Here is a 115,343-nt window from a genome sequence, read left to right as displayed (position 1 = left end):
CCAAAATAACTTCGGTACGTTCTACGGCAAATGGGTCTATGGATATAACATTCTGTACATTTCCCCCACGGAAAATGGCCGTATTAAATCGGGTACCATCTACGGTAATCAATAACCTGTTGGTCGAAAAACCACGAATTAATGGGCTTCCGCCACCCAACTGGCTTTTCTGTACATATACTTGCCCACTACTTTCTAAAAGATCGGCTGCGGTTTGGGGGTTTCTGAAGAGTACATCTTCGGAAGTTACGGCTGTTATTTGCTGTGGAATATCACGCTTGCTCTGTCCAAACTTTGAAATGGAGATGACGATTTCGTCCAAGTTGCTTCTTGATACGGCCAATACCACCTTATTCCCTGCTGCGACAACCTCATTCTTTGTAAGCGCAAGGGTGGCATATCCGATATATTGAAAGAAAATGGTTTCGTCTTCCGAAAACCGGGTAATATCCGCACGGCCTTCGAAGTCCGTTAAAGCAGTCTTTGTGCGGTCCTCATTGTAGAGCGCAACAGAAGGAAGAGGCACCTCATTTTCCTCGCTCACCACCTGAATGTTCTGGGCAAAAGTAGATATAGAAAATCCTATGAAACATAGGATATAGAGTACAACACGCATCTTCAATTAAATAGTTGGTTCAGCACCAAAAGTGACTTCGGTTTTTTATAGCCCTGCAAATGTAATTGATAATACCGCAATAGCAAATTAAGGGTTTCAAAACGTTGTTTTTTGGTGGTTTTTGTTCCTCCTAAGTCATCAAAATTTATGCCGAAAAAGCGTTTTAAGGTATCTACAGTCTCCCCTGTTTCGGAATAGTCCCCAAGGGGTTCTTTTTCGAAATTTCCTTCTAGCATATTAAAGTAGGGATGGGCCTCCTCTGATGTGTCTGGATAAAAGCCCAAATAGGCGGTTAGATTCAATAAAAACAGGATGTGGAAATTGGCTATACTGTCATGCGCGTCCAACCATTGCAGGGAAGTGGAAATGTAATGAAACAACTCTGGGTTTGCTTCTTCTTCCTGAATACAATTCTTAAGCATTTCTGCTAAAAAAAGCACTACTGAAGATTTTACCACTTGGGTATGCAATGTTTTATAGGGAACGGACACCTTGGCTTCCCTGATGCGTTCCAGGGTTCCTTTGTCCTTGTGAACGGCTTCCAAATGTAATTGTGTGAGTGGTTGAAAAAGAGAGGCACGAAGCTTCCCTTTTTTAGACTTCATGATGCCTCGCAGCAAATAGGACTTCAACCCGAATTCTTCAGTAAAACAGGTAACGATAAGGTCTGCCTCGGCATATTTAACGGAAGAAAACACCAATGCCTGGGTAGAGACCTGCATACGGCTAACGAACTATCATTATCTTGGAAACCTTGGTCTCTAGAGCATCGTCTGTAGTGATCATTACCAGGTATACTCCCGAAGCCACCCTGTATTGACCAAATGCGGTGGTATCCCAAAGTACGCTTCCTCCTTCGCTCGTGGTTTCAAAAACCAAATTACCTTCTATGTCGGTAATTTTCACATTTGCTTGTGCCGTTAGCCCGTCGATGGTAACATTCCCTGTGAACCCAGGGCGAACCGGATTGGGGTAGGCATATACGTTCTCTAAATCATCCCTTGGAGCCGTGGACGTTCCCTCGAAAGCCACCAAGCCATTTACAGTGGCAAAGTAGACCCGTCCCGTAGAATCATCTATGGTGATATCCTGCACATTGTTGGAGGGCAATGGGGAATTCGACTTCGTAAAACGAAGCAGGGTCTCTTGACCATTAGAGGATACCAAGAACACCCCCGATGTGGCTGTAGATATCCATTTGTTATTAGATCCATCAACCTCTATGTCGGTAATTGCCTGTTCGAACAATAGCTCCTGGGGTACACCGTCTTCCACAATAATAATTTCTTGAGCATCTGTATTGGCCTCTTCATCGAAAAACCCACCTACATTAAACAAAACCCTTAGACCACGGGAGGTTCCTATCCATAGTCGATTTTGTCTATCGAAAGCAATAGCACGGGCATTGGATTTTGGCAGGTTTCCATTTCCGGGTCCTTCAAGTATTCTATTCAGACTCCCATTGGTTGGGTTATAGCCTATAAGTCCATTTTCTGCAGATCCCATAAATACAAATCCCTCACGGCTTACCTCCACATCGAGCAGGGCCTGCTCACATACATTGTCCATGATATTTGACAAGTCAATTTTTTCGAATTGATTTCCAGTACCACCGTTTAGTTTCAACAACCCTTCTTCTAATTTAGATTGTAATACCCATAAATTTCCTTGACGATCATAGGTAGATCCATATAGTCTTATTCCGGCATTCTCGGCACTTGTTATTCCCGGACATCTTCCAGCTTCAATAATGGCTTCGCTTAAATTACTATTGCCTTGATCCAAGAAAATTTCGGGTGTCTGATCATTAATTTTAAGCATCCCACCAATAAAGGAGCTCATATAAACATCGTTAGGGTTATTTGGATTAATAGTGACATTTACAAAGTCTGTGGGCTCCCTATTGCCAGCCAAACCTGCCAAGTTATCGTATGGGATATTGGTCCATGTATCTTCCCTTAAATTACTAATTCCGAATCTACTTAACGGAAAGGGGTTACTAGTTGCGGTAAGATCGCCAAAAGAAACCCATAATTGTCCTGGGGAGGCATCTATTGCAAATGGCTTGTTAAGGATTGGGCCATCTGGCAATGCTTGGACTACATCCTGGCTTCCGAAGGGCACAATGAGCAATCCATCATTAGTAGTTCCCAGGAAAAAGGTATTGTTGAAACCCATCCCGGATTGCAATTCGAAATTGAAATTGGGCAGGGTATTATTTACAACGGCCTCTAGGTTATAGCCCACACCATAGGCACGAATAGACTGCGCCGTAGTGATGGCAAGGATATCGCCTTCGGTTTCAAAATCGAGAATAGGTGTTCCTAAATTCTCTACCTGGGTAAATCCGGTGCCCTCGTCAAAACGCTGTATAATATTGTTATTCCTTGCAATAAAAACATCTTCCCCTAAGGTTTGCACTCCACGGATGTTCCCAGTTGTAAGGGTGGTCCATCTCGCAAAGTCGATAAGGTCCTCATCATCTACCATAGCACGGCGGACGCCTCCTTCACTGGAGGAAGCATAAATATAAGGGTCTGAAACCGTGGTTTGGGTTATTTCTATCTGTGCACCGAAATCACCAATAAAATAAGTGTCTCCAAACTCCAGTCGGGATAGGTCGTAAACCGAAATTCCAAATTGGGTTGAGATAAATACTTTTCCGTCGTATTCGAAAAAATCATTGATTTGTTTCCTATCTGGTGGGATGGTAGGCTTGTCGAAAATATCTACTACATTTAAAATATCCTCTTCTCCATCGATCACAACATCCATGAGACCATTTTCATATCCCACAATCAGTACCCCAAAGTTTTCACTGTAATAGATACTCGAGATCACTTCTCCCGACAATCCATTAATGGTAGAAATGGTGGTGATTTCACCCGATAGCAGGTCATAGCTAAATACCGAATTCTCGGCCGCTACATATACCCTTCCATTTCCTTGAGAAATATCCTTGACAGATACATAGGAGAAAAATCCCTTCCAACTATCCTCAAAATTCTGGGCGGAAGCAAATGCACTAAGAAAACACAGTGCCAAAACAATGATCTTCTTCATAAAGGAGGTCCCTTGGTTTTCTATTTTCATAAACACGCTAAAATAGGAATTATTGCGGTAGCAAAAAGAAAAGGTTGCCCAAAGGACAACCTTTTTATCATACTATAAAAGTGTTTTAAACCACTCCTTGAGCTAACATGGCATCTGCGACTTTCACAAATCCTGCTACATTGGCTCCTTTTACATAGTCTACATATCCGTCGCCATCTTTTCCAAATTGTACACAGGCGGCATGAATATCGTTCATGATTCCGTGAAGCTTTGCATCTACTTCTTCCCTCGTCCAGTTATAACGCAATGAGTTTTGCGACATTTCCAATCCTGAAGTAGCTACACCACCTGCGTTGGATGCTTTCCCGGGAGAGAACAATATTTTCGCATCATGGAATACAGCAATTGCTTCTGGCGTACATGGCATATTTGCCCCTTCACCGACGCAAATACATCCGTTAGCTACTAAGGTTTTGGCCTCTTCTTCGTTCAATTCGTTCTGGGTAGCACATGGCAAGGCTATATCGCAAGCAACGCTCCATGGTCGTTGTCCTTCGGTATAACTAGCTGATGGAAATTTGTCCACATATTCCTTTATACGTCCACGTTTCACATTCTTTAGTTCCATAACGAAGGCAAGCTTCTCCTCATTCATTCCTTCGGCATCATAAATGAATCCTGAAGAATCAGAAAAAGTTACCACTTTACCTCCAAGCTGCATTGCTTTTTCGGCTGCAAACTGGGCTACATTTCCAGACCCCGAGATCACTACTGTTTTCCCCTTAAAGGATTCTCCTTTGGTCTGTAACATGTTCTGCGCAAAATACACGTTTCCGTATCCTGTTGCTTCAGGTCGGATCAGGGATCCTCCATAGCTCATTCCCTTACCGGTCAATACTCCTGTAAATTCGTTGCGAAGGCGCTTGTATTGTCCAAACATATATCCTATTTCACGTCCTCCTACACCAATGTCCCCAGCAGGCACATCTGTGTTAGGGCCAATATGCCTAGAGAGCTCCGTCATAAAGCTTTGGCAGAATCGCATAACCTCTGCATCACTTTTCCCTTTTGGGTTGAAATTGGATCCTCCCTTTCCACCTCCCATAGGAAGTGTAGTTAAGCTATTTTTGAATACTTGTTCGAAGCCTAAAAACTTCAGGATACTCAAATTTACACTAGGGTGGAATCGAAGACCTCCTTTATAAGGTCCGATGGAAGAATTGAACTCTATACGGTATCCTTTGTTTACTTGTATGTTTCCATTATCATCGGTCCATGGTACCCTAAACATTATGGTTCTTTCAGGTTCTACCATTCGTTCCAAAAGCATCTTTCCTTGATACTTTTCGTTTTCCTCTATAAAGGGGATCACTGTTTCGGCAACTTCTGTTACTGCCTGGATAAATTCTGGTTCATTGGGATTTAAATTCTCCGCGTAGGAGATGAAATCTTTAATGCTTTGTTTCACAATAAAAATCTTTGAATTAATAAAAAAAGGTCAATAAATTGATAATCCTTTAAAAAGTTCGAGAAATAACATTTTCACATTGCAAATTCAATAAATTGAAAACGTTTTCGTTATTGTTGGCAAATATAAGTTATCTGCAAAAAAGAAAGTCTTTATTTGTATGAAATAACCTAATTACGTGCATATTATTTTCGTGTTAGATATGTTTTTATATATTTGTTACGTCTCAATCTAAACCACATATATAATGAATGCCAGAATATTGCTAATGGTATTTCTTCTCCTCGCTGTTGCTAAACAGGAGGTTTTTGCCCAACTAGGCTTCTCGCATGAGATCGGTATTATTACGGGTCCTGTTGCGTTCTATTCTGATTATGGACAGCGATATGATTTTGAGACCAACATAGGAAATGTAGGTTTCGGGGTGGGTATTATACACTACCTTAACTTTGCATATAGTGCAGACTGTAATTGCTATACTAGAGATACTTATTTTAATGATCACTTTAAGATTAGAAGTGAGATAGATTATCATGTGACCAACTTGGAACACTTAGGTGAATGGGTTGATCCCGATAGAACTTCGTTAGGTGCCGAACAATTAAGGGCTATGAAAGGTTCTACAAAGGTGTTCGATATTGGTGCGCAATTGGAATTTTTCCCACTAAGTATTCGTGATTTTGCAGCTGGAGCCTACAAGTTTGCTCCTTTTGGAAGTTTTGGGGTGCATTGGGTAAGTTTCGACCCTGAAGTTACCAGCGAACTGGGTCCTTTAAATACTACCATTACTACACCTATAAAATACTTTAATGCCTTTCAACAAGAGGGGGATTCTACTTGGTCTATTGTAATGAGTGCAGGAACACGTTACAAACTAAGCCCGCTTAGTGATCTTATGATCGATGCGCGTTGGCAATACTATTTCTCCAATTGGGTAGACGGACTGAACCCCGGTATAGACCAAAATGGGGTAGTTGAAGTACCTGAAAATAAAGCAAATGACTGGATTTTCTGGTTGAATATTGGGTATATCTATTACCTAGACTAGACTTAATCAAACATAAAAAAAAGGGCGGTGCAAAACACCGCCCTTTTTTAATTCTATGGTATCTAATCTTATCCTATAGCTTGTTCTAAGTCGGCAATGAGATCGTCGGCATCTTCGATCCCAACACTCAATCGTATCAAGGCATCGACCACCCCCGTTTTTTCGCGTTCTTCTTTTGGGATGCTGGCATGGGTCATACTTGCCGGATGTCCGCTTAAACTTTCTACTCCTCCCAAGCTTTCGGCAAGGGTAAATAGTTTCATATTCTCCACTATGCGAATGGCTTCGTCATAATCGTTCCCTTTGGTTACGAATGAAATCATCCCTCCAAAGTCCCTCATTTGTGCTTTCGCTATGTCATGATTTGGATGACTTTCAAATCCTGGCCAGTATACTTTTTCGATCTTAGGATGATTCTCCAAGTACTCTGCTACCTTTCTCCCGTTCTCACAATGACGCTGCATGCGCACATGTAAGGTCTTTATACCCCTTAGCACCAAAAAGCTGTCCTGTGGGCCACAAACGGCTCCACTCGCATTCTGAATGAAATATAAGCGCTCGGCCAAAGCTTCGTCTTTCACCACCAATGCACCCATAACTACATCGCTATGTCCACCCAAATACTTGGTGGCACTGTGCATGACGATATCTGCCCCCAAATCTAAGGGTTGTTGTAAATAGGGTGTTGCAAAAGTATTGTCCACACCTAAAAGGATATTGTGCTTTCTAGCCACAACTGCCAAGGCTTTTATATCAATGATATTCATCATGGGATTGGTGGGGGTTTCTGCCCATATCAATTTGGTGTTTTCATTGACATAGCTTTCGACCTTATCGGCATTTTCCATACCGATAAAATGGAATTTTACCCCAAAGCCTTCAAATATCTTGGTGAACAGGCGGTAGGTTCCACCATACAGATCATTGGTAGAAATCACCTCATCACCAGGTTTCAGCAATTTGATTACGGCATCGATAGCAGCCAATCCACTACCAAAGGCCAATCCGTAGGTGCCATTTTCGATACTGGCAAAGGCGTTTTCCAAAGCCTTTCTAGTAGGATTATGAGTTCTGGAATATTCGAAGCCCTTGTGCCCTCCTGGAGTGGATTGGGCATAAGTGGACGTTTGATAAATGGGTGGCATTACGGCACCGTAGGCGGGGTCATGTTCCTGACCTCCATGTATGGTCTTGGTGTTGAATTTCATCTGTTTTCAAATTTCGTACGGCAAAAGTACATCTTTCCCTACGCAATCTAAAATGACGAAATGGTCCCTTGCTCCTTACAACTGAACGAAGATTTTTTCTTCTTTGGTGAACTCTATCTTAATGGCATTCAGGAAATCTTCCATAGCAATACTTTTCTTTCCTTTTTCGGCGACTTGAAGACAGCAGTAGGCTAGGGCATTGTTAATTTGAGCTCCAGTAAGTTCATAGGTTTCCGAGATTCGAATCAGGACTTCTTTTTGTACACGGATTTTCTTCGGAATGGCCATCTCCCAAAGCAATAGTCGTTCTTCCGCATTGGGCTTGGAGAAATTAATGATGGCGTTAAACCTTCTAATAAAGGCTTGATCGATATTGTTTTTATAATTACTTGCCAAAATCACTACCCCATTGAAATATTCAATGCGCTGCAATAGGTAGCTCACGCTTTGGTTGGCAAAACGATCTTGGGCACTTCGTGTAGCCGACCGTTTACCGAAGAGGGCATCGGCCTCATCAAAAAACAGGATCCAATCCTTGTTCTCAGCACGGATAAACACTTTCTCGAGATTCTTTTCTGTTTCCCCTATATATTTTGAAATCACTTGGGAGAGATCGATCCTATAAACGGGGCGATTAAATTCTTTCCCCAACAAGGAAGCCGTAAGGGTTTTTCCGGTTCCCGAATGACCACAGAACAGGGCTTTATACCCAGGGGGCATTCGTTTCGACATTCCCCATTCTTCACGCAAAAGCTCCTTGTGCTTTATCCATAATCGAATTTGATTGATCTGCTCTAGGGTTTTTTCATTTAGCACTAGGTCTTCCCACTCCATTTCGGTGGCAATTTCCTTTGCTGGGAAATCGGGACCAAAACTGGGCTTCAATTCCTCGCCGTACATGAGCAAATGAAGACTTTCCGAAGGGACCACTACTTTTCCGCTCATAAATGGCATCCCTTCTTTAACGGAGTCCAGATACAATATCTGCTCCCTAAAGAACCAATGGTCTTCCCTGAAGTAATCGAGCAACCTCAACCTTTTCTGCATATCCTCGCCCGCCAACACATGCTGTATGGTTTCGCCCGTGGGCTGCATACTGCGATACGCTTCCTCCTTTACACCACCCCATTCTGGGAATTCCCCTCCGTCGGGATAGAGCTCCTTTAAAATGCCGTCGTAAAAGCCGGGCATGATATGGGGTGCCAAGGCCATGAGTATGATAAGGCCTTCTTCATGGCTGGTTTCCCGTCCTAATACTTCGGAAAATGTATTCTGAAAGGAAACGACCGCTTGATCTTTCTTTCCATCGAAGCGCTGTAGTATATATTTTTTAAGGTTTTTAAAAGGCATAATCAAAGTTAACTTAAAATCTTTTCTTCCAATAACGTCCCCTAAGGGTATCGTAAACTTTCCCCATGGTAGTCAGTTTTCCGTCAAACCAAACGTATGAGTGTCTCCATGAAATATATGCGGGATCGTCTGAATTGGGGTGCACATGCAAATCGTCCAAACTTCCTTGGTGAAAAGGAGCACTTTGCTCTTCCAGTTTAAAGAAATTTTGCTTCAAATGATGTAATTCTACAGGATCTCCATTAGACAAATATGGCGCCCGACCTGATTTGGCCAGTTCTCGATTTGTTTTATTATCTACATTATCAACCAGTTTATTTCCCGATGTTCGAATTTTTGGAGGTATGAAGTCGGGGTTTAGCGATCTTGTCGGAAATGCCGAGGTTACATTTAATGGCATTCCGCTTATATCCAAAATTTCCATGCCAGAACTATTCCTTACAAATAATGCATCGGCGTCTGGATTACCCGTAGGCCTATGAATATCATAAGTATGGCCATCTATCGTTTCTTGTCGGACGAATGCAGGCATTTCGGTAGGGGCGTCAGGAGAAAGTCGAGCGGATTCGGCATCCCTCACTTCCAAACCTAGGTAATCCATATCCTCATCATCCAAACAATATCTTGTAGAAAAACGGCACCATTTACCATCCTGTTTTTTCCTCCATGTATGTTTATTGGGCAATACTATTTCCTCCACATAATGTACGCCATCTATTTCTTTAGCTACTGCTTTTACCTGTGCTACATTTGCGCTTATATAATCGTACTCTTCCTTAAGATCTTGTCTACTTGGAATGTCGGCATCACCTCGCACCCTTGGTGAATCAACAGCTTCATCAGCTCCTTTGGTAGATTTTCTAGAAGATTTCCTAGCATTGTCCAGCATCTCCATCCCTTCATCAGTACTTTCAATAGCACGAGCCAATGCTTCGGCTGTACTAATATCTGTGGCTTCTCCCTTTATCTTACTAAAGGACTTGCTTATAGCCTTCCCGGCCAAGAATCCAGCCAATTCTAATATGATCTGCAATCCATCATTAACAATAACAAGTGCCAACTTTCCACTTTCTTTTTGAAGCGACTCTAATGAATTGGCATTCCCTGCAGCCTTAACCCTTCTAACCAATTCATCTAGGGCAATGATTAGGTCAATCCCACCCAATACAATAAGTATGGCATCTAATGCCACGCCAAGCGGAGGAAATACATGACCTGCAATAAGTGCTACAATCATGGCCATTACAGCTGCAAGAATGAGCCAGCCATGCTGAGTTATCTGCTGCCATATTTGTTCACCCGCTTTTCCATAATACCCATTATAATAGGCCCACTTAATAGCAGCAATTGCTTTATCCTCGGAAGCCAGTCCATTAAAAGTGGTGTTCGCGATGGCCCTCTTATCCTCGAATATTTTATCTGCCTCTCCCACAAAGAAAAGAACCCCCAATAAAGTACCAAAAGTAGCCGCGAAACCTGCAATTAAAAGTGATTCCTGAAGGGAAACAAGATCATCGCTGAATTGTTCGAAAGCTCCTTCACTAAACAGTTCCTTTGCTTTTTCAGGAAGTTCTTGTAAGAGTTCATCATGGTTGTTATCCATAAATTTTTGATAGTGATCAATTTCTACCGCATATTCACCCTTCCTTATGGCTTCAGTCATACTCTCTACACCCAAATTCCATGAATTGATGTACACATCTCGCCATTTAGAACGCCCATATTTTAACATGGCGATGGTAAATTCCTTGATCGGGTGTTCAATACCAATGCTAGCGTGTGCTGTGTTAAATTTGAATCTTTTCAGGGTATTTAAGTCATCGTAGTAGACTGGAAAGCCCCGTTCAATAATCGCATCGGGTATTGTCTCCGATTCCTTTTCTGCAACCTCATAAAATCCTTCGTATACTCCCCTTAAAGACGCTAAGTCCGGATCATTTATATAAAGCAAGTCATAAATTTTATCGGCCCATATTTCGGGGAAGGCCCTAGTATCTATATATATAGCATCCTCACCCATATGATCCAAGGTATCATATTCACTAGAGGCATTCATTTCAGCAATGGATTTGTAATGATAAAAATCATCAATATTGTTTATGTTGGCCTCATCAAATTCTAAGGATATCGCAACCCTAATGAAGAAATTGCGACCATCATAATCCTTGGCGGCATCTGCATCTTCAATTATTTCATAAAGCTCATCGAGCTCATCGAAATAGGCCTCCTCGGTTTCGGCATCCATTTTCTTAATCTCGGCACCTCCTTGCTGGATGGTATGGGTAAGTTCATGCGCCAATAAATGCTTCCCCGAAGTTGTATTGGGATTGTATTTCCCTTCATTGAAATAAATATCATTACCGACAGTAAAGGCCTGTGCGTTCAATGATTTACTTAGTTGAATCGCATTGTTGTCGGTATGAATGTTAACTTCGGAAAAATCCGTTCCGAAGCCATTCTCCATAAAATTCCGGGTTCCTTTATCCATTGAACTTCCTTGGCCACGACTTGATTCAATCTGGCTGGAAATACCTTCGGACGCCACCGCATTACCGCCATCGGATAAGGACCGTTTCTGAACCAAGGGGGTAATGGATTCCACCAGCGGTTTTTTCTGTAGTTCTTCCTCCTCACAACTACTGCATTTTTTTTGCACTAAGGGCCCTTTATTAGGAGTTGGCGGCGTTGCCATTTCTTTTTGTTGAACCACCTGGTCTGCCATGGCATCTGCCTCCGCTTCCATGGGATCGTCTGAAGGTCCTATTTTCAGCTTTTTCTGTATTACAGGAGCAGGAGGCACAAACGCTTTAGTTTGTGCCTTTAATTGGGTAGTATTTTCATTAACAATCGCTTGCTCCATTTATGCTTTATAGTCTTAATCCAGCACCGAGAGTAGGTCCTCCACCTACCTGCTGAGACGACGAACCAGAACTGTCAAGTGGTCTATCCGATATCATTACAAAACCACCTAAACGCCAAAAAAAGCGAGGTCCTTCCTGGCCATATTCTTGGCCTATCCCTGCTGACCCAAATCCCATTACAGCATCACTTAACCTGTCTGTTTCAGTAGGTAAAATTTCCCGTAAAATACCTGCTTCTATATCGAAGAATAAAGGATTGCTATCATCACGATATCTTCTATAACCCAATGTGCCTCCTGCAAATAAGCGATCTGGGGTAAGATAAACACCTCTCGCTCCAATCCTCAAAGAATCTAGTTGACTTAATGCAAGTGTAAGATCCATTCCCAATATTCCGGTTCCTACCCCATCTTCAACCCATCCTCCACCTGCACGAAAGGAAAATTCCCCACCTACAATAGAAGGCTCATTGGTTTCTGGTTCTTCCGAGGGTCTATGATTTGGACTCGGAATATCATCTAGGTTTGGAGTTGTTGGATTTTGTTGAGTTCTATTTTGGATACTTTCTAATTCGTCCAAAGCACCATGCATTGCTCTCATCCTTCTCATAAAAGCTGGGTCAATCTCACCTTGAAGAACATCTCCATGCCCAGTTGGGTATTGTCTCTGAGTGGTATCGTTAATAAAAAGAACATGTGTAGCTTCATGGTGTAAAGTAGAAGCCATTGCAGATTCTACATCGTTATGATAAAATCGAATCTCATGAATCTCTGGTCCAGAATAATCTGGTGGCAAACCTGGCCAAGTTCCAAAGAGCCTCCTAGAGCTAGAGTTGCTAGGAAAGACATTCTTAATGTATAATTGATATTGATTTGCCCCTGATGTACTTGGAGTAAAATATCCTGCTGCACTATCCACTCCGGATGGAATATTATCTTTAAAAATCACTTCTAAATGCGATGTACAGCGCGTACTATTACAAAATTTGGCGTACAACTCATCAACTAGGTTTTGCCCTGGTTGTGTTTCCAAAAATCTAGTTATGGTTCTATCACCAAGACTTCTTCGATCATCAGTATCTGGGACATGGCTAACACTAGTTACCAATTGGTTCCAACGGTTTCTGGACTCGGCAGGAGTCATTTGTATCATTTTTTGCTGGATCGAAGCAGATTGCTGCAATGTATGTGTTAGCTCATGCGCCAATAAATGTTTCCCCGAAGTTGTGCTAGGATTGTATTTCCCTTCGTTGAAATAAATATCATTGCCTACCGTAAAGGCCTGTGCATTCAATGATTTGCTTAGTTGAATGGCATTGCTATCAGTATGAATGTTAACTTCGGAAAAATCCGTTCCGAAGCTGTTCTCCATAAAATTCTGGGTTCCTTTATCCATTGAACTTCCTTGGCCACGACTTGCCGCAATCTGGTTGGAAATACCTTCGGACGCCACCGTGTTACCGCCATCGGATAAGGACCGTTTCTGAACCAAGGGGGTAATGGATTCTGCCAAGGGTTTTTTCTGCAATTCTTCCTCTTCACAACTACTACATTTCTTTTGAACCAAAGCTCCTTTATTGGGTGCAGGAGGTATCGCCACTTCTTTTTGTTGAATTACCTGATCGGCCATAGCGTCCGCCTCCGCTTCCATAGGATCGTCTACGGCTCCGATTTTCAACTTTTTCTGAATGACAGGAACAGGAGGCACAAAGGCCTTGGCCTTCAGCTGCGCATTTGATGGGTCGCTATGTTCTCTTGTCACATTCAGCATAACATAAATCTTTTCCTTTCTTTACTTATGGCACATCATTTTGGTCCTCTTTTGGCTTAATACACCTTAATTATTTTTTCGGTAGCACCATCGGTGAGAAATAAGTAAGCACTATAATATTTTTTGGTGCTGAGTTTCCCTCCACCACTGCTATCAATTGCATCAGCGCTCAAATTGTGAGTTGATATAGCATTGGTTTCATACAATAAGAAGGCACCCTTCGGCATTTCTATTAATACCACCCCTTTTCCTGAACTGGCCGTCCTTGCCACTTTATAGGAGTCCTTTACCGTATGTGCTACTCCCAAAAAGGCACCTGAATATACCTTATCCCCAAAACGCCAACTACTGTAATCAATCTCCGCTAGGTAGGTTCCGTTAGGAAGAAGTTCACCTTGTTTCGTTTGGGGTCCTTGTTGGGTGTTCAGCAATTTTGCTCCTAACCATACTCCAACTGGAGAAATTCTCGGCTGGTTAAACATTAACCAATAGGTGTTGGCTTTAACTGCTTTCTTTACTTGGGCTTCCAATCCAGATTTCGTAGTATCTGCAAATGCCTTTGCTGGGGAATAACCTTGATCGTGAAGGAACCAGTCGCCAGTTGCAGTACGTCCTATTAAAAATGCATGATACCCATAACTATAGGTGCCATCGGTATAGGTATTTGTCTTAACGAACCAACCTACCTGTGCTGTTTGGCCTGCACTGAGGCCGTTAATCACGGAATTATTAAAAATATCACTGCCATTTTGCAAACCAGCTGATGGACCACCGCCTATTCCAAACCGTCTCCTTACATTATCCATTTCTGCACCACTAAGCCCAATATCTAAACTTCCCGAACTGGAATAATACAAATGCAGAACCGTAGCCAGCTCTTGATAGTTATCTTGGCTCATAGCGGTTCCGGCCAATAACTTATCCCTAATGGCATAACAAGCAGTTAAGGCATCCTTTTGAATGTCCTTGGCGTTGGCAAATCCCTTACCCTTTAGATTCTTTACATACCTAGATTTGGATTGAATTAACCAAGTAATGACATTCTCTATGGCAGCAATAATGGAACTATTATTCCCACTATTCTTACCTTCAATTAACAATGCGGAAATTTGTGAAGCAGTAGCGCAAGTCTGTTTCAGTTGTGTGAAGGTAGGTAATGTACTTGTTGAGGCAGGGGTTCTCCTAATGGTGTTTTGAGGTGCATAGCCCTGTTGTACGACATGGGTTAATTCGTGAGCCAGTAAATGCTTTCCTTCATTAGAACCTGGATTGTATTTCCCTTCGTTGAAATATACATCGTTCCCCACCGTAAAAGCTTTTGCATTAAGATCTTGGCTCATTTGTTGGGCTTTTTGATCTGTATGGATTCGTACCTCCGAAAAATCGGACCCAAAACTACTTTCCATGAAATCCTGAGTCCCTTCATCCATAGATTGACCCCCGCCTTTACTGGAATTTATTTGTTGAGTTAGTGCTTCCGAAGCATTTCCACTTTCACCTACATTGCTTTTTCTTTGGATCATCGGCGTAATTTCTCCCGCTATGGATTTCTTTTGAATCTCTTCCTCTTGACTACATCCATCACATTTTCGCTGTACTAAAGACCCCGAGTGCTGTAAAGTGGTCGAATTTTTATCATTCGAACTCGTAACCTTATCGGCCACCTTATCGGCTTCCGCTTCCAGCGGGTCATCGGTATCCCCAATAGCCAGTTTTTTCTGAATAACGGGAGCAGGAGCTACAAATGAAGTAGTCTTTCCAAGGTGTTGTTTATTATGTTGATGCCCTAGATCTTGCACGCTTATGGATTTAGTTCATTTGAGACAGTTCCTGAATGGTATTTCTGAAGGCTTCAGAAATGTGGTATTGATTCCCTTCCAAATAGATAATAGGGTCATATTGAGATTTTCCCATGTTGTAAATGGTTTCTATTTCAATAGTCTTTCCATTTGAATACTGAAGGGTTAGATTCCCCATTGAAGTGGCAGCGAAAGGGGTTTCATTCTGTACAATGGATTCCATTTCTGCTGATATTATCTCTACATGCGATTTTGGAATATCGGACTTGGGCGTGTATTGTATTTCGTTGATGAAAACCTTTCGCACCAGATAATAGGTCCCACTCACAATGTCGTTCTTTGCTTTAGTTTCCTCTTTCGAAAACTGTATCGCCTCAGTTACCTTAATTTCAGGGTTTTCCGCTATTGGTTTCTTCTTTTTTCTCCATGTGAGAAGAAAAACCCCTGTGATAACTGCCAATGCAATAAAGGCTATGAGTGCAATTAATTTCATTACTTCACTTTAATGGTTCCTCCTTCTGGTGTTATGACTTTTACCTTGCTCGCCGATTTCAATTTAGACTGTCCAGTGGCTCCAGTAATATCCTTGCCCGATATTGTATATTCCTTACCATCTATGGTTAGGTGCCAATTAACATAAGGTGAACTCATAAAGTCCTTACTCTTACTTGTATCTTTGACCTTGAAATCGGAAGTTACTTCGTCTCCTTCTCCAACAACTTTCACACCTCCCAGTCCTGTACCATGGGTATAGTGCTGCGCTCCTCCTATAAGTATCCCTGGCAATATGTTAGACACCTTCTTCAAAAGATCCTTCCCTTTGCCCCTTCCTGTATGGCAACCCGTTAGTAATAGCATTCCAGAATTACAGAATTTTATTTTTTTCAATTTCTCAAGATGCGATTGCTTAGAATCGTGTACCAATGCCTTGTCATCATTTACATATTTTGTCCCATTACCTACACTCTGGTATCCATCTGTCCCATGACCCCTTACCTCAAGTCTTGAGACACATTTACAGCTGTTGTCCTTAGATTCTATATAATTGTTCACTTTGGTCACCATATTATCAACACTGGAAACACCTATTTGATAGGGAAAAGAACCCGATTTTTGTGGAATAACCGCCTTGTCCGTGCCGCTTGAGTTGTCATAAGCGTGCACAGCACATTTCTTATCTTTTGTCTTTCTCTGAATTTTTCTCTGAATGCCTTTTTGCTGTATCGTATGCGTAAGCTCGTGGGCCAATAAATGTTTGCCCGAGGTACTATTGGGGCTATACATTCCTTCATTGAAGAAAATGTCGTTCTCTACCGTAAAAGCTTGGGCATTTAACTCACTGCTCATAGCAGCGGCTTTGGGTCCTGTGTGTATTTTAACTCCAGAAAAGTCAGCTCCAAACCTACTCTCCATAAAACTTTGGGTGCCCTTATCCATAGATTGCCCACCTCCTTTACTCGAACCGATCTGTTGGGTCAATGCCGATGAAGCCTGTCCTTCGCCCCCTTGTTCTCCTTTTTTCTGTACCAATGGCGTAATGGATTCTGATAGCGATTTTTTCTGAACCAAAGACTCTTGGTGCTTGGCGCCATCTGTTGAAACCCCATTACCCTGTACCACCTTATCTGCAATACGATCGGCCTCTACTTCATACCCGTCATTGGACGAACCAATTGACAACTTTTTCTGAAAAAAAGAAGTGTCACCCACAAATGGCTTTTTCTGAATTTTCGATGTGATATTATATGTTATTTCGGCTTGCATATTCAATCTGTCAATAAAATTAATAGCTCACTTTTACTTTAGTCAATCCAATTACCGAATGATAATTAATCCATTGCATGGTATCCGCTCCCCAATCTACATGGACGCAACCATGGGATGCCATATCTAATGGTCCCTCATGCAGGGCCTCGCCTTTATTATAAAAGACAGCAAAAGACATATTGGATTTTAAGTTCTTTGAATAGCGATTCAATGGCCCTTCCCGATCATTTTTGTCAAAACTTCCTGAATATTTACCACTATTGTACCCTACACCTTCAATCCTATGCACGGTAAATGTTCCTGCATCTGTCCTCCCTAATCCGGCCGCTCCCGATCCTCCCGTCACTGTTACTTCAAGGGGAGCCACAGTATCATTATAGAATTTAATGACCGCCTTACCAGTAGAATATTCCCAAGAGCTGTTTCTAGAGTCTTTTTTCAAAGCATCAAATTTCACATCTACTAATTCTATCCAAGGCTTTGTTTCCTTATCTTTTTTCGGATCGAAAGTATCTTCTACAAGGGTAGGGGAATCCTTTGTGCCGAAATTAAAGGCATTCTTATCACGGTAAGCCTGAATGGAATGTGATTTACCTCCTTGCTGTATGGTATGGGTCAACTCATGAGCCAACAAATGTCGCCCGGATGGGGTGGAAGGATTGTACTTCCCTTCATTAAAATATATGTCATTTCCCACTGCAAAAGCTTGGGCATTTAACTCACTGTTCATAGCAGCGGCTTTGGGGCCTGTATGTATTTTAACTCCAGAAAAATCAGCCCCAAACCTGCTCTCCATAAAACCTTGAGTCCCTTTGTCCATAGATTGCCCACCTCCTTTACTCGAACCGATCTGTTGGGTCAATGCCGATGAAGCCTGTCCTTCGCCCCCTTGTTCTCCTTTTTTCTGTACCAATGGCGTAATGGATTCTGATAGCGATTTTTTCTGAACCAAAGACCCGTGGTGCCTGGTGCCATCTGTTGAAACCCCATTACCCTGTACCACCTTATCTGCAATACGATCGGCCTCTACTTCATACCTATCATTGGACGAACCAATCGACAACTTTTTTTGTATCGTTGGTTTGAAAAAAGGGGCCTCTCTTTGCGCGTTGATCGGTGCTTTGGTCGGCCTATGTATTGATCCTATTCTCGAATCCATAATCTTCTTATTTATGTCTGTAATAGCCAACACTATTCCTCATACGTCGATACTTATGCTTGGTGGCAGCCAACGTAGCACTGGTTTTTAATGCTTCGCGCCCATTTTTGGTGGAAACAATAGTAGTAGCATCATCTAAAACACCGCCGTTATGGGTCGGATCTTCAATAATACAGGAATGACCATAAGAAGGTGTCCAAACAGCTATGTCACCGGATCTCACATCGGCTTCGGCAACCGTATTGTATTCGTCGGTAACCGCTTGCTGCATTGGGGATCCTGAATACACCGAATAATACCAGTTTCTGTAGGTTTTTAGTGTGTGCCCGTGACACCAGAAACGTAAATCATCTGAAGAATAATTAATTGCTGTCCAGGCAACAACACCGGTTCCCGCATCGGTATATGCCCAATGCTTGTCCCCTGTAGGATCTGTGTATCCCTGTTTTTTCCAAGGCGCCACATTACCGCTAATATGATCTACACCCCCAGACTGGTTTCGCGGTTGCATTCTCTGGATTTGAGGTCCGATGGACTTCATACGTATCTCCTCTTCATTTAATATCGCTCCATTCCCTTCTGTTGGAGAGACCGTACTTCTCTTTATGCTCTTTCCATGCCCTTGTTGAATGGTATGCGTTAACTCGTGTGCCAGTAAATGTTTTCCCGATTGGGTCGACGGATTGTATTTGCCTTCATTAAAATAAATGTCATTCCCTACAGTAAACGCATGGGCATTCAATTCGCGATTCATTTGAATGGCTTGGCTACCCGTATGAATGGAAACATTTGAAAAATCAGTTCCAAAACGACTTTCCATAAAATGTTGGGTTGTATGGTCCATATTACTACCACTACCCCTGGAGTTATTTATTTGTTGTGTCAACGCCATAGAGGCAGTCCCCCCTTCGGAGCCAACCCCTTTTTTCTGTAAGGTTTCCTCTTCGCAGTCACTACATTTGCGTTGTACCAAAGCTCCCTTCTGCGGTGTTGTACCTTTTGGGATTGCCTTCATATTTACCACCTTGTCCGCCACATGATCCGCTTCCTTCTCGAAAGCATCATCGGATGACCCAATGGCCAGTTTTCTTTGCACAGTAGCACCACCAAAAAAAGGGCTTCCCTTTTTTGAAGTGATTTTTGAAACCTGCTTGGCTTCATTCTTCTGTGCCTGAACTTCCATATTTATATATTTTTAATTCCAATAACACGATAGGTAGTGTTCCATCCAAGGGGTTTTAATGGTCCCGATTCCCCAAGGCAAATGATCTAATAGTATATCCAGACCTTTTTGCTCTACTGTTAGCTCGTAGGTGTCTTCCTTATATTCTAAAAGCTTTCCATTTCGCACTAAAAATGTTTCCTGAAACGTTGCTACCGAAGTATCCTTTAAAATCGCCCAGTGCTCTATGACAGATTGCAATAGCCCATCGCACTGGTTTCTTTCTTCCTGGGTAATTTCCCATGCAACTGCGACGGTATCCGATGGCTTAACCCCACATAAAATCTTATTCAACAATAATTGACTTTCGAAGATCTTGGGATCATAATTGACCATATATTGAGATAACAGTACTGCGCGATGTTGAAGTTTCACACTTTTCCATTTAGAATCATCCAAATAATTCAATTTCTGGAATAGCGGTTTTAAGAATGGATGTAACAATACCAGCCCTGCATTTTCAATATAATTTGCTCTTTCTTTTAAATCTTTTGAAGGAGCACTTTCCCTGTTTCCTTGCAATGCTTCAAGAATGGCCTCAATCTCATCCTTTTGTTCCTTTTCTTCTTTCTCTTCCTGCTTACTGAATAGTATATCATCATTTTCAACGATATACTTTTTAAGAGGAATGATGACTTTCGATAACACGGGTAGCTCCAATGGTTCCCTAGACGCTGTCCATACATCAATTATTTGAATTAGGTGCTCAGGGGATAACTGAAAATAAGACGTCGCATGCCTCAGTATTTCATCGTAAGTTGATTCTTCTTTCAACCATAGTTCATCTCGCTGAAACAAGACTAACCAGTACAGGAATTCCAAAAAACCATAGTACTCTTTGTCCGTGCTTGCTGTTTTTTGTACCCCGGAAGTCCTTAGATTATTATCGATTATTGTCCTGACTTCATTCCAAGTCTTCACTGGACTAATTACCCCGTACAGTTGCTCTTTCAAACTCTCTGGCAAGTTTAGTGTCCATCGCAAAATTGCAGTGGTATCCTTATGGATTTGTGACTGCATTTGTTCCCAAAATGAACCATCCAATTCCACTTCTTGAAATAGTTCATCGAGCCGTTCCATAAGTGCATTGGTAGGGAGAAACCCTTTCTTCAGATAATGCAGCAATAGCTCTTGTAAGGAATCCTGCTTACTTATTCCTGGTTGACTTTCGATGCCAACGGACCCTTCCGTAGATGCTGGCGAGACCTGTTTTTTCAGGAATTCTTCTATTTGGAATAGCGTATTGGCAATCAATTCTTCTTTCCAGTTTTTTTGGGAAATTGTTGGGATATCGACGGAAAGATGTTCAATACTCCATACCCTATCGGCCACATCATATCGATCCAAGAGCTGCTCCAGCTTCGGATACAATTCATGCTCAAAAACCCCACTCAATTCATCTTTTAGAATATGAGCAAAGGGTTTTTCAGAACACTGAATTTCTATATGGTGCTTTTCGATAAGGTGCATACTTATTCCTTTCTAGAAAAACTCGGGCGCATGGAACTGGATCGAGGTAAACACCTCATGATCTACAACTACTCCCTCTGGACTTTCTATGATGGTTCCTAAGATATTTTGGCGAGAAAGGTCCAATCGCAAGGTCACGATCATAGGAAAATCGAACTGAGGATGCCTCATTGAAACGGCAAAAGTCAACTCCCTGCCTGTTTGAACGATTTGCCTTAGGAGATCATACAATTCTGGTTCTATCGCAAATGAAGGATCGTTTACATTGCTTTCCAAAATACGCAACCGAAGGGTAAGGTTTGCCATTTCCCCTCTTCTAGCTCCACTTCGTATTCCTTTACACGAGTACCACAAACGGGCGCCCCTTCTATCTTCGGAGAAATTTCCATTATTGAAAAAATGGAAAAAATCTACCGTAGGCGATGGAATTGTGATATCCTCATTCTCGGTATAATCCAACATCTTCGTGAGTACATCGCGTACTTCTACTGCCGTGTTGTTTCCGTTGTCCTCTATGGCAGCAATGGCTGCTTCTACTATAGGTCTTGTTGACATGACATTTTATGTTTTAAAGGTTATTGATCGTTTGTAAAAAAGTCGTTTTCATCGAAATCCACTCCCTCAAAATCGGCTATGATGGGCTCGGGTTCGTTCGATTCTAACACTAGATTGATATTATTGCCACTTGAGCAACAGATGTAAGGCAGATAGAAATCTGCAATAATCACACGCTCCGGAATGGTTCTTCTTGGGTTTCTGGTTGCTGTTACGATAATCTCCTCGCCAACCACCCTTGTCGGTATCCTACTTCCCGTGATTCTAGCATCGAATGCTCGGGACATACGGTCTTCCACTAATCTTCGGGTGGCCAATGGAAGTCCTTGCAAGTCCTTCTTCGCGGCTTCCATTACCCTAGATTTCATGGTGACCTCCTTTTGTTTACACTCATCGGTAGTTTCTTCCAAAGGCTGACGACCACTTTTTAAGGCACGTTTACGTACTACATTCTTACTCGTTATTTCACGTTCTTCTGCTTCGGAGAAACGGAACAAACGCTTATAGCTCTGAATTCGCTCTACCAATGCTACCGCCCTAAAAGGCGCTCTGTCGGTTTCGAATACACTACTATCTGCATATACCATAATAAAGGTTCCTCCTTTGGGTACTCCTGCTTCATGTTCTATACCGGGATGTTTATCCAGGAAGGAGGATAAAAAGGTTTCCTTAAATGAGTTTTCCCATCTTCTATTGGCCTCTTCGTGTATAATGGTAAACGGGTCCTCCAGAAATAAATAGTTGATCTCATCTAAGTGATCTACCAAATCTTCAATAATGGCATGCTCATCAATATCTCCGCTTATCTTGATACACCTTCTGTGGAACAGGAATAGATCGTTCAGGTTCTCGAACACCTCATAAAAAGCTTCGTAATTCGGTAAGAAATCAGCCAAATCTTCCGGTAGAAGGTCACGGGTTTCTACCAAAATACCTTCCAAATTGGTTATGGTCTGGTCTGTCATAGCGGGATAATGCTCTTGGATTTCATCCTTGTTGTCATTAATCCATCCAATCACATATTCCGTAACATTATAGGTCTTCTCCTTTGCTAGATCGTAATCCAACTCCATATCATCCCAAATTTCCCTCTGGTTAGATATATCTATGGTATTATTGGCATAATCCACAGCATTCAACCCTATTACCTTAAATGGCAATCGATATTCTTCCTGTTGGCCGACAATCTCTGTTAAAGCTTCAGAAAAATTCATCCCAATATGACCCTCGACCCTGAAGAAATTATACGGCTCAACATCATACGCTAATGGTTCGCTCACCGATGGGTTAGTGGTATTGTATTCGTTAGAATGATAGCTTAAGATAGAGCTATTGAGCCCTCTTTGTGTCAATTCTGGCGACCATTTGGTATTTAATTCCTGTATTTCCGAATAATAATAGGGTATGGCCCTTTCCGAAAGTGGGGTCCGTCCTATATGGGAAGGGATAATTTTAATTCCTTGTGTCTGGACAATTTCCAGATTCAAGTCGAAGGTTGAAACCAAACGAATCAACTTTTCCAAAAGCCCTTGCAGGTGTTCCTTCTTATCTTTTTCCTCGGCTGCTAATATGCCCGTTTTAATAAATGGGGTTCTAAACTTGAAAAGTTCATTTCCCGCAGCTATGGCTTCGGTAGCAAATTCTGCTGACCCTAACAGCACGTGAAATGGAAATTTACCTTTATCTGGACAGCACACACTGGGATTGCATCCATGGAACTGCGCAATTTCGTTGTACGTAGCCGCCAAATCTGCCATCCAATCCCACACATATTGCAAGTGAATCCCGTTTTGGGTTTGATTGTGTACCGTATTCACCCTTCCTTCTATATTGTTCAGGAAAATGTAGTTATCTAAAGAGCTAAAAGCGTCCGAATAATGATCGTGTATTTCCTGAACAGCATCATTTAATTGTCCCTTCGATGATATAATTAATGAGTTGTATGCGTCTAGTACATTCTCTGTGGTGGTTAATGTTGCTTTGGGAACGCTATACCTCTGTAATCTCAGCTGCTCGAAGTACATTCGATTACAGATTTCTAGGTCGAATTCGGATTCTTCCAAAAGATCTGCATCTATAAGCAATGGCCTAATTTTGAATTCCAAACGCTTGCCTTTATCGGCACAATCCAGAGCTACACAGTTCTTTTCATCAATTAGCAAAGCTTCTACCAAAAGCATGACCACTTTGTTATCGAGTACTTCTTCGGTCAGCACCTGCTTGTCCTCATCTTCGGCATCGGCTTCTAAAAGCTCTAAGCAATTTTCGAACGGCTGGTACATCTGGGTGTATTGATACAGGTTTTCCAAATACGGATGTTCCTCGATATCCGGGCTCAGGAAATTTTCTGAAATCGTTGTTATCTTAAAGTGGGTGAAGTTAGAATCTTCCAAGGGCACTAAATACCCCAGAGAGGTAATCCCCGTCCCACAACTTATGGCTACCGTAGTAGCGTTGGGTTTGCTTATTTCTAATCCGCAAACCACGCCCATACCCAATAATTGGGTGCGGGATACCCTGTCCTGCTCCTCGAGGTAGCTTATCAATCGATTCAGGTGTTTCTGACTTAGTACCTGATCTGCTTCAAAAACGGGATAACTATCATTTATTAGTATCATGGCTCAATATTTTGAAGGGTTCCTAAAGAACTGTTATTTAATATAATGGGGTTGTCCAACTCACTTTCCTGACAATCGTACAGTGTACCTTCATCGTAAATGGTATTAAGCTCTTTTAATTGAGCAATGAGATCGGACAACGCTTTGTTGTATTGTTTCTTAGCGGTTTCACTTAAATTGCCCCCGCAGTATTTCGATTTGAATTTCTGATAGGCCAGTATCCATTTTCTGTAGGATTCCTGAAAGGCAATCATATCTTCCCTGCCTACCCAGCACACCTTAATCATGGTATGGGCCGGTGCTTCCTGTCGTATAATTCGTTCGGCATAATCCCTGAAATATCTATTTCGGAACCGGGCCAACCATCCTGGCATGACCATAGTTGCCTTAAAGGAATAAGGGTCGTTATGGTCTTCGGAAAAGCAATCGTCGTTAAGGCATACGGTTAGTAAATCCTCATCGGTAAGGTCTTCCGTTACCATAGGGCGTAACAAAATATGCTCTAGGCAATAAAAGTTTTCCAAATGCGAATTGAGAGCCTGATATAACTTTGGAATAAATTCCTGAGCCTCTTTTTCGCTATCGAATTCCTGCTTGAACTTGGCAATCTTTTTGTGGTCTTTATTTACGAAATAGATATAGCTCTTGGAAAAGGTATCTATACGGTAGGCACTTATGGTATGCATAAGTTGATGTGCCAATTCCCAGCGCTCCTGTTGTGTAAGTGGAACTGTATTCAATAATTGAAATCCAAGTGTGCCTATATCTGTTTCATAGCTCCAATTGTTTTTAGGATCATCATCCACGATATCTTGCATGATAATGGAATTGATTCCCAAAAGGGATGCTACCCTTTTTTCGTATCCACCCCTTCTAGCAAACTCCCAAGGATGTTCTGGATCTGTTGAAAGCTCTTGGCAATAGTTTATCCCTAATCCCCTTGCATAACTTAGCTTAGGATATTGAGAGAGGAACCGTTGCTTATCTTCGATCAATTCCTGATCCTGGAAGGTCAATTCTGCAATCCCATTGGCATTTTCCTGCATGGCATAACTCATAAAGACGTAATCATTAAAGGATTCGCCAAAACGGGCCAATAGGTGATCCAGCATACGGTTTCTGCGGTCGTAAAACGTGGGTTCGGTCTCATATAGGGATCGATCAGAATCTTCTTCCCCATTCATTAAAGTAGTTTGAAAGAGTGCTCCATACGCCTCGTCTGCAAAAAGGGTTTCATCTATTCCACTAATGGAATCAATGTATTTAGGGAAATAGGTTTTATGGATGGTCTTTAGGTCTAAAAGCTCTTTGGCGTGGTACAATTGACTGAAAAAATCACCCAATAACTGATCGAAATGTTGCAAATAGGCTTTTAGTTGTTTAGCCTGTGCTTTCCGCATCTCGGGAGTGGTGTCCAATAATTGTCCTACCCCAATTCCATAAGTAACTGGAAAATCGTTCTGTACACTGTGGTATTCATCTAATTGATAAAAACGTCCTTTGGGTATGGCAAAATCATTTTCTGGATCCTGTAGTTTTAGGGTATTGTTCTGGGTTTTTAGATAATAAACCCCTTGACTTAGTTCTAGTGCCCCTTTTTCAGGGATAAGGAAAGGAATGCCATCCCTGAACAACAATATTTTAGATTTATCGAAAGCAAAAACGGGCTTTTTCTGTCCATCCAAATTGAGGCACCATGGCTGATTTTTGGCTGAATCGATCGGATTCCCATTTTTATCATAGGCAGTAAGCAATAGATTGTTAACAGCCTTTATTCCGGGAAGATCCATTATGGCTGCTATAATATCTGAAGCATGTATGCATTCCGGTAGTTGTGCTTTTTGAACCTCTTCATCTAATAAGAATCCGTGCTTCAAAGAAGGTCCACTAAAAATTTCCCGGGGGTTCTTACCCATATCCAGCATCTGGTTAAGGGTATAGAATGGTATGGGTGGTGTCAGGATTTCATCTATGGTTTGCTGTACCAGGGCCAAAATTTCCTCGGCATCCACTTCGTTATTCAATTCAATATCCGCACATACCCCAATTTCAATTTCACAGATAGTCTCTACACACAACCAATCCTCTGTTAGGTTTCGGTTTTCGTAAAGTACATCGTTCACCTTCTTGAAGATTTCATCGACTTTTTTCTTCTTCTCAGCTAAAAGATTAATGGCATAGCAAATGGTTTTTTCTACATCGAAATAGTCTTTTACCTGCTGTAGTTCTTTGGGATCCCTTGGTGTAAAATACAGTGTAAGGGTCTCTGATGGCTTAATCTGCCTTTGAACCGTGATTTTTATGGCGCCATCCAGTTCTTCTATATCCTTAAACTTGATTTTTGTAGGCTTGTTCATCAACTTCAACCAGTCGGCTTTCGGATGATTCCATGAATCGAATTCCAATGTAATATGTACTTCCACAAAACGGTCTCCATCAAACCATGAATGGTCCAATGCTACTTCATTGAGTTCCCCAAGGGTAAGATCTTCGCTCAATTCGATCATGATCTGATTGAGGCCCCGTAAGGCTAATCTATTCAAGTCATTACCAAACTTATCTAAGTTGCTAAAACTGAGTTTATCTTCCTTAGGGTTAATATAAAGTGGAATTTCGTTCTCCAATGGTTGTTCGTAGCCCAAGGCATCTTTTTCCCCATTGCTATATACCAGCCAAGCATTGTTTATGCCTTCAATATCCATTAGAACTTTTCGGTAATCCAAAACGGTTAATGGGGCGTTCGTAAGGATTTCACGGGCCGTGAAGAACGATTCATTGTCTATAATCCCTTCCTCATTGGTTAGTATATCCTCTATCGAGAAATTTGTTCGATAGCCTAATTCGGTTATGACATAGCAAAGGGCTTCCAGTATGGTAATTCCCGGATCGTGGGCATTAAAATCTGTCCAGAGTTTATGTGCCAGTGACTCTATATATTGCTGTCCTTCCTTTCTCAAGAATTCGTAATCCTGAGCGGGTTTTAAGCTGCGGGTCTTATCTATGTAATATTCCGTTTTCATGAGCAGCATTCTACTGTTAGGGTGTTTATCTTATGGGTATGCGGCACAAAAAGGCTGTAGGCCGTTTTGGGGATGATTTTATCCACATCATTCATTCGTTGCTTAATGGCATCGCTAGTTTCTTCCAGAATTAGGTGATTCACCTTAAAATCTGAGATATAATCCACGTAACTTTGGTGTTCTATTAATTGAATTAGCCTGGACTTTTCGATCTCTTCTTGAAAGTCGGCAACCACATCGTCGCTATAAGCCCAAGGACTTAAAAAGGAATTAATGACTTCCTGAAGTTGCTGCGCATATAAACGCGTATCTGCCCCAGGGATTTCTATATATTTTACTTTAAAATCTAACTCCAGTTTTTCGAGCGTAGGTGGTTTAACAGCTATTCTCGCATGCGGTGTGGTTCTTTCCTTTAAAAAGGTTTTTATGCGCTTCATCGTTCCTAGATCCACAATGGGTTTCCAATAGTCGGGCACTTCTAAGGTGCTGCCTTTAGCCACTGGAATGAGCGTTACATAACCGGCACTGGTATTGGATAGCTCTGCGGTATCGTATCTATGATGGTTCAAGCACTTTACCTGAAACACTTCTGGGAAATTATCGAGCACCAACTTTTCATAATCCCAGATGCTAATGGCCTTGCCTTTATGGCGTAGGCGTTCACTGGTTCTTTGATAGAAAACCGTATCGCTTTCCTTCAATTTTCCACCAAAAGAAGGATAAGGTTGCTCTATTTTCTTTATTTCATTTTTAGTTTTGAATAACTTTGAGATGGACTTAGCTGCAGTGCTTTCAATAAATTCGGTTCCAATTCCTTCAAAATCGGTCAACACTGCCTTTACGGCTTGCGCATGAATGCCCACCAAATCGCAAATAGCATCAATGCGCTCTGCCGCTTCAATCTTAATCCACCAATAACCAGATGGTAATTCGGTTTGCTCATCCCAGTTCATGTCCTCTGGGCTGTTCAATTTTACGATCCCGGATTGGGTAAGGCCGTTAGTGTCATCTCCTAGGTCTTCTGGTTCGAACTCTTTCCATTGCGTTCCATTAAGGTACTTCCACTTTAGTTCGATAGGTGTCTGACGAGGATTGGCACTACCTTCGGCTACCTGGAACAAAAGGCTAACACTGTTTCCTCCATCTATATCCCCGATCCCGACGAACAATTCCCCATCGTTATTGATACTGGGCAGTAAGGACAATTTCGACCCTTTCAATACCTGATATCCCTTGGGATACAAATGCATTAAAGTATAATCTGACGTGGTTCGGCTTCTGCTTAGATTAAAGGTTGCCGAAGCTTCATAGTCGAAGAGCACTTCGGTGACCGTGGGTATATAAGGCAGTATGGTATCCTCGGTATCTTTCGCCGCATCTATGAAGAACTGGAGATAGCTTTCACCTGCATAGAGTGGAAAATTAAGGATCATTCTTGCATATCCTTCTACATCGCTAGGTGTTCGCTCTTCATTTTCCGAAAAATCATACGGAATGGGGCTTTGGTTAGTAAAGACATATCCTGCGTCCCACTCCCAATTGTTGCCTTCTATCCATTTTCCGTTCTTAAGGAATGTAAAGCGCGAAATGAGTCCCATGATATAAGGACCCCAGCCTTCAATATCCGTATTAATGTGAAGGGTTCCCTTTGCATTTTTCTTCTGAAAGAACTCCTTGCATGCAAACGTGAGGCTATTCCCGTTTTTTGGTATCGGGCCATAAGGTTGAAATGTTTTGGTGTGGTCCGCTTCACCCGTATCACTGAATAGTTTAAACTGTGAATAATCTGTCACCACAACTTTAACCGTCACATTGGCGAAAGAAACGCGGGTGAGTGTTCCGTCCTTCGCCACAATCTTGAGTGCCGGAAAGGGCGTTTCCAGATCCACGCCTTCATGAATATCCGAACTAAAAGGAACGATGGCTTTCTCATCCGGATTAAGGGTAAGTGTTACCTCATTCCTAGTCTTACCCACCAAAGGTTGCACCCAGCCTTCTTCGCCACTTAAGTAGAATTCGAATTTATCTGTGGCCACATCGACCGTCGCATTGGCTGCATCCTTGAATGTTAGATGCACCACACGGTTCCCTCCACGAAGGAAAAGCATGGGACTGGCAACAACAAATCCTATTTCATCTAATAATGTCTCCTGCGGGAATGCTTTCCAGCTATCGCCTGCTGCATTTAGTTCTGTCCTATCTTGAAAGTAATATTTACTGTCCTTTTTGGAACTTCCATAGATCGTGGAAACTTTTGATTGATTGATGGCTACATCGGAAGTCGCGGAATAATATTTTTCGTTTCCTTCACTGTCCTTTCCAGCCTTAAATATGCTTCCCTCTTCCAATAGAAATGGCCCCTCGTTTTTATGGGGTTCTATATACATATGCACATGGTCGGGTTGCGCTCCTTCCGGGCTTAGCCTGAGAATTTGGCGATAGTAAAAGTCGAGGTGCCTTTGCGTAAACTCATTGAGGTTTTCTTGGGCAAAGCCAAACAACTTCAGAAAAGCCAGATACAGTGCATACTGAGGTGAATGCTCTGGATAGTTCTCGAGATTATCATATAATTTGGTCTCGCATTTACTTTTCCATTGGGTTAACAGTCCGAAAAAGTTCTGAATGTTCTTATTGAACAAATGGTGCTGCAGGGTATATAACAAGTCGGTCGAAGCAGCCAATTCACTCTCTATAGTTGCAAGGAATATTTCTAATCGGGTTTTGGTCCCAACCAGGTATTCCTTAATGTCAAAATCCTTTGGGAGATGTTCTACCTTCTTAAAAAGATCTTGAATTTTATCACCAATTCCTTCGAAAAAGGGTAGGATAATTTCCTGTTGATCTGCAAGTACTGGAACAAATAATAGTTCCCTTCTTTTTAGCTGGAAGTCCGACAGGTACTTGGAAATATCCAAGCTTGCTATTTGCGCCAAAATGGCCGTGGTTTCCCACTGAAAAAATGTATCCCAAGTGTCTAAAAGCACATTATCCTTATTGTAATAGTTAATGTGCTGGGATAACTTATTGGTACTCACTATGAGATCCGCTATCGTTCGCTCATCGACTGCTACAAAATCGGTTTGGAGTGCTTTGGGCATCCTACCAATTTGGCTACTGGCCGTTCTTTTATGGGTTGCTATGTCTATTTCGCAATTGGACATGATTGTTTTTTATGTTTTGATATAAGTCCCTTCTTTTATGTAGAAAGGATATACAAAGTTGAGCCTGGAATTCGTTGCCCGTACGCTATACTGCAACTGAATGTTTACGATTCCTTCTTCCGATTTCGGACTTGTAAAGAAAATCTCCTCTAGGTCTATCCTAGGCTCATAAAGCAGTATCGCTTTTTTTATGATGGCCTTCATTTTGGTCAAGAAGGTCACTGTTATATTCTCGAAAGGCATAGTGTTTATTCCGCATCCATATTCCGAAAGCAATACACGCTCTCCCAATCTAGTGGAAAGAAGAATTTCAAGACTCTGACGAATATCTTCTTCGTTGCTCACCATAACCACCTTCTTTTCACTAAGGTTGAATGTGGGTGGGAAACTCCATCCCGTTCCTAAAAAATCATCTTGTTCCATACGGTCTTAATTTATCCTCCGATTAATACGGTAGGGCATCCGATCACTATTTTTCCTCCATGTGCGGTCGAGTCTCCCATTCTGGCTGCGGGCTTTCCACCAATCATCACGCTCGATGATCCCTGTGCTATGGTATCTGGTGGTCCCGTGCACGTACAGGAATCTCCGACTACGGCAGCAAATTGTCCTCCAATCTGCACCGACGTATTACCCCCTGGCAATACAGGTCCGCCCACATGAGGCTTGGGCCCATCGGACATTGGGCATACGTGCATATCGTTCATTCTAGCGGCCATTGACATATTAGTTCAGTGTTATAAGTTGTCCGGACAATTCCATTTTAGACTGTGCTTTTAGCGAACTCTGCGCGCCTTCCACATTGATGTTCTTTGCAGCTTTGAGCACGATATCTTTTGCACTTTCTATGGTTATTCCGTCACTATTCATTTTTATTGAATTGCCATTTTCGTCTTCCAAAACAAATCCCTTTTCCTCATCACTAATGAGCAACTTGTTCCCATTGGTGGTGCTTATTTCGACAGATTTGTCCTTGTCGTTAATGACAATTTGTGTTCCTTCCCTGGAGACAATTCCCTGAATGTTATTATCTGCTTCAATTGGGAAAGGCATTGGATTGGAGCTGCTATAAAGCTTGCCCAGAATCACAGGGGTATCGGGATTATTGTTTAGGCATCCTAGGATGACCTCATCGTCTACTTCGGGAATAAAGAACGCCCCTCGCTCGGCACCAGCCTGAAATGAGGACAAACGCGCCCAAACCCCTTCTGCCGAATCCGAAATGGATGGTATCCTTACCCGAACCCTAAATTCGTTTTTGGGATCATCTTCAATTTGGGTAACGATGCCAATTTGTAATCCCTGAACGTTATTATTCTGTCCCGTTCTATTCGTATTATCTGCTGTATCCGCATTGATTTTCTCAACAAACGATTTGTTATCATCCAGTCCAAAACTATATTCTGTGGTCCACAAACCATTGTCTATCGTATGATGCTCTTCCCTTATTAACAGTGGGGTTTCATCTATCTTCGGGTTTACCTTTTCGAACGAAATGTTTTCCCCATATTTGGCTTGTAAATTCCCAAAGGTTTTCACCTTCCCTTTCACTGTAGCCAGTCTGTTTTTGGCCGCAACGGCATTGGCAATCTGACTCAATGTTTCGGGAGTGAAACTAGACTGACTCATGTCGATCACTTCCTTTCCCGATGCATTCTCTACATTGGTACTGCTCTCCTGGGTTTCTACGCTTTGTGTTTCGGGATTCCAATAACGCACCTCCACATCTGCCACACTTTCTTCTTCCCTGCCTTCGAACTCGAAGACATTTACCCCATTTTTGGCCAAATAAGTGGCTTCTTCGGGATCTGCCGTGCTATCGTAAATGGTAAAAATTCCTTCGCGTATATTGGACATATAGCCCAATCCATCCAAATAACTAATAATGTAATCCCATGGGGATACATTTTGGGTTTTGGTTACCGTTTCCTCTCCAAAAGCTGCCAAATCTACTTCATTGGTCATCTCAACCTCTTGCACGAAACGCTCCATTTTTTCCCCAAAGGTTTCATCTGCTACCACCTCTAATTGACTGGTAAGATTTATAGCGATATCCTTACAATCTACCTTGGTTTCAAATCCCGCACTGGGGTCCGCATTCTTAGCCACCTTGTATACAATTCCCTTGAAAAGGGTTTCCGAATCTTCCCCAGAATTCACTTTCAATTCTATCTCATCGGTAACCGCCAATACATCGCTTTGCAAAGGGTTATCCTCTGGATCGATATCTGGATTGGAAGAAATGAAATGCAACTTGGCATAGGGTATCTTGTTCAATTCGTAGTGAACCTCGGCCTTTTTCAACACCGTATGCAACCCGTCGTTGGTTCCATTGACCAAAATCTCCAGTTGAAGGGTATTATAATCGGGTGTATAAGGAGTCACCGCCATAGTGCATTATTTTAAAGGTGGAAACAAAAGGGTTTGCCCTGTATCTAGCTTTCTGAAACTCAATAAGCCATTGGCTTCGGCAACATCTATGTAATATTTGTTCTGGTTATAGGTTTGCTCTGCCAGCAATGTAAACTTGTCCTGCAGTTTCACCACTTTTTTGTGGGTAACATCGGGAGATTGTTGGTTTTGCTCAGCCTGCATTTCTTTATAGGATTGGCTCCCCAGAAACGTACATTTCGCATTCGCCCTAATGGGCCGTCCGTCGCGTCTAAAGATCTTGTACTCAATATTCATGCTCTTAAGCCTACACTTAAGCTCGAAACCTCCCCAAAGCAATTGTAAATACCGTGTCTCATGGGTATCCCCATTGTATCCCAACAACAAATCCTTGAACTCTTTTAGCTCTTCTTCTATGGTTGCCGCTTCTTCGAATGGGTTAGCGATGGCAGGTTTGAGCACATCGATCAAACTATCTAACAGGGGCAGTTTTTCAACTTTCCCCGATTCAATTTTGGCCGGTGGTAATACGCCAGAGCTATCGAAAATGAAATCGAAACTCACTTCCTGGCCTGAAATCTTATTGAATTTCAGGTTATTATTGGAAGCTCCCATGACTTGTCCCTCGGCAAACTCTACCTCGTGATTTATGGTATAACTTTCCGGATTTACCTGCACGAAAATGGTGCTTATAGCTTCGGCTTCGTTATACTCGTCGTTGGGATAGACTTCTATCCGCATTTTATCGATTATTCCTAAGGCACCTTCAATCATCGTTCTTGTCTTTCTTTAAGGATTTCCAATACGTTTCTTGTACATTTCCTAACAATTTCTGCTGTCATCACCTCCTGATTCAAAACGGTTTGATGATGGTTATTCACCACTGTTTTGTTGGCATCATCATCTACTTTTACTTTGATATGGAGTTCTTTAATTTCTATAGCCATTGTAAAAGTTTTATGGAATTGGAATCTCTTTATAGTGTTGGTACTTGAGTGTAAAGGTTTCTATCACCAATTTATTCTCTTCGGCGTTAAAACCAGAAGTTTCCAACCCGATGGGAATGGCCTGTGACACATACCAAACCTTAACGGGGTTGTGGTTTTCGTTGAGCAATGAAATCACCAGATTTGCCGGATGGTACACAAAGTCGTTCAAGGCTTTCGTGGTCCACATACGCAGACCCGAAAGTTCCTTGGTCAATCCTCGTTTTAGCACCAGATTTTCATGGGTAGGTTTTTTCGGAAGGGTGATCTTGTACATATTCTGTCCCCCTTCAGAAATGGTCTCGGTCTCCATAGTGGTCTTCAGACCCGTTACACTCTGAAATTTAGTATCTATACTAAACTGAGGTAAAAGCTCGAAGATGATCGAGAAATGGTACCCGCTTAATGGCATTCCGTCTGGCATGGCTTACGCATGTTCCATGGTAAATCCATGATTGGCAATCTCTACGGTGTCTATCGCATTGGCGTTCTCGTCTGCTTTTAGATCTGTACACTTCAACGATACGATAAAGCAATCTTTCACTTTCCAAACAATAGCGGGCTCGTGGTTTTCATTCAATAAAGAAATAGTAATATCCCTTTTTTCCACGGTGTTCAACGCTACGGTATTATACCAGTCGTAGAACTCATTATCGTTATGGAACACCCCTCTTTTAAGGGTAATGTTGCTCAATTTGTGCATTCCAGGCATTTTATGTTTGAAATACTCTGGACTGGATCCTTCTCTGTATTCAAGTACTTCCAGTTCCTTATTAAGGCCTGAAACCTCTTGAAATCCTATGCGTGTACCGCCCCATTCTACTCTAAAATGGAACTTTGGTAATGGAAAATCTGCCATGACTATTTTATTTTATGTTTTTATGTTAAGATTTTTGTTGTGTCTGTGTGAATTCAAGAATGATGAATTCTGCCGGACGTGAAGGTGCATACCCAATCTTTACAATGAGTCTTCCATTATTGATGTCGTCTGCGGTCATGGTTTCATTCAATCCCACACTAACGAAGAAGGCATCTTCGGCTTTGGCTCCTGCCAAGGCTCCGTCGCTCCAAAGGGTCGTAAGATAATTTTCGATCATCCCTTTCACGTTCACCCAAGTTTGTTTCACATTTGGTTCGAATACGAAGTTCATACAGGCTTTCTTGGCCGATTCTTCGATCATATTGGCCAAACGACGTACATTAATATAGCGCCAGTCGTTGCTGTTGCCGTCCAGGGTTCTTACCCCCCAAACCAACAATCCCTTTCCTGTAAATTTTCGGATGGCATTGATGGATTTTCCGGATTCGTGGATGTTCATATTCTCTTGTTCCTTGTCGGTAATATCATCGGCCAATCCTATGATTCCGTTTACACTCACATTACCTGGTGCCTTCCAAACACCGCGCGTGGCATCTACATTGGCGTAGATTCCAACCATAGCTCCACTAGGAGGTACATGGTTCATGCTTTTATTGAGTTCGGCGATAATCGAAGGATATACGGGCAACATTGCGGTAAGGTCGTTTTCTACCTTCAGCTCATATTCTTGTACAGCACTTATCACTGCATTCATGGCTGTTGTTACCTGACTGAATAATTTATCCAATTGAGCACCTGTCTTAGCAAGATCGGCAGTACCCGGAGCTCCGCTGTCCTCAAGAAGGGCAGTATAAGGATTGGTTCCCGTTACTGGATAATCCCCACTAGCACCGTTAGAGGTAAAGTCCCCCCATTGGGCGTTTACAAAATTGGCTCCAACACCACCACCAGAAACATCTAAATCGGTTCCACCCAGACCATCATAAGCCAAGTTTAGTTGTACCAATTTTAGCACCAAGGGTCGTAAGGAAGTTGTAATCATATCGGTCGCCAAGGTTTCCAATCCCGTATGCGTAATATCCGCCACAGGATCTCCAAGGGTTGCCAATAAACCGAAGATATTCGTTAAATAACTGGCTACATCTCCATCGGCTGCCACGGTTACTTTAGGATTGGCGGTTTGTGCGGCATCCCAGTCTTCCAAGATTCCATTCGCACCGTCATTTATATCGGTATTTAGGATGGCAAAGTCACTTAATGCTGCCGTAATGGTCGCGTCTGATGCGTACAAAGTGGCAAAATCCACTCTTCCTGCAGCAGTTCCATTAATGTCATTAAATCTAAAGTTATACCCAAAGCTTGTTTGCAAATAGGGATAGTAAGCGGCACCGTATTTCAGGTTTTGGTTTCCTACTTGATCACGGAAATCTGCAGAATCTTGCTCCAGTCCGTTCGCAGGGCTCGAAGTTTGTACTACATCCATTACCGTAAAGCGATCCATAAGGTCTGCACACTGCATTAAAGCATGCTTTTGAACCAAACCAAGGTTGGTCGCCCCTAGGTTCACGCCATCGGGAAATAACAAGAGTGTTACCTCATCTACCTTGTTTAATAGATCCAATCCGTCATTGAATGGATCGGCAGAAGAAAATGGAGTAGCGGTTTCATAGTCCCCAATGGAAACGATATAGCATTCACCTCCGCCATTGGCAAAGAACAAACGCAAACTGTTGTACATCTTGAACTGGCTTTCGGTAACCGTGTATTCCACATTCAAGGTAATGTTCACCCCTGCAGGTTCAGGAGCTCCACCGAAGTTCTCCTCATATTCCAACAGGGAAGTCACTTTGGTCGGCTCTGTAGGGCCCTTCTCTGTATACCCGACAAAAGCAGGTATGGCAGTTGCCACTTGGGCGATACTTGGGGGAAATCCGTTGATCTCATGGATGTACACCCCAGGTGTTTTAATTGAACTTATCATAATATCTGATTTTTAAGGATTGTTTAGAATTATTTCGTCACTTTCTTCCAATTGCCCAGCAATGTCGTTGGGATTGTTGTTCCACAGTTTCAAGCGGAGTCGTTCTACGGTGCTACCACCATCTTCCTCATCATGTTGTATGGTAATCATTCTCATTTTGAAGAGCACCGAAGGCATGTATTTATTGCCTAACATAGACCACAACTGATTGAGTTCACTTAGTTTGAGGCTTTCCAAATCGAGAATGATCTTTATATGATCCTGAGTAGACGGGTCTACTTCCACGGCTCCGTCCAAGTAGAATACATGCTGTTCCTGAAAACAACGGATTACATGTTCCAATTTCAACAACCCATCTTGGTACTTATCTGCTTTTTGTTCCTTATTATATGCTGTGAACAAAATGGATAGAACCAAATTCTGAGCAGGGTTCTTGTACTTTTCGACGCTTGAGGATTGGGTGGTATTGGGTAGGTACACATTGGGTACTCTGGCCACTGTATCTTCTTGGATATTAACTACCGAAAGGGTGATCGGGGAGGTTGAGTCCAAAAACTCGTCCCCATCATTGAGCGTAGCAATATTGGTGATTTCTATAATAGGATTTACATTACCATTATAGGTATCCACTTTTGCTTTTAAAAACTGCAATGTTTTACTAATGACATCTGAAGCCATATGTCCCTTGATTTTAGAGACATCTAAGCTCCTCATTTACAGAGAGAAATGTAGCAGTCGTTCCACCCATAATGCCAAGGGAGATTCAATGTTTTATTTAGGGGAAAAATCCTGTGCACATTTTAGGCAATCCCATTTGGCAGTTTAAAAATATTTCTTATTTTATATATGTCACATTATCAGTGTGTTACGTGTCTTCTGTTGAATTTATATTTGTTGGAGCGCAAATAGCCTCAATGGCCAACCTTCTATTATTTTATTTATGATGTGGTATTCCTATAAATAATTTACGTTTTAATAACATAAATGTATATGGCTGAATATCAATTAACTTCAGCATAACGGTAGTCTAAATTCATGAATTTCGTGTATATAGTATGACCATAAGCTCCATTTTGCCATAATTTTTCCATAGTTTTAATCGTTCTTTTATTAGAATACATTTTATCTCCCCTCCAGAATTTATTACCATAAATTAATGTAAAGGCAATTTGCCTATGCACTAGGTTGCCCTGTTTTCATGTTTTATAATTAAAGTCAGTTTTTATGAAGAAACCGTTGGTTCTATTAATTTCGATTCTATTCCTTTTTACAGGAATTTCTTATTCCCAGAACATTAGTCTGGAAGTTCCAAATCCATTTCCTGTTTCACCTGAAGCCGCTTCACTGGGATCATATGGAGATCTCCCTTTGGACCTTAGTACAGGACAAATGGCACATTCTATCCCTCTTTACAATATACAGGTAGGGGATTATAGCTTCCCGGTTACACTGGGGTATAGCTATAATGGCTTTGTATTAGAAGGAAAACCTTCCTTAAGTGGATTGGGATGGACACTAAATAATACCGGGGTTGTTACAAGGGAAGTCCGCGGGTTGCCCGATGAACATCCCTATGGGTATTACGGTGTTAGCAGCATTCGTAGCGAACTGGAGACTTATGAAAGTAACCAGACCATGAATATGCAAACGGCCTTGGATATTATAGAGGGTACATACGATGCCGAACCGGATAAATATGTGGTAGGAGTGAATGGAATAAATTTTTCTTTCAAGATTGATGTAAATAAGGATGCCGTGTTTCTTTCGGAGCATAATTACCAAGTGGACTTGCATTGGGATCTTCTTAAACCTACTTTCCTAGAATCCATAGATGTTATCGATGATCAAGGAAATAAATACATATTTGGAAAAGCACTATTAGGGGATGATAATTGGGAACTGAACAGCTCTTGTAGCGTTTGCAATGACGATGCCGGGAATGGTCCAATGTTTGAAAACTACCGTTCCAGCTGGATGCTTTCAAAGATAATCCTGAACAATGGGAGGGAAATCAACTTTAGCTATACCGATAATTATTACCATACGGTGGATTTCTCGGCAACTGCCTCCTTTCAGGATAAAGATTGTCAAGGTCGTGTGGGGTATTCATATAGCGAGCGTTGGATTAAAACAGACATAGATCGAAAAATTCTAACGGAAATCACTTACGATCTTGGAAAAGTGATTTTCAATGTAGTTACCAACGAAACGGGAACTACACAGGAAAGGGAAGTCTATGATCGTATGGAGGTGTTAGATTTCGACAACAATTCTATCTTAAAATACGATTTCTCCTATTCCGGTAACCGCGATTTGTTAGATGAGATCGAAAAGAATGATGAACCCTACTATACGTTCGACTATCTAGGGTCCCCTGGACCTTTTTACATGACCAATAACGCTGACTCTCCCCAACCCCTGCGACAGGACTTATGGGGGTTTTTTAATGGAGCAAACAACCAGTATGCCATTAATATCCCAGGGTTTGGATCTGAATATACGGCCAATAAAAAACCAAGTTTCCACCATGCCAAAATTGGGGCACTAGAAAAAATAAACTACCCCACTGGTGGATATACCAAGGTAGTATACGAACCCAATAGGGTTAAAAATGAAGAAGGATATGTAGCGGACATTAATGAAATTCCTGGTTTTAACAGAATGATACAAATTAGGACAAATGGTACAGAAAACTACTTCGAATACACCTTTGAAAGGGATGTAGTCGCGCTAATTTCCTACAGTGTGACTCGTGGATCAAGCATGTTTAGCCCCCAGGCTAGAATTACCCGAAATACCCAATCTAGTGGTAACTGCCCCGTACCATCTATTTCTGAAGCTCCACAGTTTCCAGAGGCAGCACAATATTACCGAAACAACAATGAGGAACCCAGGTTTTGCCCTTATCTTCAAAAGGGGTTTCATGATGGAATTACAGGATCTTCAGGCGATATTATTGATGGAAATAGTGGAGGTTATATCATTATACCTGCAGGCACTTATGAGTTCGGTTTCCATAATGTGCACAGTCCAAGTACCGGAAGTGGAGAGATTATTGTGCAATTCTATGATCCCCCTTCCGAAATCGACACTCAATTTTCCAATAAGATTACAGGAGGGATACGGGTTAAAAAACTACAGAATTATGACAAGGGCGGTGTACTAACCCAGACCATGTACAACTATAATGACGAAGATGGCTACTCAACAGGAGTGGAGTTTCAGAAACCCTTGATCCAGTATTCCTATGATGGCCAAGTGTGCTGTGATTTTGGCAGCGAACTTTCTTTTAGGTCATTTCATAGGACTATGTACGCTCAGGGCTCATTTAATCCATTAAACCTTAATCGTGGAGTTCCGGTATTTTATACCTCAGTAAGGAAATACAATCAGGTGATCGAAAACCCGATACAAGTGGATAGTGGTTTTGATTCAACGGATTATCAGAACCAATTGGGGTTATCTACAAATTCAGATGGCACCTTTATAGTTACACAGCCAAATTGCACAGAATGTTATACAAAAATAGAGGAAAGTTATCCCAGTGGATACACTCAAACCGATATAGAAACACCCCGTTTTTATTTGGATACTACCTATCCATATGTGCCCTACGGAGTGGATAAGGATATGGGGCGCGTTTTAGAAGAGCGGATGTATAAGACCGTAGGAAGCCAAAACTACGAACATATTGCAACTTCGGCTAGCACATATGAGGAGATTACCAAGCTAACCGTTGGGCAAACTTATGATAGTGATGCTTTGCATCCTGTTGGAATTAAAATGGGTTACATTCTCAAGGTTGAAGACAACTATGGTTGTGAAGTTTGGGGGATACCCGACCCCCATGATTATTTCGATTTCAAACTCTATAAGGAAGTAGATAGAAATTACTATCCCTCCCTTAAAACTACCACTACTTATTATCCCAATCCCATGGTTGCACAGGAGAGCTTTGTATACGATCCCAACACAAATAAGTTGAAGGAGAAGACCTCCACAGGAAGTGATGATGAAGATGTACAGAACAAATTTTATTATGCGGAAAACTTCCCAGCAGAATACGATGATCTTATACAACAAAATAAGATCGGAAGTCCTGTTTTAGTAGAGACCTATAAAAATGGTGAATTGCTATCCACGACTAAAACACTTTACAAGGACTGGGGGGTATCCCAGCCCGATCCACCTATTTACAACACCCATTTAATTTTCCCGGAATATGTGAAGACTGCTAAAGGAAGTCCTGTGAGTTTAGAAAACCGATTGGTCTATGTGGACTACGATGACAAAGGAAATGTCATCGAAGCCAAACTTGAGGATGGTAGCCCCGTAAGTTATGTTTGGGGTTATAACGGCCAGTTACCCGTTGCGAAGGTAGAAGGAAAAACCTATAGCCAGTTACCGAGTATTGTTAACCAGATTATGACCGAAACAAATGAAGCAACCTTGCTAACTCACCTAGGGCAATTGCGGGATAACTTGGGGACAGGTGCTATGGTGACCACCTATACGTACAAACCCCTTATTGGAATTAGTACAACAACGGATCCTAAAGGGCTTACCAGTTATTTTAAATACGACAGCCAAAACCGATTAGAATATATATTGGATAAGGATGGGAAAGTACTAAAAAAATATTCTTATAACTACCGAAAGGATCGTACCCTGGGAGATGGAGGGCCCATAGAGGCCACGCTATCCATGTCCCACACCTTAAGCAATGGAGAAGTGACTTTCGATCTTAACACGACTATTCTAGGAGGTTCTAATAACCCTGCCAATTGGACTTACACTTGGTACTATAAAATTGGCAATGGCCCATTTGAGAGCATTACGCATACACAACCCAATTTGTTGAACTATACTATTCCAGGCGGGGCCGGGGCCGTATGTTCTCAAGAAGTGACTTTTAAGGTAGAGATTAACTGTATGACGGATAACGGCTATGAATACGAGCAAGTGGATCTTATTCAAGACAATATCGTGGACTGTCCTTTTTCAACAGGCGACCTTATCGTAAACCTGATGGGGCAAAATGGAAGCACAATGTCATATCAAGGATACGTCGATAATCTAATAGGGGGCGGTAATAATCTACAATTTCATTGGTCGTATAAATTGATTTCCAATGACCACTACATCCCTATTGCTACGACAAGCACCAACTTATTTAATTTTGATGCCGTGGGGATGTGCTGTAACGAAATTAGGTTTCGGTGCCACATAACCAATATCCCAGGGGAGCCTAATTCATATGTTTTGGACACGGATTACGAAACAGTATCCTGCCAGTTCGAACCCATTACCGGAGGAAATTTAATAGAGACCCATACGGTCGACAACAATGTATATACCTTTAATCTTTATCTGCTGGATCTCCAAGGAGGGGATCAAGGACTGATTTTCTATAAATTCTATTACCAATTGAACAATGATGGTGTCTGGCATCTTATTGGGAATATGGGTAACTACAATTCGACCCAATATATTGAAGATGGTTGTTGCAATACGATCAAGTTTAAATGTGATATTTTCGATTTTTGCGTGGATCCAGACCTTTCTATCCCTGAAATAACACGCTATACGGGCAGTACAGCTATTGAATGTAATGGAGTTCCCTGTAATTAATAATTCTTAAAACGAAACCGATGAAAAGATTCATATATATCACTTTTTTGTTTACTGGGTTTGTCTTTGGGCAGACTACACCCAATGTCGATGAGAATTACATCTTGGGTACCACCTACCTCAGCCCATTCAATATGGGATTTGAGCATAATGCACTCAATGAAGAAAAAATAGAGAATATCGCTTACGTAGATGGGTTGGGAAGGCCCTTACAAAATGTGGCCATTAGAGCTGGAGGAAATGGTGAGGATTTGGTGACCCCAATGCAATACGATCCTTTGGGTAGAACCGAGAAAGAATACCTCCCACTACCCGTAGCTTCCAATAACGGAAGCTATTACAGCGGAACCTTAGGGACAGGAATTATAAACGAATTGAAAACCTATTATAAGACAAAATTCCCCGAAGACTTCTATCAAGGAAGTAATCACATACCCGATTGGGATAATCCATATAGCCAAAAGTCGTTCGAAAAGTCCCCTTTGAGTCGCGTTTTAGAGCAAGGTGCTCCCGGGTACGATTGGCGCGTCGGTTTTAGTGGGGAACATACTATTAGGATGGATTACCAAACCAATACAGCCAATGAAGTCCGCATATTTAGGGTTTCTTTAGCTGGAGGGAGCTCAAACCCACAATTCAGCTATATAGGAGGAAGCCATTACCTGGCAGGAAAACTGGCAAAGAACATTACCAAAGACGAAAATTGGCAAACTACCGATGGCGACAATAATACCTCACAAGCGTTTACCAACCTAGCGGGACAGGTTATCCTAAAACGGACCTTTACTAATAATTTGGCTCACGACACTTATTATGTGTACGATGACTTTGGCAACCTTACCTATGTGCTATCTCCGGAAGCATCTGAGAAAATCGTGGATAGCAATGGTAATTTGGTAGGCAATTACCAAACTATCCTTAATGAGTTGGGTTACCAGTACAGGTATGACTCCCGCAACAGATTGATTGAGAAAAAAGTCCCTGGAAAAGACTGGGAGTTCATTGTCTACAATAAATTGAACCAGCCAGTGCTTACTCAAGATGCCAACCAACGCATCAACAACGAATGGTCGTTTACCAAGTATGATGCCTATGGACGGGTCATTATCACAGGAATCCATACCGTCGCAGGGAGCCGGAGCTCATTGCAGGCAATCATGAACGGCTATACACAGCCTTATGAGGCCCGACGTAGCAGTCCCCTTACAATAGATGGGGTCGATGTATACTACGACAACAACAAATACCCAACGGCAAATGTTACCTTACATACCCTAAACTATTATGATGATTATACAGTAGACTACAGTCCTACAACAAAACCTACAAGTGTATTGGGGCAATCTGTGGTTTCGCAAGTAAATGGACTCCCTACTGTGAGTAAGATACGTGCACTGGGAACCACCCAATGGACCACCACGCTTACCGCCTACGATGAGAAGGACCGTGCCATATATATAGATAGCTATAGCGACTTTTTACAGAGCAGGGATATCGCCCAAAGTTTGTTGGATTTTTCTGGCAGGGCGTTGGAGAGCGAAACCCAACATCTAAAAACGGGCAAGCCGGCTATAGTGACCAAGGACTATTTTACCTACGATCTTATGGGCCGTCTGTTAACCCATCACCAGCAAATAGACAATGAGAAAGTACAGCTTATCGCCAGTAATGGTTACGACGATATCGGACAGTTGGTAGACAAAGGCGTGGGGGGCATCTCCATATTGAACGGCTATACAGATCTTGAACAGGTAGATGTAACTGCCGATGGCACCATTACCCATTCCGGAGGGAGCGGAATCTGGCCTGCCAAGGCGAAGACCCAAGGAACCATACCGAGTGATTTCGATGGTGGTATGGACCTTGTAATAAACCAAACCAACCGTCATGTCCGTTTCGGTTTGGTAGAATCGGCCAATGGTGCACAAAGTAATAGCTACTACGATTATGGTTTTGAGGCGGACAACAATGTGCTATCCCCCAAAGTAAGGGTTATTATACAAGGTTCCCTAGAACCGGGAAGCTGGACTTATGCCACCGGCGATTTGTTCCGAGTAGAACGGGAAGGGAACCAGATGAAGTTTTATCAAGGAAATACCGTATTGCACACCGAACCCCTTTCGCAAGCCCAGGAAGAATCTGCATTGTTTGGAAAAGTATCCTTTAACGGAGCTTCTGGGGGGAGCGTATCGCACCTGCACATGTTTGGCCCCTTATTGGACAACAAACTTCAACGAGTGGATTATGCCTACAACGTGCGGGGTTGGCTCACCGATATTAACGATGTCGAAGCTAGTACCAGCTTTGGCAAAGGCTTAGACCAATACAGCGACCTCTTTAACTTTAAGATTAACTACAACAATATAGATGGGGCTACGGGAGCGACTCCCTTGTATAATGGGAACATTGCCCAGACACTCTGGAAAACCGAAAATGACGACAAAAATGTTAGGGGATATGCCTATCTTTATGATGATCTTAACCGCATACAAGGGGCTACGGGTTATAAAGGGGCTACCATAAATACGATGACAACCTACAATTACCATGACGTACACAATATAAGTTACGATCGTAACGGGAATTTGTTGTCCTTAACCCGAAAAGGGGCCAACGATACCGATACCGCTTCAGGTAATTGGGATATTCTCTCTTATGCATATGACGGATCGAGCAACAAGTTGCTCAATGTGCTGGACAATAGCACCGACACCAATTATAAGGGCCATGGTTTCTTAGATGGCAATATAGAGGGCGTCACGGGCTACGACGATTATGAATACGATGCCAATGGCAACATGGAGGTAGACCGCAACAAGGGTATAAATACCATTACGTATAACCACCTTAATCTTCCTGAAACCGTGACCATAAACAATGGTCTCGAATCGGGGACCATTACTTATGTGTACGATGCGGCTGGCACCAAACTCAAAAAAACTGTAGCCATAACTGGCCTAACAGCTAAGAACATCCTGTATGTGGGCGGTTATGTGTATGAAGACAACGAATTGCAGTTCTTCCCCCACCCAGAGGGGTACGTGGAACCCGTAGCGGGGACCAGCAAGAGCATTGGTATTAGCATTGGCGGTACTACCAGCTACACGGCCTACAATTATGTGTTCCAATATAAAGATCACTTGGGCAATGTACGGTTGAGCTATACCGATAGCGATGGCAATGGCAGTGTGGGCACCGGTGAAATTATCGAGGAATCTAATTACTATCCCTTCGGGCTGGAGCAATCAGGCTATAATGTCAATGTATCTGGAGGAAATAGCCTTGCTCAAAACTATAAGTACAATGGGAAGGAACTGAATTCGGAATTGGGACTCGAATGGTACGATTATGGGGCAAGGAATTATGATGCATCCCTAGGTCGATGGATGAATATTGATCCACTTGCTGAGAAGTATGCACACTTTACTCCTTATCATTACGTTTATAATAATCCAATTAACTTTATTGACCCGGATGGTGAAGAGGGAATTGTAGTTTCTGGACAACCCGGAGACCATAAAAACAAAGAACATTTTCTAGCTAATGGTCTTGACAGGGCTAGAGCAGCTCAAGGAAGAGTGCAAGACAAAAATGAAAAGGTGACCTGGATTGTGTTTAATGATGGCTCAAAAGAGCATGGACATAGCCCTGCTCAATTAAAGGAATATAGAAAGAAAGCGGAAGAAGCCGGCATTAATTTTAAGGTGGTTGATAATGTAGATTCAATTGTTGATTATATTAACGATAAAGATGGTGGTGACACAAGAAAAAATGATCGTATTTCTAGTTTCTATTATGTAGGTCATGCCACGCCTGGAGATTTAGATGTGGGTTATCCAGATTCAGGAAATTTTGAACCTGATGACTTAGATCCAGATGCTTTTAGAAGTGCTGCCTGGGTTAATTGTACAGGCGGTTGTAGAACATCTGTGCCAGGAGTTTTTGAAGATAGTGTAGTTACTCAATTTGCGGAGATATTAGATGAGTTATCTACAGTTTATGGAGTGGATGTAAGAGTATATTATGGAGGTGGTGTTCAAAGTGATGAAGAGCTTATGAAAAAGAACGACGGGAAGCATGTTAAAAAGAAAGGTGAAAGATCTGTTAAAGAAGAAGACAAAAAGAAAAATTAATTATTTATGAAAAAGATACTGTTATCATTAATCGGTTTAGTTGTTATAGGTTTTGCATTTACATTACTTTCTGGTTATTCTCTTGTCATTGGACCAAATGATAGTTTGACAATGGAAGATATAGAATGCGTAAATGGAAAAATTAATCCACTGGGTTCTTTTGATTTTTCAAAGGATTCTTGGAAGATGTATGTTCAAATAAGTTCATCCGACATGAATGAGTTGCCGGACAATATGAGGAAAGTGAATTTTATCAAAACTTCAGATTTAGTTACGATCAAAAACATCCAAGAAAAATGGAGTTTCTCGTGTAATGAAGGAGAGGATATTTCTACTGCGGAAAGTAAACTTTTCCTTTTTAAAGACGGGGATTTAGTTTTTGAATCAGCGATAGTGATTAGTGATTCAATTGAAGGTCTACAAAGTCACAGTTTTGGATGGATTCATTCTAAAGAGGGAATAATTTCTAGCGAACTTGAAAACTTCGAAAGACAATATTTCCCGATAGTTTTTCTATAAAACCAGATAAGATTTAAAGTCTTATATTGATGAAAAGCAATTGCCATGGGCAGTTGCTTTTTTGTTTACCTTAATCCTATGGAAAGTTATGAACGACCTTTTTACGAAGATGAACAATTACTCAATAGTTTTTTGAGTAAATGGTCAATTACAAATATTGAAAATATGACATTGGAGGAGTATACCGATGTCAAAAACCAACACACGTTCACAAGATGGGTTGAAGGAAAAACGCGGTCTCTTGGAAGCATAAACGGACCTATAGGAAGTGCTAAGTTCGGAATCTACAAACGTTTAAATTCAAGGAAACCAGAAAGAGTGTTTTCTAATGAAGTGTATTCTTGGATTCGATACTATGGTGAATGCGAGTTAGATGAACAAGTAGTTTTTAAAAAAGTTAAAGAAGAACTAATCCAACTAATCCAATTCTCTCAGCAGTTGGATTTTGATGCAGTTGAAAAAGTTAAGGGTTTTTACGAACTCTACAAATGGAAGGTGGCGTTTCTATATTCAAACCAAAGCATGATCCCTATATTCAATCAAAGACTACTCATAAAATTTACACAAGAATATGGAATGAAACATTCTAAGAGGGTAGAGTATGCAAAAATGCACCGTTTCCTGTATAACCAGAAACCTCCAAATCAAAGTGTATTCAACTTCATGCGGGGGTTATTCCATGAAGACGAGACGAGAGAGAGAAAGAAAAGGGATCGAAAAGGGAGAAAAACCCGTAGGGGTACTAAAACTCTGAACTCTGACGACCAAGTTCGAAAGGGAACCAAAGAAACTATTGTAACGCAACATCATAAAAAACTTCAAAAGAGATTAAAGAAATTTTTAGAAACGAAACATCCGAACGCTGAAATAACATTCGAAAAGAATTTCATTGACCTTCTGCTTATTTCGGACACCGAGGTTCACTATTATGAAGTCAAAACGGCTTTAACCCCTGAAAACTGCATAAAAAAGGGTTTGGGACAACTTTTGAGTTATTCATATCACGAAGAACAGATTCTAAAGAAATATAAAGGGCTTGCAAAAAGAATTATCATTTTTGGTCTCTTAAAAGCCAATGAAAAAGACTTACAATTCATAGATTATATCAACCGAAAGTTAAATGTCAATTTTGAATATCTTTCGTTAGAAGAAATTAATTCCAGCCCCGCTAGCGCCCGTCTCCAGACGGGTGCTTCCATACGAGTGGAAAATTAATACGCGGGACGTTAAACTAAAAATGCTATCTTTATACAACTACCACAACCCCCTAGAGGGTTGTGGTTTTTTGTTTGTGTAGTACACCCGTCGGGAGACGGGCGTCAGCAGAGGAAGAAGATATAAGAGCATTTACAATTAAACGAGAATATATAGAAAGACCACTGTCAAATGAAAAAGTTAGGAAAAGTCAGTAATATTAGATTGAGAGTTAAAAGGAATAATCCTTTTCTTATTTTTTTGATTACCATTATAATAGTAGGTTGTAAAGAAAAACAAACAGATGAAACTATTAAGAATATTGAATCCGACAATTTAAAAACAGAATCCATCTATTCAGATTTATATGAACAGATTGATGTTGTTTTTTCCTTCGAGGAGGCACAACTAAAAGCTCAAGAGAGTAACAAACCCTTCTTGACATTTTTTAATAGCCTCGCTTGTGTAAATTGTAGGGAATTTGAACAAAGGGTGTTTTTTGCACCAGAATTAAATTCTTTATTATCTGAAACCTTTGTCATTGCCATATTATTTGTAGATGATACTAAATTGTTGAACAAAGCAGAAAAACTGTATTCTGAAATAACACAACAAGAAATAAAGACAATCGGGCAATACAATTCAGAGTTACAGGTTTTACTTACCCAAACAGGCGATCAACCTAAAGTAAATGCTTTTGATTGTACTAGTAATTTCTTAGGTTCTTATAATGGTAAGATTGATTCCATTGAAGCCTTTAAAGAATGGATAATAGAGATTAGAAAGACCATTGATGATTGATTTAAAATAGAACTTTATTAGTAGTGTTCTCCTTAATGGTCTTCTCCAAACCTACGCTAGCGCCCGACTCTGTCGGGTGCTTCCACGAGAGTAAGTAGAGTGTAATCAATTTGAACCAAGTAAATTCTATATCAATCGCAGCCTAGAAGGCTGCGGTTTTTCTTTGGTCCTTTCTTTTGTTAAGAGAAAGGACTCTCATTGTGGCCAATACCCTTTGAAATAAGATTCAGACAGGTTCAGATAATGGTCTTGCCACGTTGATGTACTCATCCAGATACGTCCTCTAACTCATCCAGACACGTTCCATAAGTAGGCTGTACACGTTGCTATACTATACTGGATACGTTATGATACTAGGTCAAACACGTTGTTCGACGTGTTTCGACACGTTCATTAAGTAGGCACGATAGGTTGGGTAACCGGAATGGACCACTACAACAACCTGTCTGGACCTGTTCAGGTAGTAGGCTGGCCTACTACCACAACCCCTTTGGCTCATTCCAGAACGCCACGGACTTACTTATTTTAGCATAACATGAGGATGTTGACCCAAAATCACTATCTTTATTGTAAACCACGACCCCTAGAAGTAAGGGTTGTGGTTTTTTGTTTGTGCAGTACACCCGTCGGGAGACGGGCGTCAGCAAGAGCAAGAACACAGTAGATAATATCTTGTCATTAAGGGCTGCTAGAATAATTGATTTGTTAATAAGCAGGAGTTAGAAGCGATCAATTAATTCGTGGCATAGGAACTATATCGCGTGATGGCCCAAGAGTTAATTTTAAAGTAATTAATGAGTGATGAACATTGTAAAGGTTATATTATTAAGCACTATACTTTTAATCTTTAATCCTGAAAAGAAGGTATGGGATGAAAGTAATAAGTTGGAATGGTCAGATTTTAAAGGAGAAGTGCCCCAAGAACGAGGCTTGAAAATTGCAAATAGTTATATCAACATTGAAATAGAAGGGGAAGTTTATAAAGGAGAAATCCCGAATTTAAAAATCGTCCCGTACTTTCTCAAAAATGAATCTTGGACTACCGTTTCGGATAAAATAACTTTGAATCATGAACAATTACATTTTGACATTTCGGAGTTATATGCTCGGCGAATGCGAAAGAGTTTCGATAGTCTAGTTTATTCTAAAACTGTAGACTTTGAAATATATGAAAGTTGTTATGTGAATTTATATTCCCAATATTTAGAATCGCAAAGATTATATGACAGCGAAACATATTTCAATGAGGAAATACAGATGATGTGGAAAGATTCAATTCTTAAAGAGCTTAATAAATTGAATGATTTTAAGATGGGGGAATAATTCTAAATACCCAAGTAATAAAAATGTCCCATTTTGCATCAGGCTCCCATAGAAAGATTCAACAAAAAAACACCCGGTTTCCCGGGTGCTTTCCATCTGAAATTAGGTTTGTTATCAGATCGCTATTCCAAGACCAAAATCTTGTTCACATTAATTTCGGCAGTGGAAACGCGCACAAAGTAGATTCCGGATTTCCTATTGGATAGATTCAGGGAAATTTGCTTCTTGCCATCGGTTTTTCCACCAGCAATGACATTTCCATAGAAATCGTACACTTCGTAAGTACCCTTTCCTACCTTATCCAATTGCAGGTCGAATACCCCATTACTCGGGTTCGGTACTATACTAAAGGAGGCCTGAGAGGCCTGTGATTGCTCCCTCAATCCACGCTGTTCTGGGTCATTAATAATCAAGAATCGTTCACCGCCTTCATATTCCCGTTTCAGGTAATTTTCCTGCACCACATCGAACAATACTTGCTCTCCCCTTTCCAATTCGCGGAAAAGCTCGAATTCGAATGTCAATGAAAACGTCTCCCTATATTCCAGCGGGAATCGGGTAAAGGCCGCTTCGGCATCGGTGAGGCGAACCACACCATCGTCAACTATTTCAATACCACGCCCTTCTAGAGACCCGTGTTCCAACAACCGCTCGAATAATTCTTGGTCCATTTTCACCAATACAGTTCCCATTTCAAAGTATCGCTTTCGAATTTCATCGTTGAAACCTCGATCCACAAATCGGATATTGATCAGTGGCAGCTCTTCATTGATTCCACGAATAAAGACACTCTGTGGTGGTGGGAGATCATTAGGATCGGCATTGTACACACTCACATTTTTCCAAGCGATATTGTTATTGTTTCTCGCATTGGGACTCACACTGCCCACAGCTTCATTAAACATAGGGTCGTTGGGTGAAATAATACGTGACACCAAACAGAAATGGTGCTTGTCATTAATATAATCGTCCGGATCTGGTGGATACCAAGGAATTTCCATGGTTATATCTGCTCCAGGTGCAATAGATGGAATAATAGCCGTTCCAATTATATCCCCATGCAATACACTGTTGGATCCCACATTTTGATAGAAATTATCGAAATGTACTGGCCATTGCAGTCCTGTGGAAGCCTTACTGAAATATACTTTCAGCACAGCACAATCGGAAGTCGTGGTACCACGGTTCCTAATCTTTACATAGACTCCGTTGGGCTCGAACATTTTAAATTCAGGATTTTCTGGCGTAGTACCATTATCTAACGATTTACGCACCCAAATGTCCTCGCTTATCCACATAGGACCCGTATCTGGGTTAGGTTCCAAACCAACATCGAACGGACGGTCTTTGGTGTATAGATCGAAAGATCCCGATACAATAGGACAGGGTGAACAATTACCCAAACAAGAACCATTGGCCACATTATCCCTCAGCACATTTCCGGGTTGTAATCCGAATCCTAAGGTGAAATTGATCCCCACTGGCTGAATATGACAGTAACTCATAATGGTTCCACCATTGGCGGGAACCGGAGGTTGTGTACACCAATTACACCCAGGAATACTGGGATTGGCATTCTCCTGACAGCTACTACAGCCATCGATAGCTGTATTATTGCCATTCCAAATACAAGCGTGGGTATGACGCGAACCAAAGAGGTGCCCAAATTCGTGGGTCACCACCATGACATTCCAACTATAGGTCGGAACATTGGTAACTGTTGAAGTTAGATTGGCTGAAACCGATAAACTTAAATCGCTATTGGCATTACATATCCCATCGAAACCAGCAGCACGTCCCCCACCTGCATTCCTAAAAGTTAACAGTTGCCCGAGATCCCCTGTAAAGGCTCCAGTATTGTTCTGAAATTGAGTTAACAACGAAGCCGTATTGGTAGCCGTATAAGGATCGGCGGTATCCCAAACATTGATCATGGAAATGGTCGTATCTATCCCTTCATTGTAGTAAATAACGGCCACTTGGTTATAGAGTGCAGTCACATAGTTTTCTACACCCACAACGGTTCCAAAGGATTGATAAATATCGAATTCCGTTTCAAAATAAAGACCCACACAATTGGTTTCGAAGGCTCTGGTCTGACCTTGTTTATCATAAGGTTCCAACAACATTTTTGGATCGTACTCCATAAAGCCCTCATCATCTGGCATGTCACATTCAAAATCGAATGGGATACGAAGGTTGTTGTCATTGTAAATGATAAATTCGTTACCATCCTTCAGTTTTCCAAGATTGTAGTTTCCTTCCGCATTCGAAATGAAACCCATCACATCTTTATCAAAAAAGCTTAAGGCTACAAGACTATTTTCCTGTCCGCGAATGACACCGCGATAATGCTTTGCCTTTCTGTTTGGCTCTACCTGTTGACCACTACTGGTAACCAGCTGATAGTCGTAAAAACTATCGGGTACAGCCACTAGGTCGATGGTTGCCGTAGACTTTCCCAATGGAATATCGAATGAGATCGCACGGCCATTCCATTGATCTGAGTTTTGCTGGTATGTTAACAGATGAACTTCATCTGCATTGTAAAAATCTGCAGGTTGGGCATATCGACTATCAGATACTTGAAACGGCTCTACCATTTCAAAATCTATGTTATTGGATTTGGCCTCCTGTACTTGGTCGTGAATTCGGTTCTGAGCAAATAACGCTCCTGAAATAAAGAAAAGTGCCATAAATGCTATGGCATGAAACCGACGGAAATTTCTAAACGGAATGGGGATTTTCCTAGAATGAACATAAGTCATTTTCATAATGATGGTTTTTAAAGGTTACTACTAAATTTTTAAGTAAGGTTTGCTGTTATAACATGCAATAATTGTTAAGCTAAGTTATTACTATTCAAGATCTTAGGTTGGGGGTAAACACCCCGTTTTAAAAAGGAAAAACCCTCCATGAGATTCATAATATTTGTTATATTATAGATACGGCTTATCCGTACCTCTTGATCTAATTCTACATAATAGTGGTTAGGATAAATTGAATCTTTCATATATCAATCGATTGTTAAAATCGTCGTATTTTTAGTGCATGCTAAAAAAGTCATTGTCCCTACTCATCCCGTTTTTCATACTAAGTTGTACAAACGAACCCCCTTTTGCACTAATCCAGGAAAGCTTTACCGAGAAAGACTTGGCCATTTGTGCGAACGACCCTTGCTCTTCGGTGGTGATCGATTACCCAAAAGCTAATGGCAATCCAGCTGTTGCGTCCAAAGTGAATGCACAAATAGAAGCGTGGGTAGCCCATGTGCTTTTTTTGGGTGAGGATGGTGTTTCGTCTAACAAAACGATCGAAAATGCGGCAAAAGACTTTATCCTTGCCTATCGAGACCATCAGGCAGATCTTCCTTCCAGTATTGACACAGGTGGATACGAAGCCGAAATCAATATAGAAGTAAGCCATGAATCGCCTGAGCTCACGTCATTGGTCATGGATCATTTTATTTATACGGGAGGAGCCCACGGCAATGGTGCCATCACTTTTCTTAACATAGACAGGAACACGGGTGATGCACTAACGATAGATCAGTTATTTTCAAACCGGAAAGCTGTAACCGCGATTGTAGAAGCAGAATTTCGCAAGCAGCATGATATCTCCAAAGGGAGCAGTATCAATGAACCCGGATTCTGGTTTGAAAATGATACGTTCTCCCTTTCCGAAACGGTCGGCTTCGCAGAAGGATATTTATTTCTGACCTACAATCCTTATGAAATTGCACCGTACTCCGAAGGTATTATCTCATTGAAAGTTCCACTGGAACAAATCGACGAATATCTGAATTTCGAATTATGAAAAAAATATACCATCTCGCCACCTGCGATACTTGCAAACGAATTATCAACGAAATTAACCTACCTACCTCTTTTGAAAAAAGGGAAATAAAGCAACAGGAAATCACTGTGAAGGAATTGGAATCCCTTGCAGCCCTCTCTGGTAGTTATGAAGCCTTATTTAGCAAGCGCGCCAAATTGTACAAGGAAAGGGGATTAAAGGACGAAGTACTTTCTGAAGATGACTATAAGCGATTTATTTTGGAACATTACACCTTTTTGAAACGCCCTGTTATTGTAAATGGTAATGAAATATTTATAGGCAATAGTAAAAAAACAGTAGAGGCCGCGAAGGTCAGCATTCAAAGCAATTCATGAATCCAAGAGCCCTAGCCTTACTCGCTGCCACAGGTGCCAGTGCCATTTATGGAGCCAATCATACCTTGGCCAAAGGTCTTATGCCCGATGTTATTGGACCCTTCGGTTTCATTGTACTAAGGGTTGTGGGCGCAGCCATTCTATTTTGGATCACAAGTTTCTTCCTCCCCAAAGAAAAAATTGACAAAAAAGACTGGCTCCGAATTTTAGGCTGTGCCTTGTTTGGTATGGTGCTCAATATGAATGCCTTTTTTAAGGGATTGGAACTTAGTACACCCATTAATAGTTCGGTGGTCATTACCCTAACACCTGTTTTGTTGCTAATCCTTTCCGCATTCTTTCTTAGGGAACGAATTACTTGGCTTAAATCGGTAGGGATTGGACTTGGTTTAATAGGAGCCCTGTTACTTATCCTTTTTGGTGAAAAAACCCAACCCAATGCTCCCAACATCCCGCTAGGGAATATGTTCTTTATTGTAAATGCTACCTCTTATGCTTTCTATCTTATTATGGTGAAGCCTTTGGTGGCAAAGTATAGTTCTATCACCTTAATGAAATTTTTCTTCCTTATTGCCGTCTTTCTTAACATCCCAATAGGCGGAAGTGAATTTATGGCCGTGAACTGGGGTAGCCTCGACTTTGGCGTATGGTGGAAATTGGCATTTGTAGTGGTAGGTACAACCTATCTCACTTACCTTTTCAATATTTATGCATTAAAGCAATTGAGCCCCTCTACCATAGGTGCCTTTATCTATCTACAGCCAGTATTGGCGACACTCATAGCGGTGTTGGCAGGCGCAGACACCATTACCTCTTTAAGGTTAGGTGCTGCCGCACTTATATTTTTGGGAGTTTTTCTTTCCACGCGAACGCGAAAAGCGACACAACCCAAGGGTTAAGTCGCTTTCAATTAAGATATCACTTTGTTACTTTAATTTCTACCCGCAATAACACCGCCATCCGTGTCCCATATGGCACCGGTAACCCAAGATGTTTTATCCGATAACAGAAATAAAATGCTATTGGCAACATCATCTGGACTTCCATTGCGACCAATAGGATGAAAGTCGTGGAAGCCTTCCAAAGCCTTTTCAGCCTCTTCCTTGCCGCCAAATACCCCGTGATATACCGGAGTGGAAACGACAGCCGGAGAAACGGCGTTCACCCGAATATTGTGATCAGCCAGTTCCATCGCCAAATGCTGCGTTAAGGTATGCAACCCAGATTTTTGCATAGAGTATGCAGAGGAAGGGGTTGCTTTCACGGCCTGTTTGGCCCACATAGAACCCACGTTTACAATGGCTCCACCACCTAAGTCTTTCATTTTACGGGCCGTTGCCTGTGTAAGAAAGAAAAAACCACGGTTTAGATCCAGGTAAGAGTCATAGTCGGAGACCGTATGCTCGAGAAAAGGCTTGGGCCCAAAAATTCCGGATGCATTTACCAGATAGTCTACACGATCTAAGGAATCAATTTTTACAATGAGCTCCTGCAGATCATTGGCATTGGTTATATCTGACTTTATTTTGATTAAATTAGGTTGATCCTGCACTTTGTCTGGATTTCTTCCCACAATAATCACCGTGGTACCTTGATCTAATAATTGTGTTGCTGTGGCATTTCCGATACCACTTGTGCCACCTACAATGACAGCTACTTTGTTTTTGAATTCTTTCATATTATGAATTTTTAAAGATTGAATTAGACAGACAGGTCTGTCTTTTTTTAATTAAAATTTTTTACTTCAATAATTGCATGGCCATATCGCGCGCCATGCGGATGGGCCAATCCTTTTTATGCAAATGACTTTCGGCCACGGCACCTTCGTACAATAAATACAATTGCTTGGAAAGGCTAACCACATCCTTTTGCTGTACATCACTTCTATTAGTTGCCACCAACTTTTCAATAAACCTCATGAACTCACCTTTCTCCTTTTGAATCTCCACCAAGATCTTCTTATTATCACTGGGAATTTCGGAAACCGTGTTCAAGCACCAGCAACCATAAAAACCGTCACTGCGAAAAAATTGCAGTAGAAAGTCGAAAATGGCCAATAGTTGTTTATCCCCTTTCGGTTTTGCGTAACAGTATACCCCTATTTCATGTAAAAACACCTGATTTTTATACTGGATATACGCCACACAAATATCTTCCTTAGACGAAAAGTGATTATATAGTGTCGCCTTGGCAATACCTGCCTCTGCAATAATCTCATTAATTCCTGTAAGATTATATCCCTTTTCGTAGAATAATGAGGAAGCCGTCCTTACAATGGTATTTCTAACCTCTGAGTGTTTCACAGGGCAAATATAAAGGCTTTTTTTAAAAACAGACAGACTTGTCTACTTTTTAATATAGGATTAACACTCCGCTAATGTATATCCCTTCAAATATCCCTAACTTTAGGAAACTAATTAAAACCTTTCACAATGAATACAGAAGAAATTGCAAGCAAGCTTGTAGCGTGGTGTAACAGCGGCCAAGAAGAGAAGTGTTATCATGAACTTTACAGTCCGGAAATTGTAAGTATAGAACCCGAAGGCAGTTCCGAAAATCCAGTTGCGCGAGGAATGGAAGAAGTGGCAAAAAAAGGGGAATGGTGGCGTGAAACTTTTGAAATGCACAGTAGTCACATGAGCGATCCCATTATTGCAGACAATTGGTTTAGTGTTAGACATGAGATCGATGTAACCCACAAGCCCAGTGGGCAGCGTAACAAAATGTCCGAAATTAGTGTGTATACCGTAGGTGACGGTAAAATTGTACGGGAACAGTTTTTCTACGATGTTCCTAAAGAAGGATAATAAGTGACCTCCCAGTAGGGAGGTTTTTTTTATGTTAGGTCCTTGGGCATACGACCCGATTGCCGCATATCCATTTTTGTTAAAACCTTGAAATCATCTGTTTTTGGTGCCTTTTCCAATAACGGAAGCATATCTCCTGGAAGTGGTGTTAATTTTCGCGCTTTAAGATCCATCCACCCTCCTAGCATATCGCAAAAAGCCAAATTACGACCTTTTGGATCGTAGAAATTGTGAACAAACCTGAAGAACATTCCGTCTTCGCTCATACCTCCCAATTGAAAACTTACTTTTATGGGTTGGCCCTGGAAGATCTCTTTAAAATAGTACACATTTTCATTGAATACCACTGGCCCCATATCATATTTGGCCATGACCTTTTGACTAATCCCATGTTCGATCAAAAAGCCCATACGTGTGTGGCTCATAAAATTGATGTAGGCACTATTGGCCAAATGACGATTGGCATCTAAGTCGGACCAACGAATATCGAATTCTTTAAAATACATTTTAGTTCTTTATAAACGTTATTACTTTTTCAATGACATCTGGGGTCTTCAAATTATGATCATTCCCCTCGGTAAAATAAGTCTTTACTCTTTTGTTACCGTTAATTGCCTGTTCTATGGATTTGAAAGGTGTTATCCTATCGGTTCTCTCATGAACAATTAATAGCGGGTTCTCTATTTCATTGAAGAAATGCTTCATAGAGACTTTATTATGGGGCAATTTCAATATTTCATTGATTTTCCCCTCTAAATTTTCCATGGCTTTTTTGGATAAACCCAGCAAATCTTCAAAGTATACAAAGATAGCATCCATGCCTGACGGCGCGCCTGTGATGACATACTTTCTTACGGGCAGTTCTGGGTCTTCCAGCCTAGCATAGGCGGTAGCTAAACTACCTAACGAATGGCACACCAGGGTATCTATAGCACCCGTATGGTGTATCGCCTCCTGAAGGGATTTACGATAAACCTCCAAATTAAGGTATTCCCCTTTGGCCAATCCATGGCCAGGGGCATCGACTGCAAACACCGTGTAGTCGTTTAAATCAATATGTTCCACAAAGTTTCGCCAACGCTGGGAGTTGCTTAACCATCCATGTAAAAAAAGTACCTTTTTAGGACCATTACCCCATCTATGTAGCACCGAAGAATGACCATCTACATTCAAATAGGTTTGCTCGGCTTCTTCAAAAAATTCCTTTCCTTTTTCAGAAATACCCACACGCTTAACTTTACACAATAAATTGAAAGAAAAATCGGCATTCCATCTAGGGAATAATACTGCAGTTACATTAATAAACGTACCTACGGATTGAGTGATTAGCTTTTTCATTATCATAAGATACCAATCGGTATCAAATTGGTTAAAAAATTTTACAAGGACATATCCCTTACCAATTTTCTTAAATGGGAAATGGTTTGTAGAATGGCCTTTTTATTTCGCTCTAACTTGCTCATCATTATTCCACCTTCCAAGGTAGCAATGATGATAGTACTGTAGAGTGCAGTATCGATTTCGGGATGAACCTGTTTGTTCTTTACCCCATTTACCAACAATCGTTCCACCGAAGCTTTAAGTTGAGCCAACATATTATAAGCTTGCTGTCGCAAAGCAGTGTTGGTATCATCTGCCTCTACTGCTGCATTCATAAGCGGACAGCCTCCTTCATATAGCGGTGTTTCCATATACTTTTCAAAGAACCCGAAAATGGCTTCCATTTTTAACTGAAAGGTTCCAGCTTCACGAATGGATTGCCCTAATTCGTTAAACATGAGCTTACCTAAGCTTCTTAATGCTTCCTGCTCCAGGTCACTTTTACTATCGAAATGCCGATAGATTGCACCTTTGGTCAACCCCGTAGCCTTGGTGATATCACTTATGGAAGTAGCTTTGTAACCCTGTGTATTAAAAAGGTTAGCGCTTTCTTTAAGTATGGTATTTTTTGTAGTTTCAGGATTTCTCACGTTTCAAAGATACCGATCGGTATCTAATTAAACAAAAAAATCTCCCCAAATTGGGAAGATTTTATAATTAAAGGAAAAATTGATACTAAATCTGGCTCATTCCGCCATCAATTTCCAATTCGATTCCGTTTACATAACTAGCCTCATCGCTGGCCAAAAACAAAACGCCTTCGGCTACTTCGTTAGATTCCCCAAAGCGCTTTAAGGGTACGTTTGCGGCAAAGGCAGTTCCCATTTCCTGCACTTGTTCCTGTGTCATCCCATCCATTTTATTATATATAGGTGTCCCTATTGGGCCTGGTGCAATGGAATTGACGCGAATATTCCTTGGTGCAAGTTCGCTGGTCAATACCCGTGCATAGGCGCGCAAAGCTCCTTTTGTGGCACTATAAACCCCAGCGCCTTCGAAGCCTTTTTGATGAACAATGGAAGTATTAAAAATAATATTCCCTCCTTCATTAATGTTTGGAATGGCCTCTTTTACCAAAAAAGCGGGCCCTTTAATATTAATGTTGAATTGGTTATCGAAAAAGTCTTCATCGATCTGATCCGCCGGTGCAAATTGGGCAACGCCCGCATTGGCAAATATCACATCGATTTTCCCAAAGGTATTTACGGCCGTTTCCACTAATCTTTTATTGTCATTTGGATTGGCCTGATCTGCCAATACTGCCTTAAAATTGCCCTCCAGCTCCTTGGATACTTCATCCAAAGCTTCCTGTCTTCTTCCAGAAAAGACCACATTGGCCCCTTCCCTAAGAAATCCTTTTACCGCTGCTAATCCTATACCAGAATTGCCACCCGTTACTACTACTGTTTTGTTTTCAAATTTTCTCATGTGTGTTCAATTATATTTTGAAATGATCGTTTCAAAAAAGGTTAAAAAAATATTAAGCTATTGTCTTTAGTATGTTTTGAATAATTCCCTTTAAAATTTTAGGGTCACGCACATTCAAGCCGGTAATTCTGAATCCCTGAAAGGCACTTACCAAATAATGGGCTAGGGCATCGCTACTTTCATCCTTGCGTATAGACCCATCTTCCTGCCCCTGTCCAACCAAGTCTACAAAGGTGTCATGCAATCGCGACTGATTGGCTTCGAGCATAGTTCGCAATTGCTCGTCTTGATTACCCATTTCGGTATAGCAATTAATTAGCATACAGCCCTTATCCTGTTTATCGTGTATCATTTCATCCAGGAGATACAAAAATGCCAACCCTACAGATTCCAACGCATTGCGGTTTTTCTCTTTTACCTTATCAAAAAGACATCCGCTTTCTTCTTGGTATTTCTTAAGGCTTTGTTGGTACAACTCCATCTTATTACCAAACGAATTATAGATACTGCTACGATTCAACCCCATGGCATCCACAAGATCCTGCATAGAAGTGCCATTGTATCCCTTCATCCAGAATACATCCTTGGCCTTGTCCAATACTTCGTCCCTATTAAAATCCTCGCTTCTTGGCATGATGCTTATTAATTGCAGTACAAATATAATGAAACGAACGTTTCAGAAAAGCGTTTTAATAAAATTTTAGGTTTTAGGTTACTTCAGAGGGCATCTCAGCTAAAAATTGGTGCACCTGACTTACCGCCATAGAGCCTTCTCCCACAGCGGACGCAACTCTCTTCACCGAACCTTTTCGTACATCACCTACGGCAAAGAATCCAGGAATGCTTGTTTCTAGGGATTGAGGTTTTCGTTGCTCATAAATGGCACATTTAGATAAATGTTCTTCTTGTATTGCAGGACCGGTATAAATAAATCCTTTCTCATCCGTTGCTACCAAATCGCCCAGCCAATCGGTACAAGGCCTTGCTCCTATAAAAGTGAATAGATTGGTAATACCCACCTCTTTTTTTCCTTCTGGAGTCGATAGTCTTATAGACTCCAAATGACCTTCTCCGTGCAACTCACTTACCTCCGTATACAATTGCACATGAATATTAGGTGCGGCCTCAATTCTCTGAACGAGGTAGTCGCTCATTTTAGCCCCTAAATTTCCTCCCCTCAAGATCACATGAACTTCTTTAGCGTGATCTGCCAAAAACAGTGCAGCCTGACCTGCGCTATTTCCTCCTCCTACAACACCTACCAATTCATTCTTACAGGCCGAGGCGTTCATTCCTGTTGCAGAATAAAATACCCCGCTACCTTCATATTGTGCTATATTCTCTATGGGTAGCCTTTGATAATTGGCCCCCGTAGCAGCCATAATCGCCCTTGTTTTAATCTGTTTTCCATTGGTTACCCCAATAATAAAATGATTCCCCGTATGCCCAATGCATTCAGCCTTTTGGGGAATAGAAATATTACATCCGAATTTCTGTGCTTGAACATAGGCCCTGTTGGCCAAATCGTTTCCAGAAATTCCAGTCGGAAACCCAAGATAATTTTCAATTTTTGAGCTTTTCCCTGCCTGTCCTCCAGGTGCATTGCTGTCTATCGTAACTACACTAAGGCCTTCTGAAGCAGCATAAACGCTGGCCGCCAATCCTGCCGGACCCGCACCAATGACAAGTAGGTCAAACACCTTGTCCTCAAAATCCATAAGAACGCCGCTATATCTTGCGAGTTCATCTATAGACGGGTTTTGGCAAATTTTGGCCTCACTATTAATAAGAATTGGTAGGTCTTCCTTTTTGATATTGAAATTTTCCAATAAGTCTACAGCTTCTTGAGAAGTGTCTATATCCAAAAAGTTGTGCCAAATGTGATTCTTTTCCATAAAGTCCCTAATGACGTATGTCGAACTAGAATTGCTAGAGCCAACGAGCTTGATTCCTCCGGTAAATTCTGTCAAGACTGTTTCTTGACGGAGCAAAAAAGCGTGCAGTAACATATCGCTTATATCGCTGTGCTTAGCTATGGCCTCTTTGAGCATAGCGGGTGTAATGCGCAAGACCCTGGTATTTGCTTCGGCTATTGCATGAAATTGGGCTCCCCGATTGGAAAGCATCCCGCTATCGCCCGTGAATTCATTTTCTCCATGATCTACAATACTCTTGTTATTATTGTAAGGATCTATGATAGATACTTGGCCTTTAAGAACCACAAAAAAGTCATAGGTTTGGTCCCCTAAGGAAAACAACCTGGATCCTTCTTCACAATCTTCTATGATTCCATAAGGTTTAAGAAAATTGATTTGCCTTGCATTTAATTCTGGGAATCTTGGGTCCTTCATATTTAATATTTTACAATCTTTTTATCGACGTAGCACCACATCCAATATTCCTTGGGTTCTGCCGAAGCAATTACGGGATGACTATGCGACACGGCATGTTGGCTGGCATGTTTATTAGGAGAACTATCACAACAAAGTGTGGTACCACACTCCTGACACGTACGTAAATGAACCCACGTATCTCCCAATACCACGCACTCGTCGCATTGAAATACTTTAGGTTTTCTTATTTCCGAAATTGCCTTAAGATGCTCGCATTTTTTCCCCTTTAGTTCCATACCCTAAATTTACAACAATTAGAATAGCCATTTACAAACGGCTGACTATTTTACAAAAGCTTAACGAAAAGGAAGTTGTATCTTTATGAAAACACTTGATACTTGAAACTAGGAGGCTTCTTTTCTGCGAAAATATTTCCCATTCTACTGGTTAATTTTATTGGAATTTTAGGATACAGCATCGTAGTACCAATTCTTATTTTTATCGTAACCGATTTGGGAGGCAATGGCTTTATCTATGGTCTTTTGGGTGCTACGTATCCCTTTTTTCAGTTTATTGGCGCGCCCATTTTAGGTCGACTTTCGGATAAAATCGGTCGAAAAAAAGTGTTGGTTATTTCCCAAGCAGGAACCTTTGCGGCCTGGTTACTTTTTTTACTTGCCTTTATGCTACCCGAAGTTACATTCTGGGAACAAAATACCGAAGTGACCGGGAACTATGTAATGACTCTACCCCTAGCTGTTATTTTTATCGCTCGTGTTTTTGACGGATTTACCGGTGGAAATGTTTCGGTGGCAAATGCCTATTTAAGTGATATTTCCACTGACGAGGATCGTAAAAAAAACTTTGGAAAAATGGGTGCTTCTACCAGTTTGGGATTCGTGTTGGGACCTGCCGTCGCCGGTCTGTTAGCTTCAACTATTTTTGGTGAGTCATTACCCGTACTTTTGGCGGCCATCATCTCTTTAATTGCCATCATTGTAATTAGCACTCAACTAAAGGAAAGTAACCCATGTGTAGTTGACACAGGGGGTGTTTCCCTAAAATCAATACGGAGAATGTTCCAAGTCGAACATAAAGAGTGTTATGAAGAAGGAAGGGAAGATTTTCCGGACAACAACGCTTCTCGATTTAAAAACCTTCTTAAAATCGACGGCATTCCTTTACTGTACAGTATCTATTTCCTGACCTTCTTGGCCTTTAGCCTCTTTTATGCTGGCCTACCAATTTATGCTAGTACTGGATTGAATTGGACCGCTGTAGATCTCGGTATTTTCCTTGCCTATTCGAGTCTGATCATGATTCTAGTTCAGGGACCCTTACTTTCTAAACTTTCAGGCACATATAGCAGCAACCAACTTATTTTAATCGGTTCCCTTTTGCTGGCAATTGGCTTTACATTACTTATGAATAAACAGTTAATTTTCATTTATACCGGGAACACATTGCTTTCTATTGGCAATGGTTTAATGTGGCCTAGCTTTTTGGCAATCCTAAGCAGTACTGGAACCAAAAGATTGCAAGGTGCGATTCAGGGTTATGGAAATAGTATGGGTAGTGTGGCAAGTATGATAGGACTAATTCTAGGTGGGCTTTTATTCGAAACTATTACCACCGCTGTTTTTGTTATTGGAGGTGGCATATTTGCAATTATCGCCCTGCTAATGATTATTCATTCAATGAAACATCGAAAAGTACATTCATCATCACCCGTGATTAATTGACCAAATGGGCTCTTCATTTTAAAAGATTCGGTATTTTTAAGCATCGGTTCAATTTCTAAATTAAACTACCAAAAATGTACATAAAACGCAATATAGGCTGGGGACTCATTCTTCGTTATGCTTGGAAAAATGCCCTTTTTTTCTTGTTCTATGCTGGTGCTATCTTTTGTATTTATTACTTTCTAGGATGGGACTTTATAGATATTCCTTTCCAGCCATTAAGTGTCATTGGTATTGCAGTTTCTTTTTATGTTGGATTTAAAAACAGCCAGAGTTATGATCGTTTCTGGGAAGGAAGGAAGATTTGGGGTGGTATTGTTAACTACAGTCGCACTTGGGGTATTCAAGTACTGAGTTTTGTAAATGGTGATTCCCCAGAAGAGGACAAAAAAACGCAGCAACAACTTATTCATCGCCATATCGCTTGGCTCAATGCGCTTCGTGTGCAACTGCGGCAGCCTAAAAGTTGGGCCATAAAGGAAAACAGAATGGTCGAGAAAGTATTCGACAAACATGCCGAGAGAAATATTTCCTGCAATGAGGCATACCAATATGTGAGTATGCGTGAATTTTCCGATCTCAAAAAACGGGTTAATCCTGCAACACATTTGATAAAAAATCAGGCGCTGGAAGTGAAAATGTTGCGTGAAAAAAATATAATAGATGGGTTTCAGGAAGATCAGTTACAAAGTATTCTAGAAGAATTCTACAACCTACAGGGAAAATGTGAGCGCATAAAAAACACTCCTTTTCCTAGACAGTATGGGTATTTTTCAAAATTGTTCACTTGGATTTTTGTACTCCTTTTACCCTTTGGCATGTTGGATGTTTTTGAAAAGGATATTCTTGAAATAGGATCTTCCCTAAAAGGGTGGTATTTATTCCTCATGATCCCTTTTTCCATACTTATTTCATGGATTTTCACCACAATGGAAGCGATTGGAGATAATAGCGAAGACCCCTTCGAAGGGCGGATAAATGATGTTCCAATGACCGCTCTATGCAGAACGATTGAAATTGATTTAAGGGATATGTTGGATGAAGAAGAATTACCTCCTCCAATACAACCCAAAGACAATATATTGTACTAAATGCCACACCTATCTTCTCCCTATAAGGCAAATGGTCTTTTTAGGAATACGCACTTTTCTACCATATACTCGGCAAAGCTTCGTCCTTCTCCAAGGATCGTTCAGCAACGTGAGCGTCTGGAATTGTCCGATGGTGATTTTGTAGACATAGATTGGTCCTTTAGTAATGAGCCTGCAAACAAGGTCACCATTCTATTACATGGCCTGGAGGGAAATGCACAGAGGGTCTATATAAAAGGACACGCCAAGGAGCTCATCATAAATGGTTGGGATGTAGCCGCAATGAATCATAGGGGGTGCAGCGGCGAAGAAAACAGGTTATATATTTCTTATAATTCTGGAAGAACGGACGACCTCAAGTCGTTAATAGATCATATTCTTGCCCTAGATCGCTATAATGAGATTGCATTGGTGGGTTTTAGTCTAGGCGGCAACCTATTATTGAAATATCTCGGTGAAGAAACAACGATCCCAAAAATTGTTACCAAAGGTGTCGCAGTTTCAGCTCCATTAAATTTAGCAGGGTCTTTACAAGCTCTGGAAACTAAGGAGAATTGGGTGTACAGGACCTCATTCTTACAGGACTTGCGCGCGAAATACAAACGAAAAATGATGAGTTTTCCGCAAGAAATGACCATGGACAAGCTGAAACAAGTACGATCCCTTCTCGATTTCGATACCATTTACACGGCTCCCGCACATGGCTTTAAAGATGCGTGGGATTACTATGAGAAATGCAGCAGTCTTCCTTTTCTACCCGATATAAAGGTGCCTGTACTTATTTTAAATGCCTTAAACGATAGTTTTCTTTCAAAAGATTGCTATCCTTTTTCACTTTCAGAAAAGCAAAAAAACATCTATCTTGAAACCCCAAAACACGGGGGGCACGTAGGATTTCATGTAACCAATTCTACGTATTACAGTGAGAAGCGAACTCTCGGTTTTTTAAACAAAATCTAAAACGAAACACATGAAGCGATTTCAGTTTATCTATCTATTAGCACTATCCTTAGCAATTGTAAGTTGTGGAGGGGATAAAAAGAAAGAAGAAGAATCTGTAAAAATAGGAACGAAAAAAGAGACGAAAAAGTCCGATTCCAACAGTGTAACCATTGCTTTAAGCGGAAACGACTTGATGCAGTTCGACAAGAATGAAATCAAAGTGAAGGCGGGACAAAAAGTAACACTTAATTTTCGTCATAGTGGAAAAATGGACCTAAAGGTAATGGGACATAATTTTGTGCTTTTAAAACCAGGTATTGAAATTCCTGTTTTTGCCTTGGAAGCTGCCAATGCCGGAGAACCCAAAGACTGGATTCCAAATGATGGCCAAGATGTCATTGCCCACACAAAAATGGTAGGCGGTGGCCAATCTACTTCTATTACTTTCGATGCGCCAGCAGCTGGCACTTATGACTTTGTCTGTAGTTTCCCAGGACATTCGGGGTTAATGAAAGGAAAGTTTATTGTAGAGTAAATAAAATTTAAACTTTAGTTATTTCGTATAAGGTCGATGGTTTTTACAGAAAATCATCGGCTTTTTTATACGCATCAATCACCTTTAATTCCCCTTCTTTTCCTTCCACCGAGTTTCCGTGTTCCATTCCCATTATCCCCTTAAACCCACGATCGTGGATATACTTGAAGACATTTAGATAATTGATCTCACCTGTAGTCGGCTCTTTCCGCCCTGGATTATCCCCAATTTGGAAATAGGCAATCTCGTCCCAACAGGCCTCTATGTTCGGCAATAGATTCCCCTCTTGAATTTGCTGATGATAGATATCGAAAAGGATTTTACAGGAAGGACTGTTTACTGCCTTACAGATTTGATAAGCATGTGGTGACTCGGCCAAAAACATGCCTGGATGATTTCTAAAATTGAGGGGTTCCAAGACCATAACCAATCCATGTGGCTCTAAAATAGCGCTGGCTTGTTTCAAGGTTTCAATTACATTGGCGGTTTGGTAATCGGGATGCAAGTGTAAATCTACATGTCCAGGAACAACCGTCATCCAAGTTGCATGTACCCTTTTTGCTACCTCAACAGAGTTTCGGATATCCTGCAAAAATTCTTCCCGCCATGATTCTTTACCACTTGCCAAATTGGGTTCTTTCCAATAAATTTTATGAGCTACGAAGACACCCATATGTAAGCCTCTTTTCTCCATCAACTTGGCAATTGCCTTCTGTTGTTCTACTGAGCGGTTGCGCATTTCATTATCCTCGAATGCAGTAAAACCTTGGTCGGCCATAAAGTTTAGCTGACTTAAGATATCAGATCCGGCATGTGCTTGGAACATTCCATCATGAGGGGCGTATTTCAAATTAAAGCTATGCTTTTGCTGGGAAGCGGCTACATTCATACCCGAAACAAGTGAAGTGCCCCCTAATGATAAAAGGGAACCCGTTAAGGCTCCCTTTTGTATAAAATCTCGTCTTTTCATTTCGTATAATTATAATGCCATCGCTTTACCATTTCCAGCTTCACTTAAAGGAATACATCCTTTTTGTTGTCCTGGAACCGGGTCATACCATAGCACATTTTTACCTATCTCCTCACTGCTTTTCCAAGCCCACATAGACATTCCACGTAAGTTGGCCAACAGTGAAAACATGGCCGCATCGGTATCTGGCACCACGCTTTTATCGGTATCATATGCCTGATAGAATTCGCCCATTTTCCGGTTATAGCCTTCTTGGGTCTCCTTGTCTGTTTTAAGGTATTTGGCCAATAGCTGGTCAAGTTCCTCTGGCTTTGCTTGCTCCAATTCCTTCGTAAACATACCTCTATAAGTGTCGGCCAATGTTTTGAACCCTAATCGAACCATTTCATGATCTTCGGGTTCCAGCACATCGTTATAAAAAGCGTCTATAAAGGTATGCACGCCTACTTCACGAGCACCCGGTACCGTATCTCCATTAGGAATGATGAGCGTAACAATTTCGCGTAAAGCATGTCCTTCACCCTTGCTCAGAAAAACAGGGATAAATTCTGGTTCGTTATTACAGCTCTGCAATAAACTCATTACGGTTGGTGTAACCACTAAAGCCCCTGCACCGTATCCTAAATTCTTTATTAACTGTCTTCTATTCATTACGCTTCGTTTTTAATTTGATTGGCAGCATGGTTTGCCGCTCTTGCAGAAAAGGCCATATAAGTAAGTGACGGATTCACACAACTTGCTGAAGTCATGAAGGCTCCATCGGTAACATATACATTTGGAACGGTATGAACCTGATTATTTCCGTTCAGTACCGAAGTCTTTGGATCGCGACCCATTCGGGCAGTTCCCATTTCATGGATTCCTAGTCCAGGTGCACCAGGATCATCCCAAGGCTCTATATCGGTATATCCAGCTTTCTCAAGCATATCTATGGCTTGTTGCACCATATCCTTTCGCATTTCATATTCGTTTTCCTTCCACTCAGCATCGAATGTTACCGTGGGCAAGCCCCATTCATCAAGCTTGTCATAATCCAAGGTCATTTTATTTTCGTGATAGGGAAGACATTCCCCAAAACCTAAAAGTAACATTCTCCAGGCTCCTGGTTCTGTTATAGCTTCTTTGAATTTCTCTCCATAGGCAAGTTCTGCCACGATTTCGTTATAGCGACTTCTACTGGCACCACCTTGATACCCGTAACCTCGTTTAAATGTTTTCTGATCTGTTTCCCCTCCAATATTCCTAAAGCGAGGAATGTAAATTCCATTGGGTCGGCGTCCTTTATAATGTTTGTCTTCAAAACCTGGCACATTTGCCCAAGCACCCGCCTTAAAATGGTGGTCCATAATATTGTGACCCAGTTCGCCAGAGTCATTCCCCATTCCATTAGGGAAACGCTCACTTTTGGATTGCATTAAAATACTCGCTGAGGCAATAGCAGAAGCACATAGGAAAACCACTTTAGATTTAAAAACAATTTTCTCCTTGGTTTCTGCATCTATAATTTCGACACCATCCGCCTTTCCTGTTTCGGCATTATAGATAACTTGACTTACCACAGAATTAGGACGAAGGGTAAGGTTGCCCGTTTCGTGTGCCGTTGGCAAGGTAGATGAGTTACTGCTGAAATAACCTCCAAAAGGACATCCCCGCATACAGCGATTTCGGAATTGGCAGGCAGAACGTCCTTGGCCTTTATAGGTTCCTGTTCCTGTAATATGTGCAGCGCGTCCAATAGTTAGTAGGCGGCCATCTTCATAGTTATCGGCGATTTTCCCTTTTAAGTCTTCCTCGGCGCAATTTAATTCCATAGGTGGACAAAACTTTCCATCAGGCAATTGTTCCAACCCTAAGTTTTCACCACTTACACCTATGAATTCTTCCACTTTATCATACCAAGGGGAAATATCTTCATAGCGCACAGGCCAATCTACCGCAATTCCTTCCTTTTTATTCGCTTCAAAATCGATATCGCTTAAACGATAACTCTGGCGTCCCCACATAATGGAACGTCCTCCCACATGATAACCACGCATCCAATCGAATCGCTTGGTTTCATTGTAGGGATGCTTTAAATCATTCACAAAGAAATGACGGTGGGCTTCATCGGTAGTATATCCCGTACGACCTTGTTTCAATTGTTTTTGCTGTTCCTTAAGGGGTAAATTTCCTTTGTACGGAAAATCCCAAGGATCCATGTTCATGGTATGGTAGTCCTTTACATGCTCGACCATTCGTCCTCGTTCCAGCACTAGGGTTTTCAATCCATTTTCACAAAGTTCTTTAGCGGCCCAGCCACCACTAATTCCAGAACCTACGACAATTGCATCGTAAAGCTCATCGGGGTTTGCTTTTGTATTCAAAATTGTTAGTTTTTATAATTAGTTTGCTACCAAATAGTTACCCTATCCAATGCACCTAACATTGTCTTGGGTAATTGATGTAGATGTTCGTCTAATTTCCTTTATTTTTTCGGATTATACAAAAAACAAGCGCCAAAAGAATAATATCCGCAACCGAAAACGTTTTCGGGTACGAATCCAGCAATACAATCCCCGATCCTTTATATAACTTTCAAAAAAAAGTTACCTTAGAAGTCTCTATTAATGCAAACCAAAATCAAAAGATAAATTTCACAACATGAAGCGCCTTTTAGTAGTATCCCTAGTAACCATACTTGCTTTTTCCTGTAAGAATACGAATGAAGAAAAAACAGATACCCCAGACACTGCTGTAGAAACAGAGGAAGTGGTAAAAACAGCTGTAGAAACCCCAAAATTTTCGTTGGCACAATGGTCCTTGCACAAAAAGTATGAGGCCGAAGGAGCTGATCCTTTTACTTTTGCTGCCGATGCTAAAGCATTGGGATTCGATGCCATTGAATTGGTTACGCAATTGTATGAGGATGAAATAGAAACATTGGGTTTTGACACTGTTATCGACTCTTTAAAATCAATGAATGAAGCTCACGGAATTAAAACCGTTTTAATAATGGTGGACCATGAAGGAGACTTAGCTGACCCAGACCTTGCAAAAAGAAATGAAGCTGTTGAAAAGCACAAGAAATGGATTGATGCTACTGTCAAATTGGGTGGCCATGCCATTCGTGTAAATACATTTGGTACTAACGATCCAGATGTATGGATTAATACAGTGCAGGATGGTTTAAGAAAAATTTCGGAATATGCGGCGACCAAAAACATAAATGTATTATGTGAAAACCATGGCTGGCTGTCCTCCGATGCGCCTTTGCTCATGGCAGCAATTAAAGGTGTTAATATGGAAAATTGTGGCACCCTCCCAGATTTTGGTAATTGGTGTGTAAAACGTGCTAATGGGGAACGCTGGGGAGAATGTGTTGAGGAGTTCCCAGATTATTACAAAGGAATTGAATTACTTATGCCTGCAGCCAAAGCGGTAAGTGCCAAAGCCTATAGTTTTGATGCCGACGGAAACGAGGAAAAGATCGATTATTACCGAATGATTAGCATCGTAAAGGCTGCTGGTTATGATGGATACATTGGAGTGGAGTTTGAAGGCGACAAGATGAGTGAAGAAGAGGGAATCCTTGCTACAATGGCCTTAATAGAAAAAGCATTCGCTAACCAAAAATAATACTCACATGAAAGGAAAAACATTCGCCCAGTTATCTGTTATGATGTTCCTCGAATTTTTTATTTGGGGAGCTTGGTTTGTGACCATGGGAACATTCCTAGCCAAGTCCTTTAGTGCTACCGGTAGCCAAATGGCTATGGCTTATGAGACCCAATCCATCGGTGCCATTGTAGCCCCTTTTATTATTGGGCTCATTGCAGACAGGTATTTCGCAGCACAAAAAATATTAGGTGTATTGCATTTACTAGGTGCCGGGCTGTTGTATATGGCAGGCACCTCTTCAGAATTTGAAGCGTTTTATCCCTACATTCTTATATACATGATTTTATACATGCCGACTTTGGCATTGGTAAATTCGGTGGCATTTAGGCAACTTACCGATAATAAAGTTTTTGCCTGGATTCGAGTATTTGGAACATTGGGTTGGATTCTTGCTGGTCTTGTAATCGCCTATCTCTCTTGGGAGTCAGAAAACACACTTCAATATACCTTCTTAATGGCAGCAGGTGCTGCGGCCTTATTAGGGGTATTCAGTTTTACACTGCCAGACACCCCTCCTGTCGTAGAAAAAAGCGAAAAAGTAAGCATTAGGGATATTCTTGGGCTGGATGCCATTGCCATGTTAAAAGACAAGCGGTATTTGGTGTTTTTTATTGCCTCGATTTTAATTTGTATTCCACTGGCATTCTATTACCAACACGCCAACCAGTTTTTAAACGAAATTGGCATGGAGAAAGCAGCGGGTAAAATGACTTTTGGACAAATGTCTGAAGTATTATTCATGGTATTGCTCCCCTTGTTCTTGAAAAGGTATGGAATTAAAATGACCCTTTTGGTCGGAATGCTGGCATGGGTGGTACGCTATCTGTTGTTTGCATATGGAGATGCTGGAGAAGGCGCTTGGATGTTGATTTTTGGCATCATCCTTCATGGGGTTTGTTATGACTTCTTCTTCGTATCAGGCCAGATTTATACTGATTATAAGGCAGGAGAGAAATTCAAGAGTTCTGCTCAAGGGCTCATTACCCTGGCCACCTATGGTTTGGGTATGCTAATTGGGTTCCGCTTGGCTGGATATATTACCGATTTAAATGCTACGACCGATGGAGGACATATATGGCAATCCATTTGGACATTCCCAGCAATTTTTGCCGGAGTGGTATTTATAATTTTCTTGCTGGCCTTTAAAAATGAAAAAATAGAAGTAACAGAATAAAATGAGTCAAAAAATTAGATGGGGTGTACTTGGCGGCGGCGGCGATAGCCTAATTGGCGTATTGCACAGGGTTGCCGCAAGCATGTTCGATGCCTATGCCCTTACGGGTGCCGTTTTTAACCCAGAACATTCGAAAAGTATTGCATTCGCAGAGGAATTAGGAATCCCTACGAATCGTATATATAGGGATATTGATCATATGGTGGAGGAAGAATTGAAATTACCAGAGTCGGAACGCATTCAAGTGGTATCCGTGCTCACTCCTAATTTCCTTCATTTCCCTATGGCCAAACAACTGCTCAAAGCAGGGTTTCATGTCATTTGTGAAAAACCGATGACGATGACCCATGCTGAAGCTGTTGAATTATCTGAAATTCAGAGCGAAAGTAATTCCCATTTTGCCTTAACCCACACCTATACTGGTTATCCCATGGTCCGCCAAATGAAACAAATGATTGCGGATGGCGCAATTGGGGAAATCCAGAAAGTGGACGCCCAATATTATCAGGGATGGATTAATCCGATCATTCATGACAAGGAAAAACGGAGCAGCACTTGGCGACTCAATCCAGAAAAATCTGGAATAAGTTGTTGCATGGGTGATATTGGTGTACATGCCTATCAAATGCTCGAATTCGTAACGGGAATGGAAGTGTCTTCCATCTTAGCGGACCTCAACCATTTGTATGATGACAACCAAATGGATATAGATGGCACAGTGTTATTACGATTCAACAATTATACAAAAGGGGTGCTATGTGCAAGTCAGATAGCCACTGGGGAAGAGAACAATTTTACCGTAGCCGTATATGGAAAAAAAGCGGGGCTTCGCTGGGAACAGGAAAACCCCAATTACCTCTATCTCCTTGAAGATGGGCAGCCCTTGCGTATTTTAAAACCAGGACATGCCTACAATAGTGATCTCTCTTTAGATGGCACCAAACTACCACCGGGTCATCCAGAAGGAATTTTCGATGCCATGGGTAATATTTACAAAGGCATGGCCAAAGCCGTTAGAGGCGACACATACAATCCTGCCGAATTTCCTGGGATGAAAGATGGAGTACGTGGCATGAATTTTATTGAGACTGCCGTGGCAAGTCATGCCGAAGGAAATGTATGGAAAGAACTATAACTGAAGAAGCATGAAGACTATTAAAGGACCCGCCGTTTTCTTGGCGCAATTCATGGACGACAAGGCACCATTCAATTCTTTGGATGGATTGTGTCAATGGGCAAGCGATTTAGGATATAAAGGAATACAAATCCCAACTTGGGAAACCCGACTTATCGATTTGGAAACTGCTGGGGAAAGCAAGACCTATTGTGACGAACTGAAGGGTAAGATAAACGACTACGGATTGGAAATCACCGAACTATCTACCCATTTGCAAGGACAATTGGTTGCAGTGCATCCTGCCTATGACCTAATGTTCGATAACTTTGCCCCGGACGATTGTAAAAACAATCCAAAAAAGAGAACTGAATGGGCTAGAAAACAAATGCTCAGTGCTGCTAAAGCCAGTAATTATTTAGGATTAAATGCCCATGCTACCTTTAGCGGAGCCTTATTGTGGCATACATGGCATCCATGGCCACAGCGCCCAGATGGATTGGTTGAAATGGGGTTCGAAGAATTGGCCAAAAGATGGCTTCCTTTGTTAAATGAATTTGAAGACAATGGAGTCGCGGTTTGCTACGAAATCCATCCCGGGGAAGATCTACATGATGGCATTACCTTCGAGCGATTTCTGAAAGCCACCAATAACCATAAAGCCGTTAATATCCTTTACGATCCAAGCCATTTTGTGTTGCAGCAATTGGACTATATTGAATATATTGATCATTATCACGAATTCATTAAAGCCTTCCATGTAAAGGATAGCGAGTTTTTACCCGATGGTAAACGCGGGGCTTTTGGAGGTTATAGTGATTGGCGTGATCGTGCGGGTAGGTATCGTTCTCCGGGCGATGGCCAAATCGACTTCAAGACCATATTCAGTAAGTTAACTGAGTACGGTTGCGATGTTTGGGCCGTAATGGAATGGGAATGCTGCATTAAAAGCCCAGAGCAAGGTGCTCGGGAAGGGGCTCCATTTATTACCGGCCATATTATAGAAGCTACGCAGAAGCGATTCGATGATTTTGCCGGAGCAGAGATTGATAAAGCATATTTGAAAAAACTACTAGGATTATAAATTACAGAAGCATTATGAAAAAACTAATATTGTTATTAACTCTTTTTGTTTGGGTTGTAGGATGTAAAGAAACACCTAACAAACAAGAAGCTCAGGAAACAGAAACAACAGAGACCGTGGCAGAAACAACACCTCAAGAAGAAGAATGGACCGTTTTATTCGACGGAAGCTCCTTTGATAATTGGCGTGGTTATTTATCGGAAGAAATGCATCCCGAATGGAGCATACAAGACGATGGTTCCATGCTGTTTACGCCTGGTGAAGAAGGGGGTAAGAACATAATCTCCAAGGAAACATATACTAATTTTGTATTGTCGCTGGAATGGAAAATCTCTGAAGGCGGTAACAGCGGTATATTCTGGGGAGTGCATGAAGATGAAAAATTTAAAGAAGCATACGAAACGGCTCCCGAAATTCAAGTGCTGGATGATGAAAAGCACCCCGACTCCTTTGTGGGTGAAGGAACTCATAAAGCTGGTGCTTTATACGATCTTATTGCACCAAAAGAAGGTGCCGTTAAGCCTGCTGGTGAGTGGAACCTTTGTGAAATTGAAATTAACCACGCTACCAACCAAGGGAAGGCCAGCTTAAATGGAGTAGAACTTTTTACTTTTCCTGTTCATGGTCCCGATTGGGATGCCATGATTGCTGATTCTAAATTTGCCGATTGGGAAGGATTTGGAAAATACCAAACAGGACATATAGGGCTGCAGGATCACAGTGACAAAGTTTGGTACAGAAACATAAAAATCAAAGAGTTAAAATAATCCATGACCCAATTTTTATTGGCTTTGGGGTATTGCGCCTTTATGCTTATTGTCTTCTTAATTTTTAAAAGGTTTCCGCCTAAAAAAATCAATTGGTACTATGGCTATCGGACCACTCGCTCTATGCGCAATGAGACCATTTGGAAAGCAGCAAATGAACACGCAACACATGTATCCATAAAATATATGTTGTACAGCTTTCTCATTCCCGCTATACTCTATTTTCTATATCCAAAATACAATTTAATAGGGACCATCATCGGCAATACCATTTTGGTAATTCTATCATTTCTTACCACGGAACGTTACTTGGATAAACATTTTGATTCTATGGGGAATCCCAAGAACGATTGAGTCCCTTCCAGAAATAGGAATTGCGTACCTTTGCCAAAGTTAAAATTGAAGTATGATCCAATCTATGACGGGCTATGGAAAAAACGTCATCCAACTAGCCAGCAAAAAAATTACGGTTGAAATAAAATCCCTTAACAGCAAAAATCTGGACATGAACGCCCGTGTTCCAGGTGCTTATCGGGAAAAAGAATTAGAAATTCGAAATAGAATTGCCAAGTCACTGGTTAGGGGTAAAGTAGATTTTAACCTATTCGTTGAAATTACTGGTGAAGAAACCAATACCAAAGTAAATCAGGCCGTTATTAACGAATATATCTCTCAATTGGCCCATGTTGTAGATGGAGACAAAACCGAGTTACTTAAAATGGCTGTTAGAATGCCAGATGCCCTTAAAACACAGCGTGAAGAGATCGATGCCGATGAGTTCAATCAAATTTTGAATGCCGTAGATACGGCTTTGGTAGAAATAAATAGTTATCGAAGTTCTGAAGGAGCAGCCCTGAAAAAGGAATTCGAAAAGAGGATCGAAAACATTACTTCCCTTCTGGACCAGGTAATTGAAATTGATCCACAAAGAGTAGATGCCGTAAAAGAACGTCTTAGAAAGGCAGTTTCCGAATTGAAAGAAAGCGTAGATGAAAACCGTTTCGAACAGGAACTCATTTATTACCTTGAAAAATACGATATCACCGAAGAAAAGGTGAGGTTAAAAAATCACTTAGAATACTTTATCGAATCCCTATCCTCCAAAGACTCCAATGGGAAAAAGCTGGGCTTTATTTCCCAGGAAATTGGAAGGGAAATCAACACCATAGGCTCCAAGGCTAATTTTGCGCCCATGCAACAAATTGTCGTGCAAATGAAGGATGAGCTTGAGAAAATAAAAGAACAAGCCTTAAACGTCTTGTAATGAAGGGAGGGAAACTAATTGTATTTTCGGCTCCTTCTGGCAGTGGCAAGACCACCATTGTGCGTCACTTGCTCGCACAGGAAAACCTAAACCTAGAATTTTCCATTTCGGCAACTTCCCGAGCTCCCAGAGGAGATGAGAAAGATGGAATGGATTATTATTTCATAAGCTTGGAACAATTCAAAAAGCATATGAAAAATGGTGATTTCCTGGAATGGGAAGAGGTATACCGCGACAATTTTTATGGCACTTTAAAAACCGAAGTGGAACGCATTTGGGCCATGGGTAAAAATGTGATTTTTGATATCGACGTGGTTGGTGGACTTAGGATTAAGCGAAAATTCCCAAAAGAAACATTGGCTGTTTTTGTGCGTCCCCCAAGTGTGGAAGAACTGAAAATACGGTTGAAAAAGCGGAAGACGGAAAGTGATGAAAAGATCAATATGCGCATCGCCAAAGCTTCCGTAGAAATGGCAACAGCGCCTCAATTCGATTTTATCATCGAAAATGACGTTTTGGAAGATGCACTGGCAGAAGCCGAAAAGCTGGTAGAAAAGCACATTTCCAAGAAAATTCATTCGGAAGAAGAGTAATGGCAACTTCAAAAAAAATTGGCCTTTATTTTGGCACCTTCAACCCTATTCATGTGGGGCATTTAACCATTGCTAACCATATGGTAGAATTTGGCGATTTGGATGAAGTCTGGATGGTCGTCACCCCACACAATCCGCACAAAAAAAAGAAGACCCTTTTAGATAACCATCATAGACTGGTTATGGTAGAAATTGCGTTGGAGGACTATCCCAAAATTAAAGCGAGTAAGGTAGAATTCGATCTGCCCCAACCCAATTATACCGTGAATACTTTGGCGGTTTTGGATGAAAAATATCCAGACCATAATTTTTGCCTTATCATGGGAGAGGATAACCTAAAGAGTTTTCACAAGTGGAAAAACTACGAAGTCATATTGGATCACTACTCTATTTATATCTATCCCCGAATTTCAGATGGCGCAGTGGACCATCAGTTTATAGGTCATGAAAAAATCAAAAAAATAGATGCGCCTATCATGGAAATTTCTTCCACATTCATTCGAAATAGCATTAGAATAGGCAAGAACATTCGTCCTTTACTTCCCCATAACGTTTGGACCTATTTGGATGAAATGAATTTTTACAAACAATAGATTCCTTTTAAAATCCGTTAGTTTTCAAAACACGGTCATTTGAAACTTTTTGCCATTTTATGTTTTCTGTCGTGTGCAAGTTTTGCACAAGTAACTAAGATGAAGACTTTTGATCATGCCGGAAAGAAATTGGACATCCTACAAAAAGGGGAAATTCTAATAGACGGAAAATCCCTTATAGACTACAACCCTCCTAAGAAAAGGGAAGAATTGGGTTTCCAACATTTAAATGCACCTTATTTTGAGGAGATTCCCGATTTCAACGGGGGCGAATACAATACCCTTTATCGCAACGATGCTGGCGATGTTTTTTGTGCAAATGAGACAAGGTACCTGGATACACTCATATGCTGGATACCAGATTGTATTTCCGAATTTGAAATTGTGAGTCGAAAGTACGCAGTTACCATAGGAACGGGTCGCCCCATTAAGGTGGGTCAATCCATAAATAGAATACTTAGGAAATATCAGAATTCTGCCAAGGCTCACAAGGAAGACAGAGTGGTACGGATTATAACGGAACAACCCATTCTATTTTTGCCGAAATCCTACTTTTTCCCTTCCCTATCCATTTTTTATGATACAAATGGAAGTATCACACACTTTGTATTCGAAGAGGTGTACGCTTACTTCCCCTAAACCCATCTGCTATTAAATTAAGAAGAAAGAACAGGGAACGGGTCTATCTCAAAAAGAAACCGCCCAACTCGAAGTTATGAGTTAGGCGGTTTCAACTAAATAACCAACCAAAAGTCTTTATATCTTAGAAAATGCTGATCTTCTTGGTTTGCTTGGCAATATCCTTTTTAGATACGCGCATCTTCTTTTTCTCATTGTCTTTGTATTGAATATATCCTTTTCCTCGGAAGCGGTACAGCGTACCAGAAGGCTCATGGAACAATTCAACCGTTCTGTCATCAATAACGTCCAGAATAAAATATTCATTGCCCAGATAATCATAATCTAGTGTTAAATATTTCGAGTAGAAATCCCCATCGACATCATCGATATTGAAAATTCCTGTGTAATCCCAATAGATATTGTTGATATTGGTTCCGTTGGGATCTTGAGAACTTTGGAAATTTCCATCTCCACCACCTGGCAGAAACTGAAGAAAATTCTCGTAGTCGAACTCATTCGGCTCCCCATAAGGACTCGTATAAATCTTTTCCCAAGCCACATACTCCTGAACGAAATAATGGATGTTATCATAAAACAAAAGATCGTAGTCGAATGTACTCCTTTGGTACCCTACCAAGATATAACTGAGGTTAAACCCTGGGTGGTACAGCTCAATTTCCCTGTTGTTCAATTGGGTTACCTGAAAGGAATGAAATCCGTCCAAATCATGGGAGATATCCAATTCGTCCGCAAATGTATCGTAGTAACCTATGTCGATACCAAAACCATAGCCTTGGTCCCCGATTCCCACCAGGTTGTTGTTTGCCTTCATATTACCATTTCTGAATGAAAGCGTAAATGCGATTTGCATGAACGGTATTTGACCACCTGCATTGGAGCGATTAATATCCACATACCATAACTCATAGGAATCCAGTACTTCCGCCAAGGTAATTGTTGGAACAGGATCTATGGTAGTGTCCTCTACCACCACCTCGGTGTAACAAGACGTAAACAAAGTTGCCAATAACGTAAACCCGAAAAGTAATTTAAGTGCTTTCATATCATCTGATTTTTAAGGTTCGATTAAGGGAAATCCAAAAGCATGCCAAATTATTAAATATCTGTTTTTTAATACTTTACGCTTACTAAATTGGATAATAAGAATTATGTATTTTTACATTTCAGAAAAACGTACATGGGGCAAAACACTAAGTTTGCAGTCTTTGGTGGAGGCAGTTGGGCCACTGCCATTGTTAAAATGCTTTCGGAAAATCTTGATGAAATCGGGTGGTATATGCGCAACGAACAAGCATTGGAACACCTGCGGACCCAATTTCATAACCCCAATTACCTGAGTTCGGTTGAATTCGACATTGAAAAGCTAAAATTGAGCAATGACATCAATGAATTGGTGGCTTATGCAGACTATCTTATTTTCGTCATCCCCTCGGCTTTCGTTGAAAAAGAACTTGAAAAGCTTACGGTTTCTTTAGAAGGTAAAATCATTTTTTCTGCCATCAAGGGTATTGTTCCCGAGAGCAGTCTTATTGTAGGCGATCATTTTTATACCCATTACAACATTCCTTTCAAGGACATTGGTGTCATTACGGGCCCTTGTCATGCCGAAGAAGTCGCATTAGAGCGTTTGTCCTATCTCACCATTGCCTGTGCAGATAAGGAAAAAGCCACCACCATGGCAGATAATTTATCCTGCGATTATATAAAGTGCACTACAAGCGATGATATTATTGGTACCGAATATGCCGCCATGCTGAAGAACATCTATGCTTTAGCAGCCGGAATTGCACATGGATTGGGCTACGGGGACAACTTTCAGAGTGTGCTTATGAGCAATGCCATTAGGGAGATGAAGCGCTACGTAAAGAAGGTTCACAAAATGAAGCGGGACATTAATGGTTCGGCCTACCTTGGAGACCTTTTGGTAACAGGTTATTCTACCTTTAGTCGAAACAGGATGTTTGGCAACATGATCGGTAAAGGGTATACGGTAAAAAGTGCCCAGATGGAAATGAACATGGTAGCAGAAGGGTACTACGCCACAAAAAGTGCTTACGAATTAAACCAAGCCAAAGGCAAGAAAAAGGCCAAAACTCCCATCATAAATGCGGTTTATGCCGTATTATATGAAAATAAAAACCCTAAAAAAGTCTTCAAAAAGCTAACTGAAAAGCTCAACTAAACGGGATTCTTTATTCCTCAGAAAAACTCTTTTTACTTTCTCTAAAATAATCGGATTCTTCACATTAATTTAATCCGAAAAGACTTCCTATCCCTTGGGTAATCCAGTATATTTGTAGGATACTATTTTTAACAAAAATTACATGAAAAAATTTACTTTAACCTTTTTATTGCTATTTGCGGGTTGCCTTGCCTTCGGTCAATCTGTTTTTATTAATGAAATTCATTACGACAACGCTGGTGGAGACATAGGCGAATTTGTCGAAGTAGCTGGTCCGGCAGGAACGGATCTTTCTACTTACAGTATTGTCCTTTACAATGGAAACGGGGGAGCTACTTATAATACAGTTGCCCTTAGTGGAACTATTGATGATGAAGGTGCTGGTTTTGGAGCTGTAAGTCAGTCCATCTCTGGTATTCAGAATGGAGCTCCAGATGGAATTGCGCTAGTAGATGGCGTTGCGTTAGTACAATTTCTAAGTTATGAAGGAAGCTTCACGGCTACCAATGGCCCTGCCAACGGTATAACTTCTACAGATATTGGTGTTAATGAAACTAGCTCAACACCTGTTGGCGAATCCCTTCAACTAACGGGAACTGGTAATGTATATGCCGATTTTACTTGGAATGCGCCTGCTGCAGAGTCTCCAGGTAGTATTAACGTTGGACAGACTTTTTCAGCTGGTTCTGGCAACCCTCCAATGATTACCTGTCCTAGTGATGTGGTAACACCAGCATCTGCTGGTCTTTGTGAGGCTGTTGTTACGTTCCCAGATGCTATTGCAACCGACCCAGATGGTGACTTAGATACCGTTCTACAAACGGGTGGTCTTGCTAGTGGAAGTGCTTTCCCTGTGGGTATAAATACGATTACATATACGGCTACGGACTTAGCTGGAAACAGTGTTTCCTGTTCTTTTACGATTACTGTGGAAGACACACAAGATCCTATTGCTGTATGTCAGGATATCACGGTACAATTAGATGCAAACGGACAGTATATACTCGATCCATCTGAAGTGGATGGAGGAAGTACCGACAACTGTGGAAATGTAGCTTTATCGTTAGATGTTACTAATCTAGACTGTTCCTTTGTGGGTAGCAATACACTTGTCTTAACCGCTACTGATGATAGTGGAAACACTGCTTCCTGTAACGTAAATGTAACTGTGGAAGACGTTACTGCACCAGAAGTATTCTGCTTAGGCGAAATAAATGGAGAACCTGTATTTATTAATGAATTGCATTATGATAATGGCGGCACAGATCAGGACGAAGCCATTGAGATTGCCGGACCTGCAGGAACCGATCTAAGCGTATATACCATAGTCCTATACAATGGAAATGGTGGAGCACAATACAACGAAGTACCCCTTTCTGGAACTATAGACGACGAAGGAAATGGGTACGGAGCCGTTAACTTCCCTATTGCTGGAATCCAAAATGGATCGCCTGACGGGATTGTTTTGGCACAAGGAGGCAATGTGCTTCAATTCATAAGTTATGAAGGAAGCTTTACAGCTATAGATGGAATTGCCAACGGAATGACTTCTACCGATATTGGTGTGGAAGAAAATAGCGGAACGGCCATTGGGGAATCCCTTCAATTAACGGGAACAGGATCCAGTAGTGGAGATTTCACTTGGAATGCTCCATCGGCTTCCTCGCCAGGAAGTATAAATGCAGGACAAACGTTTGTGGCTCCTACATCTTCTGTACTACAAGTTGAATTGGATGCTAACGGAATGGCCAGTATAGATGCCAGCGCCTTAATTTCAAGTGTAAATGAAGCCTGTGGATTTACAGTTACCGGTGGTACGGAAACTACCGAATTAATGACTAATGGAAGTTTTGAAACCGCCGATTTATCAGGTTGGACAGCTATTGACAATCCGAATCCATTTCTTCCTTGGGGAGCTTATGAAAGTAATGACGGAGCTGGATTCTTCGACCCTGCTTTCCCAACAGATGGAGGTTGGTTAGCCGGAAATGGTTTCGATGGTGAAGCTGGTGAAGCTGTTATTTTCCAAGACGTTACCGTTCCCGCAGGAATAGCTTCGGCTACCCTAACGTGGGACGAAAATATAGATTACGATTTGGCAAGTTTCTGTACAGGATGTCAAGACAGAATTTACGAAGTACAAGTTCGCGACTTAAGCGACAATGTGTTGGAAGTATTGGTACAAATTACGGCAACTGCTGGTGATTTGGATAGCGATAACGTATGGGAAAGCCAGACGGCAGACCTTTCTGCTTATGCAGGTCAGGATATTCGTATTGCGTATTGGCAAAATATCCCTGATGATTTCTCAGGACCTGCAAAGTTTGCTTTAGATAATGTAAGTCTGAGTGCAGCATCACCATCTACTACTATAGATTTTGATTGCTCCAACCTTGGATTGAATGCTATTGAAGTTACCGTTACAGATGACAGTGGAAACACTGCCACTTGTACCGCAACGGTAGAGGTACTTGACGTAACGGACCCTGTCCTTATCTGTCAGGACGTAACGATCGAGATCGGCCCCGACGGTACGACCGAGATCGACCCAGAGGACCTGTTGGCGACTGCGCCGAGCACCTTCGACGCGATGGTGATCGGTAGCGACAACCAATCGGGCACCGAGGGCTTCACGGACTTCACCGTGGACGTTACCGCTGACGTTACCGTTAACTTCGACTGGGACTACACCCTTAACGACGTGCCCGGCTTCGACAGCTTCGGTTACATAGTCAACGGTGCCTACACCCAGCTTACGGACCCAGCCCAGGGCAACCAGTCGGGCAGCGCCTCCGTTAGCCTTGTGGCCGGCGACGTGTTCGGTTTCCGTTCCCAGACGGACGACAACGGTTTCGGCAACAACGAGACGATGGTGACCAACTTCGACCCAGGCTTCGAGGGCCAGTTCGCCCCCGACAACTGGGAGCTTACCCTGACCAACAGTGACGGGGACGCGTTCTTCATCGAGATACCGGGCGGCCCACTGTCGTTCGATGCCTGTGGCATCACGGTACTGGCGGTGGACGTGACCGAGGTTACCTGTGCGGACGTTGGTACGGTGATCACCGCTACGGTGTTCGCATCCGACGCCAGCGGTAACATCGCATCCTGTACCTCTCAGATCACCGTGGTGGACGCGCTCGCCCCCGAGCTCACCTGCCCGGCGGACCAGAGCGTGGACCCAGGACCGGGTAACCTGTTCTACGAGATCCCCGACTACTTCGCCACTGGCGAGGCCACGGCGGAGGACAACTGTACGGACCCCGTTACCATCACCACGCAGGACCCTGCGGCGGGGACACTGGTACCGGACGGCGTGTACACGATCACCCTTACGGCGGAGGACGAGTACGGCAACGTATCGACCTGTAGCTTCGAGCTGACCGTGGAGAGCGTACTGGGCCTTGAGGACACGGTGCTGGACAACGCGATCAGCCTGTACCCGAACCCTGCAAGCTCTGTGGTGACACTGGCCAACACGGCCAACATCCTACTGGAGCAGGCAGCGATCTACGACACCAACGGACGACTCATCAGGACCATCGACCTTGCGGACATGCAGCAGGAGATGGCCATAGACGTGTCCGACCTGGCAACAGGGGTGTACATGGTCATGATCACCAGCGACAACGCATCGACGGTGAAAAGACTGGTCAAGAGATAAAACACTCGAACATACCATAATGGAAAACCCTCCAAGCCAAAAGCTTCGGAGGGTTTTTTTGTTAAGCGTGTCTGGAAACGCATATTAAAAAGTGCACCACGGAAATGAACTTTATGTATGCACTTATTCATTTAACATTGTTTGCTGTTGGGACTTATTGGATTTTAGATCTATAAATCGCTAAATACAGAAACAATGAAAAAAATTACATTTTTAATACTCGTCATGGGGCTTTCATTTTCGATGGTGGCCCAAAACCAATCCTTAAATTTCGACGGAATCGATGATTACGTAGACTTGGGAGATAATTACGCCTTCGAAATAACCGACACGTTCTCGGTAGAAGCATGGGTGAAATTTGACACCCCAGGATTGAAACAAATCGTATCCAAATTAGGAATCGAGGAAGGTACTTTTAGAGGTTGGGGACTACAGATTACCTCGGCAGGTCGTTTAAGTGGTTATATTTCAACCGAATTCTTCAATGACTACATTTTTATAACAGGTAATTCCGATTTTCTTTTCGACAACAATTGGCACCATGTCGCCATGACTTTTGATGGAGCAGGTTCGTTATTGTTATATGTAGACGGTTTGCCGGAGTCTTTCACCTCTTCAGGCGGAGGTACTGTCACGAATATTCAAACAACTTCGAACACACATATTGGAAACTATGCAGGTAATGGAACTCCTGGAGAATTTTTCTTCGGAAATATAGATGATGTTCGCATATGGGACAGCGCCAGATCTGCTACTGAGATTGAAGACAACTATCTAACCGAACTTTCGGGAAATGAAGCCAATCTTATTGGATATTACAAATTTGACAACAGTGATACAACATGTGATGTTCAGGACTGTAGCCCAAGTGGATTTCACGGAACGCGGGATGGTTCGATCGGCGCAAATGACAAGCCACAATTTTCGGAGGATATCCCTGTACTTGTTGATGTAGATTGTGGTGTTGAAACCGGTTGCCAACTTTCATTGGAAGATTTCGATCAAAATCTAATCGCACTATTTCCAAATCCTACCCATGGAACGATTACCCTTTCAGGATTAACGTCTGAAATCAGTTCCATACAGGTAGTAAACGCTTTGGGACAGACTATAACAGAATTCAGTTCTCAAGGCATGGATACATTGGACATTTCGGAGCTAGCCACTGGTATGTACTTCCTTCTAATTGAATTGGAAAGCAACCAAGTAGTTACGAAGAAGGTGATCAAAAAGTAAGAATACTCCCTTCAATTAAAGGCTCCAGCTGAAAGGTTGGAGCTTTTATTTTTTCAAAACATTTTCATTAAGGAAGGACTATCGGGCCAACACGCCTTTTTCTTGCATCACGGGTAATGCTACAGCATTATCCTCCATAATCGAGTTTGCAGGAAGTTCATAGCGCTTGTCATATAGGGTATCACCTATAAAAAAAGTGATAGTGAAGAAGTTGTCCAACTTAAAAATGCTCTCTTCCAAAAACTCAATTTTCGCATAACTCTTCACGGGAAGCAATTTTAGCGAATGCCTCATGGGAGCTGTCATGTGCTCCTTATTATATCCTTGGGACACAATTAAAACCGTTTCCAAGGGCTCGTTACCATCATTGATAATATATGCGTTCCAATCGTAGGTGTTGAAATCCTTATTGAATTCCTTTACCGCAGCCACATATACATCCTTTACGACAGGAATCTTAATGTCTTTTCTCATAAATAGACGAACTCTTTAGAAAGGTTTAAAGGGAGCTTTTGAATTGTTCCAGAAAACGAATGTCATTTTCACTGAGCATTCTAATATCAGGAATTTGATGCAGTAACAAAGCAATCCGATCTATTCCCATTCCGAAGGCAAAACCTGAATACTCATTGGAATCTATGCCACAGTTTTCCAATACATTGGGATCTACCATTCCACAGCCCATGATCTCCAACCATCCGGTTCCCTTGGTCATCTTGTAATCTGTTTCGGTTTCCAATCCCCAATACACATCTACTTCTGCACTTGGTTCGGTAAATGGGAAGTAACTTGGACGCAGTCTAATCTTGGATTTTCCGAACATTTCGGTCGTAAAATACTGAAGTGTTTGTTTCAAATCGGCAAAACTAACTCCCTTGTCTACATACAATCCTTCCACCTGATGAAAGAAACAGTGGGATCGCGCAGAAATGGCCTCATTCCTATATACCCTACCCGGGGAAATGGTTCGAATAGGGGGTTTGTTATTTTCCATATAACGCACCTGTACTGAAGACGTATGCGTTCGCAATAGAATGTCAGGATCTGTTTGAATGAAAAATGTATCCTGCATATCGCGAGCTGGATGATACTCTGGTAAATTAAGGGCTGAAAAGTTATGCCAATCATCTTCTATTTCTGGTCCTTCAGAAACATTGAACCCAATACGCGAAAAAATTTCGGTAATCTTATTTTTTACTATTGAAATAGGATGTCTAGAACCCAGCGCAATGGGCTCCCCTGGTCGGGAAAGATCCCCATAAACACCGTCGCTTTCTTCTTTCCCTTCAAATTCTTCTTTCAGGGAATTTACCTTTTCTTCTGCAGCTTTCTTAAGTGCGTTTACGGTTTGGCCAAACTCTTTCTTCTGTTCGTTGGCCACATTTTTAAACTCGGCAAAGAAATCATTCAGCAATCCTTTCTTCCCCAAATACTTTATTCGGAAAGATTCAATTTCATCTTTGGTCTTTGCAGAAAAAACCTCAACTTCTTGCAGATGTTCTTTAATCTTATCTATCATAACTACACGCTCAAGTGGTTGGCAAAATTACTGAAATTCTATCGAATTAGGTAATCACTTTCTTCTCTAAAAAGTACTGAACAATAGCATCTTTCATCAACACGCTCTGTTCCCCTGATTTTAATGGTGGTAACTGTTCCAATACCTTGTAATGAGGCCATCCGTCGTCGTCAAAAAAATCGAACTCATAATACCCAAAGGGCTCCAACAATCTACAAATGGCGATATGCATTAAGTTGATCTTTTCATCCTTCTTGAACTTACGGTGTAATTGCCCTAACTCCTGTAATCCCACCAAATAAATTATGGCATCTAACTCGAGCGGTTCCCCATCTGCAAAGCGACTACTTAAAAAGGTCACTACAGACTCCCATCGTTCTTTTAATTGTGGATCTCTAGACATGCATAAAATTCTCTTGCAAAGGTAGCGGTATTCCCGTTTATAATTTAAATATAACAGAAATCTTATCTTTACGTTATACCTAAAAAGATATCATGAATATCATAGACATTGTTCTCGGCATTATTTTACTGCTCGCATTCATTTCAGGATTTAAAAAAGGACTCTTTGTAGCACTTGCTTCGCTTATTGGTCTAATAGCTGGTGCTTTTGGTGCTATCTACTTTTCGGATTTTGCAGGTGCGTATATTTCAAGATGGTTCGATTGGAGCGATCAAATAACAAAATTGGCATCGTTTGCGGTTACATTTCTAATTATTGTGATCGTAATAAATATGGCAGGAAAGTTCTTGACGAAAATAGCAGATTTCGCCGCCCTTGGGTTGTTGAACAAGTTATTGGGGGGGCTATTTGCATTGCTTCAATACGCCTTTATCCTAAGTGTTGTTTTCATGTTTTTCAACAATTCAAATCTTACCGGATATGTTATTTCCGAAGAGAAAAAGGAAAACTCTGTTTTATATGCCCCAGTAGCAGCACTAGCACCCCTGGTGATCCCAAAAGTGCTAGCGCATTACAAGAGCGAAACGGACGAATCGGAACCTTCCGAAACCCCTGATTCTGAATAAATTATTTGTCCCTACTTACATGTTCGCGGATGTATATCATTGCATCCTTAAAATTATCGAATAGGCACTCATTTGGCACCAAATCTGGAATAATATCGATGCTGGTCATGATCGCATTAGGCTGCTCTTGCAGCCCTTCGAACATTGGATGAATGTCCTTTTGATTTAATTCCAATAAGATTTCTTCCATGGTATACGTCCCCGATTGATCCATATAGGGCACTTCACCCATCCTAATAATAACATGCGACGCAGACTCAGGTATTTCTTTGGCGAGTTCTTGAATTTCACTTGTTGAGCCAAAAAAGATGGGTCCTTTTAATCGTTTTACAAAAACCTTCGTTTTCAAATCTGCTGGAAAATTAATTTCATCTTTCCAAGGATGATCCAATTCGTCAGCATTATCAAGAACAACCACTTTCGATTTACGAGCGGTTAAGTCTCCAATTTTCTTCATAAAGATTAAAGAGGCCAATACCAATCCAATTCCAACGGCATAAATAAGATCCCAGAAAACAGATAGGAAAAGCACCAATAACATGATTACAATTTCCGAAATTGGCATTTTTGGGATAGCTCTTAATCCTTTGTAGTCCATAACTCCTATTCCGACCGTAATAAGAATCCCGGCAAGTACCGCTGCAGGAATCTGCGAGGCCACATCTCCTAGAGCCAATAGAATAACCAGTAAGAGCAAGGAGGCAATCATTCCCGAAAGTTTTGTAGTTCCTCCAGAGTTGATATTTACCACTGTCCTAATGGTGGCCCCAGCACCTGGAATACCCCCGAACAATGCTGCAATACTATTTCCAATACCTTGTCCTACCAATTCTTGGTTAGGCTTGTGCTTTGTTTTCGTCATGTTATCTGCCACTACCGAGGTCAATAGTGAATCAATAGCACCAAGGAACGCGAGGGTTAAGGCCGTAAGCACATATGGACTTATTTGGCCGATATTAAAATTGGCAAATATTCCCATATTTATGATCGGGAATCCGCCAGGGATTTCTTTAATGGGAAGATAGTTCAATTTCAGAAAGTAGGCCCCTCCCGATACCACAAAGAGCGCTACTAGAGTGCTAGGAACCTTGGTGGTGATTTTTTTGAAACCAAAGATGATTAAAATGGTTATGGCAGCCAGAATAAGTTCTAGCCAGTTAATGTTAGAAAGTGCTCGTGGTAAAGTTCGAAGCGTTCCAATAACACCAGATCCTTCGCTCTTGGCAAGGGTCATGGCTTCTACTTGAATCTCATTTTCCGTAATTTTTTCGGCTCGCGTTATAGTCTCCCTGAAATCTTCAAGAACCAATATTCCCTCGCCGGCTTCATCTTTCAGGATTTTATCCAGGAGAACCTCTTCTGCCTGCGGTTTAAATTCCTGAATAAAGGCTTCGTCCCTTTCTACACTATATCCAAGCAAAGGAGAAATTTGTGTGATGAGAATAATGACCCCAATAGCCGTCATGAAGCCAGATACCACAGGATAAGGAATGTATTTAATATACTTCCCTATACCTACCAGACCCATGACAACCTGCATGAGTCCTGCCAACAAAAATACCAGTAGAATGTAAGGTAATGCCTTTTCAACATTTCCTTCATTGGCGGCAATTATACCCGCAATAATGACCATAGATACTGCAGTCATTGGTGCGGTTGGGCCGGAAATTTGGGTGTTCGTTCCTCCAAAAAGAGAGGCAAAGAAACCAATAAATATGGCCCCATAAAGTCCTGCACTGGGCCCTAGACCAGATTGTACACCAAAGGCCAGTGCTAATGGTAAAGCCACGATTCCTGCGGTAACTCCACCAAAAACATTCCCTCTAATATTAGTGAATATATTCTTGAACATAAGTTGTTTGGTTTTAAAGGTTGTTTAGAAATTTCACAAAACCCTTTTTGGGTTTTGCTGAAAGTACAGAAAGTTCTTCTGCTGCATTAAAGTACAGAAAATTCTGGTGGAGGGGAAAAGGTATCAGGATACCAGGTATCCCAAAATGGATGAGAGGACCTCTCTGGTGTGATTTTTTGAGTCATTGAAGAAGCATTTTCTTGATCTCTCAGGCTAATTAACACATAGTGTTCAGAATCTGCCAAAGAGGTATCAGTTTTTTCTTCTTCACCTATAGAAAACTCAACGATATCTGCCTCATTATCACACAGGTTAATTACTGCTGGTGTAACAATAAAAACAGAGAAAAGAAGTAAAAAGAATAATGCGTTGGTCTTCATGAATCCTTGATCGTTCATTCAAAAATAACATTTTACGCCAACTATGCTGTTAATCTATTACTAAACTAAAGGATTTTAAAATCTGAATTGAGTACCCAGCCGTCTTTACCGTCGGCAATTTGAATGCGACTCCAGTCGCCATCTTCAACAATTATCTGAACCTTGGTGCCTTCATGCAAAAGGAATGAGGTTTCGCTATTCATTTTTGGGTCCGACTTAACTTCGGTACTTTCGGCAAATATGATGGCAGGTGTATCCTTTAACTGCCTCCCAAATGTTCGAAAACTCATGGTTACACCCGTTATGAGCACAAAAAGAGCCACTAAGGAACCCACAAATAATACACGTTTTCTTTGGCTATATACTGAAAAATAATAGCCAATAAAAAACAACGCGAAGATAATGGAGCAAATTACCGAAACCCCTGCCCATCCTTCGAAGGTTAGTAAATTAGAAACCTTTTTATCCCACTTGGCAAAAACTGTTTGGGGTAATGGCTCGATAGCATCGACGGTAGCATTTTGGGCATAGGCCAAATTGTTAAGGATTTCCCCGTCATTTGGAGCAAGCTGTAGTGCTTTTTCATAATAATAGATACTGGGCCCTATTTGATTGAGACGATAATGTGCATTCCCAATGTTATAGTACAAGGCTGCAGAATGCTGACCCGATTTCAATATCTTATCCCAAGTGGTGATGGCGTCTTGAAACTTATCTGCCTTGTATTGTTGTTTTCCCTGTTCAAAAAGGGCTTCATTTTGAGCTATTCCCAGAGAAGAGACAAAAAGCGCTAGTATGTAAATAACCTTTTTCATTTCTGGGTCGTTATTGAATTTGTTTATCAATGTTGGAAATAGTCCCTACTGCAGTTTCGTAATCCTTTTGAATAGTCACATTAGAAGTAGGTGTATACCTAGCAAATTCACAGCTTTTGAGAAGGTCTGTAAAATTGCCTACAACACCCAAGTCTACTTTTCTTTCCAACAATACATTAGAAATATGCGCTTTGGACATTTCACTTGTTTCAATATTCAGTTTGGCTTTCAAATAATTGTGCAGTGCGCGCTCCAAAGATTCATAAAAGGCAGTCTGGCTGCCAAGATTCTTCTTGGCCTCACTTAAATACTTTTTAGCTAATTGATTAGCTCTTCTAAGTCGGTTTCCGTCTACATCTGCCAAACGCTGCTTTCTTTTTCTCCCTACAAAAATGGCAAGCGGTATAAAAAGAAATGGCGCTCCCAATAATACCCAAAATGTCTTCGATTTAAAGAAGTGTACCTTTTCCATCGCTTCCAAATTGGCATTCAGCTTTATGTATTTAAACTGGTTCTTATCTAAAGTCACTACCTGCTTGGTAGCAGTAGTCGAATTTTCTGTGCTTTCATTGGTCAACGGGCCATTTTCCACTTCAATTAAGATCTCTTTAGAAGAAAGCGTTTCATAGGTTGCAGTACTTGGATTGAAAAAGGAAAAAGTAATGGGTCGTATTGGGTAGTTCCCCTTGAATTGCGGAACGACCGTATAATTTTCTACCATCGCTCCAGACATTCCTTTCGCTAGGGTTTTAATATTATCCGCTCGAGAGGGTTCATAGACCTCGAGGGTACTAGGGAGTTTTAATTTCGGAAGATCGAATAATTTCAAATTTCCATTTCCCGAAACTTTAACGGACAATTCCAGTGCTTCATTAGCATCCAGTTGAGTTTTATTGGTTGAAATGGCAAAATCGAAATCACCCACAGCTCCCGTAAAATTAATGGGACGGCCCTCCTCTGGAAGCGGCTTTACATCGATGGTCCTTTTCCCAGCAGAAATAGTTTTGTTCACCCGTGTCATGAGACTACGGCCAAAAATATCACGTCGATTGCTTTTTACATCGATAGGGATATCGAGGCTTAATGGTTCAATTTCCAGTTTTCCTGTCTTCTGGGGATATAGCACTGTTCTTCTAAGGACTACATATCGATAATCTTCCCCCTGGTATGTACCATCATATATCTTGTAATTACCCCGACTGTCAATATTCTGGCTCCAAAAATCGGCATACTTTGGCGTATCTACTTCGCGCCAATTACTGGTTATACTCACCTCATTGGACACATATAATTTGTAGGTAACCGTAATTGCCTCATTCAAATAAGGATTGGTCTTGGAAACCTCTGCTACCAAGTGAACATTCTCACTGGCCAAATAATCGGCATTATTGCCATCCTTGGGCTTGCTAACAGCGGCAGTTACCTGCACTACGATAGGTGTGGTCTTATAGGTTTCCCCTTCAATATTAATAGTCGCCTGACCTATCGTAAACTTCCCTTTTGCTTTAGGAGCAAGGGTATATGAATACGTTTTGGAGTAACTTCTTTTCCCGTTAATCCATGAATTACTAATTGCTTGGTGAGGTCCTCCCACAATACGGAAACCAGCAAAATCCGGAGGGTTAAAATCGTCGCCATCTTGATTCATTTCGAAATCGATTCGCAGACGCTCATTAACCCCTAATTTCTTTTTGCTCACCTTAGACTGAAACGTGACCTGAGCTTGCAAAAAACTGCAGCTCAGAAGAAACATACATATGTAGAGAAACTTACCCCCCTTCATAACTACCAATCTTTATCACTTTTAACTTTGGTTCCTTTTAATTTTTTTGCATTGATCTTATCCTGGACTTTCTTCTCCTGATCATTCATTGCTTTCAGCAGGTTTTTAATCTGCTGTGGAGACAACTTTCCAGGAACGGGCTGTTGTTTTTGTTCTTTGGGTTGATCTCCCTGTCCGTCCTTTTGATCTTTAGGATCTTGCTGTTCTTGTTTTTCGTTCTCGCCTTCCTTATCTCCTTCGTTCTTATCCTTTTCATCACCTTGATCGCTTTCATCCTCCTTTTGCTCTCCATCGTCTCCTTCTTTTTCTTTCCCTTCGTCGTCCTTGTTATCCTGATTCTGATCTTGCTGATCTTTATTATCCTGTTGATCTTCATTGTCATTCTCGCCATCTCCTCCTTGCGGTGGATTCTTCTCGAGCATTTCTTTTGCCAACGCTAGGTTATAACGTGTTTCTTCGTCGGTAGGATTATTTCGAAGTGCACTTTTATAAGCTTCGACGGCCTCCTGATACTTCTCAGCATTCATGAAAGTATTACCGAGGTTATGATATGCTTTATGTTTCTCGGGCTTGTTCTTAGCGACCTCAGCGGCTTGGGCAAAACGACGCATTGCTTCATCGTTCTTGGCTTCATTGTAGTAGGCATTTCCCAAATTGTATTTCCCAGTCTCTACAGAAGGGCTCGTAGCTATGGCTTTCCTATAATTCACTTCGGCATCCACAAAATTGTCATCGAACAATTCAGAATTTGCTTCACTTAAAAATTCTTGGGTTTCCTTTTGCTGTTGTCTTTGCTCCTTGCTTTCTTTCTGCCCAAAAGAAACCGATGTAAACAACAATAGAATGAGCGTTATGTATGAAGTCCTTTTCATTTTATTCTCCTTCATTAAATAAATTCAACTTTTTCAACCATTGGGTCTTACGTTCCAAAAGCAAGACATCTAATATCAACAAAAATAATGCCCCAGCCAGAAACCATTGAAACTGGTCTTTAAAATCCGTAAACTGTTTGGCTTCAAATTCCTTTTTATCCATACCATTTAATATGGCTGTAACTGTCTCTACGACTTCCTTGGTATTACTTCCATCTATAAACTCTCCATTGGCCCCTTCGGCAATTTCTTGAAGTGTAGGCGTATGCAATCTGGTGATCACCACTTCATTATTCTGATCCCTTTTATAGTATTGTAGGATGCCATTTCTCTTAATTGGAATCTGGGCTCCTTTTTCGGTTCCTACGCCAATCGTGAAAATCTTAATCCCCATTTGGGCAGCTTCTTCAACAATGGCAGACACATTTCCTTCATGATCTTCCCCATCGCTTACAATGAAAAGCACCCGATTACTTTGTTCGTCATCGTCATAGTATGTTTGAGCCAACGAAATAGCTTCTGTAATGGCAGTTCCCTGAGAGGAAACCATCTCGGTATTCATCCCGGCAAGGAATAACTTTGCAGATGCAAAATCGGTCGTAATTGGAACTTGCGGAAATGCGCTACTGGCATATCCAATAATACCAACCCTATCTCCCGCCAAACTATTAATGATCTGTGCCACCAATTGTTTGGACTTCTCCATTCTATTTGGTGCGATATCTTCGGCAAGCATACTTTTGGATACATCAAGGGCGAATACCACATCTACCCCTTCCCTTTTTACAGTTTCCAATTTGGTACCGATTTTGGGATTTACCAATGCAAAGCTGAGGCATGCCACTGCCAAACAAAGTACCAATAGTTTCAGGATCGGTTTGAAGAGTGATCGGTTAGGGCTCAATTTTCTCAACAAGTAATTTGAGGCAAAATTATTCTGAGCTCTTTTCCTCCAAAGTTGTAACAATAGAAATAGGAAGACCAGTGCCGGAATTCCGATCATGATATAAAAATATATGGGTTCTTCTAATTGATACATCTTTCTAAATAAAGCTTCTAAACAAAGTATAACGCAGTAACCACTCCAGTGCTAAAAGACCTAATGCCAGTAGCACAAGAGGACGAAATTTCTCATCGTAACTCTTAAACTTAAATTCTTCTATTTCTGTTTTCTCCAGTTTATTAATTTCTTCATAAATTTCACTTAACCGTGTGTTGCTGGTGGCCCTAAAATATTTACCATCTGTAGTCTCCGCTATTTCCTGAAGCAATTCTTCATCTATTTCTACGGGAACATTGCCGTACTGAAATTCTCCATTACGAAGTAACCCAATAGGAGAGACCGCCATACCATTGGTCCCTAAACCAATCGTATATACTTTGATGCCAAATTCCACAGCCAATTCACTCGCGATTTTTGGATCGATAAACCCAGTATTATTCACCCCGTCCGTTAAAAGAATGATCACCTTACTTTTTGCGCGGCTTTCTTTTAATCTGTTTACTGCAGTAGCCAATCCCATTCCTATCGCCGTCCCTCCTTCTATCACATTATTATACTTAATACTTTTTAGTGAAGAAAAAGCAATGCTTTTGTCACTGGTAAGGGGTGTTTTCGTGAAGCTTTCGCCTGCATATTCTACCAATCCTATCCTATCATTGGGCCTAGCATTTATAAATCGCCCGGCCACCTTTTTCAAGGCTTCCAAACGGTTAGGTTTTAAATCACGTGCCAACATACTGGCCGAAACATCGATGGCCATAACGATATCGATCCCACTTGTGGTCTTAATCTTAGTGCTTTCGTTTACATTTCTGGGGCGGGCTAAAGCCACAATGATAGCTCCCAATGCAACAAGCCTTAGGGCAAAAAGGACAGGGCGAAGTTTTGCCAGCCAATTCTTTCCTGTTTTGAATCCTTTAATGCTCGAAATTTTAAGGGCCGCTGTCTGCTGCTTTCGCTTCCAAATGTACCATACCACGAGCAGAGGTAGCAACAAAAGCAACCAAAAAAACTGTGGATGTACATATTCGAAATTCTGCATCATTCTTCTTCTTTAACTTCTTCCTTTTTTTGAAAAGGATCTATTTCCAGTTCTACCGAATTCACTATTCGAGCTACCAATTCTTCGGCATAATCATCATCAGCTTTTGAAACCACTATGATTTGCTGCAATGCGCCCTGCTGACCAAATACTATGATTTCATAATTCTGCTCAGGTCCAAGTTTTCCGTTGGCTAACTCAGATTTAAAGCTTCCGTAGGCTTTTCGTCCCTTTAGTCCTTCGGGTGTTTCGAAAGCCTCTTGCTTCACGATGATATTTTGGGCTCCTTGCTGTTCCATAGATTGGAGTGACCCTTCAAGGGATCTTTCTAAATTCACTTCAATCTCACCGGTATACTTCACCGAGCTTACCGCCACATAAAACATGTCGAGCAAACTTCCATAGCCAAACATATCCATGGATTGAACCTGCTCCCTTGCTTCTTCAGGAATTGGAATAGGGGTACGTTTCAAAACAACAGGGGTTTCCACAATAATTGCAGGAATTCCATACTCGCTACGGTACCATTTACCCTCCAATAATTCTTTGGTGGGGTGGCCAATGACATTATCCTTTAGGTAGGACCAACCCAAGGTAGTTCCTAACACCACCGTGGTTATCAAAATTGCAAAAAGTCCTGCAAGGGATCCGATAAGAACACGCCTTTTCCTGCGTTTCTTCTTCATGGCTTCCAAATACAGTTCGTTTTGCAAGAGTTCTTCTTCAGAAGGTTCTGGAATGGCTTCTTGGGTTTCGTTGATGATTTCTTCTATGGAAGATCGATCCGCTCTTGCTTGTCCTATTTCCTCCTTCATTTTTGCAAATTTGACCAAATCCGCTCTTTTGAAGATCCCATCCAATTTTCTGATGGTTTCTTGGTCAAATTCAAAGTGTCCGGAATCCTTCAGTAGCATTAAGCGTTCAATCAATTCGTCACTTGTACTTTCCAGTGCCCTACTGTCGACCTCTCGGTCTAAATAACGCTTCACGATTTCAGTAAGTGAAGAATAATAGGCCTTTGATTTGTTCTCTTTCAACAGTTCCAAACTATCCAACTCTTCCAGGGCTACCATCGCTTCTTCGTATGGAGGCAACTGTTTTTCCCGCTCTTCTTTTCTTTTTTTCCTTCTAAAAAGCAGATACCCTATAGCCCCTATAATCAATAAAGGAAGCAGTATATACAATAATGTAATAAAATTGAAGGGAGGCCCTTTCACTTCGATCACTGGTTTAATGTCGAACATTTTCTGCTTGGTCGTATCCACTGGAACATTCCGCACCTCAACCAAGGCAGAGTCGGTCGTAAATACACGATCATCTATCATAATACGCTGAGCAGGAAGTTTATACGTTCCCGAATCGAACTGGGTAATTCCGTATTTCTTAATCAATACGTACTTATCTTCCAGTTTCGTCGTATCGGTCTTATAGGATTCTATGGTTTCGAGCGGAGCGAAACTTTGGCCTTCAGGAAAAAGAACCAAGGAGGTTGTATCGGCTTCTACCTGTATGGTATACTTAATCTCTTCACCGATTCGGATCAAGGTCGTATCAACAGAAGAGGTAACCTGGGCAGCTATATCTTGACATAAGAAAATAGTGAATAGGGCCGCTAAAACCATTCGTAACGAATGGCCTTTTTCACAAATAAAAGACCCATATTTACTTTTGTATTCCATTCCCGCTATCCTCTTCTTTTGAAATATCCCAACAATTTCTTCACGTAACTTTCATCTACCCTACAACTTAATACTCCTGCTCCGCTTTTAAGAAAGGCATCGTTGAACTCATCCACTCTTTCATTATAGTATTTGCTATATCCCCTGCGCACGCTCTTAGAACTTGTATTTACCAACATTAACTCTCCGGTTTCTTCGTCTTCCATTTGCACCATCCCCAGATTTGGCATATTTTCTTCCCTACGGTCATAAATTCGGATCCCTGTTACATCGTGTTTTTTGGAAACGATTTTCAAGGTGTCTTTATACCCCTCTGTAATGAAATCGGAAAGCACAAAAACAATGGCCTTCTTTTTCATTACATTGGTGAGGTATTTCAAAGCTTGTGCAATATCCGTTTGCTTGCTTTTGGGTTGAAATTCCAGTAACTCCCTTATGATTCGCAGTACATGGGATTTTCCTTTTTTGGGTGGGATGAATAACTCTATCTCATCCGAAAAAAGGATCAATCCAATTTTATCGTTATTCTGCATTGCAGAAAATGCAAGGGTTGCTGCTATTTCGGTAATAATTTCATTTTTGAACTGAGTACCTGTTCCAAAGAGTTCGGAACCACTTATATCTACCATGAGCATCATGGTAAGTTCGCGTTCTTCTTCGAAGACCTTTACAAAAGGTTCGTTGTAACGGGCGGTAACATTCCAGTCTATATTTCTTACATCGTCACCAAATTGGTACTGCCTAACTTCAGAAAAAGTCATTCCACGCCCCTTAAAGGTGCTATGGTACTCTCCACCAAAAACATGGTCGCTTAGGCGACGGGTTTTGATTTCGATCTTACGTACTTTCTTAAGAAGTTCTTTAGTGTCCATAGTGTTCAGCAAACAGTTGGCAGTTAGTTAACAGCAGAAAGATTCAACACACAATAGCTCATTTGTAGTTGCATACTGAATACTGCATACTGATTTACGGTACTTCGATTACGTTTACGATCTTGTTTATGATATCTTCTGAAGTAATATTTTCGGCTTCCGCTTCATAAGTAACCCCAATACGGTGACGGAGTACATCATGAACTACGGCGCGGACATCTTCAGGTATGACATATCCTCTTCGTTTGATAAAAGCGTAGCATTTGGCCGCCGAAGCCAAATTGATACTTCCCCTTGGAGATGCTCCAAAACCAATGAGCCCTTTTAAATCATTAAGACCATAGTTCTCGGGAGTACGTGTAGCGAAAATGATGTCGAGAATATACTTCTCGATTTTCTCATCCATATACACCTCCCTAACTGCTTCTTGGGCTCTTTTAATCTGATCAATGGTTACCACAGGATTTACCTGTTCGAAACCTCCTTTCAGGTTTTGACGTATAATGAGTTGTTCCTCTTCCAATTTTGGATACTTAATAACCGTTTTTAGCATAAAACGGTCTACTTGTGCTTCTGGAAGTGGATAGGTCCCTTCTTGTTCAATTGGGTTCTGGGTAGCCATTACCAAAAATGGTTTTTCCAGTATGAAGGTGTCGTCCCCTATGGTGACTTGTTTTTCCTGCATGGCTTCCAGCAATGCAGATTGCACCTTGGCCGGAGCCCTGTTAATCTCATCTGCCAAAACAAAATTGGCAAAAATGGGTCCTTTCTTAATACTGAAATCATTGGCCTTCATGTTGTAGATCAATGTTCCCACCACATCGGCTGGCAAAAGGTCTGGAGTAAACTGAATACGGCTAAAAGATCCATGTACCGCTTTGGACAAGGTGTTGATTGCCAAAGTTTTTGCCAATCCGGGCACCCCTTCCAATAGGATGTGTCCTTGACCCAACAGACCGATGAGGAGTCGTTCTACCATGTGTTTCTGTCCAACAATCACTTTGTTCATTTCCAAAGTGAGGATATCCACAAAAGCACTTTCCTTTTCTATTTTCTCATTCAATGCACCTATATCTAGGGCAGTAGCTGCTTGTTCCATACGTATTTTAGTTCAATAATAGCATTCAAAAATTGAATGGGATGCAAATTCAAAATTTATGCTGAGAGTTGCTGTTAACAATTGGTTAAAACTTCTAGTAAATAAAAGGGCTAACGCACTTTTTACTAATTTCAAATTTTTAACTTTAAGACGCACTAAAAATAGACAATGGAACCAAAATTTTCAAGGATAATTCAAGGCTGTATGACCTGGGGTGTTTGGGGGAAGCAACTCTCTAAAAACGAGATGGTTTCGCTTTTGAAACATAGTGTAGAAGCTGGAATTACCACTTTCGATCACGCAGATATTTACGGCGATTATACCACTGAGGGCGAATTTGGAGCTGCTTTTGCAGAAAGTGGTGTTGCAAGGGATACTATAGAAATCATTTCAAAATGTGGGATTCAATATGTAGGCGACACCCGCGATAACGAAATCAAGCATTATCAGTACGATGCAGATTATATTATTTGGAGTGCAGAAAAATCCATCAATGACCTACAATGTGATTATCTGGACCTATTGCTATTACACCGCCCAAGCCCACTTATGGATAGGGATGAAATAAAGAAAGGGGTAGCTCATTTAATGGAAAAGGAACTAATACGCAGTTTTGGGGTCTCCAATTTTACGGTTTCCCAAATGCGCCTTATAGATAGTAGGGAGTTCATTTATGCCAATCAGATTGAATTCAGCCTTACTTCTAACCAAGCTATGTTCGATGGTACTTTAGACTTTATGCAATTAAATGCCATTACGCCCATGTGCTGGAGCCCCTTGGGTAAGCTCTTTAAGGAAGAAGATGACCAAACCAAGCGAATCCATTCCCTATTAGATGAATTAACAGAGAAGTACAGCGTCTCTAAGGACCAGTTATTATTAGCCTGGATTTTAAAACACCCTGCTGGCATTCATCCCGTAGTTGGAACCACTAGCAAGGAGCGCATCGTATTGGCAGCCGAAGCTTCCAAAATTGAATTAACCCAAGTGGATTGGTTTAAAATGTTAGTGGCCAGTCAAGGCCATAAAGTTCCTTAAATGTATCATTGATGAAAGAAAACAATCGCACTGCACTCATAACAGGCGCTACTTCCGGTATTGGAAAATCCACGGCAGAATTATTTGCAACACACGGAATACGGCTCATTCTATGTGGAAGGAGGCAAGACCGTTTGGAAGAATTGCAGAAGGAGCTTTCTAATAACACTGAGGTATGTACTTTGCAATTTGATGTGCGGAATCGGGAACATGTATTTGATGCACTAGCAAGCGTGCCTTCTGCTTTTTCGGAAATAGATATTCTCATAAATAACGCAGGTAACGCCCATGGTCTGGAGACTATACAAGATGGAAGTATGGACGACTGGGATGCTATGATGGATATTAATGTGAAAGGCCTTTTATATGTTTCCAAAGCCATATTACCCGGAATGCTACAGCGAGAAAAAGGGCATATTATCAACATAGGTTCTACAGCTGGGAAAGAAGTATACCCCAAGGGAAATGTCTACTGTGCTAGTAAACATGCCGTCGATGCCATTACCCAAGGAATGCGGTTGGATTTGAATGGAAAAGGCATAAAAGTTAGTGGAATCAACCCTGGATTGGTACAAACGGAATTTAGTGAAGTGCGATTTAAGGGAGATTCTGAGCGTGCAGAAAAAGTGTATCAAAATTACGATCCTCTTCTTCCAGAGGACATCGCAGACATAATTTGGTTCGCCATTACCAGACCTCCTCATGTAAACATTGCCGATCTAACGGTAATGTGTTTGGATCAGGCCAGCAGTACCATTGTAAACAAAAGACAGTAGCTTTCCCCCCAAAGAATGATCAACAAACGCTTACTTATTAAACAATTACTTGCTCATAATGATGAGAGTAGTTTTTATGACAAGAAGCGAAAGATCGATCTAGGCAGCAAGGAAGGAAAAGCTAAATTCCTAAAACACATTTGTGCTCTTAGCAATAGCAACCCTGCCAACAACAGCTATATTGTTATTGGTGTAGAAGATGAGGGCAATGAAATTAGGGGTGTAGACTTTTTTGACGATAGTAAAATACAGAATCTTGTAAATGCCTATTTGAATAACCCTCCCCTTATTTCATACGAAAATGTCATGTTCCCGCATTTACCCGATGACAAAGTAGTGGGATTGGTTACCATAAGGCCTACGGGAGAAATCACCTCCCTAAGAAAGAACATCTGGAAGTATTGGGGAGGCTCTATTTTCTTAAGGGATGGCAGTATCTCCATGCCTAAGGATTTCGATATCGAGATAAAGGATGTAAACTCACAGATTGTTAAATCCATAGAAAACCGAGCCAAGAACAACATTGAGCATACCTTAGACGGCGTCATCGATTTCATAAATGTTCGACATAGCGAACTTGAGTCCCACTACAAGGTTTTTAAGGAACAATTCGTGGTTTGCTGGGCTGGAAACATCAAACAGGTTAGGGGTGAGACGTACTACTCGCGGGTGGATATTGAATTGATCAATGAACAAGTGCGATTATTCTATTCTGCATTGGACGAAGTTAGCATTGCCTATAATGAAGGCTCCTTTTCAATTGTAGAATACGTTCACTTAGGCCTGAACGAAAACAATAAATACTATCCCTTGGAAGAAGTTACCATAACCTTCCATGAAAATGGCTTTTATAACATAGCGTCCGAGCTTATTTTTGAACCCCCACAATTTAATAAACGCACGTTATATCATATATACAATACCAATAATGCGCTTCTGGAAAAGTTGAAAAAAGGGGTTAGCCTACGTCCACAGGACAAAAAGGATCTTACACATCTTCCTGCTACCTACCTCATATGTTACCTAAACGATTTTCAGGATGCCAAAGAAAAATTGCTTGACGCCAAACCTTTTTTGAAACAAATGGGAGGAAATCTATACCAATCGTATAAGGAATCTGTGCGAATTCTTCGGAAAGTAAAGTATAGTTAACAATAGATTTCCATTTATTCCTTAATTTTAAGATTCAACTATTCATAAATACCAACATCTATGGGACTTTTTGACAAAATAAAAGAAAAACTAAGTCATGAATTTATCGATATCATTGAGTGGCTTGACTACACAGACGATACCATTTGCCACCGATTTGAACGCTATCAAAACGAAATAAAGAATGGGGCAAAACTAATTGTGCGGGAAGGACAAACCGCCGTTTTTGTGAATGAAGGGCAGTTGGCCGATGTGTTTACACCGGGAACGTATACTCTGGATACGCAAAACCTTCCCATCCTCGCCACACTTAAAGGATGGAAATATGGCTTCAATAGCCCATTCAAAGCCGAAGTTTACTTTGTAAACACCCACCTTTTCACTGATGAAAAATGGGGTACCAAAAACCCGATCACACTAAATGATGAACGTTTCGGATTGGTAGAAATTCGGGCTTTTGGAACCTACGCTTTCAAAATTAGTGATGCGGGTAAGTTCATTGTCGATATCGTAGGGACAGATAACAATTTCACGAATTTCGAAATCAATGAACACTTAAAAAGCCTCATTGCCACTCGATTCACCGATACCGTAGGAGAGGCCAACTTACCTATCGAATTATATGCAGCCAACACTTCTGAACTCAGTGAAACCTGCAAGGAAGTAATGCAGCCCGAATTCATGAGTGTGGGTATTTCCCTGGAGAAATTCTACATTGAGAATGTTTCCATGCCCGAAGACCTTAAAAAGGAAATCTTCGAATACAGTCGTATCGATAAATTGGATCTCGATAAATTGACCAAATTCAAAACCGCTAAGGCTATTGAAGCTGCTGCTGCCAATGAAGGAGGAACGGCAGGTGCTGGAATGGGAATGGGAATGGGCTTTGTGTTGGCCCAACAAATGGGAGGCATGATGAGTCCACAAATGGGAGGCGCTCAACCAGTGACAGCCACCCAACAAGCGGTACCCCCACCAATGCCAGTAGCCGTACAATATTTTTATGCCCACAACGGGCAACAAGCCGGTCCCGTCGGTTTTGAGCAACTTAGAACCCTATTTGCCAATCGCACCGTAAACAAGGATACCTTGGTTTGGAAACAGGGAATGACTGGATGGGCGGCATTAAAAGATGTGGAGGAACTCAAAGCCTTTTTGGGAGGAAGTACGCCTCCTCCATTACCTGGAGCATAAAAACCCCTTTTAGAGGAAAGGAATGACAGAATGATTTAGCACTAAGATTTGTCCTCCTTTCTTCCTATTGTTTTTCGTACGGTCTAAATAAAAAATGCAAGACGCACCCATTCAAAAATCAGAACTCAAGAAATCCTGCATCAATTGCGGGGCAGAATTGGTATATGCCCCTGGAACTACACAATTGGAGTGCGATTATTGTGGTCATACCCAAGAAATCGCCCCATCGGAAAGCGGTTTTGAGGAGTTGGAGCTAAAACCCTATTTGGAGGCTCTAGGCTCTCTATCGCATAGTGAGGCTATTTCCATGCTTGCATGCAAAAACTGTGGCGCCAATCAGCATGTGGAGGAGAATTATAAATCACTTCATTGTGTGTATTGTAGTTCTCCGCTCATTGTAGAGGATATGAAGAAGGAAGAATGGATATTACCAGGCGCTGTCTTACCTTTTCAGATAAACCAAGAACGTGCCCATCTTATTTTTAAACAATGGGTCAAAAAGTTATGGTGGGCTCCCAATAAACTGAAAAAAGCCTCACTCGATCCACAAAATACCAAAGGCCTATATGTTCCTTACTGGACCTTCGATGCCCAATTATTTGCCACTTACACAGGTCAACGGGGAGATTATTACTATGTAACGGTTCCCTATACCACCACTGTGAATGGCAAAACGGTAACGCGAACCCGACAGGAACGCAGAACACGATGGACTCCCGCAAGTGGAAATATTTCTGGTTTTATTGATGATACCTTAATTAAAGCCTCAAAGCAACGTTCGGGGGTTATCCCAATTAAAGTAGCACATTGGAATCTCAAGGCGTTGCTGCCTTTTGACAGTAGTTATCTCGCAGGTTTTGTGACCGAGAAATATACGATTCCACTTAAAGAAGGCCATCTAGAATCTAATAAGGAAGCCAATCGCATTGCAGATCGTTGGGTGCGAAGGGATATTGGTGGAGATACCCAACGCGTACATTCCATAAACATGAAATTAAGCGAGGAAACCTTTAAACATATTCTATTACCTGTGTTCGTTAGTGCCTATGTGTTTAAAGGAAAACGTTACAACTTCTTTGTAAATGGACAAACAGGTACACTTTCGGGTAAAAGACCATATTCCTTCTGGAAAATATTTTTATTCGTTCTTCTCATTGTCTCGATTCTTGCGATCTTAATTTTTGTGCTAAACGAACAACAGGGATGAGAACACTTGTAGTTGGGGACATACATGGTGGCCTTAGGGCATTGATCCAAGTTTTGGAAAAAATAAAGCCCAGTCCGGAGGATCAGTTTATTTTCCTGGGGGATTATGTGGATGGCTGGAGCGAAGCCGCAGAAACCGTTTCATTTCTCATTGAATTTTCAGAAAGGCACCCATGTGTTTTCATTAGGGGCAATCATGATTATCTCATGCATCGTTATCTAAGGCATGGCGACGAAAATCCCATGTGGTTAGCTAGTGGCGGCGCTGTTAGCAAGGAAAGTTATGATTCTCTTACTCAGAGTCAGAAAGCCGTTCATATGGACTTTTATGAGGGCTTGGTGAATTATCATTTAGATACTTCCGACCGTCTATTTGTACATGCCGGATTCACCAATGTGAACGGAATTAATCATGAATTCTTCAAGAACATGGTGTTTTGGGATCGGACCCTCTGGGAAATGGTTCGTGCGTTAGATACTCTAATTCCAAAAGATGATGTTCGCTACCCTAAACGACTCTCATTATATTCTGAAATTTATTTGGGTCATACCCCTACTACCAAAATGGGTGAAACGATTCCCTTAAACTTTGCCAATGTCTGGAATGTCGATACGGGAATAGCTTTCACTGGCCCCCTCACCATAATGGATGTGGATAGCAAGGAATACTGGCAAAGTGATCCTGCTTATACTTTATATCCCAATGAAAAAGGAAGGAATTAGGGAGTAAATGGTGAAACCAACACTTGACGTTCTTCTGTAATAACGTGGCAATCATCCGCTGTTTTTCCAACAACAATATCATTAAGTGTGGCCGGAGTATACGATTGTGAGGTAACTGAAATATCATAGGTTCCTTCACGCTCCGCAGCACCTAACCAAGCTCCTCCCTGAAAAACAAGATCCTCGGAGTAGCTACCATCGGTTGCCGTTACTGTAATATCACTACTAACAGGATTACCATTGGTATTATTCAATACTTCAATTCGCAAACCGAACACCAATACTTCGGTACATGCTTGAGTATCCCCACCATCATCACTATTACAGGACAAAATGGTTAGCATCAGAAAAAAAGACAGGAAACGCTTCATAGGTTTTTTTTGGCAAGTTACAAAAATGGGAATTGCCTATCAACCCTGTAGGTATTCTTTATAAACCGAAATTGGGATTGAGGCCATCCACCCACAAAAATCTTTCTTGGTTGGCGCTCCGTACGAAACTAAATCGGGTGCATCATTCCCCTAAAATGAAAAACCCGTTGAAAAGATTTCAACGGGTTTTATGATAAACTCAAATGAATTTTTATTAAAGATCGAACTTAATTCCCTGTGCTAGGGGTAATTCAGTAGTGTAATTAATAGTATTTGTTTGTCTGCGCATGTATACTTTCCATGCATCACTTCCAGACTCACGCCCTCCACCTGTTTCTTTTTCACCTCCAAAGGCACCTCCAATCTCCGCACCAGATGTTCCTATGTTTACATTGGCGATTCCACAGTCACTTCCTGCATGACTCAAAAAGCGTTCTGCTTCACGAAGGTTATTTGTCATTATAGCACTAGACAACCCTTGAGCCACTCCATTCTGAACATCGATAGCATTTACTACATCTCCTGAGTATTTCAACAAGTATAACACAGGGGCAAATGTTTCGTGCTGTACGATTTCAAAACTATTGTTAGCCTCGGCAATAGCAGGTTTTACATAACAACCGCTCTCATAGCCTTCCCCTTCCAATACACCACCTTCTACAATAATATTTCCGCCTTCGGCAACTACTTTTTCCAAAGCCTTATTGTACATGGCAACAGCATCGGTATCAATTAATGGCCCCACATGGTTATTTTCATCCAATGGATTTCCAATACGAAGCTGACCATAGGCATCTACCAAAGCTTTCTTCACCTGATCGTAGATACTTTCATGAATAATTAATCTTCGGGTTGAAGTACAGCGCTGACCAGCCGTTCCCACAGCACCAAATACAGCGCCAATAATGGTCATTTTTATATCCGCATCTGGGGTTACGATAATGGCGTTGTTTCCTCCTAATTCTAAAAGGGATTTTCCCAAACGCTCCCCTACTGTTTTGGCTACTATTTTACCCATTCGTGTAGATCCTGTAGCAGAAACCAAAGGAACCCGTTTGTCTTGGGTCATGAATTCCCCTACTTGGTAGTCCCCATTAATTAGACAGGAGATACCTTCTGGAAGGTTATTATCTGCAAACACCTTTGCCGCAATTTTCTGACAGGCAATTCCACAAAGAGGTGCTTTTTCACTTGGTTTCCAAACACACACATCGCCGCATATCCATGCCAAGGCCGTATTCCAAGACCAAACAGCAACTGGAAAGTTAAAGGCAGAAATAATTCCTACAATTCCAAGAGGATGGTACTGCTCATACATACGATGTCCTGGACGCTCACTGTGCATAGTAAGTCCGTGCAACTGACGGGAAAGCCCAACCGCAAAATCACAGATATCGATCATTTCCTGTACCTCTCCCAATCCTTCTTGGTAGGATTTCCCCATTTCATAAGAAACCAATTTCCCTAAAGGTTCTTTCAGGCGTCGCAATTCCTCTCCAAACTGTCGGACAATTTCCCCGCGTTGCGGAGCTGGCATTACCCTCCAGGTTTTGAATGCTTCGGAAGCACTTTTAATTACCTGTTCATATTCTTCTTTGGTGGTAGTCGTTACCTTACCTATTAGCGCTCCATCTACCGGAGAGTAGGAAGCAATTTCGTTCGTGCCTGGCATCCAGTTAGATCCAGTGGAAGTACCATGATTTGTTTCATTGATTCCCAATTCTTGAAGGGCTTCTTCAATACCGAAGGAAGTGGCTACGTTTGACATAGTTATCTCGATTTTTTTAATTCAAATTTGTGGATGCGAATGTACGGAATACAGCTTATAATTGGAAGTAATTACCTATGTTCTTAAGGTTGTAGTTTTAACGCCTTCCATCCGGTTTCATTTCGGGTAAAGCAAACGCGATTGTGAAAGCGGCTTTCTTTCAATTCTAAAAACTCGATGGAGTTTGGCAGTACTTGGAAGCCGCCCCAATAAGAAGGTCGCGGAATAGGATTGTCTTTATACTCATTTAGTTTTTCCGAATGCGCCTTTCTCAAGGTATCCTCATCATTCATAGGTTTACTCTGCCTGCTCACCAAACACAGCGCTTGTGCAGACTTATTCCGCTTACCAAACTGCTTGTCGCACTCTTCTTTGGATAACGCTGTGGCTGTACCACGAATTCGAATTTGCCGCTGTGAATGATCCCACCAAAAGGTAAGGGCCACCTGATTGTTTTCCAGAATTTCCAATCCTTTACTGGAATCGAAATATGTAGTAAAAATAAGGTGGGGAGCTTTTAATCCTTTTATTGAAACCGTCCGGGCATTTGGAAAACCATCCAAGCCAATGGTCGAAACCACACAAGCAGCAGCATACTTTAAAGGAGCTGATGCCATCTCATCATTATACCATGCCTCCAACACTTCAAAAGGATCGGAAACTTCTGTAGAGATATTGTTCATGTATTAACCCACAAAACGTTCATCTGCTTCCATTACAGTACCGCAATTGTTGCAGGTACGCAAGGCTTCACTTCCATAGAATTCCTTAAAGTGTCCAAGAAAATCCTTTTCAATATCGGTTAAGGGAAAATAAACATCATGCAGTTTGTGATTGCAATGGTCGCAAAACCATAACAAGCCGTCCATTCCCTCTAGGTCATCCCTTTTTCGCTCGATCACTAAACCAATGGACCCCGCACTTCTAACTGGGGAATGAGGTATTTTGGCAGGATGAAGGTACATATCGCCTGGACCCAATTCCATTTCCTTGCGCTCACCATCTTCTTGGATAATAACTTTGATGGTGCCTTCCAATTGATAAAACAGCTCTTCGGTCTCATTATAATGATAGTCTTTACGGGCATTGGGCCCAGCAACGATCATGACAATGTAATCATCGGCATCTACGTAGAGGTTTTTATTGCCAACGGGTGGTTTTAAAAGTTCACGATTTTCCTCTACCCATTGGGTGAGATTGAAAGGTTTTGCAATAGCCATAGCCGTATCTTTATGTGTTGCATAAAAATACGGCAAATGCTTTAAAAACTAAAAAACAACAAGAATTACTTTCTATAAAAAAGTTGGGTAAAGTAGTATTTACCGCGAGCGTTCTGCATGATGCCGAAGCCCGAATGTGTATAATTTCCTTCTAGGACGCTTTTATGGGATGGGCTATTGAGCCATGCAGTTACCAATGCTTCTGCAGAGTCATAGCCTGCGGCTACGTTTTCTCCTACAGAGACGGCACCTCTATCCTTTAAGGCCCTTGAACGATCGCCAAAATTGTCATGGTTGATTTGGGACGTCTCAATCATGTATTTGGTATGTTCCACAGCGTATGCCGAAGCATATTGTTGATCTCTAGCGATCGTTGAAAGACCCATAGATATTCTATGTTCATTAACAAGTGACAACACTTCGTTTGCCAATGTCCAATCGGTTTCCTGGGCTAGGTTAAGATCAATGCTGTAGTTGGCCTCTTGGACCTCTACATCTTCTTCTTTTGAGCATGAGGTAACCGTTAAAAACAGTACCGTAGCTAGTAGGCTAGTCTTTAGTAGATTCATTTTACGGGGGACATCAAATTTGGGGCTTGATGTGATTCAAATGTAGGAAAAAAATCGAAACAAAATGCATTTAAACGTTTTTTATGTGCATTTCATCGATGTTTTTAATAATATTTGCTTTAATTTCTTACAATAAAATTAACGCTCGCCCTCGGAAAACAGGGCGTTTTGCAGTATATTCGTATTCAAACGAAAAAAAATGAAAAAAATTAAAATTTTAACACTTTTAATCGGATTTTTTGTGCTTTTCAGCTGTAAAAATGCTGAAAATGATATAGTGAAGTCAGAAATTTCTGAAAATACTACTTCGGAAAATGTGGAAACTTATGGAATTGTGATACACGGTGGAGCGGGAACCATTCTTAAAAAGAACATGACGGATTCCTTGGAACAAGCCTATAAAGATAAATTGGAAGAAGCCATTAGGGCGGGTCATGAAATCCTGGAAAATGGAGGTGATGCCATGCAAGCCGTCACCAAAACCATTAATATAATGGAAGACTCCCCCTTATTCAATGCTGGTAAGGGTGCCGTATTCACCCATGAAGAAACCAACGAACTAGATGCTTCTGTTATGGATGGCAAAACTTTAAATGCGGGTGCAGTAGCAGGAGTTACCCATATTAAAAACCCTATCGACCTTGCCGTTGAGGTAATGAAAAATAGTGATCACGTAATGTTGGCGGGAAAAGGCGCAGAGGTTTTTGCGGAATCAAGGGGAATCGAATTGGTAGATCCCTCCTATTTCTATACGGAACGAAGGTTTAGATCCCTTCAGCGCATAAAAGATCGTGAGAAAACCGAACTGGACCACGACACGAAAGTCTCGTTCTCAGACCCTTTCATTAAGGATAGCAAGTTCGGAACCGTGGGTTGTGCGGCATTGGATAAAAACGGAAACCTGGCTGCCGGCACTTCTACAGGTGGAATGACGAATAAACGCTGGAACCGAATTGGAGATGCTCCAATCATTGGTGCTGGAACCTATGCAAACAATGCTACTTGCGCAGTTTCCTCAACAGGTTGGGGCGAATACTTCATTCGTGCCATGGTAGCTCATGATATTTCTGCCATGATGGAATACAAAGGGATTAGTCTTCAGGAAGCAGCTTCAGAAGTAATTCAGAAAAAAGTGCCTGCATTAGGTGGCGATGGTGGTATTGTTGCGATAGACAAGGATGGTAACGTCGCCATGGAATTCAATACCGCAGGAATGTACAGGGCACACATGAATGCAGCTGGAGAATTGATTGTTAAAATTTACAAGGACCAATAATGCCTAAACCACCATATTACGCCGTCATATTTACCAATGAACAAACCCAAGATACTGAAGGTTATTCGGAAATGGCAAATGCCATGGAGGAATTGGCAAAACAGCAACCGGGTTACATCGGCATTGAACACGCCAGGGACGGTATTGCCATTACCATAAGTTATTGGGAAACCCTTGAGGATATAAGTCGATGGAAACAAAACCTTGACCATCTTCACGCCCAGCATCTCGGCAGGGAACGTTGGTACCAATGGTATAAAACCAGGATTTGTAAGGTAGAAAGGGAATACGAATTCAGTAGGTAGTCCCTACTTGTTAAATAACTCACAAATCTAATTGGCCAGTATACCAAAGTTGTATTACTGTCCGTTATCCGACCAAATTCCCTCCTTACTTTAGATGAAAAATGAACTCGGACACCGAGACGATCCTTTTTAAGGTTCGGTTCCCTTTTCATATACCAAAGCGAAATCCCTCCTTCGCAAAAAGATTTATTGTATTTTTAATTTCGACGCCTTTATTGAAACCATTGTAGGCGTTTATCAAAGCCATCAATTATGAAGAAGTTCTTCCGCCTAATCGCCATTGTTGCCTTCGTATCCCTTTATGGATGTGGGGACAAAACCAAACCTTCCGAAACAGACAACTTGTTCAAGTTTAAAGAGTATATCGTTTCCAATACGTACGGAAATCGAAGCATTGGCGATGCCATTTCCATACAATTGCGACAACCTTTGGAGCAATTTGAAATGGACACGGAACTTTCTTCGGATTACTTAAAAATTAGTCCCAGCACTAAAGGAAAATTGTTAATCGAAAACGGGAGAACCCTTATTTTTCAACCCGATGGGTATTTAACCCCCGACACGGAATATTCGGTTTCGGTCCTACTTCATAAATTATATGAAGATATCCCGAAAGAGTTTCGCACGTATACTTTTGCTTTTAAAACCATAGCGCCAAATTTCAAGGTAGATCTAGGCAATCTACAATCGTACTCCAAGCAATGGCAATATCTCGACGGTCATATCGAGACCAGTGACCTTGTAACCATAGAGTCGGCAAAACAGCTGTTAACCGTCACACAAAACGATAAGGAACTTTCGATAAAATGGGAACAGGAAGAAGGTGCATCGAAGTTTTTCAATTTTACAATAGATAGTATCCAGCGTCAGATCGATGATTCGAACATTGAAATCAGTTGGAACGGTAAACCCATAAAGAGCGATTTCAAGGGAAACAATACGTTTGCCATTCCCGGACAGAATAATTTCAAGGTAGTAGACGTAAAAAGCGTAGCTGCTCCTAGTGCCTCCCTATCCATCAATTTCTCCGACCCTATACAACCTTCCCAAGATTTTTCTGGCTTGGTCATGGTAGAAAAAGCCGAAACCCTAAGATTCGAAGTAGATGGCAACACCTTGCATGTGTATCCTTCAAACAGTATTCGTGGAAATGTTCGGGTTACCCTTTTCAATGGTATAAAAAACACTGATAATTTTGGGTTGAAAAACGAATTTTCGGAATTGATCTCATTTGAGCAATTAAAGCCACAGATTCAGCTCATTTCCAAAGGGACCATCCTACCCAATGCCGAAAGCACTCCCATATATTTCAAAGCGGTAAACCTCTCAAAAGTAGACGTGCGAGTTGTGAAGGTGTTCGAAGATAATATGCTTCAATTCCTCCAATCAACCAATCTTAACAATTCCAGCATCTACAATATGAAAGCTGTAGGGCGGCGCATTGCCAAAAAAACCATTGATCTAGAAGATAAGAGTATTGGTAATGATGGCCTCTGGAAAGCTTATGGCATCAATCTTTCGGATTACTTTTCTGCCGATCCCGGCTCCTTATATCGTGTTGAATTGAGCTTCAAAAAAGAATATACCAGCTATAATTGCTCCGATGCCGGTCAAATGGAAAGTGAAGATAGCGACTATGAAGAAGACTATTATTATGAAGAGGAAGAGTCATATACAGCTGCAGATCCTGCTGAAGAAGATGAAATGGAAGAACGGTATTGGGATAACGAAACCTATTACTACCGCAGATATCCATACAACTGGAGACAGCGTGACAATCCATGTAATGAAGCCTATTACCATGAGGACCGCGTAGTAAGTACGAACGTGTTGGGTAGTGATCTTGGTATGATCGTAAAAAAGGGAAAGAACAAATCCTATCACTTCGCAGTGACTAACTTGCTCACCACGCAGCCGCAGCCAAATACCAAAATAAATCTCTACAACTATCAGCAGCAACTGTTGGGCACCGCTACTACGGACAATGAAGGGTTGGCCATTTTCGATAGCGACAAGAATATATCCTTTGCAGTGGCGAATAAAGGAGGAAATTATGCGTATGCAAAACTAGAAGATGGCAATGCGCTTTCTTTAAGTAAGTTCGATGTTTCAGGAAAGACCCTCCAAAAAGGATTGAAAGGATTTCTATACACTGAACGAGGGGTGCATCGCCCAGGGGATAGCATTCACCTAACTTTTGTCCTAAATGACAATGCCAATCCATTACCACAAGGACATCCGATAACTCTGGATGTTAAGGATGCTCGGGGAAAACTGGTGCATAGGGAAGTACAAAACCACGACGGGCGCAACGGTTTTTATTATTTCCCAATAGCCACAGAGGCTAATGCTCCTACCGGCAATTGGAATGCTCATGTAAAGGTAGGTGGCGCTAATTTTGCCAAGGGCCTCAAAGTAGCCACAATAAAACCAAATCGATTAAAACTGAAAATCGATTTCGAAGATGAAATTCTAGATGCCAGTAAAGAGGTGAAAGGTTCGGCACAAGCACTTTGGTTACATGGTGCTCCTGCACGGAATCTCAAAATTGAAATGGAAGCCACTTTGCGCACACAAAACTCGGCTTTCAAGCAATACGATCGTTATAATTTTAATGACCCCATTCGGACATTTGATGAAATTGAATTTCCCGTAATGACAACAACCTTGTCTGATGACGGAACCACTTCCTTTTCCGAAAAATTTGAAATTAGTGACAACGCTCCCGGAATGTTACAAGCTACCTTTCTAACAAAGGTATACGAAGGCGGCGGAGATTTTTCATTGGATGTGTTTACCAAAACCTTAGCTCCCTATTCACATTTTGTAGGGCTTCGCACTCCAGAACCAAAAAGATATGGTTCCTTCTATACGGATGAGGATAACGAATTCGATCTGGTAACCGTAAACGCCCAAGGTGATCCCATTGGAGGGCGGTCGTTAGAAGTCCAAGTATTCAAAATTGAATGGCGATGGTGGTGGAGCCGAGGATATGATAACCTCTCCCGTTACGAAAATGCACAGGTGCATCGCCCGGTTCAAAACTTTACGGTTACTACCAAGGGAGATGGTAAAACCTCTTTTAATGTTAACATTCCCGAAAAGGATGGAGGCCGTTACCTCATTCGTATTAAGGATAAAGTTTCGGGGCACGCAACTGGAAAGGTCGCATATTTTTATCGCAATTGGTGGAAACGCCCAAGCGATAGTGACTCCGAAAGCTCTAAAATGCTTGTTTTCTCTGCCGACAAGGAATCATATGAAGTCGGGGACAACGCAACTGTTACCTTCCCTTCTGGTGGTGAAGGAAGGGCATTGGTGAGCGTCGAAAATGGTACAGAGGTACTCTCCACAGAATGGGTAACCACCAAAAAAGGGGAAACTGAGGTAAAGGTTCCCATTACAAAAGAAATGGCGCCTAATGTCTTTATAAATATCTCCTTGTTGCAACCTCATGCACAAACACAAAATGACTTACCCATTCGTCTTTACGGGGTGGTTCCCGTCGAGGTGACGGATCCCAAGACCCTATTGGAACCCGAACTGGACATGCCCGATGTCCTGAAGCCAGAAGAAGATTATATCGTCAGGGTTTCTGAAAAAAACAATCAGGACATGACCTATACATTAGCGGTTGTAGATGAAGGCCTTCTGGATTTGACCCGATTCCCTACGCCCAAAATTCACGAAGCTTTTTATACTCGTGAAGCACTTGGAGTAAAGACTTTTGATGTTTTTGATGATATAATAGGTGCCTATTCCGGAAGCGTAAATAATATTTATGCTATTGGTGGTGGCGGAGATGCCGCAGGTGCAAAAAACCGGAAAGCAGATCGTTTTAAACCAGTGGTCCGATATATCGGTCCGTTTAGATTAAAATCGGGAGGCACTGCCGAACACACCTTAACAATGCCAAATTATATTGGATCGGTGCGTACCATGGTAATTGCTGGAGATAACAAAAATGGAGCTTATGGAAAAGTAGATAAAACCACCCCTGTGCGGAAGCCATTAATGGTATTAGCTTCATTACCTCGAAAGTTATCACCTGGGGAAAAGGTAACCCTCCCCGTAACGGTTTTTGCAATGGAGAAAAAGGTGAAAAACGCTCAAATTTCAGTGAAGACAGGTGACGCCCTAAAGCCCATAGGGGCCTCTTCCAAACAAATCTCATTCCAGGGCATTGGTGAGCAAATTGTGAATTTCGATTTCGAAGTTTTACCCGCAACCGAATTCCAGACTATAGAAATAGTGGCTTCAGGAAGTGGCGAAACAGCCAGTTATAAAGTGGAAATAGATGTGGAAAACCCGAATCCTATTTCGCACAAAACAACCCAACAAGAAATTGAGGCTAATGCCACCTCAACAATATCGTTCAAGACCTATGGAGTGCCAGGATCTAATGGTGCCTCCATTGAATTCTCCACCCTCCCTCCTATGAATTTCGATAGACGAATGGAGTATTTAATCCAATACCCACACGGTTGTATAGAGCAGACAACCTC

Annotated in this window: 97 protein-coding genes (2 of these 97 cut by a window edge); 38 read left to right on the top strand and 59 right to left on the bottom strand. The window is 41.4% G+C overall.

Going from position 1 to position 115,343, the window contains the following annotated elements; all coding sequences use genetic code 11:
- The 4 genes from AC6JAD_RS07495 to gdhA form a co-directional block, all read right to left on the bottom strand.
- On the bottom strand, positions 1-616 hold the 5' portion of the coding sequence (locus AC6JAD_RS07495; RefSeq protein WP_461304624.1) for a TonB-dependent receptor plug domain-containing protein. The gene continues 1,802 nt to the left of window position 1, outside the view; the window shows 616 of its 2,418 coding nt (coding positions 1-616); the start codon lies at positions 614-616; its stop codon lies off the left edge, out of view.
- Positions 617-618: 2 nt separating this feature from the next.
- The gene (gene recO / locus AC6JAD_RS07490) at positions 619-1,338 is read right to left on the bottom strand and encodes a DNA repair protein RecO (protein ID WP_461304623.1); all 720 of its coding nucleotides are present in this window, start codon (positions 1,336-1,338) and stop codon (positions 619-621) included.
- 4 nt (positions 1,339-1,342) lie between these two features.
- Positions 1,343-3,679 carry a type IX secretion system anionic LPS delivery protein PorZ gene (porZ, locus tag AC6JAD_RS07485; RefSeq protein ID WP_461304622.1) on the bottom strand — a complete coding sequence of 779 codons (2,337 nt, stop codon included), beginning with the start codon at positions 3,677-3,679 and terminating at the stop codon, positions 1,343-1,345.
- Positions 3,680-3,794: 115 nt separating this feature from the next.
- The gene (gene gdhA / locus AC6JAD_RS07480) at positions 3,795-5,138 is read right to left on the bottom strand and encodes an NADP-specific glutamate dehydrogenase (RefSeq protein ID WP_461304621.1); all 1,344 of its coding nucleotides are present in this window, start codon (positions 5,136-5,138) and stop codon (positions 3,795-3,797) included.
- A gap of 247 nt (positions 5,139-5,385) precedes the next feature.
- Between gdhA and AC6JAD_RS07475 the strand changes: the two genes are divergently transcribed.
- The gene (locus AC6JAD_RS07475; RefSeq protein ID WP_461304620.1) at positions 5,386-6,186 is read left to right on the top strand and encodes a THC0290_0291 family protein; all 801 of its coding nucleotides are present in this window, start codon (positions 5,386-5,388) and stop codon (positions 6,184-6,186) included.
- A gap of 68 nt (positions 6,187-6,254) precedes the next feature.
- Here AC6JAD_RS07475 and AC6JAD_RS07470 read toward each other — a convergent pair whose 3' ends face one another.
- The 23 genes from AC6JAD_RS07470 to AC6JAD_RS07360 form a co-directional block, all read right to left on the bottom strand.
- Positions 6,255-7,394 (bottom strand): cystathionine gamma-synthase, encoded by a 1,140-nt coding sequence (locus AC6JAD_RS07470; protein ID WP_461304619.1) that lies wholly within the window; start codon positions 7,392-7,394, stop codon positions 6,255-6,257.
- 75 nt (positions 7,395-7,469) lie between these two features.
- Entirely contained in the window at positions 7,470-8,744 is a 1,275-nt protein-coding gene (locus tag AC6JAD_RS07465; protein WP_461304618.1) for an ATP-binding protein, read from the bottom strand.
- A gap of 13 nt (positions 8,745-8,757) precedes the next feature.
- Complete coding sequence (locus tag AC6JAD_RS07460) at positions 8,758-11,604, bottom strand: eCIS core domain-containing protein (RefSeq protein WP_461304617.1); 2,847 nt, start codon at positions 11,602-11,604, stop codon at positions 8,758-8,760.
- Between the two features lie 7 nt (positions 11,605-11,611).
- Positions 11,612-13,375, bottom strand: a complete 1,764-nt coding sequence (locus AC6JAD_RS07455) for an eCIS core domain-containing protein (protein ID WP_461304616.1) — start codon at positions 13,373-13,375, stop codon at positions 11,612-11,614.
- Positions 13,376-13,431: 56 nt separating this feature from the next.
- Positions 13,432-15,174 carry an eCIS core domain-containing protein gene (locus AC6JAD_RS07450; RefSeq protein WP_461304615.1) on the bottom strand — a complete coding sequence of 581 codons (1,743 nt, stop codon included), beginning with the start codon at positions 15,172-15,174 and terminating at the stop codon, positions 13,432-13,434.
- A gap of 10 nt (positions 15,175-15,184) precedes the next feature.
- Positions 15,185-15,667, bottom strand: a complete 483-nt coding sequence (locus AC6JAD_RS07445) for a hypothetical protein (RefSeq protein ID WP_461304614.1) — start codon at positions 15,665-15,667, stop codon at positions 15,185-15,187.
- Complete coding sequence (locus tag AC6JAD_RS07440) at positions 15,667-16,938, bottom strand: eCIS core domain-containing protein (protein ID WP_497866225.1); 1,272 nt, start codon at positions 16,936-16,938, stop codon at positions 15,667-15,669. Before AC6JAD_RS07440 ends, AC6JAD_RS07445 begins: the two co-directional genes overlap by 1 nt.
- A 19-nt stretch (positions 16,939-16,957) precedes the next feature.
- Positions 16,958-18,100, bottom strand: a complete 1,143-nt coding sequence (locus AC6JAD_RS07435) for an eCIS core domain-containing protein (protein ID WP_497866223.1) — start codon at positions 18,098-18,100, stop codon at positions 16,958-16,960.
- 7 nt (positions 18,101-18,107) lie between these two features.
- Positions 18,108-19,283, bottom strand: a complete 1,176-nt coding sequence (locus AC6JAD_RS07430) for an eCIS core domain-containing protein (RefSeq protein ID WP_461305287.1) — start codon at positions 19,281-19,283, stop codon at positions 18,108-18,110.
- 12 nt (positions 19,284-19,295) lie between these two features.
- Complete coding sequence (locus AC6JAD_RS07425) at positions 19,296-20,792, bottom strand: contractile injection system tape measure protein (protein WP_461305288.1); 1,497 nt, start codon at positions 20,790-20,792, stop codon at positions 19,296-19,298.
- A gap of 12 nt (positions 20,793-20,804) precedes the next feature.
- Positions 20,805-21,347 carry a hypothetical protein gene (locus tag AC6JAD_RS07420; protein ID WP_461305289.1) on the bottom strand — a complete coding sequence of 181 codons (543 nt, stop codon included), beginning with the start codon at positions 21,345-21,347 and terminating at the stop codon, positions 20,805-20,807.
- Positions 21,348-21,367: 20 nt separating this feature from the next.
- Complete coding sequence (locus AC6JAD_RS07415; protein ID WP_461305290.1) at positions 21,368-23,965, bottom strand: hypothetical protein; 2,598 nt, start codon at positions 23,963-23,965, stop codon at positions 21,368-21,370.
- A complete protein-coding gene (locus AC6JAD_RS07410) occupies positions 23,962-26,985 on the bottom strand; it encodes a baseplate wedge protein (protein ID WP_461305291.1) in 3,024 nt (1,007 codons plus the stop codon). Before AC6JAD_RS07410 ends, AC6JAD_RS07415 begins: the two co-directional genes overlap by 4 nt.
- Positions 26,982-30,146: a baseplate J/gp47 family protein gene (locus tag AC6JAD_RS07405; protein WP_461305292.1), complete on the bottom strand. Its 3,165-nt coding sequence runs from the start codon at positions 30,144-30,146 to the stop codon at positions 26,982-26,984. The genes AC6JAD_RS07410 and AC6JAD_RS07405 overlap by 4 nt, the downstream gene beginning before the upstream one ends.
- Before the next feature lie 9 nt (positions 30,147-30,155).
- Positions 30,156-30,569 (bottom strand): GPW/gp25 family protein, encoded by a 414-nt coding sequence (locus AC6JAD_RS07400; RefSeq protein ID WP_461305293.1) that lies wholly within the window; start codon positions 30,567-30,569, stop codon positions 30,156-30,158.
- 11 nt (positions 30,570-30,580) lie between these two features.
- Positions 30,581-30,871, bottom strand: a complete 291-nt coding sequence (locus AC6JAD_RS07395) for a PAAR domain-containing protein (RefSeq protein ID WP_461305294.1) — start codon at positions 30,869-30,871, stop codon at positions 30,581-30,583.
- A 1-nt stretch (position 30,872) separates the two neighbouring features.
- Entirely contained in the window at positions 30,873-32,537 is a 1,665-nt protein-coding gene (locus AC6JAD_RS07390) for a phage baseplate assembly protein V (protein WP_461305295.1), read from the bottom strand.
- 6 nt (positions 32,538-32,543) lie between these two features.
- Positions 32,544-33,311, bottom strand: a complete 768-nt coding sequence (locus AC6JAD_RS07385; protein WP_461305296.1) for a CIS tube protein — start codon at positions 33,309-33,311, stop codon at positions 32,544-32,546.
- A complete protein-coding gene (locus AC6JAD_RS07380; RefSeq protein WP_461305297.1) occupies positions 33,308-33,484 on the bottom strand; it encodes a DUF5908 family protein in 177 nt (58 codons plus the stop codon). Before AC6JAD_RS07380 ends, AC6JAD_RS07385 begins: the two co-directional genes overlap by 4 nt.
- Before the next feature lie 10 nt (positions 33,485-33,494).
- Positions 33,495-33,947, bottom strand: coding sequence for a phage tail protein (locus tag AC6JAD_RS07375; RefSeq protein ID WP_461305298.1), 453 nt, complete (start codon positions 33,945-33,947; stop codon positions 33,495-33,497).
- Between the two features lie 3 nt (positions 33,948-33,950).
- Positions 33,951-34,382: a phage tail protein gene (locus AC6JAD_RS07370; RefSeq protein ID WP_461305299.1), complete on the bottom strand. Its 432-nt coding sequence runs from the start codon at positions 34,380-34,382 to the stop codon at positions 33,951-33,953.
- 25 nt (positions 34,383-34,407) lie between these two features.
- Positions 34,408-36,324, bottom strand: a complete 1,917-nt coding sequence (locus tag AC6JAD_RS07365; RefSeq protein ID WP_461305300.1) for a phage tail sheath family protein — start codon at positions 36,322-36,324, stop codon at positions 34,408-34,410.
- Between the two features lie 12 nt (positions 36,325-36,336).
- Positions 36,337-37,002: a Pvc16 family protein gene (locus AC6JAD_RS07360; RefSeq protein WP_461305301.1), complete on the bottom strand. Its 666-nt coding sequence runs from the start codon at positions 37,000-37,002 to the stop codon at positions 36,337-36,339.
- Between the two features lie 546 nt (positions 37,003-37,548).
- Between AC6JAD_RS07360 and AC6JAD_RS07355 the strand changes: the two genes are divergently transcribed.
- The 6 genes from AC6JAD_RS07355 to AC6JAD_RS07330 all read left to right on the top strand — a co-directional run bounded on the left by AC6JAD_RS07355 (position 37,549) and on the right by AC6JAD_RS07330 (position 49,925).
- Positions 37,549-41,955 (top strand): hypothetical protein, encoded by a 4,407-nt coding sequence (locus AC6JAD_RS07355; RefSeq protein WP_461305302.1) that lies wholly within the window; start codon positions 37,549-37,551, stop codon positions 41,953-41,955.
- A gap of 20 nt (positions 41,956-41,975) precedes the next feature.
- The gene (locus AC6JAD_RS07350) at positions 41,976-46,088 is read left to right on the top strand and encodes a DUF6443 domain-containing protein (RefSeq protein WP_461305303.1); all 4,113 of its coding nucleotides are present in this window, start codon (positions 41,976-41,978) and stop codon (positions 46,086-46,088) included.
- Positions 46,089-46,094: 6 nt separating this feature from the next.
- On the top strand, positions 46,095-46,607 hold the full coding sequence (locus AC6JAD_RS07345; RefSeq protein ID WP_461305304.1) for a hypothetical protein: 513 nt from the start codon (positions 46,095-46,097) through the stop codon (positions 46,605-46,607).
- 78 nt (positions 46,608-46,685) lie between these two features.
- Complete coding sequence (locus tag AC6JAD_RS07340) at positions 46,686-47,822, top strand: hypothetical protein (RefSeq protein WP_461305305.1); 1,137 nt, start codon at positions 46,686-46,688, stop codon at positions 47,820-47,822.
- A gap of 171 nt (positions 47,823-47,993) precedes the next feature.
- Positions 47,994-48,602, top strand: coding sequence for a hypothetical protein (locus tag AC6JAD_RS07335; RefSeq protein WP_461305306.1), 609 nt, complete (start codon positions 47,994-47,996; stop codon positions 48,600-48,602).
- Between the two features lie 801 nt (positions 48,603-49,403).
- The gene (locus tag AC6JAD_RS07330) at positions 49,404-49,925 is read left to right on the top strand and encodes a hypothetical protein (protein WP_461305307.1); all 522 of its coding nucleotides are present in this window, start codon (positions 49,404-49,406) and stop codon (positions 49,923-49,925) included.
- A 122-nt stretch (positions 49,926-50,047) separates the two neighbouring features.
- On the opposite strand, the gene AC6JAD_RS07325 is transcribed toward AC6JAD_RS07330, so the two are convergent.
- Positions 50,048-52,699, bottom strand: a complete 2,652-nt coding sequence (locus AC6JAD_RS07325) for a M12 family metallo-peptidase (protein ID WP_461305308.1) — start codon at positions 52,697-52,699, stop codon at positions 50,048-50,050.
- A 277-nt stretch (positions 52,700-52,976) separates the two neighbouring features.
- On the opposite strand from AC6JAD_RS07325, the gene AC6JAD_RS07320 reads away from it, so the two are divergent.
- Genes AC6JAD_RS07320 through AC6JAD_RS07310 form a run of 3 tightly spaced genes read left to right on the top strand, consistent with a single transcriptional unit; the run spans position 52,977 to position 54,996 of the window.
- A complete protein-coding gene (locus AC6JAD_RS07320; protein WP_461305309.1) occupies positions 52,977-53,741 on the top strand; it encodes a DUF3298 and DUF4163 domain-containing protein in 765 nt (254 codons plus the stop codon).
- Entirely contained in the window at positions 53,738-54,097 is a 360-nt protein-coding gene (locus tag AC6JAD_RS07315) for an arsenate reductase family protein (protein ID WP_461305310.1), read from the top strand. Before AC6JAD_RS07320 ends, AC6JAD_RS07315 begins: the two co-directional genes overlap by 4 nt.
- Positions 54,094-54,996 carry a DMT family transporter gene (locus tag AC6JAD_RS07310; RefSeq protein ID WP_461305311.1) on the top strand — a complete coding sequence of 301 codons (903 nt, stop codon included), beginning with the start codon at positions 54,094-54,096 and terminating at the stop codon, positions 54,994-54,996. Before AC6JAD_RS07315 ends, AC6JAD_RS07310 begins: the two co-directional genes overlap by 4 nt.
- Positions 54,997-55,028: 32 nt before the next feature.
- Here AC6JAD_RS07310 and AC6JAD_RS07305 read toward each other — a convergent pair whose 3' ends face one another.
- Both AC6JAD_RS07305 and AC6JAD_RS07300 read right to left on the bottom strand, forming a co-directional pair.
- Entirely contained in the window at positions 55,029-55,775 is a 747-nt protein-coding gene (locus AC6JAD_RS07305; RefSeq protein WP_461305312.1) for an SDR family NAD(P)-dependent oxidoreductase, read from the bottom strand.
- A gap of 61 nt (positions 55,776-55,836) precedes the next feature.
- Positions 55,837-56,400, bottom strand: a complete 564-nt coding sequence (locus AC6JAD_RS07300; protein ID WP_461305313.1) for a TetR/AcrR family transcriptional regulator — start codon at positions 56,398-56,400, stop codon at positions 55,837-55,839.
- A gap of 129 nt (positions 56,401-56,529) precedes the next feature.
- Here AC6JAD_RS07300 and AC6JAD_RS07295 point away from each other — a divergent pair, with 129 nt between their 5' ends.
- A complete protein-coding gene (locus AC6JAD_RS07295; protein ID WP_461305314.1) occupies positions 56,530-56,904 on the top strand; it encodes a SnoaL-like domain-containing protein in 375 nt (124 codons plus the stop codon).
- Between the two features lie 29 nt (positions 56,905-56,933).
- Here AC6JAD_RS07295 and AC6JAD_RS07290 read toward each other — a convergent pair whose 3' ends face one another.
- The 7 genes from AC6JAD_RS07290 to AC6JAD_RS07260 all read right to left on the bottom strand — a co-directional run bounded on the left by AC6JAD_RS07290 (position 56,934) and on the right by AC6JAD_RS07260 (position 62,341).
- A complete protein-coding gene (locus tag AC6JAD_RS07290; protein WP_461305315.1) occupies positions 56,934-57,410 on the bottom strand; it encodes an acyl-CoA thioesterase in 477 nt (158 codons plus the stop codon).
- A 1-nt stretch (position 57,411) separates the two neighbouring features.
- On the bottom strand, positions 57,412-58,242 hold the full coding sequence (locus AC6JAD_RS07285; RefSeq protein WP_461305316.1) for an alpha/beta hydrolase: 831 nt from the start codon (positions 58,240-58,242) through the stop codon (positions 57,412-57,414).
- Between the two features lie 41 nt (positions 58,243-58,283).
- Complete coding sequence (locus AC6JAD_RS07280) at positions 58,284-58,874, bottom strand: TetR/AcrR family transcriptional regulator (protein ID WP_461305317.1); 591 nt, start codon at positions 58,872-58,874, stop codon at positions 58,284-58,286.
- Positions 58,875-58,959: 85 nt separating this feature from the next.
- On the bottom strand, positions 58,960-59,712 hold the full coding sequence (locus AC6JAD_RS07275; RefSeq protein WP_461305318.1) for an SDR family oxidoreductase: 753 nt from the start codon (positions 59,710-59,712) through the stop codon (positions 58,960-58,962).
- Between the two features lie 52 nt (positions 59,713-59,764).
- Positions 59,765-60,346 (bottom strand): TetR/AcrR family transcriptional regulator, encoded by a 582-nt coding sequence (locus AC6JAD_RS07270; protein ID WP_461305319.1) that lies wholly within the window; start codon positions 60,344-60,346, stop codon positions 59,765-59,767.
- 73 nt (positions 60,347-60,419) lie between these two features.
- A complete protein-coding gene (locus AC6JAD_RS07265; RefSeq protein ID WP_461305320.1) occupies positions 60,420-62,063 on the bottom strand; it encodes an FAD-dependent oxidoreductase in 1,644 nt (547 codons plus the stop codon).
- 2 nt (positions 62,064-62,065) lie between these two features.
- Positions 62,066-62,341 (bottom strand): UBP-type zinc finger domain-containing protein, encoded by a 276-nt coding sequence (locus AC6JAD_RS07260; protein ID WP_461305321.1) that lies wholly within the window; start codon positions 62,339-62,341, stop codon positions 62,066-62,068.
- A 102-nt stretch (positions 62,342-62,443) separates the two neighbouring features.
- Here AC6JAD_RS07260 and AC6JAD_RS07255 point away from each other — a divergent pair, with 102 nt between their 5' ends.
- The 4 genes from AC6JAD_RS07255 to azu all read left to right on the top strand — a co-directional run bounded on the left by AC6JAD_RS07255 (position 62,444) and on the right by azu (position 66,355).
- Positions 62,444-63,787: an MFS transporter gene (locus AC6JAD_RS07255; RefSeq protein WP_461305322.1), complete on the top strand. Its 1,344-nt coding sequence runs from the start codon at positions 62,444-62,446 to the stop codon at positions 63,785-63,787.
- Positions 63,788-63,861: 74 nt separating this feature from the next.
- Entirely contained in the window at positions 63,862-64,878 is a 1,017-nt protein-coding gene (locus AC6JAD_RS07250; RefSeq protein WP_461305323.1) for a bestrophin family protein, read from the top strand.
- Positions 64,879-65,838, top strand: coding sequence for a YheT family hydrolase (locus AC6JAD_RS07245; protein WP_461305324.1), 960 nt, complete (start codon positions 64,879-64,881; stop codon positions 65,836-65,838).
- Between the two features lie 10 nt (positions 65,839-65,848).
- Positions 65,849-66,355: an azurin gene (gene azu / locus AC6JAD_RS07240; RefSeq protein WP_461305325.1), complete on the top strand. Its 507-nt coding sequence runs from the start codon at positions 65,849-65,851 to the stop codon at positions 66,353-66,355.
- Between the two features lie 43 nt (positions 66,356-66,398).
- Here the strand turns inward: azu and AC6JAD_RS07235 are convergent, their stop codons facing one another.
- Genes AC6JAD_RS07235 through AC6JAD_RS07225 form a run of 3 tightly spaced genes read right to left on the bottom strand, consistent with a single transcriptional unit; the run spans position 66,399 to position 69,688 of the window.
- Positions 66,399-67,325, bottom strand: a complete 927-nt coding sequence (locus AC6JAD_RS07235; RefSeq protein ID WP_461305326.1) for a hydroxypyruvate isomerase family protein — start codon at positions 67,323-67,325, stop codon at positions 66,399-66,401.
- A gap of 9 nt (positions 67,326-67,334) precedes the next feature.
- Positions 67,335-67,976 (bottom strand): gluconate 2-dehydrogenase subunit 3 family protein, encoded by a 642-nt coding sequence (locus AC6JAD_RS07230; RefSeq protein WP_461305327.1) that lies wholly within the window; start codon positions 67,974-67,976, stop codon positions 67,335-67,337.
- Complete coding sequence (locus AC6JAD_RS07225; protein ID WP_461305328.1) at positions 67,976-69,688, bottom strand: GMC oxidoreductase; 1,713 nt, start codon at positions 69,686-69,688, stop codon at positions 67,976-67,978. The genes AC6JAD_RS07230 and AC6JAD_RS07225 overlap by 1 nt, the downstream gene beginning before the upstream one ends.
- A 277-nt stretch (positions 69,689-69,965) precedes the next feature.
- Here AC6JAD_RS07225 and AC6JAD_RS07220 point away from each other — a divergent pair, with 277 nt between their 5' ends.
- From AC6JAD_RS07220 to AC6JAD_RS07175, 10 genes are all read left to right on the top strand, one after another.
- Entirely contained in the window at positions 69,966-70,940 is a 975-nt protein-coding gene (locus AC6JAD_RS07220) for a sugar phosphate isomerase/epimerase family protein (protein ID WP_461305329.1), read from the top strand.
- A gap of 7 nt (positions 70,941-70,947) precedes the next feature.
- The gene (locus AC6JAD_RS07215; protein WP_461305330.1) at positions 70,948-72,156 is read left to right on the top strand and encodes a nucleoside permease; all 1,209 of its coding nucleotides are present in this window, start codon (positions 70,948-70,950) and stop codon (positions 72,154-72,156) included.
- Position 72,157: 1 nt separating this feature from the next.
- Positions 72,158-73,291, top strand: a complete 1,134-nt coding sequence (locus tag AC6JAD_RS07210) for a Gfo/Idh/MocA family protein (RefSeq protein ID WP_461305331.1) — start codon at positions 72,158-72,160, stop codon at positions 73,289-73,291.
- Between the two features lie 10 nt (positions 73,292-73,301).
- The gene (locus tag AC6JAD_RS07205; RefSeq protein ID WP_461305332.1) at positions 73,302-74,354 is read left to right on the top strand and encodes a sugar phosphate isomerase/epimerase family protein; all 1,053 of its coding nucleotides are present in this window, start codon (positions 73,302-73,304) and stop codon (positions 74,352-74,354) included.
- Positions 74,355-74,368: 14 nt separating this feature from the next.
- Positions 74,369-75,121: a 3-keto-disaccharide hydrolase gene (locus AC6JAD_RS07200; protein ID WP_461305333.1), complete on the top strand. Its 753-nt coding sequence runs from the start codon at positions 74,369-74,371 to the stop codon at positions 75,119-75,121.
- Positions 75,122-75,124: 3 nt separating this feature from the next.
- Positions 75,125-75,475 carry an SdpI family protein gene (locus tag AC6JAD_RS07195; protein ID WP_461305334.1) on the top strand — a complete coding sequence of 117 codons (351 nt, stop codon included), beginning with the start codon at positions 75,125-75,127 and terminating at the stop codon, positions 75,473-75,475.
- A gap of 52 nt (positions 75,476-75,527) precedes the next feature.
- Complete coding sequence (locus AC6JAD_RS07190; RefSeq protein ID WP_461305335.1) at positions 75,528-76,385, top strand: YicC/YloC family endoribonuclease; 858 nt, start codon at positions 75,528-75,530, stop codon at positions 76,383-76,385.
- The gene (gmk, locus tag AC6JAD_RS07185) at positions 76,385-76,978 is read left to right on the top strand and encodes a guanylate kinase (RefSeq protein WP_461305336.1); all 594 of its coding nucleotides are present in this window, start codon (positions 76,385-76,387) and stop codon (positions 76,976-76,978) included. Before AC6JAD_RS07190 ends, gmk begins: the two co-directional genes overlap by 1 nt.
- Complete coding sequence (nadD, locus tag AC6JAD_RS07180) at positions 76,978-77,571, top strand: nicotinate (nicotinamide) nucleotide adenylyltransferase (RefSeq protein WP_461305337.1); 594 nt, start codon at positions 76,978-76,980, stop codon at positions 77,569-77,571. Before gmk ends, nadD begins: the two co-directional genes overlap by 1 nt.
- Positions 77,572-77,670: 99 nt before the next feature.
- Positions 77,671-78,210 (top strand): hypothetical protein, encoded by a 540-nt coding sequence (locus AC6JAD_RS07175; RefSeq protein ID WP_461305338.1) that lies wholly within the window; start codon positions 77,671-77,673, stop codon positions 78,208-78,210.
- A 124-nt stretch (positions 78,211-78,334) separates the two neighbouring features.
- On the opposite strand, the gene AC6JAD_RS07170 is transcribed toward AC6JAD_RS07175, so the two are convergent.
- A complete protein-coding gene (locus AC6JAD_RS07170) occupies positions 78,335-79,255 on the bottom strand; it encodes a nicotinic acid mononucleotide adenyltransferase (protein ID WP_461305339.1) in 921 nt (306 codons plus the stop codon).
- A gap of 135 nt (positions 79,256-79,390) precedes the next feature.
- Between AC6JAD_RS07170 and AC6JAD_RS07165 the strand changes: the two genes are divergently transcribed.
- The 3 genes from AC6JAD_RS07165 (at position 79,391) to AC6JAD_RS07155 (ending at position 85,295) form a co-directional block, all read left to right on the top strand.
- Positions 79,391-80,395, top strand: a complete 1,005-nt coding sequence (locus AC6JAD_RS07165; RefSeq protein ID WP_461305340.1) for an NAD(P)H-dependent glycerol-3-phosphate dehydrogenase — start codon at positions 79,391-79,393, stop codon at positions 80,393-80,395.
- A 142-nt stretch (positions 80,396-80,537) separates the two neighbouring features.
- On the top strand, positions 80,538-84,059 hold the full coding sequence (locus AC6JAD_RS07160) for an HYR domain-containing protein (RefSeq protein ID WP_497866209.1): 3,522 nt from the start codon (positions 80,538-80,540) through the stop codon (positions 84,057-84,059).
- Positions 84,060-84,254: 195 nt separating this feature from the next.
- Positions 84,255-85,295, top strand: coding sequence for a LamG-like jellyroll fold domain-containing protein (locus AC6JAD_RS07155; RefSeq protein WP_461304607.1), 1,041 nt, complete (start codon positions 84,255-84,257; stop codon positions 85,293-85,295).
- A 78-nt stretch (positions 85,296-85,373) separates the two neighbouring features.
- Here AC6JAD_RS07155 and AC6JAD_RS07150 read toward each other — a convergent pair whose 3' ends face one another.
- From AC6JAD_RS07150 to AC6JAD_RS07140, 3 genes are read right to left on the bottom strand one after another with little or no spacing between them, the layout of a single operon-like run.
- Positions 85,374-85,769 carry a hypothetical protein gene (locus AC6JAD_RS07150; protein ID WP_461304606.1) on the bottom strand — a complete coding sequence of 132 codons (396 nt, stop codon included), beginning with the start codon at positions 85,767-85,769 and terminating at the stop codon, positions 85,374-85,376.
- 25 nt (positions 85,770-85,794) lie between these two features.
- The gene (gene pheS, locus AC6JAD_RS07145; RefSeq protein ID WP_461304605.1) at positions 85,795-86,814 is read right to left on the bottom strand and encodes a phenylalanine--tRNA ligase subunit alpha; all 1,020 of its coding nucleotides are present in this window, start codon (positions 86,812-86,814) and stop codon (positions 85,795-85,797) included.
- Positions 86,815-86,860: 46 nt separating this feature from the next.
- Positions 86,861-87,217: a hypothetical protein gene (locus AC6JAD_RS07140; RefSeq protein ID WP_461304604.1), complete on the bottom strand. Its 357-nt coding sequence runs from the start codon at positions 87,215-87,217 to the stop codon at positions 86,861-86,863.
- Positions 87,218-87,309: 92 nt separating this feature from the next.
- Between AC6JAD_RS07140 and AC6JAD_RS07135 the strand changes: the two genes are divergently transcribed.
- A complete protein-coding gene (locus AC6JAD_RS07135) occupies positions 87,310-87,843 on the top strand; it encodes a CvpA family protein (RefSeq protein ID WP_461304603.1) in 534 nt (177 codons plus the stop codon).
- A 1-nt stretch (position 87,844) separates the two neighbouring features.
- Here the strand turns inward: AC6JAD_RS07135 and AC6JAD_RS07130 are convergent, their stop codons facing one another.
- The 10 genes from AC6JAD_RS07130 to AC6JAD_RS07085 form a co-directional block, all read right to left on the bottom strand.
- Positions 87,845-89,695, bottom strand: a complete 1,851-nt coding sequence (locus AC6JAD_RS07130; RefSeq protein WP_461304602.1) for a SulP family inorganic anion transporter — start codon at positions 89,693-89,695, stop codon at positions 87,845-87,847.
- 86 nt (positions 89,696-89,781) lie between these two features.
- Entirely contained in the window at positions 89,782-90,093 is a 312-nt protein-coding gene (locus tag AC6JAD_RS07125) for a hypothetical protein (protein ID WP_461304601.1), read from the bottom strand.
- A gap of 47 nt (positions 90,094-90,140) precedes the next feature.
- Positions 90,141-90,890: a tetratricopeptide repeat protein gene (locus AC6JAD_RS07120; RefSeq protein ID WP_461304600.1), complete on the bottom strand. Its 750-nt coding sequence runs from the start codon at positions 90,888-90,890 to the stop codon at positions 90,141-90,143.
- 10 nt (positions 90,891-90,900) lie between these two features.
- Positions 90,901-92,619, bottom strand: coding sequence for a BatD family protein (locus AC6JAD_RS07115; RefSeq protein WP_461304599.1), 1,719 nt, complete (start codon positions 92,617-92,619; stop codon positions 90,901-90,903).
- A gap of 56 nt (positions 92,620-92,675) precedes the next feature.
- Positions 92,676-93,560, bottom strand: a complete 885-nt coding sequence (locus AC6JAD_RS07110) for a tetratricopeptide repeat protein (RefSeq protein ID WP_461304598.1) — start codon at positions 93,558-93,560, stop codon at positions 92,676-92,678.
- Complete coding sequence (locus AC6JAD_RS07105) at positions 93,547-94,584, bottom strand: VWA domain-containing protein (RefSeq protein WP_461304597.1); 1,038 nt, start codon at positions 94,582-94,584, stop codon at positions 93,547-93,549. The genes AC6JAD_RS07110 and AC6JAD_RS07105 overlap by 14 nt, the downstream gene beginning before the upstream one ends.
- A 4-nt stretch (positions 94,585-94,588) precedes the next feature.
- Positions 94,589-95,593 (bottom strand): vWA domain-containing protein, encoded by a 1,005-nt coding sequence (locus AC6JAD_RS07100; RefSeq protein WP_461304596.1) that lies wholly within the window; start codon positions 95,591-95,593, stop codon positions 94,589-94,591.
- Positions 95,590-97,212 (bottom strand): hypothetical protein, encoded by a 1,623-nt coding sequence (locus tag AC6JAD_RS07095; RefSeq protein WP_461304595.1) that lies wholly within the window; start codon positions 97,210-97,212, stop codon positions 95,590-95,592. Before AC6JAD_RS07095 ends, AC6JAD_RS07100 begins: the two co-directional genes overlap by 4 nt.
- Before the next feature lie 62 nt (positions 97,213-97,274).
- A complete protein-coding gene (locus tag AC6JAD_RS07090) occupies positions 97,275-98,141 on the bottom strand; it encodes a DUF58 domain-containing protein (protein WP_461304594.1) in 867 nt (288 codons plus the stop codon).
- Between the two features lie 94 nt (positions 98,142-98,235).
- Positions 98,236-99,240: an AAA family ATPase gene (locus tag AC6JAD_RS07085; RefSeq protein ID WP_461304593.1), complete on the bottom strand. Its 1,005-nt coding sequence runs from the start codon at positions 99,238-99,240 to the stop codon at positions 98,236-98,238.
- Between the two features lie 168 nt (positions 99,241-99,408).
- Between AC6JAD_RS07085 and AC6JAD_RS07080 the strand changes: the two genes are divergently transcribed.
- The 6 genes from AC6JAD_RS07080 to AC6JAD_RS07055 all read left to right on the top strand — a co-directional run bounded on the left by AC6JAD_RS07080 (position 99,409) and on the right by AC6JAD_RS07055 (position 105,329).
- Positions 99,409-100,278, top strand: a complete 870-nt coding sequence (locus tag AC6JAD_RS07080) for an aldo/keto reductase (protein ID WP_461304592.1) — start codon at positions 99,409-99,411, stop codon at positions 100,276-100,278.
- Positions 100,279-100,289: 11 nt separating this feature from the next.
- Entirely contained in the window at positions 100,290-101,054 is a 765-nt protein-coding gene (locus AC6JAD_RS07075; RefSeq protein ID WP_461304591.1) for an SDR family NAD(P)-dependent oxidoreductase, read from the top strand.
- 15 nt (positions 101,055-101,069) lie between these two features.
- Positions 101,070-102,206, top strand: coding sequence for an ATP-binding protein (locus AC6JAD_RS07070; RefSeq protein ID WP_497866202.1), 1,137 nt, complete (start codon positions 101,070-101,072; stop codon positions 102,204-102,206).
- A 60-nt stretch (positions 102,207-102,266) separates the two neighbouring features.
- The gene (locus tag AC6JAD_RS07065; protein ID WP_461304589.1) at positions 102,267-103,400 is read left to right on the top strand and encodes an SPFH domain-containing protein; all 1,134 of its coding nucleotides are present in this window, start codon (positions 102,267-102,269) and stop codon (positions 103,398-103,400) included.
- Positions 103,401-103,494: 94 nt separating this feature from the next.
- The gene (locus tag AC6JAD_RS07060; protein ID WP_461304588.1) at positions 103,495-104,607 is read left to right on the top strand and encodes a TFIIB-type zinc ribbon-containing protein; all 1,113 of its coding nucleotides are present in this window, start codon (positions 103,495-103,497) and stop codon (positions 104,605-104,607) included.
- Complete coding sequence (locus tag AC6JAD_RS07055) at positions 104,604-105,329, top strand: metallophosphoesterase family protein (RefSeq protein WP_497866200.1); 726 nt, start codon at positions 104,604-104,606, stop codon at positions 105,327-105,329. Before AC6JAD_RS07060 ends, AC6JAD_RS07055 begins: the two co-directional genes overlap by 4 nt.
- On the opposite strand, the gene AC6JAD_RS07050 is transcribed toward AC6JAD_RS07055, so the two are convergent.
- The 5 genes from AC6JAD_RS07050 to AC6JAD_RS07030 form a co-directional block, all read right to left on the bottom strand.
- Positions 105,326-105,700, bottom strand: coding sequence for a hypothetical protein (locus tag AC6JAD_RS07050; protein WP_461304586.1), 375 nt, complete (start codon positions 105,698-105,700; stop codon positions 105,326-105,328). The two genes, AC6JAD_RS07055 and AC6JAD_RS07050, sit on opposite strands and share 4 nt — an antisense overlap.
- A 214-nt stretch (positions 105,701-105,914) precedes the next feature.
- The gene (gene amaB / locus AC6JAD_RS07045) at positions 105,915-107,468 is read right to left on the bottom strand and encodes an L-piperidine-6-carboxylate dehydrogenase (RefSeq protein ID WP_461304585.1); all 1,554 of its coding nucleotides are present in this window, start codon (positions 107,466-107,468) and stop codon (positions 105,915-105,917) included.
- A gap of 83 nt (positions 107,469-107,551) precedes the next feature.
- Positions 107,552-108,151: a pyridoxine/pyridoxamine 5'-phosphate oxidase gene (locus tag AC6JAD_RS07040; RefSeq protein WP_461304584.1), complete on the bottom strand. Its 600-nt coding sequence runs from the start codon at positions 108,149-108,151 to the stop codon at positions 107,552-107,554.
- A gap of 3 nt (positions 108,152-108,154) precedes the next feature.
- Entirely contained in the window at positions 108,155-108,688 is a 534-nt protein-coding gene (locus AC6JAD_RS07035) for a 3-hydroxyanthranilate 3,4-dioxygenase (protein ID WP_461304583.1), read from the bottom strand.
- A gap of 65 nt (positions 108,689-108,753) precedes the next feature.
- Entirely contained in the window at positions 108,754-109,257 is a 504-nt protein-coding gene (locus AC6JAD_RS07030) for a CAP domain-containing protein (RefSeq protein ID WP_461304582.1), read from the bottom strand.
- A 199-nt stretch (positions 109,258-109,456) separates the two neighbouring features.
- Here AC6JAD_RS07030 and AC6JAD_RS07025 point away from each other — a divergent pair, with 199 nt between their 5' ends.
- The 3 genes from AC6JAD_RS07025 to AC6JAD_RS07015 form a co-directional block, all read left to right on the top strand.
- Entirely contained in the window at positions 109,457-110,533 is a 1,077-nt protein-coding gene (locus AC6JAD_RS07025) for an isoaspartyl peptidase/L-asparaginase family protein (protein ID WP_461304581.1), read from the top strand.
- Positions 110,533-110,838, top strand: coding sequence for an antibiotic biosynthesis monooxygenase family protein (locus AC6JAD_RS07020; protein ID WP_461304580.1), 306 nt, complete (start codon positions 110,533-110,535; stop codon positions 110,836-110,838). Before AC6JAD_RS07025 ends, AC6JAD_RS07020 begins: the two co-directional genes overlap by 1 nt.
- Positions 110,839-111,090: 252 nt before the next feature.
- Positions 111,091-115,343, top strand: partial view of an alpha-2-macroglobulin family protein gene (locus tag AC6JAD_RS07015; protein WP_461304579.1) — the 5' portion only. Its footprint extends 1,315 nt past the window's final position; 4,253 of the gene's 5,568 nt are visible here — the first part of the coding sequence; it begins with the start codon at positions 111,091-111,093; the stop codon falls past the right edge of the window.

This window comes from Aureisphaera sp., assembly GCF_059726885.1.
The sequence above is the reverse complement of the archived record's forward strand: the minus strand, read 5'-3'. Positions and strand labels throughout refer to the sequence as shown.

Coding starts and splice junctions, on each gene's coding strand:
- recO (WP_461304623.1), bottom strand. CDS start 1,338: ATGCAGGTCTCTACCCAGGCATTGGTGTTTTCTTCCGTTAAATATGCC.
- porZ (WP_461304622.1), bottom strand. CDS start 3,679: ATGAAGAAGATCATTGTTTTGGCACTGTGTTTTCTTAGTGCATTTGCT.
- AC6JAD_RS07475 (WP_461304620.1), top strand. CDS start 5,386: ATGAATGCCAGAATATTGCTAATGGTATTTCTTCTCCTCGCTGTTGCT.
- AC6JAD_RS07470 (WP_461304619.1), bottom strand. CDS start 7,394: ATGAAATTCAACACCAAGACCATACATGGAGGTCAGGAACATGACCCC.
- AC6JAD_RS07465 (WP_461304618.1), bottom strand. CDS start 8,744: ATGCCTTTTAAAAACCTTAAAAAATATATACTACAGCGCTTCGATGGA.
- AC6JAD_RS07460 (WP_461304617.1), bottom strand. CDS start 11,604: ATGGAGCAAGCGATTGTTAATGAAAATACTACCCAATTAAAGGCACAA.
- AC6JAD_RS07455 (WP_461304616.1), bottom strand. CDS start 13,375: ATGCTGAATGTGACAAGAGAACATAGCGACCCATCAAATGCGCAGCTG.
- AC6JAD_RS07445 (WP_461304614.1), bottom strand. CDS start 15,667: ATGAAATTAATTGCACTCATAGCCTTTATTGCATTGGCAGTTATCACA.
- AC6JAD_RS07440 (WP_497866225.1), bottom strand. CDS start 16,938: ATGCAAGCCGAAATAACATATAATATCACATCGAAAATTCAGAAAAAG.
- AC6JAD_RS07435 (WP_497866223.1), bottom strand. CDS start 18,100: ATGGATTCGAGAATAGGATCAATACATAGGCCGACCAAAGCACCGATC.
- AC6JAD_RS07430 (WP_461305287.1), bottom strand. CDS start 19,283: ATGGAAGTTCAGGCACAGAAGAATGAAGCCAAGCAGGTTTCAAAAATC.
- AC6JAD_RS07425 (WP_461305288.1), bottom strand. CDS start 20,792: ATGCACCTTATCGAAAAGCACCATATAGAAATTCAGTGTTCTGAAAAA.
- AC6JAD_RS07420 (WP_461305289.1), bottom strand. CDS start 21,347: ATGTCAACAAGACCTATAGTAGAAGCAGCCATTGCTGCCATAGAGGAC.
- AC6JAD_RS07415 (WP_461305290.1), bottom strand. CDS start 23,965: ATGATACTAATAAATGATAGTTATCCCGTTTTTGAAGCAGATCAGGTA.
- AC6JAD_RS07410 (WP_461305291.1), bottom strand. CDS start 26,985: ATGAAAACGGAATATTACATAGATAAGACCCGCAGCTTAAAACCCGCT.
- AC6JAD_RS07405 (WP_461305292.1), bottom strand. CDS start 30,146: ATGTCCAATTGCGAAATAGACATAGCAACCCATAAAAGAACGGCCAGT.
- AC6JAD_RS07400 (WP_461305293.1), bottom strand. CDS start 30,569: ATGGAACAAGATGATTTTTTAGGAACGGGATGGAGTTTCCCACCCACA.
- AC6JAD_RS07395 (WP_461305294.1), bottom strand. CDS start 30,871: ATGTCAATGGCCGCTAGAATGAACGATATGCACGTATGCCCAATGTCC.
- AC6JAD_RS07390 (WP_461305295.1), bottom strand. CDS start 32,537: ATGGCGGTGACTCCTTATACACCCGATTATAATACCCTTCAACTGGAG.
- AC6JAD_RS07385 (WP_461305296.1), bottom strand. CDS start 33,311: ATGATTGAAGGTGCCTTAGGAATAATCGATAAAATGCGGATAGAAGTC.
- AC6JAD_RS07380 (WP_461305297.1), bottom strand. CDS start 33,484: ATGGCTATAGAAATTAAAGAACTCCATATCAAAGTAAAAGTAGATGAT.
- AC6JAD_RS07375 (WP_461305298.1), bottom strand. CDS start 33,947: ATGCCAGACGGAATGCCATTAAGCGGGTACCATTTCTCGATCATCTTC.
- AC6JAD_RS07370 (WP_461305299.1), bottom strand. CDS start 34,382: ATGGCAGATTTTCCATTACCAAAGTTCCATTTTAGAGTAGAATGGGGC.
- AC6JAD_RS07365 (WP_461305300.1), bottom strand. CDS start 36,324: ATGATAAGTTCAATTAAAACACCTGGGGTGTACATCCATGAGATCAAC.
- AC6JAD_RS07360 (WP_461305301.1), bottom strand. CDS start 37,002: ATGGCTTCAGATGTCATTAGTAAAACATTGCAGTTTTTAAAAGCAAAA.
- AC6JAD_RS07355 (WP_461305302.1), top strand. CDS start 37,549: ATGAAGAAACCGTTGGTTCTATTAATTTCGATTCTATTCCTTTTTACA.
- AC6JAD_RS07350 (WP_461305303.1), top strand. CDS start 41,976: ATGAAAAGATTCATATATATCACTTTTTTGTTTACTGGGTTTGTCTTT.
- AC6JAD_RS07345 (WP_461305304.1), top strand. CDS start 46,095: ATGAAAAAGATACTGTTATCATTAATCGGTTTAGTTGTTATAGGTTTT.
- AC6JAD_RS07340 (WP_461305305.1), top strand. CDS start 46,686: ATGGAAAGTTATGAACGACCTTTTTACGAAGATGAACAATTACTCAAT.
- AC6JAD_RS07335 (WP_461305306.1), top strand. CDS start 47,994: ATGAAAAAGTTAGGAAAAGTCAGTAATATTAGATTGAGAGTTAAAAGG.
- AC6JAD_RS07330 (WP_461305307.1), top strand. CDS start 49,404: ATGAACATTGTAAAGGTTATATTATTAAGCACTATACTTTTAATCTTT.
- AC6JAD_RS07325 (WP_461305308.1), bottom strand. CDS start 52,699: ATGAAAATGACTTATGTTCATTCTAGGAAAATCCCCATTCCGTTTAGA.
- AC6JAD_RS07320 (WP_461305309.1), top strand. CDS start 52,977: ATGCTAAAAAAGTCATTGTCCCTACTCATCCCGTTTTTCATACTAAGT.
- AC6JAD_RS07315 (WP_461305310.1), top strand. CDS start 53,738: ATGAAAAAAATATACCATCTCGCCACCTGCGATACTTGCAAACGAATT.
- AC6JAD_RS07310 (WP_461305311.1), top strand. CDS start 54,094: ATGAATCCAAGAGCCCTAGCCTTACTCGCTGCCACAGGTGCCAGTGCC.
- AC6JAD_RS07305 (WP_461305312.1), bottom strand. CDS start 55,775: ATGAAAGAATTCAAAAACAAAGTAGCTGTCATTGTAGGTGGCACAAGT.
- AC6JAD_RS07295 (WP_461305314.1), top strand. CDS start 56,530: ATGAATACAGAAGAAATTGCAAGCAAGCTTGTAGCGTGGTGTAACAGC.
- AC6JAD_RS07290 (WP_461305315.1), bottom strand. CDS start 57,410: ATGTATTTTAAAGAATTCGATATTCGTTGGTCCGACTTAGATGCCAAT.
- AC6JAD_RS07285 (WP_461305316.1), bottom strand. CDS start 58,242: ATGAAAAAGCTAATCACTCAATCCGTAGGTACGTTTATTAATGTAACT.
- AC6JAD_RS07275 (WP_461305318.1), bottom strand. CDS start 59,712: ATGAGAAAATTTGAAAACAAAACAGTAGTAGTAACGGGTGGCAATTCT.
- AC6JAD_RS07270 (WP_461305319.1), bottom strand. CDS start 60,346: ATGCCAAGAAGCGAGGATTTTAATAGGGACGAAGTATTGGACAAGGCC.
- AC6JAD_RS07265 (WP_461305320.1), bottom strand. CDS start 62,063: ATGAAGGACCCAAGATTCCCAGAATTAAATGCAAGGCAAATCAATTTT.
- AC6JAD_RS07260 (WP_461305321.1), bottom strand. CDS start 62,341: ATGGAACTAAAGGGGAAAAAATGCGAGCATCTTAAGGCAATTTCGGAA.
- AC6JAD_RS07250 (WP_461305323.1), top strand. CDS start 63,862: ATGTACATAAAACGCAATATAGGCTGGGGACTCATTCTTCGTTATGCT.
- AC6JAD_RS07245 (WP_461305324.1), top strand. CDS start 64,879: ATGCCACACCTATCTTCTCCCTATAAGGCAAATGGTCTTTTTAGGAAT.
- azu (WP_461305325.1), top strand. CDS start 65,849: ATGAAGCGATTTCAGTTTATCTATCTATTAGCACTATCCTTAGCAATT.
- AC6JAD_RS07235 (WP_461305326.1), bottom strand. CDS start 67,325: ATGAAAAGACGAGATTTTATACAAAAGGGAGCCTTAACGGGTTCCCTT.
- AC6JAD_RS07230 (WP_461305327.1), bottom strand. CDS start 67,976: ATGAATAGAAGACAGTTAATAAAGAATTTAGGATACGGTGCAGGGGCT.
- AC6JAD_RS07220 (WP_461305329.1), top strand. CDS start 69,966: ATGAAGCGCCTTTTAGTAGTATCCCTAGTAACCATACTTGCTTTTTCC.
- AC6JAD_RS07215 (WP_461305330.1), top strand. CDS start 70,948: ATGAAAGGAAAAACATTCGCCCAGTTATCTGTTATGATGTTCCTCGAA.
- AC6JAD_RS07210 (WP_461305331.1), top strand. CDS start 72,158: ATGAGTCAAAAAATTAGATGGGGTGTACTTGGCGGCGGCGGCGATAGC.
- AC6JAD_RS07205 (WP_461305332.1), top strand. CDS start 73,302: ATGAAGACTATTAAAGGACCCGCCGTTTTCTTGGCGCAATTCATGGAC.
- AC6JAD_RS07200 (WP_461305333.1), top strand. CDS start 74,369: ATGAAAAAACTAATATTGTTATTAACTCTTTTTGTTTGGGTTGTAGGA.
- AC6JAD_RS07195 (WP_461305334.1), top strand. CDS start 75,125: ATGACCCAATTTTTATTGGCTTTGGGGTATTGCGCCTTTATGCTTATT.
- AC6JAD_RS07190 (WP_461305335.1), top strand. CDS start 75,528: ATGATCCAATCTATGACGGGCTATGGAAAAAACGTCATCCAACTAGCC.
- gmk (WP_461305336.1), top strand. CDS start 76,385: ATGAAGGGAGGGAAACTAATTGTATTTTCGGCTCCTTCTGGCAGTGGC.
- nadD (WP_461305337.1), top strand. CDS start 76,978: ATGGCAACTTCAAAAAAAATTGGCCTTTATTTTGGCACCTTCAACCCT.
- AC6JAD_RS07175 (WP_461305338.1), top strand. CDS start 77,671: ATGAAGACTTTTGATCATGCCGGAAAGAAATTGGACATCCTACAAAAA.
- AC6JAD_RS07170 (WP_461305339.1), bottom strand. CDS start 79,255: ATGAAAGCACTTAAATTACTTTTCGGGTTTACGTTATTGGCAACTTTG.
- AC6JAD_RS07165 (WP_461305340.1), top strand. CDS start 79,391: ATGGGGCAAAACACTAAGTTTGCAGTCTTTGGTGGAGGCAGTTGGGCC.
- AC6JAD_RS07160 (WP_497866209.1), top strand. CDS start 80,538: ATGAAAAAATTTACTTTAACCTTTTTATTGCTATTTGCGGGTTGCCTT.
- AC6JAD_RS07155 (WP_461304607.1), top strand. CDS start 84,255: ATGAAAAAAATTACATTTTTAATACTCGTCATGGGGCTTTCATTTTCG.
- AC6JAD_RS07150 (WP_461304606.1), bottom strand. CDS start 85,769: ATGAGAAAAGACATTAAGATTCCTGTCGTAAAGGATGTATATGTGGCT.
- pheS (WP_461304605.1), bottom strand. CDS start 86,814: ATGATAGATAAGATTAAAGAACATCTGCAAGAAGTTGAGGTTTTTTCT.
- AC6JAD_RS07140 (WP_461304604.1), bottom strand. CDS start 87,217: ATGTCTAGAGATCCACAATTAAAAGAACGATGGGAGTCTGTAGTGACC.
- AC6JAD_RS07135 (WP_461304603.1), top strand. CDS start 87,310: ATGAATATCATAGACATTGTTCTCGGCATTATTTTACTGCTCGCATTC.
- AC6JAD_RS07130 (WP_461304602.1), bottom strand. CDS start 89,695: ATGTTCAAGAATATATTCACTAATATTAGAGGGAATGTTTTTGGTGGA.
- AC6JAD_RS07125 (WP_461304601.1), bottom strand. CDS start 90,093: ATGAACGATCAAGGATTCATGAAGACCAACGCATTATTCTTTTTACTT.
- AC6JAD_RS07120 (WP_461304600.1), bottom strand. CDS start 90,890: ATGAAAAAGGTTATTTACATACTAGCGCTTTTTGTCTCTTCTCTGGGA.
- AC6JAD_RS07110 (WP_461304598.1), bottom strand. CDS start 93,560: ATGAAGGAGAATAAAATGAAAAGGACTTCATACATAACGCTCATTCTA.
- AC6JAD_RS07105 (WP_461304597.1), bottom strand. CDS start 94,584: ATGTATCAATTAGAAGAACCCATATATTTTTATATCATGATCGGAATT.
- AC6JAD_RS07100 (WP_461304596.1), bottom strand. CDS start 95,593: ATGATGCAGAATTTCGAATATGTACATCCACAGTTTTTTTGGTTGCTT.
- AC6JAD_RS07095 (WP_461304595.1), bottom strand. CDS start 97,212: ATGGTTTTAGCGGCCCTATTCACTATTTTCTTATGTCAAGATATAGCT.
- AC6JAD_RS07090 (WP_461304594.1), bottom strand. CDS start 98,141: ATGGACACTAAAGAACTTCTTAAGAAAGTACGTAAGATCGAAATCAAA.
- AC6JAD_RS07085 (WP_461304593.1), bottom strand. CDS start 99,240: ATGGAACAAGCAGCTACTGCCCTAGATATAGGTGCATTGAATGAGAAA.
- AC6JAD_RS07080 (WP_461304592.1), top strand. CDS start 99,409: ATGGAACCAAAATTTTCAAGGATAATTCAAGGCTGTATGACCTGGGGT.
- AC6JAD_RS07075 (WP_461304591.1), top strand. CDS start 100,290: ATGAAAGAAAACAATCGCACTGCACTCATAACAGGCGCTACTTCCGGT.
- AC6JAD_RS07070 (WP_497866202.1), top strand. CDS start 101,070: ATGATCAACAAACGCTTACTTATTAAACAATTACTTGCTCATAATGAT.
- AC6JAD_RS07065 (WP_461304589.1), top strand. CDS start 102,267: ATGGGACTTTTTGACAAAATAAAAGAAAAACTAAGTCATGAATTTATC.
- AC6JAD_RS07060 (WP_461304588.1), top strand. CDS start 103,495: ATGCAAGACGCACCCATTCAAAAATCAGAACTCAAGAAATCCTGCATC.
- AC6JAD_RS07055 (WP_497866200.1), top strand. CDS start 104,604: ATGAGAACACTTGTAGTTGGGGACATACATGGTGGCCTTAGGGCATTG.
- AC6JAD_RS07050 (WP_461304586.1), bottom strand. CDS start 105,700: ATGAAGCGTTTCCTGTCTTTTTTTCTGATGCTAACCATTTTGTCCTGT.
- amaB (WP_461304585.1), bottom strand. CDS start 107,468: ATGTCAAACGTAGCCACTTCCTTCGGTATTGAAGAAGCCCTTCAAGAA.
- AC6JAD_RS07040 (WP_461304584.1), bottom strand. CDS start 108,151: ATGAACAATATCTCTACAGAAGTTTCCGATCCTTTTGAAGTGTTGGAG.
- AC6JAD_RS07035 (WP_461304583.1), bottom strand. CDS start 108,688: ATGGCTATTGCAAAACCTTTCAATCTCACCCAATGGGTAGAGGAAAAT.
- AC6JAD_RS07030 (WP_461304582.1), bottom strand. CDS start 109,257: ATGAATCTACTAAAGACTAGCCTACTAGCTACGGTACTGTTTTTAACG.
- AC6JAD_RS07025 (WP_461304581.1), top strand. CDS start 109,457: ATGAAAAAAATTAAAATTTTAACACTTTTAATCGGATTTTTTGTGCTT.
- AC6JAD_RS07020 (WP_461304580.1), top strand. CDS start 110,533: ATGCCTAAACCACCATATTACGCCGTCATATTTACCAATGAACAAACC.